Source organism: Streptomyces sp. NPDC040545 (assembly GCF_055595065.1).
The window spans coordinates 1-113642 of the sequence record NZ_JBVIWA010000005.1 but is presented as its reverse complement, the minus strand read 5'-3'; the positions used below and the strand labels follow the sequence as shown (position 1 = coordinate 113642).

Annotated in this window: 97 protein-coding genes, 1 tRNA gene and 1 pseudogene (1 of these 99 running past the window's edge); 53 read left to right on the top strand and 46 right to left on the bottom strand. The window is 72.6% G+C overall.

The features are described 5' to 3' along the window. Window positions 1–367, bottom strand: partial view of a cytochrome P450 gene (locus ACZ573_RS12940; protein ID WP_471302873.1) — the 5' portion only. The gene continues 1052 nt to the left of window position 1, outside the view; only the first 367 of its 1419 coding nucleotides appear in the window; the start codon lies at window positions 365–367; its stop codon lies beyond the left edge, outside the window. A gap of 200 nt (window positions 368–567) precedes the next feature. Here ACZ573_RS12940 and ACZ573_RS12935 point away from each other — a divergent pair, with 200 nt between their 5' ends. Both ACZ573_RS12935 and ACZ573_RS12930 read left to right on the top strand, forming a co-directional pair. Next, window positions 568–1407 carry a class II glutamine amidotransferase gene (locus tag ACZ573_RS12935; RefSeq protein ID WP_471302870.1) on the top strand — a complete coding sequence of 280 codons (840 nt, stop codon included), beginning with the start codon at window positions 568–570 and terminating at the stop codon, window positions 1405–1407. Between the two features lie 172 nt (window positions 1408–1579). After that, a complete protein-coding gene (locus tag ACZ573_RS12930; RefSeq protein WP_471302868.1) occupies window positions 1580–2014 on the top strand; it encodes a hypothetical protein in 435 nt (144 codons plus the stop codon). A gap of 115 nt (window positions 2015–2129) precedes the next feature. Here the strand turns inward: ACZ573_RS12930 and ACZ573_RS12925 are convergent, their stop codons facing one another. The 4 genes from ACZ573_RS12925 to ACZ573_RS12910 form a co-directional block, all read right to left on the bottom strand. Continuing rightward, on the bottom strand, window positions 2130–2342 hold the full coding sequence (locus tag ACZ573_RS12925; RefSeq protein WP_471302865.1) for a hypothetical protein: 213 nt from the start codon (window positions 2340–2342) through the stop codon (window positions 2130–2132). 389 nt (window positions 2343–2731) lie between these two features. Then, window positions 2732–3052, bottom strand: a complete 321-nt coding sequence (locus ACZ573_RS12920; RefSeq protein ID WP_471302864.1) for a DUF6087 family protein — start codon at window positions 3050–3052, stop codon at window positions 2732–2734. Between the two features lie 344 nt (window positions 3053–3396). Continuing rightward, window positions 3397–4926, bottom strand: coding sequence for a helix-turn-helix domain-containing protein (locus tag ACZ573_RS12915; RefSeq protein WP_030008959.1), 1530 nt, complete (start codon window positions 4924–4926; stop codon window positions 3397–3399). Between the two features lie 339 nt (window positions 4927–5265). Further along, entirely contained in the window at window positions 5266–7185 is a 1920-nt protein-coding gene (locus tag ACZ573_RS12910) for an amidohydrolase (RefSeq protein WP_471302861.1), read from the bottom strand. Window positions 7186–7277: 92 nt separating this feature from the next. Here ACZ573_RS12910 and ACZ573_RS12905 point away from each other — a divergent pair, with 92 nt between their 5' ends. The 5 genes from ACZ573_RS12905 (at window position 7278) to ACZ573_RS12885 (ending at window position 14914) form a co-directional block, all read left to right on the top strand. Further along, complete coding sequence (locus ACZ573_RS12905) at window positions 7278–8378, top strand: LacI family DNA-binding transcriptional regulator (protein ID WP_471302859.1); 1101 nt, start codon at window positions 7278–7280, stop codon at window positions 8376–8378. 140 nt (window positions 8379–8518) lie between these two features. Further along, complete coding sequence (gene acnA / locus ACZ573_RS12900) at window positions 8519–11248, top strand: aconitate hydratase AcnA (RefSeq protein WP_471302856.1); 2730 nt, start codon at window positions 8519–8521, stop codon at window positions 11246–11248. Window positions 11249–11572: 324 nt separating this feature from the next. Continuing rightward, entirely contained in the window at window positions 11573–13000 is a 1428-nt protein-coding gene (gene ngcE, locus ACZ573_RS12895) for an N-acetylglucosamine/diacetylchitobiose ABC transporter substrate-binding protein (protein WP_471302854.1), read from the top strand. 20 nt (window positions 13001–13020) lie between these two features. Continuing rightward, the gene (locus ACZ573_RS12890) at window positions 13021–13965 is read left to right on the top strand and encodes a carbohydrate ABC transporter permease (RefSeq protein WP_471302851.1); all 945 of its coding nucleotides are present in this window, start codon (window positions 13021–13023) and stop codon (window positions 13963–13965) included. 13 nt (window positions 13966–13978) lie between these two features. After that, window positions 13979–14914, top strand: coding sequence for a carbohydrate ABC transporter permease (locus ACZ573_RS12885; RefSeq protein WP_471302849.1), 936 nt, complete (start codon window positions 13979–13981; stop codon window positions 14912–14914). A gap of 10 nt (window positions 14915–14924) precedes the next feature. On the opposite strand, the gene ACZ573_RS12880 is transcribed toward ACZ573_RS12885, so the two are convergent. Continuing rightward, entirely contained in the window at window positions 14925–15800 is an 876-nt protein-coding gene (locus ACZ573_RS12880; RefSeq protein WP_471302846.1) for a hypothetical protein, read from the bottom strand. A gap of 811 nt (window positions 15801–16611) precedes the next feature. Here ACZ573_RS12880 and ACZ573_RS12875 point away from each other — a divergent pair. The 7 genes from ACZ573_RS12875 to ACZ573_RS12845 all read left to right on the top strand — a co-directional run bounded on the left by ACZ573_RS12875 (window position 16612) and on the right by ACZ573_RS12845 (window position 26036). After that, complete coding sequence (locus tag ACZ573_RS12875; protein ID WP_314248558.1) at window positions 16612–17826, top strand: ROK family transcriptional regulator; 1215 nt, start codon at window positions 16612–16614, stop codon at window positions 17824–17826. A gap of 117 nt (window positions 17827–17943) precedes the next feature. Then, window positions 17944–19056: a sugar ABC transporter substrate-binding protein gene (locus ACZ573_RS12870; RefSeq protein ID WP_373038325.1), complete on the top strand. Its 1113-nt coding sequence runs from the start codon at window positions 17944–17946 to the stop codon at window positions 19054–19056. Between the two features lie 159 nt (window positions 19057–19215). Further along, the gene (locus ACZ573_RS12865) at window positions 19216–20004 is read left to right on the top strand and encodes an ATP-binding cassette domain-containing protein (protein WP_301365550.1); all 789 of its coding nucleotides are present in this window, start codon (window positions 19216–19218) and stop codon (window positions 20002–20004) included. Window positions 20005–20030: 26 nt separating this feature from the next. Further along, complete coding sequence (locus ACZ573_RS12860; RefSeq protein ID WP_030008681.1) at window positions 20031–21320, top strand: sugar ABC transporter permease; 1290 nt, start codon at window positions 20031–20033, stop codon at window positions 21318–21320. Between the two features lie 263 nt (window positions 21321–21583). Then, window positions 21584–23500, top strand: coding sequence for a 1-deoxy-D-xylulose-5-phosphate synthase (gene dxs / locus ACZ573_RS12855; protein WP_266353690.1), 1917 nt, complete (start codon window positions 21584–21586; stop codon window positions 23498–23500). A 123-nt stretch (window positions 23501–23623) separates the two neighbouring features. Continuing rightward, complete coding sequence (locus ACZ573_RS12850) at window positions 23624–25123, top strand: amino acid permease (protein WP_471302843.1); 1500 nt, start codon at window positions 23624–23626, stop codon at window positions 25121–25123. Window positions 25124–25226: 103 nt separating this feature from the next. Beyond that, entirely contained in the window at window positions 25227–26036 is an 810-nt protein-coding gene (locus tag ACZ573_RS12845) for a class I SAM-dependent methyltransferase (protein ID WP_471302841.1), read from the top strand. 40 nt (window positions 26037–26076) lie between these two features. On the opposite strand, the gene ACZ573_RS12840 is transcribed toward ACZ573_RS12845, so the two are convergent. The 3 genes from ACZ573_RS12840 to ACZ573_RS12830 all read right to left on the bottom strand — a co-directional run bounded on the left by ACZ573_RS12840 (window position 26077) and on the right by ACZ573_RS12830 (window position 30558). After that, window positions 26077–27114: an LCP family protein gene (locus tag ACZ573_RS12840; protein WP_382539115.1), complete on the bottom strand. Its 1038-nt coding sequence runs from the start codon at window positions 27112–27114 to the stop codon at window positions 26077–26079. Between the two features lie 91 nt (window positions 27115–27205). Further along, window positions 27206–29335, bottom strand: coding sequence for a 3-hydroxyacyl-CoA dehydrogenase NAD-binding domain-containing protein (locus ACZ573_RS12835; protein ID WP_471302838.1), 2130 nt, complete (start codon window positions 29333–29335; stop codon window positions 27206–27208). Continuing rightward, window positions 29332–30558 (bottom strand): thiolase family protein, encoded by a 1227-nt coding sequence (locus tag ACZ573_RS12830; protein WP_189739315.1) that lies wholly within the window; start codon window positions 30556–30558, stop codon window positions 29332–29334. Before ACZ573_RS12830 ends, ACZ573_RS12835 begins: the two co-directional genes overlap by 4 nt. A gap of 315 nt (window positions 30559–30873) precedes the next feature. Here ACZ573_RS12830 and ACZ573_RS12825 point away from each other — a divergent pair, with 315 nt between their 5' ends. Further along, window positions 30874–32040 (top strand): alpha/beta fold hydrolase, encoded by a 1167-nt coding sequence (locus ACZ573_RS12825; protein WP_471302835.1) that lies wholly within the window; start codon window positions 30874–30876, stop codon window positions 32038–32040. Window positions 32041–32104: 64 nt separating this feature from the next. On the opposite strand, the gene ACZ573_RS12820 is transcribed toward ACZ573_RS12825, so the two are convergent. The 4 genes from ACZ573_RS12820 to ACZ573_RS12805 form a co-directional block, all read right to left on the bottom strand. Next, complete coding sequence (locus ACZ573_RS12820) at window positions 32105–32959, bottom strand: hypothetical protein (protein ID WP_471302833.1); 855 nt, start codon at window positions 32957–32959, stop codon at window positions 32105–32107. 122 nt (window positions 32960–33081) lie between these two features. Beyond that, the gene (locus ACZ573_RS12815) at window positions 33082–34365 is read right to left on the bottom strand and encodes an HRDC domain-containing protein (protein WP_471302832.1); all 1284 of its coding nucleotides are present in this window, start codon (window positions 34363–34365) and stop codon (window positions 33082–33084) included. Between the two features lie 161 nt (window positions 34366–34526). Next, the gene (locus tag ACZ573_RS12810; protein ID WP_007267191.1) at window positions 34527–35189 is read right to left on the bottom strand and encodes a helix-turn-helix transcriptional regulator; all 663 of its coding nucleotides are present in this window, start codon (window positions 35187–35189) and stop codon (window positions 34527–34529) included. Between the two features lie 273 nt (window positions 35190–35462). After that, complete coding sequence (locus ACZ573_RS12805; RefSeq protein ID WP_471302830.1) at window positions 35463–36119, bottom strand: DUF3000 domain-containing protein; 657 nt, start codon at window positions 36117–36119, stop codon at window positions 35463–35465. Between the two features lie 91 nt (window positions 36120–36210). On the opposite strand from ACZ573_RS12805, the gene hemE reads away from it, so the two are divergent. Further along, the gene (hemE, locus tag ACZ573_RS12800; RefSeq protein WP_301365504.1) at window positions 36211–37275 is read left to right on the top strand and encodes a uroporphyrinogen decarboxylase; all 1065 of its coding nucleotides are present in this window, start codon (window positions 36211–36213) and stop codon (window positions 37273–37275) included. Between the two features lie 105 nt (window positions 37276–37380). Here the strand turns inward: hemE and ACZ573_RS12795 are convergent, their stop codons facing one another. Both ACZ573_RS12795 and ACZ573_RS12790 read right to left on the bottom strand, forming a co-directional pair. Next, window positions 37381–38763, bottom strand: a complete 1383-nt coding sequence (locus tag ACZ573_RS12795) for an FAD-dependent oxidoreductase (protein WP_471302827.1) — start codon at window positions 38761–38763, stop codon at window positions 37381–37383. Between the two features lie 59 nt (window positions 38764–38822). Further along, complete coding sequence (locus ACZ573_RS12790) at window positions 38823–39818, bottom strand: DUF4349 domain-containing protein (protein WP_471302824.1); 996 nt, start codon at window positions 39816–39818, stop codon at window positions 38823–38825. A gap of 154 nt (window positions 39819–39972) precedes the next feature. Between ACZ573_RS12790 and hemG the strand changes: the two genes are divergently transcribed. After that, on the top strand, window positions 39973–41457 hold the full coding sequence (gene hemG, locus ACZ573_RS12785) for a protoporphyrinogen oxidase (RefSeq protein WP_471303301.1): 1485 nt from the start codon (window positions 39973–39975) through the stop codon (window positions 41455–41457). Between the two features lie 4 nt (window positions 41458–41461). Beyond that, on the top strand, window positions 41462–42175 hold the full coding sequence (gene hemQ, locus ACZ573_RS12780) for a hydrogen peroxide-dependent heme synthase (RefSeq protein ID WP_189739334.1): 714 nt from the start codon (window positions 41462–41464) through the stop codon (window positions 42173–42175). Window positions 42176–42305: 130 nt separating this feature from the next. Here hemQ and ACZ573_RS12775 read toward each other — a convergent pair. From ACZ573_RS12775 to ACZ573_RS12760, 4 genes and pseudogenes are all read right to left on the bottom strand, one after another. Next, window positions 42306–43214, bottom strand: a pseudogene (locus tag ACZ573_RS12775) (alpha/beta hydrolase); the annotation flags it as partial. A 97-nt stretch (window positions 43215–43311) separates the two neighbouring features. Continuing rightward, window positions 43312–44376 carry a TIGR04222 domain-containing membrane protein gene (locus tag ACZ573_RS12770; RefSeq protein WP_471302822.1) on the bottom strand — a complete coding sequence of 355 codons (1065 nt, stop codon included), beginning with the start codon at window positions 44374–44376 and terminating at the stop codon, window positions 43312–43314. Continuing rightward, entirely contained in the window at window positions 44373–45659 is a 1287-nt protein-coding gene (locus ACZ573_RS12765; protein ID WP_471302819.1) for an MbnB/TglH/ChrH family RiPP precursor modification enzyme, read from the bottom strand. The genes ACZ573_RS12770 and ACZ573_RS12765 overlap by 4 nt, the downstream gene beginning before the upstream one ends. A gap of 121 nt (window positions 45660–45780) precedes the next feature. After that, window positions 45781–46533, bottom strand: coding sequence for a peptidyl-tRNA hydrolase (locus ACZ573_RS12760; protein WP_471302817.1), 753 nt, complete (start codon window positions 46531–46533; stop codon window positions 45781–45783). 71 nt (window positions 46534–46604) lie between these two features. Here ACZ573_RS12760 and ACZ573_RS12755 point away from each other — a divergent pair, with 71 nt between their 5' ends. The 4 genes from ACZ573_RS12755 to ACZ573_RS12740 all read left to right on the top strand — a co-directional run bounded on the left by ACZ573_RS12755 (window position 46605) and on the right by ACZ573_RS12740 (window position 49415). After that, entirely contained in the window at window positions 46605–47279 is a 675-nt protein-coding gene (locus ACZ573_RS12755) for an AIM24 family protein (RefSeq protein WP_471302814.1), read from the top strand. Then, entirely contained in the window at window positions 47276–48085 is an 810-nt protein-coding gene (locus tag ACZ573_RS12750; RefSeq protein ID WP_471303298.1) for an ABC transporter ATP-binding protein, read from the top strand. Before ACZ573_RS12755 ends, ACZ573_RS12750 begins: the two co-directional genes overlap by 4 nt. Continuing rightward, on the top strand, window positions 48082–48732 hold the full coding sequence (locus tag ACZ573_RS12745) for an ABC transporter (RefSeq protein ID WP_471302812.1): 651 nt from the start codon (window positions 48082–48084) through the stop codon (window positions 48730–48732). Before ACZ573_RS12750 ends, ACZ573_RS12745 begins: the two co-directional genes overlap by 4 nt. A 182-nt stretch (window positions 48733–48914) precedes the next feature. Beyond that, a complete protein-coding gene (locus tag ACZ573_RS12740; RefSeq protein ID WP_471302809.1) occupies window positions 48915–49415 on the top strand; it encodes a hypothetical protein in 501 nt (166 codons plus the stop codon). Between the two features lie 50 nt (window positions 49416–49465). Here ACZ573_RS12740 and ACZ573_RS12735 read toward each other — a convergent pair whose 3' ends face one another. From ACZ573_RS12735 to ACZ573_RS12725, 3 genes are read right to left on the bottom strand one after another with little or no spacing between them, the layout of a single operon-like run. Beyond that, a complete protein-coding gene (locus ACZ573_RS12735) occupies window positions 49466–50452 on the bottom strand; it encodes a hypothetical protein (protein ID WP_471302807.1) in 987 nt (328 codons plus the stop codon). After that, entirely contained in the window at window positions 50449–51717 is a 1269-nt protein-coding gene (locus ACZ573_RS12730) for an MFS transporter (protein WP_471302805.1), read from the bottom strand. Before ACZ573_RS12730 ends, ACZ573_RS12735 begins: the two co-directional genes overlap by 4 nt. Then, window positions 51717–53084: a discoidin domain-containing protein gene (locus tag ACZ573_RS12725; RefSeq protein WP_471302802.1), complete on the bottom strand. Its 1368-nt coding sequence runs from the start codon at window positions 53082–53084 to the stop codon at window positions 51717–51719. Before ACZ573_RS12725 ends, ACZ573_RS12730 begins: the two co-directional genes overlap by 1 nt. Before the next feature lie 276 nt (window positions 53085–53360). Here ACZ573_RS12725 and ACZ573_RS12720 point away from each other — a divergent pair, with 276 nt between their 5' ends. Next, on the top strand, window positions 53361–53567 hold the full coding sequence (locus tag ACZ573_RS12720) for a hypothetical protein (RefSeq protein ID WP_471302800.1): 207 nt from the start codon (window positions 53361–53363) through the stop codon (window positions 53565–53567). Between the two features lie 99 nt (window positions 53568–53666). Further along, window positions 53667–54539 (top strand): AraC family transcriptional regulator, encoded by an 873-nt coding sequence (locus tag ACZ573_RS12715; RefSeq protein ID WP_471302799.1) that lies wholly within the window; start codon window positions 53667–53669, stop codon window positions 54537–54539. A gap of 28 nt (window positions 54540–54567) precedes the next feature. Here ACZ573_RS12715 and ACZ573_RS12710 read toward each other — a convergent pair whose 3' ends face one another. From ACZ573_RS12710 to ACZ573_RS12695, 4 genes are all read right to left on the bottom strand, one after another. Further along, a complete protein-coding gene (locus tag ACZ573_RS12710; RefSeq protein ID WP_471302796.1) occupies window positions 54568–55491 on the bottom strand; it encodes a polysaccharide deacetylase family protein in 924 nt (307 codons plus the stop codon). Window positions 55492–55550: 59 nt separating this feature from the next. Further along, the gene (locus ACZ573_RS12705; RefSeq protein ID WP_471302794.1) at window positions 55551–56534 is read right to left on the bottom strand and encodes a PPK2 family polyphosphate kinase; all 984 of its coding nucleotides are present in this window, start codon (window positions 56532–56534) and stop codon (window positions 55551–55553) included. Between the two features lie 119 nt (window positions 56535–56653). Then, complete coding sequence (locus ACZ573_RS12700) at window positions 56654–58042, bottom strand: alkaline phosphatase PhoX (RefSeq protein WP_471302792.1); 1389 nt, start codon at window positions 58040–58042, stop codon at window positions 56654–56656. Further along, window positions 58042–58602: a hypothetical protein gene (locus tag ACZ573_RS12695; protein WP_471302789.1), complete on the bottom strand. Its 561-nt coding sequence runs from the start codon at window positions 58600–58602 to the stop codon at window positions 58042–58044. Before ACZ573_RS12695 ends, ACZ573_RS12700 begins: the two co-directional genes overlap by 1 nt. Before the next feature lie 247 nt (window positions 58603–58849). Here ACZ573_RS12695 and ACZ573_RS12690 point away from each other — a divergent pair, with 247 nt between their 5' ends. Next, window positions 58850–60163: a cytochrome P450 family protein gene (locus tag ACZ573_RS12690; RefSeq protein WP_471302787.1), complete on the top strand. Its 1314-nt coding sequence runs from the start codon at window positions 58850–58852 to the stop codon at window positions 60161–60163. A gap of 27 nt (window positions 60164–60190) precedes the next feature. Next, window positions 60191–61354, top strand: coding sequence for an amidohydrolase family protein (locus ACZ573_RS12685; RefSeq protein WP_471302785.1), 1164 nt, complete (start codon window positions 60191–60193; stop codon window positions 61352–61354). Between the two features lie 52 nt (window positions 61355–61406). Here the strand turns inward: ACZ573_RS12685 and ACZ573_RS12680 are convergent, their stop codons facing one another. Both ACZ573_RS12680 and zapE read right to left on the bottom strand, forming a co-directional pair. Beyond that, window positions 61407–61832: an OsmC family protein gene (locus ACZ573_RS12680; RefSeq protein ID WP_030719855.1), complete on the bottom strand. Its 426-nt coding sequence runs from the start codon at window positions 61830–61832 to the stop codon at window positions 61407–61409. A 62-nt stretch (window positions 61833–61894) separates the two neighbouring features. After that, window positions 61895–62950 carry a cell division protein ZapE gene (gene zapE, locus ACZ573_RS12675; RefSeq protein ID WP_471303296.1) on the bottom strand — a complete coding sequence of 352 codons (1056 nt, stop codon included), beginning with the start codon at window positions 62948–62950 and terminating at the stop codon, window positions 61895–61897. Window positions 62951–63034: 84 nt separating this feature from the next. Between zapE and ACZ573_RS12670 the strand changes: the two genes are divergently transcribed. From ACZ573_RS12670 to msrB, 4 genes are all read left to right on the top strand, one after another. Then, window positions 63035–63817, top strand: a complete 783-nt coding sequence (locus ACZ573_RS12670) for a pyrimidine reductase family protein (RefSeq protein ID WP_471302782.1) — start codon at window positions 63035–63037, stop codon at window positions 63815–63817. 148 nt (window positions 63818–63965) lie between these two features. Continuing rightward, the gene (locus ACZ573_RS12665; RefSeq protein WP_471302780.1) at window positions 63966–64433 is read left to right on the top strand and encodes an indole-3-glycerol phosphate synthase; all 468 of its coding nucleotides are present in this window, start codon (window positions 63966–63968) and stop codon (window positions 64431–64433) included. Window positions 64434–64494: 61 nt separating this feature from the next. Continuing rightward, window positions 64495–65892 carry a UDP-N-acetylmuramate--L-alanine ligase gene (gene murC / locus ACZ573_RS12660; RefSeq protein ID WP_471302778.1) on the top strand — a complete coding sequence of 466 codons (1398 nt, stop codon included), beginning with the start codon at window positions 64495–64497 and terminating at the stop codon, window positions 65890–65892. A 23-nt stretch (window positions 65893–65915) separates the two neighbouring features. Next, entirely contained in the window at window positions 65916–66329 is a 414-nt protein-coding gene (gene msrB / locus ACZ573_RS12655) for a peptide-methionine (R)-S-oxide reductase MsrB (RefSeq protein WP_471302777.1), read from the top strand. Between the two features lie 447 nt (window positions 66330–66776). Here the strand turns inward: msrB and ACZ573_RS12650 are convergent, their stop codons facing one another. Further along, window positions 66777–67559 carry a hypothetical protein gene (locus tag ACZ573_RS12650; protein ID WP_471302776.1) on the bottom strand — a complete coding sequence of 261 codons (783 nt, stop codon included), beginning with the start codon at window positions 67557–67559 and terminating at the stop codon, window positions 66777–66779. A gap of 9 nt (window positions 67560–67568) precedes the next feature. Next, window positions 67569–67868 carry a hypothetical protein gene (locus ACZ573_RS12645; RefSeq protein WP_471302775.1) on the bottom strand — a complete coding sequence of 100 codons (300 nt, stop codon included), beginning with the start codon at window positions 67866–67868 and terminating at the stop codon, window positions 67569–67571. Window positions 67869–68156: 288 nt separating this feature from the next. Between ACZ573_RS12645 and ACZ573_RS12640 the strand changes: the two genes are divergently transcribed. The 4 genes from ACZ573_RS12640 to ACZ573_RS12625 are packed head-to-tail and all read left to right on the top strand — an operon-like array spanning window position 68157 to window position 71875. After that, window positions 68157–70496 (top strand): sensor histidine kinase, encoded by a 2340-nt coding sequence (locus ACZ573_RS12640; RefSeq protein ID WP_471302773.1) that lies wholly within the window; start codon window positions 68157–68159, stop codon window positions 70494–70496. After that, on the top strand, window positions 70493–70909 hold the full coding sequence (locus tag ACZ573_RS12635; protein WP_030012808.1) for a roadblock/LC7 domain-containing protein: 417 nt from the start codon (window positions 70493–70495) through the stop codon (window positions 70907–70909). The genes ACZ573_RS12640 and ACZ573_RS12635 overlap by 4 nt, the downstream gene beginning before the upstream one ends. Beyond that, window positions 70909–71283: a DUF742 domain-containing protein gene (locus ACZ573_RS12630; protein ID WP_471302771.1), complete on the top strand. Its 375-nt coding sequence runs from the start codon at window positions 70909–70911 to the stop codon at window positions 71281–71283. Before ACZ573_RS12635 ends, ACZ573_RS12630 begins: the two co-directional genes overlap by 1 nt. Beyond that, window positions 71270–71875 carry a GTP-binding protein gene (locus ACZ573_RS12625; RefSeq protein WP_471302769.1) on the top strand — a complete coding sequence of 202 codons (606 nt, stop codon included), beginning with the start codon at window positions 71270–71272 and terminating at the stop codon, window positions 71873–71875. The genes ACZ573_RS12630 and ACZ573_RS12625 overlap by 14 nt, the downstream gene beginning before the upstream one ends. Here the strand turns inward: ACZ573_RS12625 and ACZ573_RS12620 are convergent. From ACZ573_RS12620 to ACZ573_RS12600, 5 genes are all read right to left on the bottom strand, one after another. Then, on the bottom strand, window positions 71865–72785 hold the full coding sequence (locus ACZ573_RS12620; protein ID WP_471302766.1) for an NAD-dependent epimerase/dehydratase family protein: 921 nt from the start codon (window positions 72783–72785) through the stop codon (window positions 71865–71867). The genes ACZ573_RS12625 and ACZ573_RS12620 overlap by 11 nt on opposite strands. After that, entirely contained in the window at window positions 72782–73903 is a 1122-nt protein-coding gene (locus ACZ573_RS12615; RefSeq protein ID WP_471302764.1) for a cytochrome P450 family protein, read from the bottom strand. Before ACZ573_RS12615 ends, ACZ573_RS12620 begins: the two co-directional genes overlap by 4 nt. Window positions 73904–74036: 133 nt before the next feature. Further along, complete coding sequence (locus ACZ573_RS12610) at window positions 74037–75530, bottom strand: AMP-binding protein (RefSeq protein WP_471302761.1); 1494 nt, start codon at window positions 75528–75530, stop codon at window positions 74037–74039. Continuing rightward, complete coding sequence (locus tag ACZ573_RS12605) at window positions 75530–76285, bottom strand: glycosyltransferase family A protein (RefSeq protein WP_471302759.1); 756 nt, start codon at window positions 76283–76285, stop codon at window positions 75530–75532. The genes ACZ573_RS12610 and ACZ573_RS12605 overlap by 1 nt, the downstream gene beginning before the upstream one ends. Next, window positions 76282–77316 carry a 3-oxoacyl-ACP synthase III family protein gene (locus ACZ573_RS12600; RefSeq protein WP_471302756.1) on the bottom strand — a complete coding sequence of 345 codons (1035 nt, stop codon included), beginning with the start codon at window positions 77314–77316 and terminating at the stop codon, window positions 76282–76284. The genes ACZ573_RS12605 and ACZ573_RS12600 overlap by 4 nt, the downstream gene beginning before the upstream one ends. 176 nt (window positions 77317–77492) lie before the next feature. Between ACZ573_RS12600 and ACZ573_RS12595 the strand changes: the two genes are divergently transcribed. Both ACZ573_RS12595 and ACZ573_RS12590 read left to right on the top strand, forming a co-directional pair. Next, window positions 77493–77624, top strand: coding sequence for a hypothetical protein (locus ACZ573_RS12595; protein ID WP_471302754.1), 132 nt, complete (start codon window positions 77493–77495; stop codon window positions 77622–77624). Window positions 77625–78129: 505 nt separating this feature from the next. Further along, on the top strand, window positions 78130–80190 hold the full coding sequence (locus tag ACZ573_RS12590; RefSeq protein WP_471302751.1) for a phosphocholine-specific phospholipase C: 2061 nt from the start codon (window positions 78130–78132) through the stop codon (window positions 80188–80190). Here ACZ573_RS12590 and ACZ573_RS12585 read toward each other — a convergent pair. Then, window positions 80177–80899, bottom strand: coding sequence for a hypothetical protein (locus ACZ573_RS12585; protein WP_471302749.1), 723 nt, complete (start codon window positions 80897–80899; stop codon window positions 80177–80179). The genes ACZ573_RS12590 and ACZ573_RS12585 overlap by 14 nt on opposite strands. A 71-nt stretch (window positions 80900–80970) precedes the next feature. On the opposite strand from ACZ573_RS12585, the gene ACZ573_RS12580 reads away from it, so the two are divergent. Continuing rightward, window positions 80971–81726, top strand: a complete 756-nt coding sequence (locus ACZ573_RS12580) for an alpha/beta fold hydrolase (protein ID WP_471302746.1) — start codon at window positions 80971–80973, stop codon at window positions 81724–81726. 80 nt (window positions 81727–81806) lie between these two features. Here the strand turns inward: ACZ573_RS12580 and ACZ573_RS12575 are convergent. After that, a tRNA-His gene (locus ACZ573_RS12575) sits at window positions 81807–81879 on the bottom strand. 695 nt (window positions 81880–82574) lie between these two features. On the opposite strand from ACZ573_RS12575, the gene ACZ573_RS12570 reads away from it, so the two are divergent. Continuing rightward, window positions 82575–83699, top strand: coding sequence for a M24 family metallopeptidase (locus ACZ573_RS12570; RefSeq protein ID WP_471302745.1), 1125 nt, complete (start codon window positions 82575–82577; stop codon window positions 83697–83699). 3 nt (window positions 83700–83702) lie between these two features. On the opposite strand, the gene treZ is transcribed toward ACZ573_RS12570, so the two are convergent. Beyond that, window positions 83703–85448 carry a malto-oligosyltrehalose trehalohydrolase gene (gene treZ, locus ACZ573_RS12565; RefSeq protein WP_471302742.1) on the bottom strand — a complete coding sequence of 582 codons (1746 nt, stop codon included), beginning with the start codon at window positions 85446–85448 and terminating at the stop codon, window positions 83703–83705. A 110-nt stretch (window positions 85449–85558) separates the two neighbouring features. Between treZ and ACZ573_RS12560 the strand changes: the two genes are divergently transcribed. The 3 genes from ACZ573_RS12560 to ACZ573_RS12550 all read left to right on the top strand — a co-directional run bounded on the left by ACZ573_RS12560 (window position 85559) and on the right by ACZ573_RS12550 (window position 87693). Continuing rightward, a complete protein-coding gene (locus ACZ573_RS12560) occupies window positions 85559–86122 on the top strand; it encodes an FHA domain-containing protein (protein ID WP_373038651.1) in 564 nt (187 codons plus the stop codon). Window positions 86123–86210: 88 nt separating this feature from the next. Then, entirely contained in the window at window positions 86211–86714 is a 504-nt protein-coding gene (locus ACZ573_RS12555; RefSeq protein WP_471302740.1) for a GNAT family N-acetyltransferase, read from the top strand. A 130-nt stretch (window positions 86715–86844) separates the two neighbouring features. Continuing rightward, window positions 86845–87693, top strand: a complete 849-nt coding sequence (locus ACZ573_RS12550) for a 2OG-Fe(II) oxygenase (protein WP_471302737.1) — start codon at window positions 86845–86847, stop codon at window positions 87691–87693. A gap of 50 nt (window positions 87694–87743) precedes the next feature. Here the strand turns inward: ACZ573_RS12550 and ACZ573_RS12545 are convergent, their stop codons facing one another. After that, window positions 87744–89051: a M14 family zinc carboxypeptidase gene (locus ACZ573_RS12545; protein ID WP_471303293.1), complete on the bottom strand. Its 1308-nt coding sequence runs from the start codon at window positions 89049–89051 to the stop codon at window positions 87744–87746. Window positions 89052–89179: 128 nt separating this feature from the next. Beyond that, on the bottom strand, window positions 89180–90592 hold the full coding sequence (gene lpdA, locus ACZ573_RS12540; RefSeq protein WP_471302735.1) for a dihydrolipoyl dehydrogenase: 1413 nt from the start codon (window positions 90590–90592) through the stop codon (window positions 89180–89182). Between the two features lie 83 nt (window positions 90593–90675). Here lpdA and ACZ573_RS12535 point away from each other — a divergent pair, with 83 nt between their 5' ends. Then, entirely contained in the window at window positions 90676–91629 is a 954-nt protein-coding gene (locus tag ACZ573_RS12535; protein WP_471302733.1) for a LysR family transcriptional regulator, read from the top strand. A gap of 26 nt (window positions 91630–91655) precedes the next feature. Here the strand turns inward: ACZ573_RS12535 and treY are convergent, their stop codons facing one another. Next, window positions 91656–93926: a malto-oligosyltrehalose synthase gene (gene treY / locus ACZ573_RS12530; RefSeq protein WP_471302730.1), complete on the bottom strand. Its 2271-nt coding sequence runs from the start codon at window positions 93924–93926 to the stop codon at window positions 91656–91658. Between the two features lie 82 nt (window positions 93927–94008). Here treY and ACZ573_RS12525 point away from each other — a divergent pair, with 82 nt between their 5' ends. Beyond that, on the top strand, window positions 94009–95298 hold the full coding sequence (locus ACZ573_RS12525) for an MFS transporter (RefSeq protein ID WP_471302726.1): 1290 nt from the start codon (window positions 94009–94011) through the stop codon (window positions 95296–95298). Here ACZ573_RS12525 and glgX read toward each other — a convergent pair. Beyond that, window positions 95283–97397, bottom strand: a complete 2115-nt coding sequence (gene glgX / locus ACZ573_RS12520; protein ID WP_471302724.1) for a glycogen debranching protein GlgX — start codon at window positions 97395–97397, stop codon at window positions 95283–95285. The genes ACZ573_RS12525 and glgX overlap by 16 nt on opposite strands. Window positions 97398–97693: 296 nt before the next feature. Between glgX and ACZ573_RS12515 the strand changes: the two genes are divergently transcribed. Continuing rightward, complete coding sequence (locus ACZ573_RS12515) at window positions 97694–98971, top strand: SAV2148 family HEPN domain-containing protein (protein ID WP_471302721.1); 1278 nt, start codon at window positions 97694–97696, stop codon at window positions 98969–98971. Window positions 98972–99084: 113 nt separating this feature from the next. Beyond that, the gene (locus ACZ573_RS12510; protein WP_471303290.1) at window positions 99085–99804 is read left to right on the top strand and encodes an exonuclease domain-containing protein; all 720 of its coding nucleotides are present in this window, start codon (window positions 99085–99087) and stop codon (window positions 99802–99804) included. Window positions 99805–99839: 35 nt separating this feature from the next. Here the strand turns inward: ACZ573_RS12510 and ACZ573_RS12505 are convergent, their stop codons facing one another. Next, window positions 99840–100712: a phosphotransferase enzyme family protein gene (locus tag ACZ573_RS12505; RefSeq protein ID WP_471302719.1), complete on the bottom strand. Its 873-nt coding sequence runs from the start codon at window positions 100710–100712 to the stop codon at window positions 99840–99842. An 84-nt stretch (window positions 100713–100796) separates the two neighbouring features. Between ACZ573_RS12505 and ACZ573_RS12500 the strand changes: the two genes are divergently transcribed. From ACZ573_RS12500 to ACZ573_RS12465, 8 genes are all read left to right on the top strand, one after another. Further along, on the top strand, window positions 100797–102971 hold the full coding sequence (locus ACZ573_RS12500; protein ID WP_471302716.1) for an FUSC family protein: 2175 nt from the start codon (window positions 100797–100799) through the stop codon (window positions 102969–102971). 51 nt (window positions 102972–103022) lie between these two features. Continuing rightward, window positions 103023–104225: a macrolide-inactivating glycosyltransferase gene (gene mgt, locus ACZ573_RS12495; protein ID WP_471302714.1), complete on the top strand. Its 1203-nt coding sequence runs from the start codon at window positions 103023–103025 to the stop codon at window positions 104223–104225. Between the two features lie 20 nt (window positions 104226–104245). Beyond that, entirely contained in the window at window positions 104246–104833 is a 588-nt protein-coding gene (locus tag ACZ573_RS12490) for a DUF1697 domain-containing protein (protein ID WP_471302712.1), read from the top strand. Between the two features lie 51 nt (window positions 104834–104884). Continuing rightward, complete coding sequence (locus tag ACZ573_RS12485; protein ID WP_471302710.1) at window positions 104885–105175, top strand: DsbA family protein; 291 nt, start codon at window positions 104885–104887, stop codon at window positions 105173–105175. A gap of 77 nt (window positions 105176–105252) precedes the next feature. Further along, window positions 105253–106254 (top strand): ketopantoate reductase family protein, encoded by a 1002-nt coding sequence (locus ACZ573_RS12480; RefSeq protein WP_471302708.1) that lies wholly within the window; start codon window positions 105253–105255, stop codon window positions 106252–106254. A gap of 263 nt (window positions 106255–106517) precedes the next feature. Beyond that, window positions 106518–107345 carry an FAD binding domain-containing protein gene (locus ACZ573_RS12475; RefSeq protein ID WP_471302705.1) on the top strand — a complete coding sequence of 276 codons (828 nt, stop codon included), beginning with the start codon at window positions 106518–106520 and terminating at the stop codon, window positions 107343–107345. Further along, complete coding sequence (locus ACZ573_RS12470) at window positions 107342–110059, top strand: molybdopterin-dependent oxidoreductase (RefSeq protein WP_471302704.1); 2718 nt, start codon at window positions 107342–107344, stop codon at window positions 110057–110059. Before ACZ573_RS12475 ends, ACZ573_RS12470 begins: the two co-directional genes overlap by 4 nt. A 4-nt stretch (window positions 110060–110063) precedes the next feature. Then, window positions 110064–111035 (top strand): antibiotic biosynthesis monooxygenase, encoded by a 972-nt coding sequence (locus ACZ573_RS12465; protein ID WP_471302702.1) that lies wholly within the window; start codon window positions 110064–110066, stop codon window positions 111033–111035. 49 nt (window positions 111036–111084) lie between these two features. Here ACZ573_RS12465 and ACZ573_RS12460 read toward each other — a convergent pair whose 3' ends face one another. The 3 genes from ACZ573_RS12460 to ACZ573_RS12450 are packed head-to-tail and all read right to left on the bottom strand — an operon-like array spanning window position 111085 to window position 113526. After that, window positions 111085–111849, bottom strand: coding sequence for a sirohydrochlorin chelatase (locus tag ACZ573_RS12460; RefSeq protein WP_471303288.1), 765 nt, complete (start codon window positions 111847–111849; stop codon window positions 111085–111087). Further along, complete coding sequence (locus tag ACZ573_RS12455) at window positions 111849–112745, bottom strand: ABC transporter permease (protein ID WP_471302699.1); 897 nt, start codon at window positions 112743–112745, stop codon at window positions 111849–111851. The genes ACZ573_RS12460 and ACZ573_RS12455 overlap by 1 nt, the downstream gene beginning before the upstream one ends. Next, a complete protein-coding gene (locus ACZ573_RS12450) occupies window positions 112732–113526 on the bottom strand; it encodes an ABC transporter ATP-binding protein (protein ID WP_471302697.1) in 795 nt (264 codons plus the stop codon). Before ACZ573_RS12450 ends, ACZ573_RS12455 begins: the two co-directional genes overlap by 14 nt. Window positions 113527–113642: the final 116 nt, after the last annotated feature.

Genomic DNA, 113642 nt, shown 5'->3' with positions numbered 1-113642 from the left:
GGCGCCGGGTGAACAGCGGCTGCACGAGCCGGCGCTGGCGCAGGTAGTCCTCGTCCTGACTGGTCAGCAGCCCGTTGCCGAAGGACTCCCGGACCTCCTGGTAGAAGCGGTTGTCCTTGCGGAAGCGGGCCGCGTCGGAGGCGAGCACCTGCTGGACGCCCTCGGGGGAGAAGACGCAGTACAGCTCGGCACGCATCCCGGGTGGACCGGCCGTGATCCGTACCAGGTCGCCGTGCCGGTGCTGGGCCCGCAGATAGGTACCGAGGGAGTCGGACTTCAGGTCGAAGAGCGACCCGAGCAGCGGCACCCCCGTAAGCCCGGGCACCGCCTTCCCCGTATCCGCTCCGGAGTTCGTTCCCACTGCCATGGCCGCCCCTTCGTCCTACGGAAGGCCGATTCTGCCGCGCCCGCGCGCACCAGGCGAGGACGGCGTCCCTTCAGGCCGATGAGTGGCCGGATGACCACCATCCCCGCCGCCTGCGGGTCGGCCCGTGCCGCCTGGCGATCAGCAGGGGGCGCGGCCACAATGGAGTGGTTATCCGCGTCGCACCCCCGAGGTGATGGCTCATGTGCCGGTGGCTCGCGTATTCGGGTACGCCCCTGCTGCTCGAAACCATCCTCTACAAACCGGCCCACTCGCTGATCGACCAGAGCCTGCACTCCAGGCTGGGCGTGGAGACGACGAACGGCGACGGATTCGGCGTCGGGTGGTACACGCAGGAGGACACGGCCACCCCGGCGACCTTCAGGGACATCGGCCCCGCCTGGAACAACCGCAACCTGCGGGAGATCGCGGACCACGTCCGGTCCCCGCTGTTCTTCGCCCACATCCGGGCGTCGACCGGCACGGCGGTGCAGCAGACGAACTGTCACCCGTTCCGGTACGGCCGCTGGCTGTTCATGCACAACGGGGCCATCACCGACTTCCACCGGATGCGGCGGGAACTCACCCTGCTCATCGACCCCTCGCTGTACTCCGACGTCGAGGGTTCGACGGACTCCGAGGTGATGTTCCACCTGGCGCTCACCTTGGGTCTGGAGGCGGACCCGCCGGGCGCGGTGGCCCGGATGGCGGGCGTGGTGGAGCGCGTCGGCCGTGAGCACGGCGTGGAGTACCCGCTCCAGATGACCCTCGCCATCAGCGACGGCGAACGCCTGTGGGCCTTCCGCTACTCCAGCCGGGGTGAGTCGAGGTCGCTGTTCTACAGCAGCCGGGTGGACGCGCTGCGCAGGCTGCACCCCGACGTGGAGTTCCTCCAGGAGGTCTCCGACGAGACCCGCCTGGTCGTCTCCGAACCCCTCGGTGACCTCCCCGGCGCCTGGAACGAGGTCCCGGAGAGCACCTTCGGCATCGTCGGCGGCCCCGGCGGGGACTCCCTCCACCCCTTCACCCCGCAGGCGGCGTAGGAAACGGCGGTCCGTGGGCGGTCAGTAGCCCCAGCGCTGGCCCACGCTGTCGTCGTGACGGCAGTGGATCGTACGCCCGTTGGCGTCCCGGCCGGACGTGCCGACATCGGCCTTCCGGCATATCTGACCGGCCCTGTAGCAGTTGCCGGCGTTGGAACGGGGATAGCAGTCGGTGCTCGCCTTGGTGGGCTCCGGCGCGGGCGCCTGGGTGCGGGTACGGGTGGGAGCCGGCGGGGCCGGGGCGGCCTTGGTGGGCTCCGGCCCCTTGGTGGTGGGCTCGGCGACCGGGACCATAGGGGTCGGCGCCGCGGTGGTGGGGTCGGCGGTCGGGGCCGCGCTGGCGCTCGGAGTCGGGTCGGCCGGCACCACGGAGGGGCTAGGACTGGGGCTGGGGCTCGCGCTGACGGTGACGGCGGCGCTGGCGCTCGGGGTGGTGGCGGGCGCGGCCGGGTCGCAGGCGGCGAGCGACAGAACGGCGGCCATGACGGTGAGGGCGCCTCTCCAGCGCATCTTCACCGTCGTCGACTTGCTGCGGGGCGGCATGGTCATCGGGAACTCCTGGGTCTACGTGCTCGTTGAGCGGCGTTCAAGATACCCAGAAGGTTGAATTCGCTACCAGTGTTGACGAGGGGTGAGATGGAGGCGCGAGCGGTCCGGCGCGTCAGGGCCCGCCGCGCCGCTTCAACTCGGCTGATGGCGCGCAGGTCTCTGTACGACGCCGGTCACCGGCGTTCGCGCGCTGCACGGCCCAGCACTTCAACGAGCTCGTGTTCCCGTTCAAGCGCTGTCAGATGCAGCGTCGATGCCGAGCTGCCGCGCGTGATCCACGAGATCACGACCAGACTGGATCTGCCGGCCTGTCCGCACGGACCGTCGATTCCTGCCTCGCGCTCGCCCGGATGCGCGGCACCGGCCCGGCCGTCGTGGACGGGCATCAAGAGCCTGGGCGTGACGTCCGATCTGGTCACCGAAGGCCTCGGCGAGCAGAGCTGCGTACTGGATTCCCTCGCCGACCTGCTGGCCGGCAGCGTCGTCGCCGACCTCTCGATCGCCCACGGGCTCGACTACTGCACGTTCGTCGACCGGCCGAACTACGGGCGGGGGATGAACGTCGAGCTCTGCCACCAGGCCGACAAGGTGGCCAAGCAGGTCCGCTACGCGCCCCGGAAGGGCGTCCCGTTCGTCTGGTTCCCGCCTTTCGAGGGGGGCGCCGCACGAGGTGAAGGACCTGGCGACGGGCGAACAGACGGCGTCCGACCCGACGAGCTGGGTTCCGGCTCCGCGTTGGACGTCAGCGCGAGCTCGGCGAGTCGGTCGGCAGGGTTCAGGGCCGGGGCTTGCGGTGGCGTCCGGTGCCCGGAGCCAAGGGGTTGCGTCCGGTGGTGGGGCCGGTCGCCCCGGGCCGGTCGGCCGGGGCGGCTTCGTGTGTGGGGCTGAGGGCGCGGCAGGCCGCCGCGTAGTCCTCCACCGTCGTCAACGCCTGCCAGGCGAAGCCGTCCCACTCCAGGATCAGACGCGGGGCCTCGGGATCGAGGTGGGCGGCGCGCTGCGGGCCGGTGCCGAGGGTGATGGCCTTCTTCTCGCCGGGCTTGCGCAGGCGGCCTTGGCGGCGTGCGGCCCACTGGGCAAGGGGTTCGTCTTCCACGTCTTACCTCCCTGGAGCAGGGGCAGCACCCTACCGAATCCGGACGGCACGCCGCCCCGCTCCAGACGCGTAGGGGCGGGGCGCGGGTGTATGCGCAGAAACTCGACCGGCGGGGTCCTCGAACACCGCGCGGACGGCGGGCAGCCGGTGAAGCCCTGTCCGCGGCCTTCAGGATCAGCTCGTCGTCGGGCTGCCCGAGCCGGCCCGGTCGGCGAGGAGGAGTGCGAGCGGTCCGCCTTCTGGGGCGGTGGCCGAGCCCGGGGAACGCACAAGCCCCGCCAGTCCGGATCTCCGGGTTGGCGGGGGCTTACTTATTGCCTGCTTCGACAGGTTGCGTCCAGCGTTTAGATGTCGCGGAAGATCTCGATCTGGGCGCCCACCGAGTTGAGGCGCTCGGCCAGTTCCTCGTAGCCGCGGTTGATCACGTAGACGTTGCGCAGCACGGACGTGCCCTCGGCCGCCATCATCGCCAGGAGGACGACCACCGCCGGGCGCAGGGCCGGCGGGCACATCATTTCCGCCGCGCGCCAGCGCGTGGGGCCCTCGACCAGGACGCGGTGGGGGTCGAGGAGCTGGAGGCGGCCGCCGAGGCGGTTCAGGTCCGTCAGGTAGATGGCCCGGTTGTCGTACACCCAGTCGTGGATCAGGGTCTGACCCTGCGCCACGGCGGCGATGGCCGCGAAGAAGGGGACGTTGTCGATGTTCAGCCCGGGGAACGGCATGGGGTGGATCTTGTCGATCGGGGCTTCGAGCTTCGAGGGGCGGACCGTGAGGTCGACCAGGCGGGTGCGGCCGTTGTCGGCCGTGTACTCCGCCGAGCGGTCGTGGTCCAGGCCCATCTCCTCCAGGACCGCGAGCTCGATCTCCATGAACTCGATCGGCACCCGGCGGATGGTGAGTTCCGACTCCGTGACGACCGCGGCGGCGAGCAGGCTCATCGCCTCGACCGGGTCCTCGGAGGGGGAGTAGTCCACGTCCACGTCGATGCTCGGGACGCCGTGGACGGTGAGGGTGGTGGTGCCGACGCCGTCGACCCGTACGCCCAGGGCCTCCAGGAAGAAGCACAGGTCCTGAACCATGTAGTTGGAGGAGGCGTTGCGGATGACGGTCACGCCGTCGTGCCGGGCGGCGGCCAGCAGCGCGTTCTCGGTGACGGTGTCCCCGCGCTCGGTCAGCACGATCGGGCGGTCCGGGGAGATCCCGGGGACGACCTTCGCGTGGTAGATGCCCTCGGTCGCGGTGATGTCCAGGCCGAAGCGGCGCAGGGCGATCATATGCGGTTCGATGGTGCGGGTGCCGAGGTCGCAGCCGCCCGCGTAGGGCAGGCGGAACGTTTCCATCCGGTGCAGCAGCGGGCCCAGGAACATGATGATGCTCCGGGTCCGGCGGGCCGCGTCCGCGTCCATGGCCTCCATGTCGAGGCGGGCCGGCGGGATCAGCTCCAGGTCCACGCCGTCGTTGATCCAGCGGGTGCGCACGCCGATGGAGTTCAGGACCTCCAGGAGGCGGTAGACCTCCTCGATGCGGGCCACCCGCCGCAGCACCGTACGGCCCTTGTTGAGCAGCGAGGCGCAGAGCAGGGCGACGCACGCGTTCTTGCTCGTCTTGACGTCGATGGCGCCGGACAGACGGCGGCCGCCCACCACGCGCAGGTGCATCGGGCCGGCGTAGCCCAGGGAGACGATCTCGCTGTCGAGCGCTTCGCCGATTCGGGCGATCATCTCAAGGCTGATGTTCTGGTTGCCGCGCTCGATGCGGTTCACTGCGCTCTGGCTGGTGCCGAGGGCGTCGGCGAGCTGACTCTGTGTCCAGCCCCGGTGCTGCCGGGCGTCACGGATGAGCTTGCCGATGCGTACGAGGTAGTCGTCTGCCATGGGGGCACGCTATCTCAGATATGAGATGACCCTTGCGCTGGGTGCGGCAAATGGGTGAATTGAGTGGAAGTTACCGGCCATCAGGTCCCATGACGGGGTGCCCGTACGCGTGATGGTCGACGATGCGGCCCAGCAGGCGGGTGAGCTGCTCCCGTTCCTGGGTGCGCTCAACTCCTGGGCCGCCCGGCACGGCCTCGCGGCGGGCTGAGCCCGGCGAGCCCGGCAGCTGAGCCCGGCAGCTGAGCCCGGCAGCCGAGCCCGGCCGCCGAGCGGCAGCCGAGCCCGGCCGTGGCGCCCGGCACCGGCGGCCCGCACCGGCGCCCGGCCGCCGCGCCCCGCTCAGTGCTTGCAGGCGTGGTGCCGCCCCCCGGCGTGCACCGCCGCGTACGAAGCCGGGCGCGGGCCCGAGACGGCGCCCGCCACCCGCGCCGCGGCCGCCCGGCCCGACGCCGAATCCGCGTCGTGCACCACACGGCCGCCGACCAGGGTCATCCGTACCCCCGTCCCGCTGATGTCGGCCACCGGGCAGCGCGTCACGTCCCGGTCCAGCACCACCAGGTCCGCCGCCCTGCCCGGCTCCACCGTGCCCGTCAGGCCCTCCTGGCGCAGCTGCCAGGCCGTTCCCGACGTGTGCATCCGCAGGACCGCCTCCCGGCCGAGCCCCTCCAGTTCGCGGTACAGCGGGCCCGCCCCGAAAGCGCCCTGGCGGTCGATCGCCGTCCGCAGCTGGTTCCACACCTGGAGGGCGTCCACCGGCCAGTCGGAGCCGCCCGACAGCCGCGCCCCCGCCTTCTCCAGGCTCCGCGCCGGGTACATCCACCGGTGCCGCTCGGGGCCGATGTAGGGAAGGAGCGCCTCCATCGTCCAGGTGTCCTTCGCCGCCCACTGGAGCTGCATGCACGCCGTGACCCCCAGCTGCGCGAAGCGCCGCAGGTCCGCCGGGTCCACGAGCTGCAGGTGCGCCACCGCGTTACGGGCGTCCCGCAGGCCCGTCACCCGCTTGGCGTACGCGTACCCGTCCAGAGCGGTGCGTACCGCACGGTCGCCGAGCCCGTGGGCGTGCATCTGCCAGCCCGCCTTGTTGAAGGCGGCGCTGAGCCGGCCGTAGTCCGCCGCCGAGGTGTACAGCTCGCCCCGGTTGCCGGTCGGCCAGCCCTGCCCGTCGAGGTAGGGCCTCAGCAGTGCGGCGGTCTGCGCCGGGTACTCGATGACCCCGTCCAGGAACACCTTGACCATCCCGAACCGCAGCCCCCGTACGCCCGCGAACTCCCGTCGCAGGCCCCGCGCGTACGCCAGCGAACCCGCCGGGTCCTTGGTCTGCTCCGCCTCCAGCCGGATCGCCGGGACGATCCGCTGCGGCAGCTTCCCCGCCGCCGACAGCGCCTGGTACAGCTCCAGTTCGTGCCGCCCCACCAGCGCGTCCATCATCGTGGTGACCCCGGAGGCGGCCGCCAGCTCCAGCACCTTGGCGCAGGCCGCGACCAGGTCGGCCCGGGTGGGCTCCGGTACGTGCCGCCGTACCAGGCCCTGGGCGTCGTCCTTGAGGACGCCCGTCGGCCGCCCGTCCGCGCCCTTGACCACCTTGCCGCCGACCGGGTCGGGCGTGGCCGCCGTGATCCCGGCGATGTCCAGGGCCCGCTGGTTGGCCCACAGGTTGTGCCCGTCGCCGCCGACGAGGGCGATCGGCCGCCGGGTCGGGAGCGCGTCCAGCATCGTGTGGTGGGGGTTGGTGCCCGTGGGGAGCAGCCCGACCGGGTTCCAGTCCTCGACCACCAGCCAGCGGTCGGGCTCCGCGCCCGCGCCCCCCGTCTCGGCGAGGAAGCCGGTCAGGAGCTCCTGGAGCTCGGCCAGGGTGGTCTCAGCGCCCTCCAGCGAGGGGGACAGCGAGCGCTCGCCCGCGCCGAGCGGGTGGACGTGGCCGTCGTGGATGCCGCTCATGACCGTGTTGCCCCGGGCGTCGACGACCTCGGTGTCCCGGCCCACGTACCGGCGCAGCGCCGCGTCCGTCCCGGTGGCCAGGATCGTGCCGTCCCGGCCGACCGCGACGGCCTCGACGGGAGCCCGGCCGCCGGTCCCGGTGAACACCGCGGCGTTGCGGACCACCAGGGCCGCCGAACCGCGCCCGTGGGAGGACGAGGCCGCGGGCGCCGGGGCGGCCGAGGCCGGAGCGGCCCCCAGCAGGCCCGCGGCCCCGGCGACCCCCGTGATCCCCGCGGCGGCGAGGAGTCCCCGGCGGGAAAGGTGCGAAGAAGACGTCATGCCCACTCCAAACGTTGGTGTGGCCAGGACACTGTTTGATTAACCGCTTAACCAGAAGCCGCCTCCGGCGACGAAATCCGTACGATGGCCGCGTGCCAGAGCACCCACCCGCGCCGGGACCGACCCTCGCCGACATCGCGCGCGCCGCCGAGGTCTCCACCGCGACCGTCTCGCACGCGCTCAACGGCACCGGCCGCCTCGGCGAGTCCACCCGGCGACGGGTCCGCGAGGTGGCGGGCGCGCTCGGCTACGGAGCCCGCCGCGGCCCGCGCACCCGCAGCCTCGGCGTCGCGGTGACCACGTACGCGGGGGACGCCTGGGACTTCGTGCGGATCGCCTACTTCTCCCGCTGGCTCACTGCCGCGACCTCGGCCGCGCACGCGCACGGGTACGCCCTGACCACCCTGCCCGCCGACCGGGGCGCCGAGCCGCTGTGGCACACGCTCGCCGTGGACGGGATGCTGCTGCTCGACAGCCCGGCCGGGGACCCGGTGCTGCGGGCCCTGCGGGCGCGGGGTCTGCCGGTGGTCTTCGACGGCCGGCCGCCCGACCCCTGGCCGGGGGACGTGTGGGTGGACAACGACCACACCGCCACCACGCGGGAGGTGCTCGACCACCTCGCGGCGTCCGGGGCCCGGCGGATCGCACTGCACTCGGGCTACGGCCGGGAGTTCTACACCGGAGCCGTCACCTCGGCCTACGAACAGTGGTGCGCGGAGCGCGGCCTGGCTCCGCTCGTGGTCCCCTTCGACCCGGACGACGCGGCGGGGCACGCCTTCGACTCCGCCTTCACCCGGCCGGACCGCCCCGACGCCGTCTACTGCGTGTACGACCCCGGGGGGCGGCAGGTGCTGGCCGCCGCCGCGCGCCACGGTCTGCGTACACCCGGCGTACGGGGAGCACCCGCAGTCCCCGGCGCACCCGCAGTCCCCGGCGCACCCGCAGTCCCCGGCGCGCCCGGCAGCCCGGGGCACGGCGGTCTGCTGCTGGTCTGCGCCAGCGAGGATCCGGCGTACGCCGAGACCGACCCCGCCGTGACCACCGTCACCCTGAACCCGGAGCGGATCGCCGCTTCGGCGGTGTCTGTCCTGGTCAACCTGATCGAATCCGGGCATGCGGAATCGCCTGGTCAGCTGACGGTCCCGGCGGGACTGCGGGTGCGCGCCTCGTCCCTCCCCCCGGACATGTACTAGAGTTATCTCGACATCGAGATATCTGCCGAAGGCGTACCGCAGCCGCCCCCGCTGGTAAGGGTTACCTAACTTAGCCCTACCTTAGCGGATTGGCCAAGGGGCGTGGCGGCAGGATTGCGGTAATACGCGCGAATTCATGCATGAAGGAGACTGTCGTGTCGGCGAACAGCTTCGACGCCCGCAGCACGCTGCAGGTGGGCGACGAGTCGTACGAGATCTTCAAGCTGGACAAGGTCGAGGGCTCCGCCCGCCTTCCCTACAGCCTGAAGGTCCTGCTGGAGAACCTGCTTCGCACCGAGGACGGCGCGAACATCACCGCCGACCACATCCGGTCGCTCGGCAACTGGGACTCGCAGGCCCAGCCCAGCGAGGAGATCCAGTTCACGCCGGCCCGCGTGATCATGCAGGACTTCACCGGCGTCCCCTGCGTGGTGGACCTCGCCACCATGCGTGAGGCCGTGAAGGCGCTCGGCGGCGACCCGGCGAAGATCAACCCGCTCTCGCCCGCCGAGATGGTCATCGACCACTCGGTCATCGCCGACAAGTTCGGCACGAAGGACGCCTTCGCGCAGAACGTCGAGCTCGAGTACGGCCGCAACAAGGAGCGCTACCAGTTCCTGCGCTGGGGCCAGACCGCCTTCGACGACTTCAAGGTCGTCCCGCCGGGCACCGGCATCGTCCACCAGGTCAACATCGAGCACCTGGCGCGCACGGTCATGGTCCGGGGTGGCCAGGCGTACCCCGACACCCTCGTCGGCACCGACTCGCACACCACCATGGTCAACGGCCTCGGCGTGCTGGGCTGGGGCGTCGGCGGCATCGAGGCCGAGGCCGCGATGCTCGGCCAGCCGGTCTCCATGCTGATCCCGCGCGTCGTGGGCTTCAAGCTGACCGGCGAGCTGCCCACCGGCACCACCGCCACCGACCTCGTGCTGACCATCACCGAGATGCTCCGCAAGCACGGCGTCGTCGGCAAGTTCGTCGAGTTCTACGGTGAGGGCGTCGCCGCCACCTCGCTGGCGAACCGCGCCACCATCGGCAACATGTCGCCGGAGTTCGGCTCCACCGCCGCGATCTTCCCGATCGACGACGAGACCCTGAAGTACCTGCGCCTGACCGGCCGCGACGCCCAGCAGGTCGCGCTCGTCGAGGCGTACGCCAAGGAGCAGGGCCTGTGGCTGGACCCGGCCGCCGAGCCGGACTTCTCCGAGAAGCTGGAGCTCGACCTCTCCACGGTCGTCCCCTCCATCGCCGGCCCGAAGCGCCCGCAGGACCGCATCGTCCTCGCCAACGCCGCCGAGCAGTTCGCGCAGGACGTGCGCAACTACGTCGAGGACGACGACGAGGCGGGCAAGGAGTCCTTCCCGGCCTCCGACGCCCCGGCCGCCACCAACGGCGTACCGAGCCGCCCGACCCAGGTCACCCTGGCCGACGGCACCTCCTTCGAGATCGACCACGGCGCCGTCACCGTCGCCGCGATCACCTCCTGCACCAACACCTCGAACCCCTACGTCATGGTCGCCGCGGCGCTCGTGGCCAAGAAGGCGGTCGAGAAGGGCCTGACCCGCAAGCCGTGGGTCAAGACCACCCTGGCCCCGGGCTCGAAGGTCGTCACCGACTACTTCGACAAGGCCGGCCTGACCCCGTACCTCGACAAGATGGGCTTCAACCTCGTCGGGTACGGCTGCACCACCTGCATCGGCAACTCCGGTCCGCTGGACGAGGAGATCTCGAAGGCGATCAACGAGCACGACCTCGCGGTCACCTCGGTCCTCTCGGGCAACCGCAACTTCGAGGGCCGCATCAACCCCGACGTCAAGATGAACTACCTGGCCTCCCCGCCGCTGGTCGTCGCGTACGCCATCGCGGGCTCCATGAAGGTGGACATCACCAAGGACGCCATCGGCACCGACACCGAGGGCAAGCCGGTCTTCCTCCAGGACATCTGGCCCTCCGAGGCCGAGGTCAACGACGTCGTGGCGAACGCGATCGGCGAGGACATGTTCAGCAAGTCCTACCAGGACGTCTTCGCGGGCGACGCCCAGTGGCAGGCGCTGTCGATCCCGACCGGCAACACCTTCGAGTGGGACCCGCAGTCCACCTACGTCCGCAAGCCCCCTTACTTCGAGGGCATGACGATGGAGACCACCCCGGTCTCCGACATCGCCGGTGCGCGCGTGCTGGCGAAGCTGGGCGACTCGGTCACCACCGACCACATCTCCCCGGCCGGTGCGATCAAGGCCGACACCCCGGCCGGCAAGTACCTCACCGAGCACGGTGTCGAGCGCCGCGACTTCAACTCGTACGGTTCCCGCCGCGGCAACCACGAGGTCATGATCCGCGGCACCTTCGCCAACATCCGCCTGCGCAACCAGATCGCGCCGGGCACCGAGGGCGGCTTCACCCGCGACTTCACCGTCGACGGCGCGCCGGTCTCCTTCATCTACGACGCCTCGCAGAACTACCAGGCCGCCGGCATCCCGCTGGTCATCCTGGCGGGCAAGGAGTACGGCTCCGGCTCGTCCCGCGACTGGGCCGCCAAGGGCACCGCGCTGCTCGGCGTCAAGGCCGTCATCGCCGAGTCCTACGAGCGCATCCACCGCTCCAACCTGATCGGCATGGGCGTCCTGCCGCTGCAGTTCCCGGAGGGTGCCACCGCGGCCTCCCTGGGTCTGACCGGCGAGGAGACCTTCTCCTTCACCGGTGTGGAGGAGCTGAACAACGGCACCACCCCGCGCACGGTCAAGGTGACCACCGACACCGGTGTGGAGTTCGACGCGGTCGTCCGCATCGACACGCCGGGCGAGGCGGACTACTACCGCAACGGCGGCATCATGCAGTTCGTGCTCCGGAACCTCATCCGGGGTTAAGGGCGCGCCAAGCGGAGCCCTTCTCCGCTGAATCGGCACCATAGGGCCGTATCCCCGCCACGGGGATACGGCCCTTCCGCATTTTCGTCACGGCGGTGCCAGATGACGGACAGGTCTCAACTCGGAAAAACTGGTGGCCATAAATGTGCATGATCTTGCTCACACGAGCGGGAGTGGACTATACCTGTGCCCGTCCGGATCACCGAGAGACGGGTGGCTCCGGGCCGGGGGACGGGCGGGGACCTGTGGTGATGTCCGCATGCACGGTGACCACCGTGAATCTCCGGCCTCCTTCCCACTTCTGACGAAGGCGAGGACACGAGCATGGGATCCACTGGTGAGGGCCTCGGACGCCGCGACCTGATCAAGCGCTCCGCCGCACTCGGACTGATCACGGTGCCGACGATGAGCTTCCTGTCCGCCTGCGCCTCCGGCGGTGAGGAGAACTCCACGAAGGGCCCGGCCAAGGCCCCGGTGACCAAGGAGAACCCTTTCGGCGTCCCGAAGGGCGGCAAGCTGGACGTCGTCGTCTTCAAGGGCGGGTTCGGCGACGACTACGCGAAGGCCTGGGAGGCCGCCTTCGACAAGAAGTGGGGCACCACCAGCTCCCACCTGGGCACCCAGGAGATCACCGCCAAACTGCAGCCCCGCTTCAACGGCGGGAACCCGCCGGACGTCGTCGACGACTCCGGTGCCCAGAGGATCCCGCTGGACGTGCTCGGCAAGGGCGGCCAGCTGGCCGACCTCAACGCCGTGCTCGACGCGCCCTCGCTCGACGACCCGAGCAAGAAGGTACGCGACACCCTCGTGGACGGGGCCGTCGAACAGGGCATGCTGGGCGGCAAATACCTCGTCCTGAAGTACGTGTACGCCGTGTTCGGCTTCTGGTACTCGGGCAAGCTCTTCAAGGAGAAGGGCTGGACGGAGCCCAAGACCTGGGACGAGTTCCTCGCCGTCTGCACCAAGGCCAAGGAGGCGGGCATCGGCGGCCTCGCCCACCAGGGCAAGTTCCCGTATTACATCAACGTCGTCATCATGGACCTGATCGCCAAGAAGGGCGGTCTGGACGCGGTGAAGGCGATCGACAACCTGGAACCGAACGCCTTCGAGGGCAGCGCGGCCGCCCTCGCCGCGGTCGAGGCGGTCTACGAGGTGGTCGAGAAGGGCCTGCTGATGCCGGGCACCAACGGCCTCACCCACACGGAGTCCCAGACGGCCTGGAACCAGTACAAGGCCGCGTTCATCCCCTCCGGCTCCTGGCTGGAGAACGAGCAGCTCAAGCAGACCCCGGAGGACTTCGACATGAAGTTCCTGCCGGTACCCCTGCTCGCCGAAAGCAAGATGCCCCTGGAGGCCATCCGGGCCGGCGTCGACGAGCCGTTCATCGTCCCGGAGAAGGCCGCCAACAAGGCCGCGGGCCTGGAGTTCCTCCGTTCGATGCTGTCCCGGGAATGGTCGACGATCTTCGCCCAGCAGGCCAACTCGCTCACGGTCGTCAAGGACGGCGTCGATCCGAGCGTCAAGCTGCGGCCCGGCACCCAGTCCGCGGTCGAGGCGCTGAAGGCCGCGGGCGGCAACACCTTCAGCTACCGCTACCCCGACTGGTACAGCGAGATGGACACGGAGATCCAGAACGCGTCCAATGAGCTCATGGCGCAGCGGATCCAGCCCAAGGAGTGGATCAAGCGGGCCCAGGCGGCGGTGAACAAGGCGGCCCAGGACCCGAACGCCAAGAACAACAAGCGCAGCTGACCACTGCGGGGACGGACACCATGAGCCATGTAGCCCAGGGGAGAGGGAAGTACGGCTTCATCGCCGGCTTCCTCTTCGCGCCCCTCGCGCTGTACCTGACCTTCGTCATCTGGCCGTACGTGCAGACGTTCGGTTATTCCTTCACCAACTGGACCGGGCAGTCACCGACGTTCGACTTCGTCGGCACGGACAACTACGCGGCCCTGCTGAAGGACGAGGTCTTCCGCGGCGCGCTCTGGCACAACCTGCTGCTCCTGGTGTTCGTCCCGCTCGTCACCATCCTGCTCGCCCTCTTCTTCGCCTTCATGGTGAACGCGGGCGGGCGCGGCGGGGCCGGCGGAGTGCAGGGAGTCGGCGGATCGCGCATCTACAAGGTCGTCTACTTCTTCCCGCAGGTCCTCTCCCTCGCCATCCTCTCCGTGCTCTTCGGCGCGATCTACCGCAGCGACGAGGGCGGCCTGCTCAACGGCTTCCTGACCCAGCTCGGCCTGATCGACGCGAACCACCCGGTCGAATGGCTCAACGAGCCGGACCTCGTCCTGTGGTGCCTGCTCCTCGTCGTCGTCTGGCACGGCGTCGGCTTCTACCTCGTCCTCTTCTCCGCGGCCATGCAGTCCGTCCCCAAGGACATCTACGAGGCCGCGCTGCTCGACGGCGCCGGGCGCGCCCAGACCTTCTTCAAGGTCACGCTGCCCCTGCTGTGGGACTCTGTGCAGACCTCCGCGGTCTATCTGGGCATCGCCGCGATGGACATGTTCGTCCTGGTGTCGACCATGACCTCGGGCCAGTTCGGCGGCGGACCCGACCACCACAGCGAGGTCATGTCGACGGTGCTGATGCGCAACTTCCTCTACTTCGGCAAGAGCGGCTACGCCTGCGCCATGGGCGTGGTCATGCTCGCCCTGACCATGATCCTCTCCGTCGTCACGCTGCGCGCCACCCGCCGCGAGCGCATCGAGTTCTGAGCGGAGTTCCACGATGACTGCACAGTCCACAGTGATCAAGGCCCCGGGCGAGAAGGCCGGGGAGCGGCCGGGCGGCGCCGGACGGACGGGGAAGCGGGACGGGCGCCGCTCCGAGGGCGCGACCCTCAACGTCTTCTCGCACGGCTTCCTCGTCGTCTGGGCGATAATGATCGTGCTGCCGCTGCTCTGGCTCGCGCTCGGCGCCTTCAAGACCGACGCGCAGATCGGCGGCTCGGCCCTGAGCTGGCCCTCCAACTGGCACTTCGACGCCTTCGGGCGGGCCTGGACGAAGGGCATCGGAGGCTACTTCGCCCACACCCTCATCGTGCTGGTGTTCTCGGTCCCGCTGACCATGCTGTTCGGCTCCATGGCCGCGTACGTGCTGGCCCGCTACCCCTTCACGGGCAACCGGCTCATCTACTACTTCTTCGTCAGCGGGGCGATGTTCCCCGTGTTCCTGGCGCTCGTACCGCTCTTCTTCATGGTCAAGCGCTTCGACATGCTGAACACCTATCAGGGCCTGGTCCTGGTGTACGTCGCCTACTCGATGCCCTTCACGGTCTTCTTCATGCACTCCTTCTTCCGCACGCTGCCGACGGCGATCCACGAGGCGGCGGTCATCGACGGGGCCTCCGACACCCGGATCTTCTTCCAGGTGATGCTGCCGATGGCCAAGCCCGGCCTGATCAGCGTCGGCATCTTCAACGTCCTGGGCCAGTGGAACCAGTACATCCTGCCCGCCGTGCTGATGCAGCCGCAGACGAGCGCCGACCCCGAGCGGTACATGCTCACCCAGGGGCTCATCCAGCTCCAGTACCAGATGGGCTACGAGACGGACCTGCCGGTGCTGTTCGCCGGTGCCACCATCGCGATGGTCCCGATGCTGGTGGTCTACCTCTCCTTCCAGCGCCAGATCCAGGCGGGCCTCACCTCGGCGACGCTGAAGTAGCGTCCCGGGGTCAGGATCCGCCGGAGGCCTTCCGCAGCTTGTAGAGCTCTCCGGAACCCGGGCCGCCGATGTGCTGGTGGATCCGGGGCTCCCGGGCGGTGCCGTCGACGCCCCACGCGGGCCAGCTGCACCCCGGGATGTCTATGCGGACCTTCTGCGTCCAGACGTCCCGGCCGCCCTCGTAGACCCAGGTCCCGGAGCCCGAGCAGCTCGGCGACGGGTCGCCGGGGTAGTCGAAGGGGCTGCGCCCGCCGACGCCGGAGGCGGTGACCCGGCCGTCCGAGGTGAAGACCAGGGTGTTGCCCGTGTGGTCGATCCAGCTGCCGGGCATGGTCTGCGGACCGATCGCCGGCGGCTCGTACGCGGGCAGCAGGCCGACGGCGAGCCCGAGTGCGCCGAACAGGCCCGTCCCCGCCACCACCCCCGTGCCCCACAGCACCACCCGCCGCAGCAGTCCCTCGCCCCGGGGCAGGGCGATCAGCGCGCCCGCCGAGAGCGAGGCCGTGGCCGAGGCCCAGAAGACCAGCGTGCCCCGCGTCTGCGCGTCGTTGTACGTCGCGACGATCCAGATCGGCGACGCCACCAGGGCCGCCACGATCGGCGGAGCCGACCACCAGGCCGCGTGCCTGCCGAGCCAGCGGCCGAGGAGGTCGGCCAGCGCGAGCGCGGGCAGTACGAAGATGAGCGACAGCAGCAACGAGATGAAGCCGATGAGGGGCGTGAGCGCGACCAGGCTCCCCCCGATCTCGGTGTAGTCGGGGGCTTCGTCCGGCGGAGGCTGCGTCTGCACGTAGAGCACGGCCACCACGACGGTGAGCGCGACCTCCAGGCATCCCACCAGTGTGGAGACCACCAGCACGCGCCCGTACGACCGTTTCTGATGCACGATCAATCCCCCTCGTGGCACGGCGAACCCGGCCGCCCGCCCGGCCGGCGGCGCCCTGGATCCTGGATCCATAGTGCCAGCCGGGCTGAACGTGTTCAATTCATTCTTCGTGCCCTGTCACGCGGGCCCGGCCGACCAGGTCGGGGGTCAGCCAGACGGCGACGGCGACACCGAAGCGGAAGGCCTCGTCCCAGTTGCCCTTGGTGAAGCCGTTGATCATTCCACGGTGTCCGGGCAGCACGGAGCCGAGCGGTCACGTGGAGTGATCATGGGTCGGCGCGCAACGGCCCCGAGGGGCCGCGGGCGCGCCGGTGGGCATGGATGACGCAGGCCCGGCGGAGTTGGCAGGGCATGCGGAAGGAAGGGAATGTGGAAGGAAGGAACGCGATGGAACGCGAACGGAACGCGAGCGCGCACGGGGACAGCGGTCCACCGCTGCCGTGCGCACCCGGAGGGAGATCAGCCGGCCGGAAGGTCAGCCGACGAGGGCGCCGCAAGGGCTTCGATCGGGACTCATCCCGAACACCTCCTTGCGTAGCGCGGTCGTTGCACGACGCCAGGTCCGGCCGGAAGGGCCGCAGAGGACCGGCGTCCCGGCGACCGTAGCACGATCCAACGGCCGCTTCTCTCCCCCTTTAGGCCAGTATCAGCCGTTTCATGCCGTGTCAGCCTCTTGACGTGTGGATGCGTAAAGGCTCGACTTAAGGTTCACAAGTTGGAGAGATGCCGGGGTCTCGGAGCGTGAAGCCGTGACGTGTCCCGGCCGGGGGGCGACGGCTGGCCGTCGCTAATGGGCAGGAGTGGATGAGTCGTGCAGACTCCCGGATCGCAGTCGTCGCTGCATCGCGCGAATCTCGAACGGGTCGTGCGGGCGGTGCGGCTCGCGGGATCACTGACCCAGGCGGAGATCGCCCGAGCCACCGGACTGTCGGCGGCCACGGTCTCCAACATCGTCCGGGAGCTGAAGGACGGCGGGACCGTCGAGGTCACGGACACCTCGGCCGGCGGCCGCCGGGCGCGCAGCGTCTCGCTCAGCGGTGACGCGGGGATCGTCATCGGTGTCGACTTCGGCCACACCCACCTGCGGGTGGCGGTGGGGAACCTGGCCCACCAGGTGCTGGCCGAGGAGTCCGAGCCGCTGGACGTCGACGCGTCCTGGGCGGACGGCTTCGACCGGGCGGAAGCCCTGGTCGGACGGCTGATCGCGGACATCGGCGTCGGGCTGGAGAAGGTGATCGGCGTCGGGCTCGGCGTGCCCGGCCCCATCGACGTGGAGTCCGGGACGCTGGGCTCGACCGCGATCCTGCCGGGCTGGGCGGGCATCAACCCGCGTCAGGAGCTCTCGCAGCGCCTCGGGGTGCCCGTGTACGTGGACAACGACGCGAACCTCGGCGCCCTCGGTGAACTCGTTTGGGGGAGCGGGCGGGGAGTGAAGGACCTGGCCTACATCAAGGTGGCCAGCGGCGTCGGCGCGGGCCTGGTGATCAACGGCCAGATCTACCGCGGACCCGGCGGCACTGCGGGCGAGATCGGGCACATCACCCTGGACGAATCGGGCCCGGTCTGCCGTTGCGGCAACCGCGGCTGCCTGGAGACCTTCGCGGCCGCCCGGTACGTACTGCCGCTGCTCCAGGGCACGCACGGGCCGGAGCTGACCATGGAGCGGGTGGTCGAACTGGCCCGTGAGGGGGACCCGGGCTGCCGTCGGGTGATCACGGACGTGGGCCGGCACATCGGCAGCGGCGTGGCCAGTCTGTGCAACCTCCTCAACCCCAGCCGGGTGGTGCTGGGCGGCTCGCTGGCGGAGGCCGGTGAACTCGTGCTCGCTCCCATCCGTGAATCGGTGGGAAGGTACGCGATCCCCAGTGCGGCCCGGCAGTTGTCGGTGCTGACGGGGAACCTGGGCGGACGGGCCGAGGTGCTGGGCGCACTGGCACTCGTCCTCAGCGAGATGGGCGATTCGACACTTTTGTCGGATCATGGAAGTGGAGTGCGAGCTCCAGCCGTCTTGCCTTCAGGTAGATAACGAATGGCACCGTTGTCATCTCGTTAAGAATTCACTCCTTGACGGCAAAACGCGGCCGGGGTTGACTCACATCCACCTCGGCCGCGCCGCTGCGGCCTCGTCAGGGAGGTTCAAGTAATGAACACGCGTATGCGCAGAGCCGCCGTAGCTGTAGCCGCTGGTGCCATGGCCGTTTCGCTCGCCGCTTGTGGCAGTGCGAAGGAGGCCGGCGACACGACGAAGGCGTCCTCCGGCGCTGCCAAGGGCGACGAGATCAAGGTCGGTCTGCTCCTGCCGGAGAACCAGACCGCGCGTTACGAGAAGTTCGACAAGCCGCTGATCGAGAAGAAGGTCGCCGAGCTCACCGGCGGCAAGGGCAAGGTCGTCTACGCGAACGCCAAGCAGGACGCGACCACGCAGAACTCCCAGGTCGACACGATGATCACCAACAAGGTGGACGTCCTGATCATCGACGCGGTGGACTCCAAGGCCATCGCGGGCTCGGTCAAGAAGGCCAAGGACGCCGGCATCCCGGTCGTCGCCTACGACCGCCTGGCCGAGGGCCCGATCGACGCGTACACCTCCTTCGACAACGAAGAGGTCGGCAAGGTCCAGGGCAAGGCCCTGCTGGAGGCGCTGGGCGACAAGGCCAAGGACGGCCAGATCGTCATGATGAACGGTTCGGTCACCGACCCGAACGCCAAGCTCTTCAAGTCCGGCGCGCACTCCGAGCTCGACGGCAAGGTGAACGTCGGCAAGGAGTACGACACCGTCGAGTGGAAGCCGGAGAACGCCAACACCAACATGGCGGCCGCGCTCTCCGCGCTCGGCAAGGACAAGGTCATCGGCGTCTACTCCGCCAACGACGGCATGGCCGGCGGCATCATCACCGCCCTCAAGGCCGCCGGCGTCTCCCCCCTGCCGCCGGTCACCGGCCAGGACGCGGAACTCGCCGGTGTGCAGCGGATCGTCGCGGGCGAGCAGTTCATGAGCGTCTACAAGCCGTACGCCCCCGAGGCCGAGGCCGCGGCGAAGATGGCCGTCTCCCTCGCCAAGGGCGGAAAGGCCGAGGGCACCACGTCCACGGTCGACAGCCCGACCACCAAGGGTGTCGCGTCCGTCCTGATCCCGGTCGTCTCGCTGACCAAGGGCAACATCAAGGACACCGTCGTCAAGGACGGCGTCTACACGGTGGACGAGATCTGCACCGACAAGTACGCGGCGGCCTGCGCCGCCGCCGGCCTGAAGTAGCGGCCCCCGTCGCCTCCCCGTGAGGCGGCCCCCCGTGCCTGACCGGCGCCCCGCCCCTTACTCCCCGCCACCCGGCGGGGCGCCGGGCAGAAACGTTCCCCCATTCGCCCCGCTCCTGCTCTTCTGCACGACATCCCCGCCGGTCAGGCGGCGAAGGAGATGGTTCATGTGTCCGCTGCGCCCGTGCTGGCGTTGCGAGGGGTCTCGAAGCGGTTCGGCGCCGTTCAGGCCCTGACCGACGTAGAACTCGAGATCCACTCCGGTGAAGTGGTCGCCCTCGTCGGCGACAACGGCGCCGGAAAGTCCACGCTGGTCAAGACGATCGCCGGCGTGCACCCCATCGATGAAGGTGTCATCGAGTGGGAAGGCCGTCCGGTCTCCATCGGCAAGCCCCATGACGCCCAGAACCTGGGCATCGCGACGGTCTACCAGGACCTGGCGCTGTGCGACAACATCGATGTCGTCGGCAACCTCTTCCTCGGCCGTGAGCTCAAGAGCTACGGCATCCTCGACGAGGTGGAGATGGAGCGGCGCGCCCGCGAGCTCCTGACCACCCTGTCCATCCGGATCCCCAGTGTCCGGATTCCCATCGCGTCACTCTCCGGCGGTCAGCGCCAGACCGTGGCCATCGCCCGTTCCATGCTGGGCGAGCCCCAGCTCGTCATCCTCGACGAGCCCACCGCCGCCCTCGGTGTGGAGCAGACCGCACAGGTTCTCGACCTGGTGGAGCGGCTGCGCGAGCGCGGCCACGCCGTCATCCTCATCAGCCACAACATGGCCGATGTGAAGGCCGTCGCCGACAAGGTGGCGGTCCTGCGGCTGGGCCGCAACAACGGTGTCTTCAACGTCGCCGACACCTCGCAGGAAGAGATCATCTCCGCCATCACCGGTGCCACGGACAACGCCGTGACCCGCCGGGCGGCCCGCACCTCGGAGGCCGGCAAGTGAGCACCCAGAACCCTGCCACCGGTCCACTGGACAAGGGCTCGGTCGACCAGCAGGAGCACATCGACCCGGTCAACCCCGCGGCCGCGCACGACGCGATCCCGGCCGTGGACCCCCGCCTCCTCGTCAGGGAGGAGGGGCTCGCCGGATACGTGGGCGAGTTCAAGCGCAAGATGAAGGCGGGCGACCTGGGTTCCCTCCCGGTCGTCATCGGCCTGATCGTCATCTGGTCCATCTTCCAGGGGCTGAACTCGAACTTCCTCTCCCCGGAGAACCTGACCAACATCGCGATCACGATGACCGGCACCGGCATGATCGCCATCGGCATCATCTTCGTGCTGCTGCTCGGCGAGATCGACCTCTCGGTCGGCTCGGTCAGCGGTGTCTCGGGTGCGATCGTCGCCGTCCTCGCCGTCACCCACGGCGTGAACGAATGGCTGGCCATCCTCGCGGCCGTCGTCGGAGGCGCCCTGATCGGCTGCATCCACGGCTTCTTCTTCGCCAAGATCGGTGCCCCGGCCTTCGCCGTCACCCTGTCGGGACTGCTCTTCTGGCTCGGCGCGATGCTGCAGATCCTCGGCAGCAACGGCACGATCAACATCGACTCCGACGGCGTGGTCGGCCAGCTGACCACGTACTTCTTCTCGGACGTGGCCGTCGCCTACGGGCTGGCCGCGCTCGCGGTGGCCGGCTACTTCCTCGCGGCCTTCCTCGACGCGAGGCGCCGCGAGGCCGCCGGGATGCCCTCCCGGCCGCTCGCCGAGATCCTGCTGCGCACCGGCCTGCTCGCGCTGTGCACCTTCGGCCCCGCCGTGCTGTTCAACCAGTACAAGGGCCTGCCGCTCGCGGTGGTGCTCTTCCTGCTGGCCCTGGTGGTCACGGACTTCCTGCTGCGCCGCACGACCTTCGGGCGAAACGTTTTCGCACTGGGTGGCAGCGTCGAGGCCTCCCGCCGCGCGGGCATCAACGTCACCCGGATCCGGATCACGGTCTTCGCGATCTCCAGCACCTTCGCGGCCATCGGCGGCCTGTTCTGGGCCTCCAAGATCGCGGCGGCCAACCAGAGCGCCGGCGCCGGCGACCTGCTGATGAACGTGATCGCGGCGGCCGTCATCGGCGGCACCAGCCTCTTCGGCGGCCGGGGCCGGACCTGGAACGCCCTCCTCGGCGTCATGGTCATCGTCTCGATCCAGTACGGTCTGGCCCTGGAAGGCATCGCGACGCCGATCCAGTACATGATCACCGGCGCGGTCCTGCTGGCCACCGTGGTGATCGACTCGGTCACCCGCAAGACCCAGAAGACGGCCGGACGCGCCTGACCGCGCGTCCGACTGCCCGCCGGAGTGACATCCGGCGGTAAGACCGGTCACAGTGCCCGGCGCCACTTCTCGTGGCGCCGGGCATCTGCGCGTGCATGTACGAGGTACTCATGTGCGGGTATACGCCCGTATGTGATGTGTGGCCGTCAGGTCGTGCGTACATGTATGACAAAGGTGTGACTCCCTCGGGACGGCCCGATGACCGTGGCCGGGGGCGGAACATTAGACTCGACAGACCAGCAAGCAACTGCAAGGAGGCACGGGTGCTGCTGACCCGCATCAAGGGACCGCGCGATCTGGACCGGCTCAGCCAGGAGGAGCTCGACCAGCTCGCGGCCGAGATCAGGTCCTTCCTCGTCGACGCCGTCTCCAAGACCGGCGGGCACCTCGGCCCCAACCTCGGGGTGGTCGAACTGACGATCGCCCTGCACCGGGTCTTCGACTCGCCCAAGGACAAGGTCCTCTTCGACACCGGCCACCAGGCCTATGTCCACAAGCTGCTCACGGGCCGCCAGAACTTCGCCGGCCTGCGCACCAAGAACGGCCTGTCGGGCTACCCCTCGCGCGCCGAGTCCGACCACGACGTGATCGAGAACTCGCACGCCTCCACCGTGCTCGGCTGGGCCGACGGCCTCGCCAAGGCCAACGAGGTGCTGGGCCGCGAGGACCACCACGTCGCCGCCGTCATCGGCGACGGGGCGCTGACCGGTGGCATGGCCTGGGAGGCGCTCAACAACATCGCCGCCGCCAAGGACCGCCCGCTCGTCATCGTCGTCAACGACAACGAGCGTTCGTACGGCCCCACCATCGGCGGCCTCGCCAACCACCTGGCGACCCTGCGCACCACGGACGGCTACGAGCGCTTCCTGGCCCGCGGCAAGGAGATCCTGGAGCGCACCCCGGTCGTCGGGAAGCCGCTCTTCGAGACCCTGCACGGCGCCAAGAAGGGCCTCAAGGACTTCATCGCCCCGCAGGGCATGTTCGAGGACCTCGGGCTCAAGTACATCGGGCCCATCGACGGCCACGACATCGAGGCCCTGGAGTCCGCCCTGCAGCGCGCCAAGCGCTTCAGCGGCCCGGTCATCGTGCACTGCCTCACCCAGAAAGGCCGCGGCTACACCCCGGCCCTGGAGCACGAGGCGGACCGCTTCCACGCGGTCGGCGTGATCCACCCGGACACCGGCCTGCCGGTGAAGACCGCCGCCGCCAGCTGGACCTCCGTCTTCGCCGACGAGATGGTCAAGCTCGGCCACGAGCGCGAGGACATCGTCGGCATCACCGCCGCCATGCTCCACCCGGTCGGCCTCAACAAGTTCGCCGAGGCCTTCCCGAACCGGATCTACGACGTGGGCATCGCCGAGCAGCACGGTGCCACCTCGGCGGCGGGCCTGGCCACCGGCGGGGTCCACCCGGTCTTCGCGGTGTACGCGACCTTCCTCAACCGCGCCTTCGACCAGGTCCTGATGGACGTGGCCCTGCACAAGTGCGGTGTCACCTTCGTCCTGGACCGTGCCGGTGTCACCGGCGACGACGGCGCCTCCCACAACGGCATGTGGGACATGTCCATCCTGCAGGTCGTCCCCGGCCTGCGGCTCGCCGCGCCGCGCGACGCCGAGCAGCTGCGCGCCCAGCTCCGCGAGGCCGTCGAGGTCAAGGACGCCCCGACCGTCGTGCGCTACTCCAAGGGCGTCGTCGGCCCGGCCGTCCCGGCCGTCGGCCGGATCGGCGGCATGGACGTCCTGCGCGCCCCGGGCGCCGAGGTCACCCGTCCGGACGTACTGCTCGTCTCGGTCGGTGCGCTCGCCCCGATGTGCCTGGAGATCGCCGACCTGCTGGACAAGCAGGGCATCTCCACGACCGTGGTCGACCCCCGCTGGGTCAAGCCCGTGGACGAGGCCCTGGCCCCGCTCGCGGACCGGCACCGCGTGGTCGTCACCGTCGAGGACAACGGCCGTACCGGCGGTGTGGGCGCCGCCGTCTCGCAGGCCCTGCGGGACGCGGGTGTCGACGTACCGCTGCGCGACTTCGGTATCCCGCAGCGCTTCCTCGACCACGCCCTCCGCAAGGAGATCATGGCCGAGATCGGCCTGACCGCACCGGACATCGCCCGGCAGGTCACCGGCCTGGTCGCCAAGCTGGACGGCCGCTACGACAGCGAGCCGGCCGCCGCCGTCGACTAGCCGGAACTCGCCGCGCGCGCCGTTCGTAGATCGACGCGCGGTTGCACGTCACGGGCCGGGAGATCACTCTTGAAGGGTGGGCCTCCCGGCCCGTTCGTGCGTCGTCACCTCTCGGAGGCGTCGGTGAGCAAGGATCTGAACAGCCCATTCCGTACCAAGACGGTGGAGCAGTCCATCCGCGACACGGAGGAGCCGGAACACGCGCTCCGCAAGTCGCTCTCCGCCTGGGACCTCACGGTCTTCGGTGTGGGCGTCATCATCGGCACCGGCATCTTCGTCCTCACGGGCATCGCCGCCCGGAACAATGCCGGTCCCGCTACCGCCCTCGCCTTCGTGGCGGCGGGCATCGTCTGCGCCCTCGCGGCGCTCTGCTACGCCGAGTTCGCGTCCACCGTCCCGGTGGCCGGGTCGGCGTACACGTTCTCGTACGCCTCGATCGGTGAGCTGCCCGCCTGGATCATCGGCTGGGACCTGGTACTGGAGTTCGCACTCGGCACGGCCGTCGTCGCGGTCGGCTGGTCCGGGTACGTGCGCCACCTCATGGACACCAACCTCGGCTGGACCCTGCCGACCTCCCTGGCCGGTCCCGATGCCGGCGGCCACTTCGACCTGCTGGCGTTCCTGCTGGTCCTGGTGCTGACGGTGATCCTGGTCGTCGGGACGAAGCTCTCGGCCCGCATCACGGCGGTCGTCGTCGCCATCAAGGTGGCGGTCGTCCTGCTGGTCATCGTCGCGGGCCTGTTCTTCATCAAGGCCGACAACTACTCGCCGTTCATCCCGCCGGCCCAGCCACAGGGCGCGGGCGTCAGCGGCTGGCACGCGCCCATGGTCCAGGTGCTCTTCGGCTACGAGCCCACGAACTTCGGCGTCATGGGCATCTTCACGGCGGCCTCGCTCATCTTCTTCGCCTTCATCGGCTTCGACGTGGTGGCGACGGCGGCCGAGGAGACCAAGAACCCCCAGCGGGACATGCCGCGCGGCATCCTCGGCTCGCTGCTGATCTGCACGGTGCTCTACGTCGCCGTGACCCTGGTGGTCACCGGCATGCAGAAGTACTCGGAGATGTCCCCGACCGCGCCGCTCGCCGAAGCCTTCAAATCGGTGAACCAGCCGTTCTTCTCGGGTGCCATCAGCCTCGGCGCGGCCGTCGGTCTGATCACCGTGTGCATGATCCTGCTGCTCGGCCAGACCCGCGTGTTCTTCGCGATGAGCCGTGACGGACTGCTGCCGCGGGTCTTCTCCGTGACGCACCCCAAGTACCGCACCCCCTACCGGGCGACCATCCTGCTCGGCGGGATCATCGCGATCGTCGCGGGCTTCACCAGCCTGAAGACCCTCGCGGAACTGGTGAACATCGGCACTCTGTTCGCCTTCGTGGTGGTCGCCCTCGGCGTGATCATCCTCCGCAAGAGCCGCCCCGACCTGCACCGGTCCTTCCGCACCCCGTGGGTGCCGTTCGTCCCGATCCTGTCGATCGCGGCGTCGTTCTGGCTGATGCTCAACCTGCCGACCGAGACCTGGCTGCGCTTCGGCATCTGGATGGTCATCGGCATCATCGTCTACTTCGCCTACGGCTACCGCAACAGCCGCCTGCACAAGGTCGGCCAGAACGCGGAGTTCTGACGGGCGACCGGTCCGCCGCGGCGGACCGGCGAGGGCCGTACGGGCAACCCGTACGGCCCTCGGCGACGGGTCCGGGACCCGTGTTTCCGTGTTGGGGGCGCCCATGACGCACAGGGAAGAACACCGGTTCGACGTATGGACGGCCGGGGCCGGCTACGAGCGCTACATGGGCCGGTGGAGCCGCCCCGTCGCGGAGCGGTTCACCGAGTGGCTCGGCCTCCCGGCCCGGCTTCGGTGGCTCGACGTCGGATGCGGCACCGGCGGGCTGTCGGCGGCGGTGGCCGCCCGGTGCCGGCCCCGTGAGGTCCTGGCGGTCGACCGGTCACCGGGGTACGCCGCCTGGGCCCGGGACGCGGCCACGGCCGGGACGCACGTCGCCGTGGCGGACGCGACGGCCTTGCCGGTGCGCGACGGCGTGTGCGACGCGGTGGTCAGCGGCCTGACCCTGAACTTCCTCACGCCGCCCGCCACGGCCGTTGCCGAGATGGTCCGTTCGGTCCGCCCGGGCGGCCTGGTCGCGGCGTACGTGTGGGACTACGCGGAAGGCATGGACCTGCTGCGGCTCTTCTGGGACGCGGCGGTCCTCGCGGATCCGTCCGCGGCCGCGCTGGACGAGCGCCGGCGCTTCCCCCTGTGCCGTCCGGAAGCACTGCGCGCGCTGTGGACGCGGGCGGGACTCGGCGAGGTCGTGGCCGCCCCGATCGAGGTCCCCACGGTGTTCGCCGGCTTCGCGGACCTGTGGGAACCGTTCCTGACGGGGCAGGGCCCGGCCCCGGGATACCTCGCCGCCCTGCCCGCGGCCGGCCGGGAGCGGGTACGGGACGCGCTGCGCGAGGCCGTCCCGTACGGGCCGGGCGGATCCGTCGAGCTCACCGCCCGGGCCTGGGCGGTCCGGGGGCGGCGCGCCGGGTGAGGGGCGGGCCGCGGACGCGCCCCTGCGGCCCTTGTCCTGCTCAGCCCTTGGCGGGGGAGTTCTTCGCCGAGGCCGGGATCTGCTGGTCCTTGCGGATGGCGTCCCACAGCTGCGTCGCCTGCGGCTCGGCCACGATCACGCGGTTGGGGTCCACCTTGTCGTAGGCGACCGGCAGCATGATCGTCTCCATCGTCTCCGGGTTCACGCCCTTCATGCTCTGCGCGAAGTCGGCCAGCGCCGTGAGCGAGCCGAGGTCGGAGTCGGTGGTCAGCGACTTGGTGCCGGCGTCCGCGAGCTTGTAGAGCCGCGCCGGGTTGCCGAGGGCGTCCTGCTTCTTGATCTCGGACAGCATCGCCAGCATGAACTGCTGCTGGAGGCCTATGCGTCCGAGGTCGCTGCCGTCGCCGTAGCCGTAGCGGGTACGGACGAACTTCAGCGAGTCGGTGCCGTCCAGCCGGTGCGTGCCCGCGTCCAGCTTCAGGCCGCCCTTGGCGCCGCTCATCGGCTTGTCCAGCGTGACGGTGACCCCGCCCAGCGCGTCGACCAGGCCCTTGAAGCCGGCGAAGTCGACCTCGACGAAGTGGTCCACGCGGACGCCGGACAGCTGCTCCACGGTGTTGACCACACAGGCCGGGCCGGCGAGCGAGTAGACGGAGTTGAACATGACCCGCTTGGCGGACGGCAGCGTCTTGCCGTTCCCGTCCTTGCACTCGGGCCGGGTGATCAGGGTGTCGCGGGGGATGCTCACCGCGGTGGCCTTGGCCCGGCCCTCGGGTATGTGCACCAGCATCGCGGTGTCCGAGCGGGCACCGCTGACATCGCCGTGGTCGAGATCGGCATTGGCTCCGGCGCGCGAGTCGGAGCCGAGCACCAGGATGTTCTGGGCGTTCGCGACGACCTTCGGGGGCCGGTTGTCACCGATCGCCTGGTCCAGGTCGACGCTGTCGATGTTGGAGTTGAGGTGGCTGTACGTCCACCAGCCGGCCCCGGCCGTGCCCAGGATCAGCACGGCGACCAGCAGCAGGGTGATCCGCAGAATGCGGCGGCGGCGTCTGGGCCGCGCGTGCTTTTCCGTCATGGGGGTGAATCTTAGACAGGTATTCGAACGGCGGTGGCCCGCCCCCCGGAAGGGGCGGGCCGAGCCGTCGAACAGCCTTCGCGGACCCGGACTAGGCCGGGATGCTCGCGAGGCCGGGGGCGAGGAACTTCTTGCCGTTCACGCGCTCCGAGACGCCTTCACGGTCCAGGTACGGCGTCACGCCGCCCAGGTGGAAGGGCCAGCCGGCGCCCGTGATGAGGCAGAGGTCGATGTCCTGGGCCTCGGCCACGACACCCTCCTCCAGCATCAGGCCGATCTCCTGCGCCACCGCGTCCAGGACGCGGTCGCGGACCTGCTCCTCGGTCAGGACGACATCGCCCTGGACCAGGAGCGCGGCGACCTCGGGGTCCAGCTCCGGCTTGCCGGAATCGTAGACGTAGAAGCCGCGCTTGCCGGCCTTGACGACGGCGGCCAGGTTCGGCGAGACGGTGAAGCGCTCCGGGAAGGCGCGGTTGAGGGTCTCGGAGACGTGCAGGCCGATCGCCGGGCCCACGAGCTCCAGGAGCACCAGCGGGGACATCGGCAGGCCGAGCGGCTCGATGGCCTTCTCCGCCGTGACGACCGGGGTGCCCTCGTCGATGACGTTCTGGATCTCGCCCATGAAGCGGGTCAGGATGCGGTTCACGACGAACGCCGGGGCGTCCTTGGTGAGGACCGCGGTCTTCTTCAGCTTCTTGGCGACACCGAAGGCCGTGGCCAGCGAGGCGTCGTCGGTCTGCTCACCGCGGACGATCTCCAGCAGCGGGAGGATCGCGACCGGGTTGAAGAAGTGGAAGCCGACCACGCGCTCCGGGTGCTGGAGCTTGGACGCCATCTCCGACACCGACAGCGAGGAGGTGTTGGTGGCGAGGATCGCGTGCGCCGGGGCGACCGCCTCGACCTCCGCGAACACCTTCTGCTTGACGGACATCTCCTCGAACACGGCCTCGATGATGAAGTCCGCGTCCGCGAAGCCCTCGGCCTTGTCCAGGACACCGGTCACCAGGGCGGTCAGGCGGTTGGCCTTGTCCTGGTTGATGCGGCCCTTGCCGAGGAGCTTCTGGATCTCGGCGTGGACGTAGCCCACACCCTTGTCCACGCGCTCCTGGTCGATGTCGGTGAGGACCACCGGCACCTCCAGGCGGCGCAGGAAGAGCAGCGCCAGCTGTGAGGCCATCAGGCCCGCGCCGACGACGCCGACCTTGGTGACCGGACGGGCCAGGGACTTGTCCGGGGCACCGGCCGGGCGCTTGGCGCGCTTCTGGACCAGGTTGAAGGCGTAGATGCCCGAGCGCAGTTCGCCGCCCATGATGAGGTCGGCCAGCGCCGTGTCCTCGGCGTCGAAGCCGGCCTGGAGGTCGCCGTCCTTGGCCGCGGCGATGATGTCCAGCGCGCGGTAGGCGGCGGGAGCGGCGCCGTGCACCTTGGAGTCCGCGATGACGCGGCCCTTGGCGACGGCCGCGTCCCAGGCCTCGCCGCGGTCGATCTCGTCGCGGACGACCTCGGTGGTGCCGTTCAGGACGTTCGCGGTCCACAGGAGCGACTGCTCCAGGAAGTCCGCGCCCTCGAACAGCGCGTCGGCGATGCCCAGGTCGAAGACCTGCTTGCCGCGCAGCTGCTTGTTCTGGTTGAGCGAGTTCTCGATGATCACCGAGACCGCGCGCTCGGCGCCGATCAGGTTCGGCAGGATGGCGCAGCCGCCCCAGCCGGGAACCAGGCCGAGGAAGACCTCGGGCAGCGAGAAGGCCGGGATGGCCTTCGAGACGGTGCGGTAGGAGCAGTGCAGACCGACCTCGACGCCGCCGCCCATGGCCGCGCCGTTGTAGTACGCGAAGGTCGGGACCGCCAGCGCCGAGAGGCGCTTGAAGACGTCGTGGCCGCCCTTGCCGATGGCGAGCGCCTCGTCGTGCTTCTTCAGCAGCTCGACGCCCTTGAGGTCGGCGCCGACCGCGAAGATGAACGGCTTGCCGGTGATGCCCGCGCCGACGATGGAGCCCGCGAGGGCCTCCTGCTCGACCTGGTCGATCGCCGCGTTCAGGTTGGCGAGGGACTGCGGGCCGAAGGTGGTCGGCTTGGTGTGGTCGAAGCCGTTGTCCAGCGTGATGAGCGCGAAGCGCCCGGCGCCGAACGGCAGGTCCAGGTGGCGGACGTGCGCGGACGTGACGACCTCGTCCGGGAACAGCTCGGCCGCGCCCTTCAGGAGCTCAGCGGTGGTGCTCACTTGGAGTCTCCCTCGGCGTTGAAGTTCGGGTTCTCCCAGATGACCGTGGCGCCCATGCCGAAGCCGACGCACATGGTGGTCAGGCCGTAGCGGACGTGCGGCTGCTCCTCGAACTGACGGGCCAGCTGCGTCATCAGGCGCACGCCCGAGGAGGCGAGCGGGTGACCGAAGGCGATGGCGCCGCCGTACTGGTTGACGCGGGCGTCGTCGTCGGCGATGCCGTAGTGCTCCAGGAACGCGAGGACCTGGACCGCGAAGGCCTCGTTGATCTCGAAGAGACCGATGTCCTCGATGGTCAGGCCGGCCTGGGCCAGGGCCTTCTCGGTGGCCGGGATCGGGCCGTAGCCCATGACCTCGGGCTCGACACCCGCGAAGGAGTACGAGACCAGGCGCATCTTGACCGGGAGATTGTTCTCCCGGGCGAAGTCCTCGGACGCGATGATCGCGGCGGTGGCACCGTCGTTGAGACCGGCGGCGTTGCCCGCGGTGACCCGGCCGTGCGTACGGAAGGGGGTCTTCAGGCCGGCCAGGTTCTCCAGCGTGGTGCCCGGGCGCATCGGCTCGTCGGTGGTGACCAGGCCCCAGCCCGTCTCACCGGCCGCCTCGTTGGTGTTGCGCACCGAGATCGGGACCAGGTCCTGCTGGATCTTGCCGTCGGCGTACGCCTTGGCGGCCTTCTCCTGCGAGCGCACGGCGTACTCGTCGGCGCGGAGCTTGGTGATCGTCGGGTACCGGTCGTGCAGGTTCTCGGCGGTCATGCCCATGAACAGGGCGGACTCGTCGACCAGCTTCTCGGAGACGAAGCGCGGGTTCGGGTCCACGCCCTCGCCCATGGGGTGGCGGCCCATGTGCTCGACACCGCCGGCGAGGGCGACGTCGTAGGCACCGAAGGCCACACCGCCCGCGACGGCGGTCACGGCGGTCAGCGCGCCGGCGCACATGCGGTCGATGGAGTAGCCCGGGACGGACTGCGGAAGGCCCGCGAGAATGCCGGCGGTACGGCCCAGCGTCAGGCCCTGGTCACCGATCTGCGTGGTCGCGGCGATGGCGACCTCGTCGATCTTCTTGGGGTCCAGGTCCGGGTTGCGGCGCAGCAGCTCCCGGATCGCCTTCACGACGAGGTCGTCGGCGCGGGTCTCGTGGTAGATGCCCTTCGGGCCCGCCTTGCCGAACGGGGTGCGGACGCCGTCGACGAAGACGACGTCCCTGACGGTACGAGGCACGTTGGCTCTCCTCCAGGTGCGGGTGTGCACTGCTGCGCGCGGGGGCGTTCGGCGTACGTCGCTGAGCGCCCGCTCACCCGACCATGCTACTTGCGGGTAACCCATGTGGACACCCCCTCCCGGAGGAGCGGCGAAGGTCACACTCGGGCCGAGCCGCCGCGGCCCGTCGCCCCCACCGATCGGACCCGTCCGGCCAACCCGTTCAGGTCACGTGCACCCGGCCCCCGGCCGTGGTCGTGGCGCCGCCCCCGGGCAGTCCCGATCCTGACCGGGCCGGAGCGTCCCCTCCGGCCCGGTCGACGGAGGATGCGAGCAATGGCCACCACCCCACCCATCAAGCACCAGGTCGAGCACGTCTCTGCGGTGCCCGCCAACGCGGGACAGACCGTCCATCTGTACGTGCGGGAGTACGACGGCACCCCACCCGGCCCCAACGCGCAGCGCAAGGCCGTCCTGATGCTGCACGGCCGGAGCGTTCCCTCGGTCGTGGCCTTCGACCTCCAGCACGACAACGGCAGGTACAGCTGGGCGCAGCACCTGGCCAAGGCCGGATTCGACGTGTTCCTCATGGAGCTCACGGGCTCCGGCCTGTCGCCGCGCCCGGAGATGGACAAGCCCTGCAACGCCAACCCCCAGCACCAGGAGATCCTGAACCCGAACCCGCTGACGTACACCTGCACCCCGCCCTACCCGCACGAGCTCGGCAACTCCGCGAGCGAGTGGGGCGAGGTCGACGCGGTCGTCGAATACATCAAGGCCACGAAGGGCGTCACCAAGGTCGCCCTCGTCGGGCAGTCCGCCGCCGCCTTCGTCTTCGGGCCGTACGCGATCCAGAACCCGGGGAAGGTCGAGAGCCTGCTCCTCCTGGCGCCGGTCTACCCGCCCGCCGGCCGGGCCAGCGCACCGCCGAAGAGCTTCGGCGCACCGGTGGCGTCGTTCCCCGTGTCCACCCCGGCCTCCCTGTTCGGCTTCCCGATGAACCTGTCCAGCAGGACGGGCCTGGAAAGCGCCTGGGACAAGGAGGTGCGGTCCCCGAAGCAGCGGGCGGCGGGCATGGTCGACGCGGTGTGGAAGGAGCTCATGGCCGTCGACCCCGTCGGCAGGACCTGGGGCGGCCCGGCGGCCGGAGCGCCCGAGGGCGTGCTGCGGTTCCGCAACTCCTACTGGTGGGGCTGGAACCAGGACACCGTCCCGATCGGCGGCGTCCTCGGCGACAAGGTGCCGGTGATGATCGTCTACGGCGAGCACGACGCGACGGCGAACTCGCCGACCTTCTCGGTCCCCGCCTTCTACGACGCGGTCCCCGGGGTCCGCAAACTGATGTTCCGGGTGTCCTGCGCCGGCCACTCCATGGTCTGGGAGCGCCAGTCCAAGGTCCTGCACCGGCTGTCCGGGCAGTGGCTGAAGCACGGGAAGGTCGACGACCTGGAGAAGGGCAGCTTCTACGTGGACGAGGACGGCGCCTACACGGACACCCTCTAGGCACACCGTCCCGGGAGGCCCCCGCCCGCAGGCGGCGAGCGGGGGCCTCCCGACGCGTGCTCGCTCAGGCCTCGCGCATACGGCGGAAGACGACGTAGCCGACGGCCCCCGCCGCGGCCAGGACCCCGGCCGCGCCCAGCAGCCAGGGAGCCGCCTGCCGGACCGCGCTCGCCTGCGGCGCGGCCTCCAGGTCCTGGCAGTGGTCCCCCACGGCCGGGGTCACCCGGTAGCGGGCCCATTCCCTGGCGGGCTTGCCCTTCTCGTTCCAGTGCACGACGTAGAGGCCGGGCTCCGCGGCGCAGCGGATGCGGACCATGGCGGAGACCAGCTTGTCGCCGCGCATCACGAACGGCCGCGTGAACCCGGGGGACGTCAGCGTCACCATGCCGTCGCCGCCCATCGCAAGGCCGTCCCCGGCTTCGAGCTCCCCGCCGGGCTCCACGGAGCGCACGTCCCAGGGGCCCGACGGCCACCCCGAGCCCGCGGGGTACCGCTCCTCCATGGATTCCGGCGGCCGCGCGGCCACCTGCCGCGCGCACTCCGCACGCTCGGCGGCATCGGCCGGCGCCACACGGACGCTGCCCCACAGCCGGTTGATCTTCGGGATGTTCTCGTCTCCGGGGGGCGAGCCGAACCGCACCTCGTAGGAACCGGGTCCGGCCGTACAGGAGACCGTCGCCACCGCCTTGAGCAGGCTGTCGTCCGTCCGGAACGTGCCGTCGGCGGCGAAAGCCGGGGAGGTGATCCGGACACCGCTGAACGCATCCCCGGACCGCATCGCCTCGGTCGTCACGCCGACCCGCTCCCCAGGCCTGACGGACAGCTCCGCACCGCTCGGCACCTGCCGGGGCGGATCTGCGGCCGGCGCGGCCGACGCGCTCCCCGCTCCCGCGGCCAGGAGCAGCGTCAGCGCTGCCACGGCACCGTTACGAAAGACTTCTAAATGCACAGGCCCTGTCTCTCTTCCGTCGGTCAACAGCCGGAGCCCCCGGCACCGGGCCGGGGGCTCCTACGGGTGGGACCGGATCGCGGTCCGCCGGTTCAGGCGGTCGCGGTCAGGGCCGTGACCAGCGCCGGGGTCACCAGTTCGATCTGCCAGGGCCGGGCACCGTAGCCCGCCAGGGCCTCCGCCACCGCGTCCGCGGTCAGCCGCTGCGGCGGCTCCCAGCACAGCCGGCGCACCGTGTCCGGGGTGATCAGGTTCTCCTGGGGCAGGTTCAGCGCCTCCGCCAGCGCCGAGACGGCGGTACGGGCCGCCGAGAGCCGGGCCGCGGCCGCCGGGTCCTTGTCCACCCAGGAGCGCGGCGGCGGGGGACCGGCCGGGGTGGCCCCGGGCTGCGGCAGCTCGTTCTCGGGCAGGGCCTTCGCCCGGTCCACGGCGGCCATCCACTGGTCCAGCTGGCGCCGGCCCATCCGCTGTCCGTAGCCGGGCAGGGCGGACAGGGTGTGCACGTTGGCCGGCAGCGCGAGAGCGGCCTCGACGATCGCGGCGTCGCCCAGCACCTTGCCCGGAGACACGTCGCGCCGCTGCGCGATCCGGTCCCGGGACTCCCACAGCTCCCGTACGACCGCCATCTGCCGGCGCCGGCGCACCTTGTGCATGCCGGACGTACGGCGCCACGGGTCCTTGCGCGGCGGGGCGGGCGGGGCGGAGGCGATGGCGTCGAACTCCTGGTGGGCCCATTCGAGCTTGCCCTGCCGGTCCAGTTCCTTCTCCAGCGCGTCCCGCAGGTCGACCAGCAGCTCCACGTCCAGGGCGGCGTAGCGCAGCCACGGCTCGGGGAGCGGGCGGGTGGACCAGTCGACGGCGGAGTGGCCCTTCTCCAGCGCGTAGCCGAGCACGCTCTCGACCATCGCGCCGAGTCCGACCCGGGGGAAGCCGGCGAGGCGGCCGGCGAGCTCGGTGTCGAACAGGGAGGTGGGCACCATGCCTATTTCGCGCAGGCACGGCAGGTCCTGGGTGGCGGCGTGCAGGATCCATTCGGTGCCGGACAGGGCTTCGCCCAGTGCGGACAGGTCGGGGCAGCCCACCGGGTCGATCAGCGCGGACCCGGCACCCTCACGGCGCAGCTGCACCAGGTAGGCGCGCTGGCCGTAGCGGTATCCGGAGGCCCGTTCGGCGTCGACGGCCACGGGGCCGGTGCCCGCGGCGAAGGCTGCGACCACTTCGGCGAGGGCGTCCGCGTCGGCGGCCACCGGAGGAATCCCCTCACGGGGCTCCAGCAAGGGAGTCGGCAGCCCACCGGGCGGAACAACGACGTCGTCCGAGGGGCCGCCCCCGGTGGTGGTGCGCAGGTCTGCTGCGGGATCTTGGGCGTCGGTCACCGGTCAAGGGTATCCGTGTATACGACGCGCCCGTCGCCGGAACGTTCCGTCGACGGGCGCGAGCGGTATGCGGGGAGTTTTCCCGGGGTATTCCGGGGGTCTCCCGGCAGGTTCCCCGGCGGCGGCTCCGGAGGCGGATATCCGGGGGCTCCGGCCCGCGTTCAGTGGATGATCCCGGTACGCAGCGCCACGGCGACCATTCCGGCGCGGTCACCGGTGCCCAGCTTGCGGGCGATCCGGGCGAGGTGGGACTTGACGGTCAGGGCGGACAGGCCCATCGAGACGCCGATGGCCTTGTTGGACTGGCCTTCCGCGACGAGGCGCAGGACCTCGACCTCGCGGCCGGAGAGCTCCCGGTAGCCGCCCGGGTGGCTCGGGGCACCCGGGGGGCGGCGGTGCATACGGGCGGCGGCAGCGCCGATGGGGGCGGCGCCGGGCCGGGTGGGGAGCCCGATGTTGGTCCGCGTACCGGTGACGACGTAGCCCTTGACGCCGCCCGCGAGGGCGTTGCGCACGGCGCCGATGTCGTCGGCGGCGGACAGGGCCAGGCCGTTGGGCCAGCCGGCGGCCCGGGTCTCGGAGAGCAGGGTGAGACCGGAACCGTCGGGCAGGTGTACGTCGGCCACGCAGATGTCGCGCGGGCTGCCGACGCGGGGGCGGGCCTCCGCGATGGACGACGCCTCGATCACGTCACGTACTCCGAGGGCCCACAGATGGCGGGTCACGGTGGAGCGGACGCGCGGGTCGGCCACGACGACCATGGCCGTCGGCTTGTTCGGGCGGTAGGCGACCAGGCTTGCGGGCTGCTCGAGAAGAACGGACACCTAGGCCTCCTGGGGGAGTGGCGGGACGGCCGGCTCGGGGAAGGAAGCCGGTGCGAACCGTGCGGATGGTCACCCACTCCTTCGGCACGTCACCCGCCCGGCTTTAGGGAATGATCACGATTTGGTGAGTAACAATTCGGGCAATTCGGACGCACGATCGATCATCGGTTGATCAGAAGCCCACAAGGGACGCCGCGTTTCGACCGGCCGCCCAGTTCTCCGATCGGCCGTTCTGTCGCGCACGCCGATTCCGGCGGCCGTCCGGCCCCGTGGCTACGGGTGGTGCGGACCGCGGCGCTGTGGCAGGGAGACCACACCCGTCGCCGTGTCCGTCGGACCCACCGGCGGCAGCCCCGCGATCTGGCACAGCAGTTCGCACCACGCCGACAGGTGCGCCGAGGTGTCCGGCACCCCGCCCGCGCCCTCGCGCGGCGTCCACGAGGCTCTGATCTCGATCTGCGTGGCCGGCCGCCGCTCCGCGAGCCCGCCGAAGTAGTGCGAGCCCGCCATGGTCACGGTGCCGCTCGCCTCCCCGTACGCCAGCCCGCGCGCCTCCAGCGCCCCCGTCAGCCAGGACCAGCACACCTCGGGCAGCAGCGGGTCCGCGGCCATCTCCGGCTCCAGCTCCGCGCGCACCAGCGTCACCAGCCGGAAGGTCCCCTGCCAGGCGTCGTGCCCGGACGGATCGTGGAGCAGGATCAGCCGGCCGTCGGCCAGGTCGTCCTCGCCGTCCACCACCGCGGCCTCCAGCGCGTAGGCGTGCGGCGCCAGTCTCTGGGGCGGTTTCGTGGGGTCGATCTCGATCCCCGGACGCAGCCGGGCCTTCTTCAAGCCGTCGACCGCCCGCCGGAACGGGAGCGGGACGGAGCTCTCCTTCGCGCTGTCCGTACCCTCGGCGCCATCTGAAAATCGTCCCTGAGCCGCAGCCATGCGGGGAAGACTAGGCGGAACGAGCGCCCGTGCGGCGCAGGGACACCCTCGCCGGGTCGGACACTTCTTCATACGTGCGAAGATTTGGGTCGTGAGCGCCAACACCCGCCCCACGGGCCAGCCGAGTCAGACGTACGATTCCGCCTTCCTGAAGGCGTGCCGGCGGGAGCCGGTGCCGCACACCCCGGTCTGGTTCATGCGGCAGGCGGGGCGCTCACTGCCGGAGTACCGCAAGCTGCGCGAGGGCACGCAGATGCTGGAGTCCTGCATGCGGCCCGACCTGGTCACCGAGATCACGCTGCAGCCGGTGCGCCGCCACAAGGTGGACGCGGCGATCTTCTTCTCCGACATCGTGGTCCCGCTGAAGGCCATCGGCGTCGACCTGGACATCAAGCCGGGCATCGGCCCGGTCGTCGCCCAGCCGATCCGCCGCCGCGAGGACCTCGCACAGCTGCGCGACCTCACCCCGGAGGACGTCTCGTACGTCACCGAGGCGATCGGCATGCTCACGGGTGAACTGGGCTCCACGCCGTTGATCGGATTCGCGGGCGCGCCTTTCACCCTCGCGAGCTACCTGGTCGAGGGCGGCCCCTCCAAGAACCACGAGCACACCAAGGCCCTCATGTACGGGGACCCCCAGCTGTGGGCCGACCTCCTGGACCGCCTCGCGGAGATCACCTCCGCCTTCTTGAAGGTCCAGATCGAGGCCGGCGCCTCCGCCGTCCAGCTCTTCGACTCCTGGGTCGGCGCCCTCGCCCCGGCGGACTACCGCCGCTCGGTGATGCCCGCGTCCGCGAAGGTCCTGGAGTCCGTCGCCTCCTATGGAGTCCCGCGGATCCACTTCGGCGTGGGCACGGGCGAGCTCCTCGGCCTGATGGGCGAGGCCGGCGCGGACGTCATGGGCGTCGACTACCGGGTCCCGCTGGACGAGGCCGTGCGCCGCGTCGGCCCCGGCAAGGCGCTCCAGGGCAACCTGGACCCGGCCGTGCTCTTCTCCACCACGGAGGCGGTCGAGGCCAAGACGGACGAGGTCCTCGCGGCCGCCGCCGGTCTGGAAGGCCACGTCTTCAACCTGGGCCACGGCGTCCTCCCGACGACCGACCCGGACGCCCTGACCCGCCTGGTGGACTACGTCCACACCAAGACGCAGCGCTAGGTCCTTTCCCGGGGCTCCGCCCCGGACCCCGGTCCTCGAACGCCGGACGGGCTGGATACTCCGGCCCCGCCGGCGTTCGAGGCGCGGGGCGGAGCCCCCGCAGGGCTACACCCCCGCCGAGCGGACCGCGGCGACGGCCTTGCGGGCCGCCACCAGGATCGGGTCCCAGACCGGGGAGAAGGGCGGGGCGTAGCCCAGGTCCAGGGACACCATCCGGTCCACCGTCATGCCCGCCGTGAGGGCCACCGCCGCGATGTCCACCCGCTTCGCCGCGCCCGCGCCGCCGACGATCTGGACCCCGAGGAGGCGGCCCGTACGGCGTTCCGCCAGCATCTTCACCGTCATCTCCGCCGCGCCCGGGTAGTAGCCCGCCGTGTTGGTGGAGGTGATGGTGGCCGTCACGAACCGCAGGCCCGCCTCCAGCGCGTCCCGCTCGCGCAGCCCCGTACGGGCGATCTCCAGGTCGCAGACCTTGCTGACCGCCGTCCCGACCACCCCGGGGAAGGTCGCGTAGCCGCCGCCCACGCCCGATCCGATGACCTGGCCGTGCTTGTTGGCGTGCGTGCCCAGCGGGATGTGCCGGGTACGGCCCGCGACCAGGTCCAGGACCTCCACGCAGTCGCCGCCCGACCAGATGTTCTCGTGGCCCCGGACCCGCATCGAGAGGTCGGTGAGGATGCCGCCCGAAGGGCCGAGCGGGAGGCCGGCCGCGCGGGCGAGCGCCGTACGGGGCTCCACTCCGATGCCGAGCACGACCACGTCCGCCTCGTACTCCTCGCCCGCCGAGGTGGCCACCGCCCGGGCCCGGCCCTCCTCGTCGGTGAGGATCTTCGTCACCTCGGCGCGGGAGACCGTACGGATCCCCATCCGGTTCATCGCGCTGTGCACCAGGCCGCCCATGTCCGGGTCCAGCGTGGCCATCGGCTGCTCGCCCCGGTGCAGGACGGTGACCTCGTACCCCCGCGCCACCAGGGCCTCCGCCATCTCCACACCGATGTAGCCGGCGCCGACCACCACGGCCCGGCGGCCCTCGGTGCGCCGCAGGGTGTCCATCAGGCGCTGGCCGTCGTCCAGGGTCTGGATGCCGTGCACCCCGTGCGCGCCGATGCCGGGGAGCCGGGGGCGGACGGGGCGGGCGCCCGTCGCCAGGACCAGCTTGTCGTAGCCCGTCCAGGATTCGGATCCGCTGTCCAGATCGCGGGAGCGGACCCGGGACCCGGGAAGGTCGAGCTCCACGACCTCCGTGCGCGTGCGCAGATCGATGTCCCGGGCCCGGTGCTCCTCGGGGGTACGGGCGATCAGGTCGTCGCGTTCGGCGACCTGACCGCCGACCCAGTACGGGATCCCGCACGCCGAGTAGGAGGTGAAGTGCCCGCGCTCGAAGGCCACGATCTCCAGTTCCGCCGGGCCCTTGAGCCTGCGGGCCTGTGACGCGGCGGACATCCCCGCCGCGTCACCGCCCACCACCACCAGTCGTTCCGTCGCCATCGTCCGTACCGCCCCTTCACCACCGTCGGATGGTGAACACGCTACGGCCGAACGCGCGTTCAGTCCTGTACGCCGGCCTCGGTGTCCGGAGCCGTCCGGGCCGCCGGGACCGTCGCCCGCCACGGCACCGGGGCCGGCTTCGGCGGCGCCGGACGCCACCGCCGGTACAGCCGGAACAACAGCAGCCCCACCACGGCCGTCAGCGCGAAGGGAAGCACCGCGCCCACCGCCACCGTCAGGTAGCGCACGACCTTGGTGAAGACGTCCCAGCCCCCGCCCAGGGCCCCCAGGAAGGTGGGCTCCTTCTTCTTCTCCTTCTTCTCGGCCTCCGGCTTCGCGGCCGGCTCCGAGACCTCCAGCGTGATCGTGCCCAGCGAGGTCTGGTCCTTCAGTGCCGTCTGCTGCGCCAGCAGCGACTCCAGGTCGGACTGGCGGCGCGACAGCTCGCTCTCCAGCATCACCACCTCGCTCAGCGCCGAGGCCTTGCCCATCATCTCCCGCACCCGCGCCACGCTGGCCTGCTGCGAGGAGACGCGGCTGCCGATGTCGGCGACCTTCTCCGTGACGTCCTGCGCGTCGACCTTGCGGTGCAGGAGCTTCCCGCTGCCCTCCATGGCGCCGAGCACGGCGTCGTAGCGCTCGCCCGGCACCCGCAGGGTCAGCGTCGAGGTCATGCGCCCGTCCTCGCCGCGCTTGGTGGACTCGTTGCCGACGTAGCCGCCCGCCTCGTCGGCGGCCGTGCGGGCCGCGGCCAGCGTCTTCTGGACGTCCGCCGTCTCGATGCCGAGCGTCGCCGTCCGGATGACGTTCGGGCGGACCGCGGCCGGCGGCGCGGCGTTCTTGCCGGCGGCGGAGCCCGCGGCGCCCGCGGACCCGGCCGGCGCCGGGGCCGCCGCGGCGCCCTCCGGAGCCTTGCCGTCGGCGGCGGGCGCCACCGCCGCCTTGTCGCTCGCGGAGCCCTGGCCGCTCGCGCCGCAGCCGGTGAGCGCGAGCGCCCCGGTGAGCGCGAGGGCGGCCAGGGCCGCCGCGGAACGGTGTCTGTCGAAACTGCGCATCGCTGTAAACCCCCGAGGATCGGCTGGTGTTGCCGGTTCGACGTCCAGAGTCCCGTCACGGGTTTCGAATCCACGGTCCCGGGGTGATCCCGATGCGGTCACGGTCCGGCCTCGGAGATCGGTCTGAGACGATGTGTCCATGCACGAAGCGGACATGCGTACGGATCGGCCGGGCGGCTCCCCCCGGCCCGCCGGCTCCCCGGGCCACGCCGTCGTCATCGGCGGCGGTATCGCGGGCCTCGCGGCAGCCCACCGGCTGCTCGCCGAAGGCGTCCGCGTCACCCTGCTGGAGGCCGGACCGCGGCTCGGCGGCAAGCTGTACGCCGGTGAGCTCGCCGGGGCCCGCGTCGACCTCGGGGCCGAATCCATGCTCGCCCGCCGCCCCGAGGCCGTGGCCCTGGCCGAGGCCGTGGGCCTCGGCGGGTCCGTGCAGGCACCCGCCACCGCCACCGCCCACCTGTGGACCCGCGGCGCGCTGCGGCCGATGCCGCGCGGCCACGTCATGGGCGTCCCCGGCGACCTGGGACCGCTCGCCGCCTCCGGGGTGCTCTCCGCCGAGGGACTGGCCCGCATCGAGGCCGAGCGGACGCTGCCGCCCACCGAGATCGGCGACGACGTCGCCGTCGGCGCGTACGTCGCGGCCCGCCTCGGCCGCGAGGTCGTCGACCGGCTGGTGGAACCGCTGCTCGGCGGGGTCTACGCGGGCGACGCCTACCGCATCTCCATGCGGGCCGCCGTCCCCCAGCTCTTCGAGGCCGCCCGCACGCACGCCCTCCTCGGCGACGGCGTACGCGCACTGCAGCGCCGGGCGCAGTCCGCGCCCCAGCCTGCCGGCCCGGTCTTCGCCGGCATCGACGGCGGCATCGGACGGCTCCCCGTCGCCGTGGCCGAGGCCTGCCGCGCCGCGGGGGCCCGGCTCGTCACCGACGCCCCCGTCCGCGAGGTCGTCCGTACGGCCGGGGGCTGGCGGGTGGTGGCCGGCGCCGAGGCCGTCGAGGCCGACGCCGTGATCCTGGCCACCCCGGCCGGAGCCGCCGCACGGCTGCTGGACGGCCTCGCCCCGGCCGCCGCGGCCGAGCTGCGCGGGGTCGAGTACGCCTCGATGGCCCTGATCACGATGGCCTTCCGCCGCTCCGAGCTGCCCGCGGCCGTCTCCGGCGGCGGCGCCAGCGGGTTCCTCGTACCGCCCGTCGACGGCCGGACCATCAAGGCCTCCACCTTCTCCAGCAACAAGTGGGCCTGGGCAGGGACGGACCCCGACCTCTTCCTGCTGCGCACCTCGGTCGGCCGCCACGCCGACGAAAGCGACCTGCAGCGCGAGGACGGCGAGCTCGTCGACGTCTCCCTCGCCGACCTCCGCGAGGCCGTGGGCCTCGCCGCCCGGCCGGTCGCCTCCACCGTCACCCGGTGGGACGGCGGACTGCCCCAGTACCCCGTCGGCCACCTCGGCCGGGTCGCCCGGATCCGCACCGCCGTCGCGGCCCTGCCGGGCCTCGCGGTGTGCGGCGCGGTCTACGACGGAGTGGGCATCCCGGCCTGCATCGCGAGCGCCGGCAAGGCCGCGGACGCGGTGATCGCCGCGCTCGGTGCGCGTACGGCACCCCTGGCACAGACCACTGATCAGCGCACGGGACAATAGGCACATGACTGCACCAGAGAAGATTCCCAACGCGGGGAAGAAGGCGAAGGACCTCAACGAGGTCATCCGCTACACCCTGTGGTCCGTCTTCAAGCTGAAGGACGTTCTTCCCGAGGACCGCACCGGCTACGCCGACGAGGTCCAGGAGCTCTTCGACCAGCTGGGCGCCAAGGACATCACCGTCCGCGGCACCTACGACGTCTCCGGCCTGCGCGCCGACGCCGACGTCATGATCTGGTGGCATGCCGAGACGGCGGACGAGCTGCAGACCGCCTACAACCTGTTCCGCCGCACCAAGCTGGGCCGCGCCCTGGAGCCGGTGTGGTCGAACATGGCCCTGCACCGCCCGGCCGAGTTCAACAAGTCGCACATCCCGGCCTTCCTGGCCGACGAGGTCGCGCGCGAGTACGTCAGCGTGTATCCCTTCGTGCGCAGTTACGACTGGTACCTGCTGCCCGACGAGGACCGCCGCCGCATGCTCGCCGACCACGGCAAGATGGCCCGCGGCTACCCGGACGTGCGCGCCAACACCGTCGCCTCCTTCTCGCTGGGCGACTACGAGTGGCTGCTGGCCTTCGAGGCGGACGAGCTGTACCGCATCGTCGACCTCATGCGTCATCTGCGCGCCTCCGAGGCCCGTATGCACGTCCGTGAAGAGGTGCCCTTCTACACCGGGCGCCGCAAGTCCGTCGCCGATCTGGTGGCCGGGCTCGCCTGATACCTCCCCTGGGGGGAAGGACCGGAGGACGACCACACCGTCAGGTGAGTTCCTCCGGTGGATCGGGAGGCTGGTCCGAAAGACGGCCCCTGCCCCCGAAACGACGCAGCCGGAGATCCCGCCCGGAAGTTCAGACGACTGGCGGCAGCAGTGCCCTGTGGGTGCTCGCTGCCCGGTCGTCCAGCGACACCGGTGCGGGCTCCGGATGCGGCGCACATGTGACACGCCACCCCGGGGTGGCGCCCGTCAGCAGATACCGCTCCACGTGACGGTCCACGCAGCTATTGCGTCCGCCGACCACTCCGTGGGAGCCGGCCCCCTTCTCCGTCACCAGCGAAGCCCCGGCGCCGAGCCGCCGCTGGAGTTCCAGCGCGCCCGGGTACGGGGTCGCCCCGTCCCGCTCCGCCGCGACCACCAGGGTCCGGGGCAGCCGCTCCGGCTGGGCCCCGACCGCCACCGGCCGCTGCCGCTCGCGCACCGGCCAGGAGGCGCACGGAAGGTTCAGGAAGGCATTGGCCCAGGCCTCGAAGGGGGCCCTGCGCGCCAGCTCGGTGGTGTCGCGGTCCCAGGTCTCCCAGTCCGCGGGCCAGGAGGCGTCGTTGCACAGCACCGCCGTGTACACCGCCGTCGCGTTCTCCGCCTCGGCCGCCGCTTCCGGGTCGGGGGCGGCCTGGGCGGTCAGCCGCGCCGGATCGCCGCGCAGGAAGGCCGCGAGGGCCGCCGCCCGGTCCGGCCACACGTCGTCGTAGTACACGGCCTGGAGGTAGGCGGCGCGGAGTTCGCCGGTGCCGACGACCCCGCCCGCCGGAGTACGGGCCACCGCGTCCCGGACGCGCGCGTAGCTCGCCTGCACGGCCGCCGGGGTGGCGCCGAGTCCGTACGTGCCGTGGTGCCGGGCCGCCCAGGCGCGGAAGTCGTACCAGCGGCGCTCGAAGCCGGGTGACTGGTCGAGGTTGTTGCGGTACCAGACGCGGCGCGGGTCGGGGTCGACCGCCGAGTCCAGGACCATCCGGCGGACGCGGCCCGGGTGCAGGGTGGCGGGCCGGGCGGCGACGTTGTAAAGGATCAACGGCCGGTGTCGGCGCCGATGGCCCCGTTGCCGCGGGTTCCGCCCCCGGTTGCCGTACGGCCGACGGTCAGGAGCTGCTGCCGCAGCTGGAGCTGGACGAACTGCCGCAGCTCGACGAACTGCCGCAGCTGGAGCTGCTCGTGGAACAGCTCGAGCTGCTGGTCGAACAGCCGGATCCGCCGCCGGAGCAGCTGGAGCCACCGCCCGAGGAGCCGCAGCCCGAACCGCCGCCGCAGCTCGAACCGCCGCCACCGCCCCCGTCGCTCCCGGCGCACCAGACGATCGGCAGCACCTCGGCCCCCGACCAGTGCGAGGAGCTGTCCGTGCCGTGGGAGTGCGCGCCGTGGGAGTGCGTGCGCGACTGGGCCGCGGCCAGCCGGGTCCCCCGCACGGCGGCCACCAGCTGCTGGCGCAGATACGGGTCCCGCAGACCCCGGAGCCCGAACAGCGCGGTCTGCACGTGCGGGGTCCTGTCGTTCAGGTGGGCGGAGCGGATCGCGCGCAGCGCCCGCGCCCCGGCGCCCGTGACCCGGCTCCTGGCCCGGGCCGCGCACATCAGGCCCACGACGATGCCGCCCACCAGGACGACCACCACCTTCGCGATGAACGGCACCCCTGAGCCGGAATCGAGGGCGAGCGACACGACGGTCAGCACCAGCGACACCGGGAACAGCAGCAGCGCGCACACGACGGCCTGGATCAGCCCCCAGCGACGCAGGCGGCGCAGCCCGGATCCGGGCGGGGTGATCAGCCCGCGGTCGGCCAGCCCGTCCCCGATCTCCTGGACGGCCGGGTCGCACATGGCGGCGTAGCGCACCTGGTAGAGCCAGCCCGAGGGCGCCCCCCGGTGGGCCTGGAGGACGGCCCGCTCGGCGGGGTCGGCGGCCCGCGCCCCGGGGCGTACCTGGACGATGCCCGGACCGCCGGCCACCAGCCGGCCGTCGCCGAGCATCGAGACGAGCGCGGCGTCCACGACGGTGCCGGGGCCGCCCACCAGGAACGCGGCCTCGGACAGGTCGTGCAGGGCGGGCGCGGGTCCCGCGGACGCGGACCGGGCCCTGCGGAGCCTGGCGACCAGCAGGACGGAGGAGAGGAGGACGGCGATCCAGATCGCCACGGCGAGGAGGTTCATGCCGCTCTCCCCGCCAGCGTCCGGGCCCAGCGCACGATCCGGCGGGGCGGCCTGGCCCCGGCCCGGTCCCGCCACCAGGTGGTGAGCCGGCGCCGGGCGGCCGGATCGGCCGGCAGGTCCCGGATCAGCAGGTCCTCGGCGAAGTCCAGCGCGTCCCGGCGGTACCCGGAGGTCATCGGGCGGCCCTTGGCGTAGGAGAGGAAGGCCTCGCGGTACGGGTCCGGGCCGCCCAGGATCACGGGCAGCTCGGGGGCCAGCTTCGCCACCACGTCGGCCCGCTTGGCGGCCAGCGCCCGGGCCTGCACCCGGATGCGCCGGCGGTCGAAGCCCTCGGGTACGGGGGTCCCGGCCACCAGCGCCGACAGCAGCGCGGCCTGTCCGAGCGCCACCCGGGTCCGGGCCGACTCCCCGACCGGGCGCGGTTCGGTACCGGACCGGGCGGTGACAGGCTCCCCGGGCGCGGCCGGTCCGGCCGTCACCACGGCGCGGATCGCGGCCAGCTCGCCCGCGAGCTCGGCCTCCGGAGGGAAGTCGTCGTCCCGCTCCAGCAGGACGCCCGCCGGTTCCACCCGGGAGCGCAGCTCGGCCAGCAGGTCGAGCACCACCGGCGGGACCGGGTGCGCGTGGGTGTCGTGCCAGACACCGTTCCGCTCGATACCGCCCGCCACGTGCACGTACGCCAGCGCCTCCAGCGGGATCGCGTCGAGCACGGCGGACGGGTCCTCGCCCCGGTTGACCCGGTTGGTGTGCAGGTTGGCCACGTCGATGAGCAGCCGGACACCGGTCCGCTCGACCAGCTCCGTGAGGAACTGCCCTTCCGTCAGCTCCTCGCCCGGCCACGAGAACAGCGCCGCGATGTTCTCCAGAGCCAGCGGGACCGGCAGTGCGTCCTGCGCGATCCGCACGTTCTCGCACAGCACGTCCAGCGCGTCGCGGGTGCGCGGCACCGGCAGCAGGTGCCCCGCCTCCAGCACCGGCGAGGAGGTCCGTACGAAGGCGATGTGCTCGGTGACGAGCGGCGCCCCCAGCGCCACCGCCCGCTCGCCGAGCGCCGCCAGCTTCGCCGGATCGGGGCGGTCCGCGCCGCCGAGGCCGAGCGAGACCCCGTGCGGCACGACGCGCGTGCCCCGCTCGCGCAGCCGCAGCAAGGACTCGGGCAGGTGGCCCGGGCATACGTTCTCGGCCACCACCTCGACCCAGTCCAGGCCGGAAAGCCGCTCGACGGCGTCCGCGATCTCCGGCCGCCAGCCGATGCCCACCCCCAGGTGTGCCATGGGCTTCATGTCCCCTCGCCCCCTCTCGTCGCACCGTGTGCCGATGTCATGGCCCCGACGGAGTCGCGCCAATCGCAGGAGGGGACGTTCAGAGGAACATTTGAGGTTCCCGACTGCCGGGGAACCCGCGTCAGAGCCGGGCCCGCAGCGCCGGATGGTCGGCGACCACCGTCGCGCTGCCGGGCGCGATCTCGGTGAATCCGGCGTCCCGGACCACCGGCAGACCGCTGCCGCCCAGCTCGGCCCACCGCTCGCGCGGGGCCGTCCGTACCGCCAGCCGGAAACCGGAATCCTGCCAGGCGGTCCGCTCCGCCGCCGTCAGCTCCCACCACGCCAGCTGCGCCGCGTGCCCGGCCTGGGCCATGGCCTTGCCGGCCGACATGCCGAGGCCGGGATTGAGCCACAGCACCGGCAGACCCGGCTCCACGGTCGCGGCGACCGGCTCCGGGTCGTCCAGATCGGTGCCCGACACCTGGAGCTTGGCCAGTTCCTTGGGCCAGCCGTCGAGGGGCACCGGCGGGAAGACCCGTACCTGCGCGCCGTCCCCGTGCACCGTGACGCCGGGCAGGGTCTCCGCCTTGCGCCACTCCGCCCCGCGCGCCCGACGGACCACCTTGCGGATCCGGGCGTCCTGCCAGTCGCGGACGGCCTGGGCCCACTCGCCCCCGCCCTGCGCCCGTTCGTCGGTGAGCAGGACCAGCACGGCCCGGGCCGCCGTCTCCAGGGCGTCCGTCCGGGCGGGCGGCTCGGCCTTCTCGATCCGTACCACCAGCGGCAGCACGAACTGCGGGGCTTCGTCACGCAGTACGTGCTCCTGCCGGAAGGCGCTGTCCGCCCCGACCGCGGGGACGTCGGAGATGTCGTTCGTGTGCTGGCTGCTCATCCTGCCAAGGATGCCAGCCTCCGCCTTCAGGATGATGCCCCGGGTGGTCGGCCCGGGTGAGGATCGAAGCCATGAAGAGTGATCTTTTCGCGTCCGAGAACCTGGCCCAGGCGGCCGTCGCCCCCGGCATGACCCTGCAGAACGCCAAGTCCGTGAAGTACAACGTCAACGGTGAAATGCTGGCCCGGCAGGGCTCGATGGTCGCCTTCCGCGGCAACCTCCAGTTCGAGCGCAAGGGACAGGGCATAGGCGGCATGCTCAAGCGCGCCGTGACGGGCGAGGGCCTCGCGCTCATGTCCGTACGCGGCCAGGGCGAGGCCTGGTTCGCCCACCGGGCGGGCAACTGCTTCATCATCGACTTCGAGCCCGGTGACGCCCTCACCGTCAACGGCCGCAACGTACTCTGCTTCGACCCGACCCTGTCCTACGAGATCAAGATGGTGAAGGGCGCCGGCATGGCCGGCGGCGGCCTCTTCAACAGCCTCTTCACCGGCACCGGCAAGCTCGCCGTCGTCTGCGACGGCCACCCGGTCATCATCCCGGTCACCCCCCAGGCCCCGGTCCACGTGGACACGGACGCGGTGGTCGGCTGGAGCGCCCAGCTGGAGACCGGCCTGCACCGCTCCCAGTCGGTCGGCTCGATGATCCGCGGCGGCTCCGGCGAGGCCGTCCAGCTGAAGCTGAGCGGCGAGGGCTTCGTCATCGTCCGCCCGAGCGAGGCCGTCGAGACGGCGGCCGCGCACTGAACCTGACCGATGTGGGCCGCCGCTACGGACGGCGCCGTCCCTGGGTGCTGCGCGGCATCACGCTGGAACTCCCGCGCGGCGCCCTCGTCCGCGTCGAAGGCGGCAACGGCGGCGGCAAGTCCACCCTGCTACGGCTCGTCGCCGGCATCGAAGCCCCGACCGAGGGGCGCGTCAGCGGCCGCCCGCCCCGCACCGGCTACGTGCCCGAACGCTTCCCGGCGGCGCTGCCGCTCACGGCCGCCGACTACCTGACCCGTATGGGCCGCGTGCACGGGCTGTCGCGCGCCGAGGCCGCCCGCCGGGCGGCCGGCCGGCTGGAGCGGTTCGGCGCCGCCGCGTACGCCCGCACCCCGATGGCCGAACTCTCCAAGGGCAGCAGCCAGAAGGTGGCCGTCGCGCAGGCCCTGCTCGCCGAACCGGGGCTGCTCGTCCTCGACGAGGCGTGGACCGGCCTGGACGGCTCCGCCCGGGAGGAGCTGGACCGGGCCGTCGCCGAACGCACCGCCGCCGGAGGCACGGTGGTGTTCGTCGACCACGACCCGCGGCGGCTCGCGGGCGCGGCCGACGCCCACTACCGGCTCGAGGGCGGGGCACTCGTACCGGTGTCGGCGGCGGCCGGGCCCCGCGTACGGATCCACGCGGTCGGCCCGCCCGGCCGGGCCCTGCCCCCGGACCTCGCCACTTCGCCGGCACCCGGCGGAGGAGTGCTGCTCACCGTGGAAGCCGCACGCTCCGACGAGGTCCTGCGCGACCTGCTCACCGCCCGGCCGCCCTGGCACGTCCGCGCCGTGGAGGAACTCCCTTGACCGCCCTGCTCCGTTACCAGGGCGCCCTGCTGCTGCGCTCCCAGCGCTGGCTCGCGCCCCTCATCACCTACGCCGCCTTCGTGGCCGTCGGAATCCGGCCGGGCGACCCGGTGCCGGACTCCCTCGGCCTCGCGGCCGCCGGACTGGTCCCGGCCACCGCCTGGCTGGTCCGGATCTGCGTGAGCGTCGAACCCGACGCGGCCCGCGACTGCACCGCCGCCGCGGCCGGTCCCGTACGGGTGCACGCGGCGGCCCTGCTCACCGCGTCGGCCGGGGCGCTGCTCGCCGGAGCCGCGGCGGCGGCCGTGGCCCTGCTGACCGGCGACCGCGCCGGCACCGCCCCCGGCGCGGCCGCCCTCGCCGGGGCCCTCGCGATGACGGCCTGCGCGCTGACCGGCGCGGCCGTGGGCGCCCTGTGCAGCCGCCCACTGGTCCGCCGCCGGGGTTATGCGGTCCTGGCCGGCACCCTCGGCTCCCTGCTCGCCCTGGTCCTCGCACCCTCCCCGGCCCGCGGCGCGGTGTCCGCCCTGGTCACGGCGGGACGCTCGGGCACGGTGGCGCTGCCGCTCACGGCCCTGGCGGGCGCACTGCTGCTGGCAGCCGGGGCCGGCACGACGGCCTGCCTGACCGCCGCGCGGCGGCGCTGACCCATGGGCGCTGCCGGGCAGATGGATGTCTGGTCGCCGCCATTCGAGGCCTCCCATGACTCCAAAGAGTGATGATATGTAACCTTCGGTGAGCGTCCCGTGGTGGGCGGGGATACCCCTTCCCGTAGAAGTGGCCACGCCGTGCAGGTCGCGGAAGGCCTCCCCTCCAGGAAAGGAATCGCATGAGGAAGCTGGCTTGGGCCGCGCGGGGCATGTCGGCCGTATCGGGAGCGGTGCTGCTCGGGGCACTGATGGTCCCGTCCGCGGTCGCCGACGACACTCCTGGGAGCACTCAGACCCCCAACAGTTCCGTGACGGACCAGGGCAAGAGGTGCGGTTCCCGCGACGTCAGCTCTGCGGCTCCGGACTTCATCAACTTCCCGACCCCCGTGATCTTCCGTGTCGCGACCGACGCGCAAGGCCACTCGTTCGTCAACGACAGCCGGAACCCGGGCGTGTGGATCAACCTCGGCCTACTCGCCAACGCGCCGAGGTGCGTCACCGACAGCGCGCTGTCGGTCACCGAGGCCAACCCCGGCATCCTCTACATCACCCTGCTCGCGCAGGACGGGGTGCTGCACGAGGCACAGTGCACCACCAGCAACACGCCTTTCACGCCGGCGAACATCGTGGCGGCCTGCGGCACCGGGTTCTCGCCCCTCCCGGACACCCCCGTCCTCTGAGGCGGCACCTGACCTAGGGGGTGTCCTGCCGGCAGCCGGCAGGACACCCCCTAGTCCACGTTCGCGGGGGAGGAGCCGCCCGGGACGAGGAGGGTGGGGGCGCCCGTGCCGTCGGCGCGGGCCGACCAGATGTCGCTCGTGCGGCCGTCCTGGCCCGGCAGGGCGTAGGCGAGGGTCGCGTCGTCCAGCCAGGCGGCCTGGTCGTCGACGCTGTGCGGCTCGGACAGCGGGTGTTCGCGCATCGTCGCCAGGTCGAGGACGTACAGCCGCCAGGGTGCCCGGGGGTCGTCGGAGACCTTCTTCTTGAAGGCGATGCGGGCGCCGTCCGGTGACAGCGAGGGGCATTCGGCGTTCTCCCGCAGGGCCTGCGCCGCCCAGGCGCGCAGATCGCCCTCGACGAGGTGGGTGGCGCCCCGGGTGGAGACGGTGGCGTAGAAGCGGTTGTCGTCGGCGGCGAAGGTCACGCCCCAGTAGTTGACGTCCGGGTCGTGGTGGCGGGCCCCGCCGAGGGTCAGCGGGATCTGCTCGATCGACTTGATCAGATAGCCCGTGCGCAGGTCCAGGATCGCCGTCCGGGTGGAGAACGCGGCGGTGTTGTAGGAGTCCCCGGTCGTGAAGGTGGTCCAGGACAGGACCTGGCCCGACGGCGAGACACGGGCCCGGTTCGGGATGCCGGGCACCGTCACCTTGCGGAGCTCCCGCATGCGCCGGTCGAGTACGAGGGCCTCCGTGCGGGCCGGGACCCCGGGCAGCCTGCGCAGGCACAGGGCATGGTCCCCGGCGGTGTGGAAGCGGTCGCAGGACGGTCCGCCGGTCACCCGCGGCAGGCCCGGGCCGCCTTGGCGCGCGATCCGCCCGCCGGCCGTGTCCCGGAAGTAGAGGCCCGGTTCCAGGGCGCCGAAGGAGGCGTCGGCCTGCTGCCCGGGCGGCCGTTCGCGGTGCCGCGCGTGCAGGACGTAGCCCAGCGAGCCGCCGGCCAGCAGCAGGACCGCGGTGACGACGAGGGCGAGGCGCATCCGGCGGGACGGGGGATTCACGGAGCCTCCGGGGCGGTCGGGGCGGTCGGGGGAGCGGCGGGCAGGATGCGCGAGGCGGCCGCGAGCGCACCGGCCAGCGCGAGGGACGCGGCCCAGAGGGCGGGCCGCGGCCCCCAGAGGGTCCAGGCCGCCCCGAAGCCGGCGGCGCCCAGCAGCCGGGCCAGCGCCTGGCCGCTCTGCAGCAGCGCGAGCCCGCCCGCCCGGCCGGCCGCGGGGAGCGCGGGAGCGGCGAGCGCCATCAGGACCCCGTCGGTGGCCGCGTAGAAGAGACCCAGCAGGGCGAGCACCCCCACGACGGTCGGCGGGGAGACGGGGGCGAGCAGCAGGGCGTACGCGCCGAGCAGGGCGCCGTGCCCGAGCAGGAAGGCCGTCCGGCGCCCGGCCCGGTGGGCGGTCCGGTCGGCGATCCGGCCCGCGGGGACGGCGAGCAGCAGGTAGACGGCGGCGGCCCCGAGCGGCAGCAGCGTGAACAGGGCGGGCGGCAGGTCGAGTCCGCGTAGGAGCAGCAGGTAGAGGAAGGCGTCGCCGATGGTGGTGGCGCCGAGGAGGGCCGAGGCACCGAGCACGCGGCGGAACGCGGGGTCGCGCAGGACCGGCCGGCGCGCCGGCCGGGGCCCGGCCGGGGGAGCGGCGGCCGCCTGCGGCGCCGCGGGCACGTACACGACGAGCAGCAGCACACCGAGCAGCCCGGTGCAGAAACTGACGGCGAACACCGCGTCGTAGGCATCGGCGGTCGCCCACAGCACGGCGAACGCGGCGAGCGGCCCGAGCAGCGCGCCGGTGGTGTCCATGGCGCGGTGCACGCCGAAGGACCGGCCGAGGCTCTCCGGGGGCCCGCTAAGCGAGATGAGGGCGTCGCGCGGGGCGGTACGGATGCCCTTGCCCAGCCGGTCGGCGGCGAGCGCGGCGGCGATCCCGCCCGTGGCGCCCCCGGCGAGGAGCAGTCCGAGCCGGGAGAGCGCGGACAGCAGGTAGCCGGCGCCGGCGACGCGCTTGTGGTGGCCGCGGCGGTCGGCGAGCCGCCCGCCGAGCAGCCGGACGAGGGCGGTGGCTCCGTTGAACATGCCGTCCAGGAAGCCGAACTGGAGGGGGGTCAGGCCCAGCCCCAGGACGAGGTAGAGCGGCAGTACCGCCGTGACCATCTCGGAGGAGATGTCGGTGACGAGGCTGACCGCGCCGAGCGCGAGGACGGCGGCGGGGACGCGCCGCCGGGCCCCTGGGGGGCGGGGCGGCGCGTCCGGGCGGCCGTTGGCGGCCAGGTACATCAGTGGCAGCTGTACTTCGGGCTGGTGTCCTTGACCTGGCCGTCGGTGGCCACGTACGTCCAGCCGTAGCCGGAGTCGGTGAAGTCCAGCTTCACCACGCCGTACGGTCCGCTGATCCGCTTCTGGCTGTTGGGCTGGACCTCCTCGATCGGGTAGGGCTCGGCGCCGCCCATCCCGCCGACGATCTCCACGATCCCGTCGGCGGTCGCCCGGCCCTCGGGGTCCTGCGGGGCGAACCGCTCGTAGTGGTGGTCGTGCCCGTTCAGGACCAGGTCGGCCCGGGCGGCGTAGAGGATCTTCCACACCGGCTTGGAGACGGGGTCGTTGCCGTGCCCGCCGGAGGAGTACAGCGGGTGGTGCCAGTAGGCGGCGACGCACGGCCTGCTGTTGGCGGCGAGGTCGGCCTTCAGCCAGTTGAGCTGGGCGGCCTGGTCGAAGGAGTTGGAGTCGAGGGCGACGAAGTGCCAGTTGCCCTCGTCGAAGCTGTAGTAGCTCTTGCCCTGCGGGTAGGCGATGCTGCCGAAGTACGACTTGTACCCGGCGAGCGGGCCGGCCGGGTCGTACGTCTCGTGATTGCCCGGGACCGGGCGGGTCTTGGCCTTGAAGGCGCCCCAGCTCTTGTCGTAGTAGGCGCGGTAGTCGGAGAGCCGGGCGTCGTCGTACTGGTTGTCGCCCATCGTCAGGTAGAACTTCGGGTCGATCCGCTGGGCGAGTGCGGCCGTCTTGGGGTGGGCGCAGCCGCTGTCTGACGCCGTGCACTGCGCGGCGATGTCACCGGCGGCGACGACCGTGAAGGAGCCGCCCGGCGGCGGCCCGTCCCCGGCGGTGCCGTACACCTCGGCCTCGAAGAGCGAGTAGCCGTACGAGGTGCCGCGCGCGGTGCCCTGGACGCGCAGGTAGCGGCCCTTGCCGGACAGGCCGGTCCAGTCGTCGGTGCCGCCGTTGCCGGCGGTCTCGGTGGCGAGCGTGGTCCAGGCGGCGCCGTCGGCGGACACCTCGACCCGGTAGGCCTTGGCGTGGGCGGCCTCCCAGGTGAGCCGTACCCGCGAGACGGTGGACCCGGCGCCGAGGTCGACCCGGATCCACTGCGGGTCCTTGCCCTCGGCGCTGGCCCAGCGGGTGGCCGGGTCGCCGTCGAAGGCGTTCTTCGCGCCCAGCGAGGAGGACTCGGAGGAGGAGGCGGTCGCGGGCTTCCCGCGGGATATGAGGGGGTCGGCGGCAGCCCCGGCCCGTCCGGGCCAGGCCAGGAGGAGCCCGCCGACGAGGGTGAGGGCGGCGAGGCCGGTGAGGGCGGTGAGGAGGAGGGGGCGAAGTCTGCCGCGTAACAGAGGGGGGTGAGCGGAGGCGTTCAGGCGGTTCAGGCGCATACCTGGAACTCCCTGCCTTGAGGGGCGGCGAGAGCTGGACACTGGCGCGGGGCGCCGCACCCACCCGCGGGGCGGGCAGGGGGCGGCGCCACGGCGGCCGGGTCAGAGCTCTCACTGAGCGCGTCATGCCCGTGGGGAGGGGCACCGCGCCAAGCCGCCGCCCGGGACACTAACAGGAAGGAAAGTTTCCTACCAGTACTCCGGCGGCAGTGGTCCGGCCGTCGTCGGCCGTTGTCGGCCGTTGTCCGCAAGCCGTCCGCCGGTAGGCTCGTACGCATGGACCGGCCGGAAGAGACCCCGTCACAGCAGCCCCCGTCGTACTGCCCGGCACCCGCCGCCCCGGCGGGACGGGTGGCGGGACCGCCGTACGCGGACTGCCTGGAGTGCGGGAAGCCCACCGAGTACGGGGTCGCCACCCCGGGCGTAGTGCTCTGCCCGGTGTGCGAGTGGCAGGAAGCCCAGCGCACCGCCTGTTCCGGCTAGAAACGGCCCGGGCCACCCGACCGGAGCGGGCACAGGATGTCGGGTGCGGCGGCCCCGGTCCCTCCTAACGTCAGTGGCGGAAAAGGAAGGAGACCGGGGTTGCTGGATCGGCTGAATCAGGCCATGGAGCACATCGAGGGTCACCTCGGCCGGCACATCGAGGTGTCCGTGCTGGCCAGGATCACCGTCACGTCGGAGTACCACTTCCGCCGGCTGTTCTCGTCGCTGGCGGGGATGCCGCTGTCGGAGTACGTCCGGCGCCGGCGGCTGACCGTCGCGGGGGCGGAAGTCCTGGCCGGGGAACCGACCCTGCTGGAGATCGCCATCCGCTACGGCTACACCTCGGGGGAGGCGTTCGCCCGGGCGTTCCGCGCCGTGCACGGAGTCGGTCCCGGTGAGGCCAGGCGTACCGGCGCGGCTCTGATCTCGCAGCCCCGGCTGTCCTTCCGCCTCACCGTCGAAGGGAACAGCACCATGCGGTACCGCCTCGTGGAGAAGGAAGCATTCCGGGTCGTCGGCAGGAAGGCCCGCGTCCCGCTCATCCACCTGGGCGTCAACCAGCACATCGCCGAGCACATCCGGAGTATCCCCGCGGAGACGATGCTGCGGATCTCCGGCCTCTGGGACCAGGAGCCGGACGGGGTGGTGTCGGCGACCGTGCGCCTGTCGGACGGCTTCGAGGAGGGCAGCGAACTCGACTACTACCACGCCGTGATCACCGGTGCAGCCGAGCTGCCCGAGGACCTGGACGTGCTCGACTGCCCGGCCGGCACCTGGGCCGTGTTCGAGAACGACGGGCCGTTCCCGCAGGCACTGCAGCAGATGTGGGGCGACGTGGCCGCCCGGTGGATCCCGTCCAACCCGTACGAGTACCGTCCGGGCCCGGAGATCCTGCGCACCCCCCCGTCGCAGGACGACCCGGCGCGGTCCCAGGCGCAGCTGTGGATCCCCGTGACCCGAACCGCCCTCTGACCCCGACGCCGCGTGGCCCGGGCCCGTGCTACTTGCCGATCAGCTCGGAGACCTTCACGAAGCGGTAGCCGCGCTTGCGCAGCTCCGGGACGATCCGCTGGACGGCCTCCTCGGTGACCGGGGCGGCGCTGCGCGTGCAGTGCATGACCACCACCGAGCCGGGCTTCACGCCGCCGAGCACCTGCTCGGCCACGGCGCCCGGGTCCTTGGCGAAGGCGTCCCCGCTGACCACGTCCCACTGGACGGCCGTGACCTTGGCCGTGGACAGGGCCCGCAGCGCCTGGTCGTCGTAGCAGCCGCCGGGGAAGCGGAAGTACGGGACGGTGTTGACCGCGCCCGCCTGCCGGAAGGCCGCGAACGCCCGGTCCACGTCGGCGCGGGCGGCCGCGGCGTCGAGCGCGGGCAGCCCGTAGCAGGGGGACTTGAAGGCGTGGTGGCTGTACGAGTGGTTCGCGATCTCGAAGTTCGGGTCGGTGCCGATGGACCTGGCCTGGTCCGGGTACTCCTCGGCCCAGCGGCCCGTCATGAAGATCGTCGAGGGCACGTTGAGGGTGCGCAGGGTCGAGATCAGCGCGGGGTTGTCGAAGTGTTCCCCGTCCGCGGCGCGCGGTCCCTGGTCGGAGGTCATGTCGGCGTCGAAGGTCAGCGCCACGGTCTTGTCGGTCTGCTGCTTCGCCCGTTCGAAGACGGGGGTCAGGCCGTTCGGACCCGGCGCCATGGTCGGGGGCTTGGCGGGCGCACCGGCCCGCGGGGACGCGGCGGGCGATCCGGAGGCGGAAGCGGAAGCCGAGGCGGAAGCCGAGGCGGAGGCGGAGGCCGAGGCGGCGGGGGTGCCCATACGGGCCTCACGGCCGGCGTCCGGCGCGCCGGCGCCGCCCCCGCATCCCGCGAGGGCGGCGCCGAGCACCGCCGTGGCAGCTGCGGCAGCTACTTTTCGTACGGAATTGGTCACGTACGCAAACTATATGACTAACTGATCAGATGAATGAACGACAGGCGGTCGGGCGGAACTCACCCCGCCAGCAGCCTCCTGCGGCACTCCTCCACGTCGAAGTCCCCCTTCGGATACTGCGGATCGATGTCCTCCAGGTGCTCCCGCAACAGCGTGCTGATGGCCCAGTTGCGGTACCACTTGCGGTCCGCGGGCACCACGTACCAGGGCGCCGCATCGGTGGAGCAGCGCTCCATCGCCACCTCGTACGCCTCCTGGTACGCGGGCCACGCACTGCGCTCCTCGATGTCGCCCACGTTGAACTTCCAGTGCTTGTCCGGGTTGTCCAGCCGCTCCAGGAGCCGGGCCCGCTGCTCCTCGTAGCTGATGTGGAGGAAGACCTTCACCACGGTCACGCCGTCGTCCGCGAGGGCCTTCTCGAACCGGTTGATCTGGGAGTACCGGGCGCGCACCCGGTTGCGCGGCACCAGCTCGCGGACCCGGGCGATGAGCACGTCCTCGTAGTGGGAACGGTCGAAGATGCCGATCTCGCCCGGCCGGGGGAGCTCCTGCTTGATCCGCCAGAGGAAGGGGTGGCCCAGCTCCTCCGCCGTGGGCGTCTTGAAGGCCTTGATCCGGCAGCCGGAGGGGTTGAACAGGCCGATCACGTGCTTGAGGGTGCCGCCCTTGCCGCTGGTGTCCATGCCCTGGAGGACGAGGAGCACGCGGCGGCGGTCACCGGCGGTGCTCGCCGCGTAGAGCCGCTCCTGGAGGGAGCCGAGCGGCTGCGCCAGCAGAGCGGTGGCCGCCGCCCCGGCCGCCTTTCCCGCAGGGCCGCCGGGGGTCGAGGAGGGGTCGAGCCGGCCGAGGTCCGGCCGCTCGCCCGGGGTCACGCGCAGCAACTCCCGCAGCGGCCGGGCCCCGGAGCCGTCATCCTTGCGGGGCTTCCCGGGCTCGGCCGCCTTCTCCTGCTTCGGAGACTTCTCCCGCGTGCCGGACTTCCCGGACTTCCCGGCCTTCCCGGCCTTCTCCGCTTTCCGCTTCTCGTTCTGCTTCCCGGCCATCGCTGACCACCCCAATCCCGTCGGTTCCGTACGATCTTCCAGCAGACCGAACGGGAGCGCGAGGTCAGTACGAGGTCGGTACGAGGTCGGTACGAGGTCAGCGCGAGGTCAGTGCGAGGTCAGTGCCAGGGCCCCGTCACCGCGAACGTGGTCCCCGGCGCGTAGGCGTTCACGTACATCGTCCGCCCGTCCGGGGCGAAGGTGACCCCGGCGAACTCCCCCCACTCCGGGGCCCCCGGCCGGCCGATGTCCTCGGCGTTGCGGGCCATCGGGTAGACCTCACCGTCCGCCGTCACCCCGAAGACGTACTGCGCACCGCCGCCGTCCTCGCACACCATCAGCCCGCCGTCCGGGGCCAGGCAGATGTTGTCGGGGGAGTCCCCGGGCAGCGCGATGTCGGCGGCCGGCCCGAAGCGCACGTCCAGGCGCAGCCGGGCGCGCCGCGGATCGTAGGACCACACCTGCCCATGGTGGTCGGCGGCCGCGCCCTCGCCGCTGCGCGCGAAGCTGGACACGAAGTGCACCCCGCCGTCGCCCCAGTAGCAGCCCTCCAGCTTCTGCGCGTGGGTGATCCCGCCCGGCCCGAAGTCCTGGAGCCGGATCGGCGTCCCGGCCGCCGACGGGTCCGGTACGGGCACCCACTCCACCGGGAACTCCGCCCCGGGCTCGTCCACCACCGCCAGGTCCGCGAGCCCCGGCACCCGCAGGGCCTCCAGCCGGCCCCCGGCCCGCAGCGAGCCGAGCCCGCCGAGCGGCCGCTCCGGCAGGAACCGGTAGAACAGCCCGAATGGCCGGACGAAGGCGTCCTCGGTCTCGTAGACGACCCCGCGGTACGGGTCCACGGCGACGGCCTCGTGCGCGAAGCGGCCCATCGCGGTGAGCGGGACCGCGCCCGAGCGGTGCGGGTCGGCCGGGTCCACCTCGAAGACGTAACCGTGGTCGCGGGTGTAGCCGGAGGTGCCCGCGCGGTCCTCGGTCTCCTCACAGCTCAGCCAGGTGTTCCAGGGGGTACGGCCGCCCGCGCAGTTGACGGCGGTGCCCGCGAGGGCGACGCGCTCGCCGGTGACCCGCCCGGCCGCGTCCAGTTCCAGGGCGGTGCAGCCGCCGAGGGCCTGGGGGTCGTAGGTCAGTCCCGGGACGGCGGGGACGCGCAGGGCGGCGGTGGTGCGGTTCTCGTGGTTGCGGACGAGGCGCACGCGGCCGCCGCCGGCCTCGAAGGCGGCCATTCCGTCGCAGTTGGCGGGCACGGACCCCTCGCCGGAGCGCAGCGGCTCGCCGGCCCGGGAGAGCACCCGGTAGGTGAATCCGGCGGGCAGGTCGAGCAGCCCGCGCGGGTCGGCCACCAGCGGCCCGTACCCGCGGTCGGTGCGGGGGGTCCGCGGGGCCCGGGCGGCGGCCGGGGAGCCGCCGCCGGCGAACAGCGCGCCGAGCGCCCCGCTGAAGGCGATCCCGCCCGCGGCGAGCAGGCTGCGCCGGGTGACGGACCTGGGCGGCTCCCCGGGCGGCATCAGACGGACGGCTTGGGGCGGGTGGTGCCCGGAAGGCAGGTCACCGCCCGGTTGAAGGTCTCGAACAGGCCGTCGGGGTTCTTCTTCCAGAGCCACAGGTGCAGGGCGTAGTGCACCGGCTGACCGGGGAAGTTGCCGGGCTTGGGGCCCTTGAAGGGGATGCCGAACATGGTGGGGCGGTCGTCGTCCGTCGTCAGCTTCTGGTCGCGGTCGTAGAGCAGCCACTGGACGGCGACGAGCCGTTTGCCGCCGCGCCCGTCGTCCTCGTAGAACAGCGCGGCGGGCTTCGCCGGGTCGAGGGAGTTGTCGTACTTGTGATTGAAGTGCGGGTAACCGAGCGCGCCCGGGCCCGCCTTGTCGACGACGCAGTACTGGTCGGGCTTGTAGCCGTCCGCCACGGCGTTGGCGTGCACCTGGTACCGGGCGGTCGCTGCGTACGTACGGGCGAGGTCGCCCTTGGCCCGGCCGGGGCCCGTGTCCGCGGCGGCGAGGGGAGCGGTGACGGCCGCCAGGGTGAGCGAGGCGGCTGCGGTGAGGGCCAGGGCGAGACTGCGGGCCATGCGCGGGCTCCTTGTGACGGGCTGACTGGGGCACCTGCAGCCCTTCCCCGGGCCGCCGGGCCCGCCACACACTCGGCCCGGACGGGCGGCCGCCGATCGGCTGACGGTCGGCCGGACCCGCACCCGGACCCGCCCCGGCCCCCGGCACCGGCGGCTCACTCGAACGGGAAAGGCGCCGTTTCGCGACGCATCCGCACGGGGAACCGGTGTTGTCCCCAGCAGGCGAGTGCGACGGAGGGTACGGACCATGGCGCAGCAGGATGCGGCACCGGACGGCGGCGGAGAGCTGCACGAGATCGTGTCGGCCGTGTCCCGGGGCGCGCCGGAGTACCGGCAGTGTCCCCATCCGATGTACGCCGCCCTGCGCGAGCAGGACCCGGTGTGCCGGCTGACCCCTCCCCACGGGATCGAGACGTACCTCATCACCCGTTACGACGACGCCCGCGACGCCCTGTCGGACCCCAGGTTCAGCAAGAACATGCACGGCGCCATCGACACCTACCACGCCGTGTACGGCAGCTTCTTCGACGCGCTCGACGACAACGTGCTCTTCTCGGACCCGCCCCGGCACACGCGGCTGCGCCGCGTCCTGCGGAGCGCCTTCACCCCCCGGCGGGTGGAGCAGATGCGCCCGAGGATCACCGAGATCACCGAGGGCATCCTGCGCGAATGCCGCAAGGCGGGCACGGTCGACCTCATGGCCGCGTTCGCGTTCCCGCTGCCCGTCGCGGTCCTGTGCGAGCTGATGGGCATCCCGCAGGAGGACCGCCCGGAGATCCTGGAGCAGTTCGCGGTGGTGACCCGCTCCCGGTTCGACCCCAGCAGGAGGGCGGAGCTGAAGGCGGCCGAGGAGCGGCTGCAGCACCGGCTGGAGCGGCTCATCGCGGACACGCGCGAGCACCCGTCGGACTCCTTCCTCAGCGACCTCCTCCAGGCGGAGGAACGGCTGGAGGATCCCGAACTGGTCGCGTCGCTGTGGGTCCTGTTCTTCGCCGGCCACAAGACCACCGCCTACCAGATCGGCAATTGCGTCCTCAACCTGCTGCTCCGCCCCGATCAGGCGGCGTTGCTGCGCAAGGACCCCGCGCTCGTCCCGCGGGCGGTCGAGGAGATGCTGCGCTTCGAGGGCTCGGTGGAGACGTCGACCTTCCGGTACGCGGCGCAGGACGCCGAGATCCGGGGCACGGCGATTCCCGAAGGCTCCCTCGTGCAGATCGCGATCTCCTCGGCCAACCGGGACCCCGAGAAGTTCGACCTCCCCGACGAGCTGAACGTGACGCGGGAGGGTCTCCAGGGGACGCACCTGGGCTTCGGGCACGGAACCCACTACTGCCTGGGGGCACCCCTGGCGCGGCTCGAACTCGAGATCGCGCTCACCACCCTCCTGCGGGAGTTCCCGGACATGGAGCTCGCGGACGCGCAGGAGACCGGCAGGGCCTGGCTCAAGGGTCCGGTGCCGGCGTTCCGGGGCCTCGAACACCTCCGGCTCGTCCTGGAGCCGCACCGCCCCGGCGCGGACCCGGACGAGTCGTCCCTGGCCTCCGTGGCCTCCAGCAGGTAACCCAGACCCGATGGGCGGTGGATTGGCATGACGGATTCCGGGAGTACCTCCGCACTGCGCCTCCTGGGGACGCCGGCGGACGAACTGCGGATCGCCGCCGTGGGCACCAGCGAGGTCATCCGGGTCGCGCGGGGCCACTCCGCACCGGATACGGACGCGGCGCGCGCGGGCCATTCGAAGATCGACATGCATCATCACTTCTGCGCGCCCCAGTGGCGCGACTGGGCCGCGCACCACGAACTGATCGATCCGCAGCGGCTGCCCCCGTGGAGCCGGCTCGGCACCGATGCGGCGATCCGCTTCATGGACGGCGCGGGCATCACGACCGCCGTCCTCAAACCGATGCTGCCGGCGCGCTACCGGTCGTCGGCGCAGCTGCGCGAGGCCATCAACATCACGCTGCAGTCGATGACCGAGGTGGCCCTGGCGTATCCGGGACGGTTCTCGTACTACGTGCCGTTGTTCCTGGACGACCCGGAGGCCTCGTCATGGGCCGTGCGCCGCGGGCTCGGGCAGCTCGGGGCCGTCGGGGTGAACGTGACGGCCAACTACGGGGGCGTGTACCTCGGTGATCCCGCCTACGACCGGCTGTTCCACGAGCTGAACGAGTTCTCCGCCGTGGTGGACACCCACCCGCACAACCTTCCGGACGGCCCGTGCGGCCCGCCCGGTGGGTCCGGCCCGCCCGGTGGGTCCGGTCCGTCCGGCCCCGGTGCGTCGGGTCCGCCCGGTGGGTCGACGGTTCCGGGCATCCCGAACTTCATGTGCGACTTCCTGCTGGACACCACGCGGGCCGCCGTGAACATGATCAGCCACAGGACGCTCGACCGGTTCCCGGACATCTCCGTCGTCCTGCCGCACGCCGGAGGTTTCCTGCCGTACATCGCGACGCGTCTGCAGGCCCTCGGGCGGTTCTGCGAACCGCCCGTCGAACCCGCCGCCGTCCGTGACCACCTGAGCCGCTTCTACTACGACACGGCAGGCCCCATGGCGCCCGCCGCGACCCTGCTGGAGCACGTACCGGCCGACCACGTCCTCTTCGGCACGGACTGGCCCGCCGCCCCCGCCGACACGGTCATGGACCTGGCGCTGCCCGCCCTCGAAGCCGACCCGGCCTTCACCCCGGAGCAGCTGCGGGGGATCTACCACGACAACGCGATGCGCCTGATCCCGCAGTTGGCGACCGCCTGACGGGGGTGTGGGCCGCGATCTGCGGCCCGCACCCCCGCCGGAGCGGGAGCGATCAGACGAGCTCCGCGCTCAGGGTGATCGTCGTACCGGTCAGGGCCTGGCTGACCGGGCAGTTCTTCTTGGCGTCCTCGGCCGCGGCGGCGAAGCCCTCCGCGTCCAGGCCGGGGACCTCCGCACGGACCGTCAGGTGGATGCCCGTGATGCCCTCGCCCGGCTGGAAGGTCACATCGGCCTTGGTCTCCAGGCGGGTGGGCGGGGTGCCGGCGCCGTCCAGGCCGTGCGAGAGGGCCATCGAGTAGCAGCTGGAGTGCGCGGCGGCGATCAGCTCTTCCGGGCTGGTCTTGCCGTTCGCGGCCTCGGCGCGCGAGGGCCAGGAGACCTCGAACGAGCCCCGGCCCGAGGAGTCGAGGCTGACCGTGCCGGCGCCCTTGAGCAGGTTGCCTTCCCAGACGGTGTGCGCGGTACGCGTGGTGGCCATGGTGATCCCTTCGAAGATGGGGGAAACGGCCGGGCTCCCGGAAGGGCCCGGCGTCCCCAAACCTACTGGGAGACCAGGGGCTTCGCGTCGCGCGCCAGGGCGGTGAGCCGCGATATGGCGCGGAAGTACTTCTTCCGATAGCCGCCGTTCAGCATGTCCTCACTGAACAGCTTGTCGAAGGGGACACCCGAGGCCAGCACCGGGATCTCGCGGTCGTACAGCCGGTCGGCCAGTACCACCAGCCGCAGCGCCGTCGACTGGTCCGGCACCGGGCCGACGTCGGTCAGGCAGACCGCCGTGAGGCCGTCGGTCAGCGCGCCGTAGCGGCTGGGGTGCACCCGGGCCAGGTGTTCGAGCAGGCCGGGGAAGTCGTCCAGGCTCGCGCCCTCGGTCGCGTACGCGGCCTTGGTGACCTGCTCGTCCGAGAACGGCGCCGGGGCCTCCGGGAGACCGCGGTGGCGGTAGTCCTGGCCGTCGATCCGCAGCGGCCGGAAGTGCGCCGACAGCCCCTGGATCTCGCGCAGGAAGTCGGCGGCGGCGAAGCGGCCCTCGCCGAGCTTGCCGGGGAGCGTGTTGGAGGTGGCGGCCAGCGCCACACCCTGCTCGACGAGGCGACTGAGCAGCGAGGACACCAGAACGGTGTCGCCCGGGTCGTCCAGCTCGAACTCGTCGATGCACAGCAGCCGGTGTCCGCCGAGGGTCTGCACGGTCTGCTGGAAGCCGAGCGCGCCGACCAGGTTGGTCAGCTCCACGAAGGTGCCGAAGGCCTTGAGCGCGGGTTCGGCCGGGGTGGCGTGCCACAGGGAGGCCAGCAGGTGGGTCTTGCCGACGCCGTAGCCGCCGTCGAGGTAGACCCCGCGCGGGGCGACGGGGGCGGCCGGCTTCTTCGAGAACCAGCGCTTCTTGCCGGCGCCGCTGGCGTGCGCGCCGCCCAGACCGGCGGCGAAACCGCTCAGCACGGTGACGGCCTCGGACTGGCTGGGCTGGGTCGGGTCGGGGTTGTACGTGTCGAAGCGCACCGAGTCGAACCGCGGCGGCGGCACCATCTCGGCCACCAGCCGTTCGGCGGGCACCCGCGGCTCGCGCGCGCAGAGGGCCTGGGGCCCCGCGTCGGCTATGGGGGGCCGGCCGGAGGTGTAACCGGAGGTGGAGAGAGAAGTCGACACAGCTCTCAACTCTACGGGGCGTGGCACACTGCACCGATGCGACGCCTGTTCCCTGTGACCGATCAGACATCAGCCTCGCCCCAGGACCGGGCCGACCGGGAGTGGTCGCTCGACGAACTCGCGGAGGCCTACGCGTACCCCGCGCTCAAGGCGGACGGCCACTGGCTGCGGGCCAACATGGTCTCCACGCTGGACGGGGGCGCCCAGCACGAAGGCCGCTCGCAGCCCATCTCCGGCGAGAGCGACATGCGGATCTTCGGCACGCTGCGGGCGCTGGCCGATGTGGTGGTCGTCGGCGCGGAAACGGTTCGCCAGGAGGGCTACCGCCCGGCCCGCGCCCGGGAGGCCTTCGCCGCCCGCCGGGCCGCCTCCGGGCAGGGCCCGGCGCCCGCCATCGCCGTGGTCACCGCCAGCATGGACCTGGACTTCTCGCTGCCCCTGTTCACCTCCCCGCTGGTGCCGACCCTGGTGCTCACCGGAGCCGCCGCGCCCGCCGCCCGGGTGGCCGAGGCCGTGGCGGCCGGGGCCGAGGTGGTGGTGGCCGGCGAGGGCGCGGGGGTGGACGCCGCCCGGGCGGTACGGGAGCTCGCCGCGCGCGGGCTGCGCCGCCAGCTCACCGAGGGCGGGCCCCGGCTCCTGGGCCAGTTCGTCGCCGCCGACGCCCTGGACGAGCTGTGCCTGACGATCTCCCCGATGCTCGTGGCGGGAGGCGCCCAGCGGATCGCCGGCGGCCCCTCCGTCACGGTTCCGCACCGGCTCGCGCCCGCCTGCGTACTGGAAGAGGCCGGGTTCCTCTTCACGAGCTACCGTCGGATCTGACAAGACGCGGAATTTGTCGTTCCGCTTTGCTTCCGCTGGGCACATAACTGGGCAGGTATGTCTGCGCAGGGCCCCGTGCGACAGCGGGGCAGGATGGTTTCCGCAGGGGCCGGCCGGCCGGCCTCGGCCCATGAAGGAGAGGGCGTCCGTGTTCACGAGCGTATTGATGATCGAGCAGCCGCTGACCGCGGTGGACGTGGACTTCGTCACCAACCTGCACGGGGACGACGCGGTCTCCTTCATCGTGCTCATGCAACCCCGGGGCGACCAGGACCGACTGCTGCGCGCCATCGACGACGTAGCGCTCGGTGAGCTCCCCGATGCCATCCGTGAGGGCGACGAACCCGAGGGCGAGGACGCCCTCGGCCCCGCCGCGCACGCCCTCGCGCACTCCCTGAACGCGCTGCGCGCCAAGGGCGCCAAGGCCGTCGGGCAGATCATCGAGGACCACCCGCTCGACAAGCTGAAGTCCGTCGTGGAGGAGCACGAGGCCGACGAGGTGATCGTCCTGACCGCCCCGCACTTCGTGGAGGAGTTCTTCCACCGGGACTGGGCCTCGCGCGCCCGCCACAAGGTCGGCGTTCCCGTGCTCAAGCTCTTCGCCCACAACGAATAGGCTTGGGGCCAGTCAGAGCCTCACGCGCACCCGCAAGAAACACGATCCTGGAGCGACCTGAATGAAGCCCGGCCTGCCGACCGCCATGGAACGGCCCCACTTCATCGGCATCGGCGGCGCCGGCATGTCCGGCATCGCGAAGATCCTGGCCCAGCGCGGCGCGCAGGTGGCCGGCAGCGACAGCCGCGGTGACTCCGAGACCGCCGAGGCGCTGCGCGCCCACGGCGCCACGGTCCACGGCGGACACGCGGCCGGGAACCTCGCCGCCGACTCCACCTGCGTGGTCGTCTCCAGCGCGATCCGCGCCGACAACCCCGAGCTGGCCCGTGCCGCCGAGCTCGGCATCCCCGTCGTGCACCGCTCCGACGCGCTGGCCGCCCTGATGGACGGGCTGCGGCCGATCGCCGTCGCCGGCACGCACGGCAAGACCACCACCACCTCGATGCTGGCGGTGTCCCTCTCGGCCCTGGGCCTGGACCCCTCGTACGCCATCGGCGGCGACCTGGACGCCCCCGGCTCCAACGCCCAGCACGGCGAGGGCGACATCTTCGTGGCCGAGGCGGACGAGAGCGACCGCACCTTCCACAAGTACACCCCGCAGGTCGCGATCATCCTCAACGCGGAGCTCGACCACCACGCGAACTACGCCTCCATCGACGAGATCTACGAGTCCTTCGAGACCTTCGTCGGCAAGGTCGTGCCCGGCGGCACCCTCGTCGTCGCCCACGGCCAGGAGGGCGCCGCCGAGATCGCCCGCCGGGTCGCCGGCCGGGAGGGCCTCACCGTCGTCACGTACGGCGAGGAGGAGGGCGCCGACGTCCGGATCACCAAGATCACCCCGCGCGGCCTGACCAGCGAGGTCACCGTGATCCTGGACGGCCGGATGCTCACCTTCACCGTCTCGGTCCCCGGCCGCCACTACGCGCACAACGCCGTCGCGGCCCTCGCCGCGGGCGTGGCGCTCGGCATCCCGGCGCACAACCTGGCGAGCGCGCTCGGCAAGTACACCGGCGTCAAGCGCCGCCTCCAGCTCAAGGGCGAGGCCGCGGGCGTCCAGGTGATCGACTCCTACGCGCACCACCCCACCGAGATGACCGCCGACCTGGAGGCCATCCGCGGAGCCGCCGGTGACTCCCGGATCCTGGTCGTCTTCCAGCCGCACCTCTTCTCCCGCACGCAGGAGCTCGGCAAGGAGATGGGCCGGTCGCTGGCCCTCGCCGACGCCTCCCTGGTCCTGGACATCTACCCGGCCCGCGAGGACCCGATCCCCGGCGTCACCAGCGAGCTGATCATCGCGGCCGCACGGGCCGCGGGCGCCGACGTCACCGCCGAGCACGACAAGGCGGCCGTCGCCGACGCCATCGCGGGAATGGCCAAGCCCGGTGATCTCGTTCTCACCATGGGCGCGGGCGACGTCACGGACCTCGGTCCGGCCATCCTCGCCCGGCTGTCGAGCTGAAGGTACGAGGGAGCGGGAGAGTCATGTCCTACGAGGTCGAGAAGACGGACGAGCAGTGGCAGGCGGAGCTGACCCCGTCCGAGTACCAGGTGCTGCGCCTGGCGGGCACCGAGCCGGCCTTCCGCGGTGAATACACGGACACCAAGACGGAGGGCGTCTACTCCTGCCGCGGCTGCGGGGCCGAGCTGTTCCGCTCGTCGGAGAAGTTCGAGTCGCACTGCGGCTGGCCGTCCTTCTACGACCCGAAGGACACCGACGCGGTCGAACTGATCGCGGACACCTCGCACGGGATGGTCCGCACCGAGGTCCGCTGTGCGAAGTGCGGCTCCCACCTGGGCCACGTCTTCGAGGGCGAGGGCTACCCGACCCCGACGGACCAGCGGTACTGCATCAACAGCATCTCCCTGCGCCTGACCCCGGGCGGCCAGGAGAGCTGACCCCGTCCGGTTCCCTTCGGGCCCACCTCCCGCAGGGAACCGGTCGCCGGCGCTCGCTGCGCGGATTCGAACCCGCCTCCACCCGGAGATCGTGAGCAGTCCCGCAGTCCCATCTCCCTTTGTCCCCGCGGTCGTCAGCATGTGAGATCAGGGGCCGGCCTTGTGATCGCAGGGGGATGATGCCCGGCCGCCGGACGCCGCGGCCGTCGGCGGACGGCTCCGGCAGCTGGAGGCGCCCCGCGGCTACACGCCCACGCTGGCCGAGCCCGCCGGTTTCCGCACCGACGGCCTCTGGGTCTGGTCCGACCAGATCGCCTACTACCTCGAACGCTACCGGTGCGCCCCGGACCCGGCCCTGCGCCACCACCTCGCGCAGCGCGGCCGACAGCGGCCGGACGTGCCGGCGCGGCTGCTGAGCGCTGCCGGAAAGCTCGTACGGAGCGAGCCTCAGGGATCGCTGACCCGCCGACCGGCCACCGATGCCAGGTAGCCCGGTACCTCGTGCACCCGGCTGCCGAGGGCGGCGGCCAGAGCCTGGGACCGGGCCGGCGTGATACCGAGCGCGAGCGGTACCTGGCGGGGGCTGTACGGGGAGGGGCAGACGGCGATCGGGTTGTCGCCGGCCGAGGCCCAACGGGGCCTGCCGGCCAGGTCCTGCTCCCCGAGCAGCATCGCCGCCAGCCCGCCGGCCGCCTCCGCGCGGATCCCGCAGCGGGACAGCGCGCGGGCCACGGTGTCGTACGCCTCGCCGGGCATGTCGGCGTCGCCCAGCATGGGCAGCAGGAGGAGGAGACGCTCGGACGGATCGGTCAAACCCTCACCGCCTTCCTGTGTGCTCGCGGCGAGCGTGAGGAGCTCCGTCCAGGACAGGCCGGGGCCGGCTTCGTCCGCGCCGCACTGGCCGAGATGGCCGAGGCGGCCCCACGCGGGATGGCGGACGAAGAACTCGACGTCGTTCTGGTCCTCCCAGTTCGCATAGACGGCATGGGCCGTGTGCCCGCCGCCGAAGCGGACCCTCAGGACGGGCCAGGGCTGTCCGGGGTCACCGAGACGGTCCACCATCTCGTCGTAGGCCGACGCGTCCACCCCGTACGGTTCGGGCGGTTCACCAGGATCGCCCATCGTCAACAGGACATGGGCCAGCCAGAACGCGGGGTCGCTCGCGAGGCTCTCGCCCGCGACCAGCTCGCAGTCTTCCATGTACTCCGGGATGTGTACGCCGATGCTCATGGGAGGAGATTAGGTGGGGTGGTCCGGCAGTTCGGGAACGGACGCGAACAGCGCCGTGGCGCGGACGAGCTGGCGGCGCGCGCCGACGGGCGCGGCGAACTCCTCCAGCATGGAGGTGTATCCGTGCCAGAGGCGGCGCAGGGAGTTCCGGGAGGCCTTCTCCAGGGCCTCGGCGGTGGCGGGATCGGGATCGGCCCGGCGGGCGGCGAACAGGTCCTGGACGAGCTGGGCGATGTCCTCGGGGCGTCTGCGCAGCGCCAGCGAGGCGTGCAGCTCGCGGACCAGCTGCTCGGCGTGGTGCGACGGCATGGGCCTCACCCTGCCACCGGACACCCTTGACCTCCACCGGTTGACCGGCGGCCGGAACAGGCCGGGGCGGCCTTGGTGTCGAGTACGTCGCGGTTCGATTCCGATCCGATCTCTGGCCTGCGATGATTTACCGCAAGTAGCACGCTTCGGGCTCGGAAGACACCTATCCGAATCTCCGCCCTGTCTGGTTATGATCGGCCTCCCGCCGTCCCCCGCTCGCGAGGACCGATGTCTCCCATAGAACCCGAAGGCGTACGACGGCAGTCGACGACCCGTCGGTGGCGTTCCGTGCGTCTGCGCACCCTGCTGATCTGGCTGGCCGTGGTCCCCACCGTCGCGATGGGCACCCAAGTGGCGGTGACCGCGGAACGGTTGCTGGCCCAGTCGGAGAAGCTCCGGTCCGACGTGGCGGCCGCCGAACAGGTCGGCGCCCCCCTCTACACGCTCATGGTCGACATGCAGGCCGAGCGGACGGCGACCGCGGCCCGGTGGACGGGCACCGACGGGTCCGAGGGCGAACTGCGCGTCCGCCGCGAGGCCACGGACCTGGCCGCGGCCGAGTTCCGCCGGCTGGCCGTCGACCCCTCGCGGTCCTTCGCGGAGGTGACCCGGCAACTGGAGAAGCTGGCCGGGTACCGGCAGCGCGCGGACACCCGCAGCGGCGCCGCCGACAGCACGCTGGCCTACTACTCCGAGGTGATCGGCAAGGTCATCCAGGTCTACCAGCAGGAGTTCAGCCACGCCGAGGACGCCGAACTCGCCCAGGCGAGCCGTCCCGTGGTGTCGATGCTCCAGGCCACCGAGATGGTGGCGCGCGAGGACACCGTTCTGGCCCTGGCCGGGCCGTCCGGGGAACTGACCTTCGTCGGCTACGACCAGTTCGTCAGCGCCCTGGGCGCCCAGCGGTACCTGCACGAGGCGCTGATCGTGCCGCATCTGACGGACCGGGACCAGCAGTCCTACGAGCGGGTCGTCGGCTCCTCGGACTGGCAGACCAAGACGCGCATCGAGAGCGCGGTCCTCTCCGGGCACAAGGACATCGTCTCGGGCATCAGGCTGCCCGCCGACGTCGGCGGCTGGTCCTCCGCGCACGCCAACTTCTCCGTGCAGATGACCACGCTCAACATCGACCTGGCGCGCTCGGTGCTCGCCCGCGGCGAGGCCAAGGCCGCGGAGCTGCAGACCGAGGTCGCCTGGCTGATCGGGGGCAGCGCCAGCGGCCTGCTGGCCGTCGTGGTCGTGGTGGTCTTCACCACCCGGTCGGTGCTCCGCCGCCTGCACGACCTGCACGTACGCACGGTGGCCGTCGCCGAGGAGACCCTGCCCGACGTCGTCGCCCGGCTCCGGCGCGGGCAGACCGTGGACCCCGAGGCCCTGCCGGCCGTGAGCGGGGACCGGGATGAGGTCGGACGCATCAGCGACGCCTTCGCCCGGGCCGTCGCGGTGTCCGTCGACGGACACCGCGAGCTCGCCGCCGAGCGCCACGGCTTCGGCCTGTTCGCCTCGGGCATCGCCTCGCGCACCGGAAACCTGGTCAGCCGCCAGCTGAGCCTCACCGAGGACCTCCAGGACACCTTCGGCCACGACGAGGCGCTGCTCGCCGAGCTGATGCGCGCCGACCAGCTGACGGTCGGCATGCGGCGGCAGATCGAGAACCTCCTCATCCTGGCGGGCGGCGAGGTCCCCGACCCGCACACCGAGCCCATGCGCGTCGCCGACCTGCTGCGCGAAGCGGCCGCGGAGGTCGAGGACTTCCGGCGCATCGAGCGGCAGGCCCTGGACGAGACCAGCGTGGAACCTAGGGCGATCAGCCAGATCAGCCACCTGCTCGCGGAACTGCTGGACAACGCCACCCGGTTCTCCCCGCCGAAGTCCAAGGTGGTCATCCGCGCCGAACTCGTGACCGACGGGCTGTCCGTCGAGATCGAGGACCGCGGGCCGCGGGTGAGCCCGGAGCGCTACGAGGAGATGAACGGGCGCCTGCACGAGGCCCCGCCGTACTCCGTGCTGGCGCAGAACGCGCACCGGCTCGGCCTCTTCGTGGTCGGGCACCTCGCCGACCAGCTCCGCGCGACGGTCACCCTGCGCCGCTCGGTGTACGGGGGCACCTCGGCGGTGGTGATCCTGCCCAGGCAGCTGCTGGTGGCGACCGACGGGCAGGCCCCGCGCGAGATCGAGCCGCAGGCCCGGGTCCTGGAACTGCTCCCGGCCCCGCCCCGGGTCACCGCCCCGGCCGCCCCGGTGCCGAGCCTGCCCGCGGCACGCGAGCCCGAGCCCGCCGCCGAGGCCGCCCCCGAGGCCGCCCCGGAGCCCGAGCCGGTCGTGCACACGAGCGCCGGGCTGCCGAGCCGCCGTAGGAAGGCACCCGCGGCCGTGCCCGCAGCCGTTCCCGCGCCCGCGGCCGTGCCCGCACTCGTACCCGTACCCGTACCCGCACTTGCGGTCCGCCCGGCCCTCCCGGAGCGCGTCCCGCAGACCCATATCGCCGAACAGCTGCGCGAGCCCCGCGCGCAGGAAACCGTCGTCCGGCCCGACACCGCGACACCCGAAGAGGTGGCCGATGCCTGGGCGGACTACGAACAGGGGACCCAGACAGTGGAAGAAGAGCTCCGACGGGATCAGCCATGACCACCTCACCGAACACCGCGGCATCCAACGACGCGATCTACAGCGTCCTCGACAACAACCTGAGCAGGATCGCCGGCGTCCAGGGGGCCGTGCTGCTCTCCAACGACGGCATCAAGCTCAGCGCCTACCTGCTGGACGAGCCCCAGGCCGAGCGCATGGCGGCCGCGGCCTCCGGCATCGCGTCCACGATGAAGGCGATATCCCGGGAGATCGACGGCGGCCGCGTCATCCGCCAGCTCGTCGAGATGGACGACCGGTATCTCTGCATCGTCGGATGCGGCGAGGGCAGCACGCTCATCGTGGTGACCTCCCGCAAGGCGCGGCTCGGGGAGCTGGGCGGCGAGGCCGTACGGACCGCCCAGGCGCTCGGCGAGTGGCTGGGCACCCCCGAGCGCGGCCAGCCGTCCGCGTAATGCCGCAGGACGAGCCACAGCCGCAGCCGGGGGGCCGCCGCCGGACGCGGCTGTACGCCCTGACCGATGGGCGTACGGCCGCCGCGCACTCCGTCCTCACCATGGACACCACGATCACCGCGGCGGCCGACGGCGAGGTGGACGGGACCCTGCCCACCGAGTGGCAGGAGATCCTCGCGATGTGCGCGCCGCCGGCCGGGCGGGCGGTCGCCGAGATAGCGGCGCGGATGCACATCCGCCTCACCCCCATGACGCTGCTCCTCGGCGAACTCGCCGACCGCGGGCTGATCCACCACCGGCCGCCCCTGGCGGTCGCCGAGACCACCGACGTCCACCTGCTCATGAGAATCAGGGACAGCCTTGCCCGGATATGACACGACCGCGACCGCCCACCGGGAACCGGCCCCGGTCAAGATCCTCGTCGCCGGCGGGTTCGGGGTCGGGAAGACGACCCTGGTGGAGACGATCTCCGAGATCGAGCCGCTGCGCACGGAGGAACGGCTGACGTCCGCCGGTATCGGCGTCGACGACCTCGACGGCATCGAGTCCAAGACGGTGACCACCGTGGCCATGGACTTCGGCCGGCTCACCCTCACCGACGCCGGTGTGGTCCTCTACCTGTTCGGCACGCCCGGACAGGAACGCTTCTGGTTCATGTGGGACGACCTGCTGAACGGGGCGCTCGGAGCGATCGTGCTGGTCGACACCCGGCGCCTGGACCGCAGCTTCCCGGCCGTGGACTTCTTCGAGAGCCGCGGACTGCCGTTCGTGGTCGGCGCGAACTGCTTCCACGGCGAACAGCCCTACACCGCCGAGGAGATCGGAGCGGCGCTGCACCTGCGCGATCCGAACACCCCCGTCCTCATGCTCGACGCCCGCTCCCGTACGGACGTCCGCGGCTCCCTGCTCGCGCTGCTCGACCTGCTCATCGCCAAGGCGCAGGCCCCGGCGGCCGTCAGCAGCTGAACCCCGGCCGGGCCCCGGTCACCGAGGCCAGGTGGTCCGCCAGGCCGCGGTGCGGGGCCCAGCCCTGGGCCCGCGCCCGGGTGAGGTCCAGGACCACCGGGTGCGCCAGCTGGTCCACCGCGTACCGGCTGAGGGCCGGCTCGGCCCCGGCCAGCGTCGCCACGGCCTCCGCGACCCGGGCCGCCGCGGCGGCCACCGGCAGCGGGAGGTGCCGGATCCGGGCCCGGACGCCATGGGCGCGCAGGACCGCGCGGACCGCCGCGTCGCGGCCGTACGGCTCCCCGTCGGCGATGTTGTACGCGCCCGGCGCCCAGGCCGCCGCCGTCAGACAGGCCCGCGCCAGGTTCTCCACCGCGGTGAGGCTGAGCGTCACATCCGGGCCGGGCAGCAGCAGGGTGCCCGCCCGCACCCGGGAGAGCAGCCGGGGCAGCAGCGTGGTGTCGCCCGGCCCGTAGACGGCCCGGGGCCGCAGCACCACCGCCCCGGCGGCCAGGGCCAGGGCCTCGCCCTCCGCCTTCGTCCGGCCGTAGGCGTTCAACTGCCCGGCGCGCGGGTGCTCCTCGCCGACCAGGCCACGGTCGTGCCGCGGATCGTAGACGCTGGCGCTGCTCACCCACACCACGGGCCGCCCGCCCGCCGCCGCGAGCAGCCGCCGCGTGCCGTCCACGTTGACCGCGCGCATCAGCGCCGCGGCCCGCGAGCCGGGGGCCGGATCGCCGACGGCCGCCGCACAGTGCACCACCAGGTCCACGCCCGCCAGGTCCGGCGGCTCCGAGGCGGCGTCCCAGAAGCGGTGCGTGCCCACCGGGCCCGGCCTGCGCCCCAGGCACACCACCTCGGCGCCGGCCGCCGCGGCGGCGCGGGCCACGTGCCCGCCGCAGAAGCCGCTCGCGCCCGTGACCGCGATCACGACCCGGCCCCGGAGACCCCTGCCCGTACGGTCAGTACGCGCCAGCCGGGCAGCGCCGCCCCCCGGTCCACCCGGGCCCGCGTCACCACCGGCCGGTACGGGGCCAGCGCGCCCAGGACGTCGGCCAGTTGGGCCCGGGCCAGCCGGGCCCCGGGACACGCGTGCGGTCCGGCGCCGAACACCAGCCGGTCCACGGCCGGGCCGGCGGGCCGCTCGGCGTCCGGGTCGCGCCGGTGCGCCCCAGCCGCGTGCCGGGCGACCAGCAGCAGCCGGTCGCCGCCGCGCACCGGGCAGCCGCCCACGACCCCGTCCGCCGCGGCCACCCGGGGCAGCAGCGGCGAGGCCGAGGTGACCCGCAGCAGCTCGTCGGCGAGCACCGGCCGCAGGGCCTCGTCCGCCGCCTGCTCCCACAGCCCCGCGTCGGCGCACCAGGCCACCGCCCGGGGCAGCGCGGCGACGGTGGTGTTGACGGCGGCCACCGCGACCATCGCCGGCAGGGCCTCGCCGGCGGGCCCCAGGAGCCGGCGGAGCCGGTCGGCGGCGCGGGCCGCGGCGGCCTCGGCGCGCGGGCGGCGCGGCCCCGGCAGATGGCTGCGTACGGCGGCGGCCGCCGCCTCGGCCGCCGCCCCGGCGACCGCCCGCGGGTCGGCCCCGGACCCGAGCAGGGCGCACACCACCGACCCGGAGAGCTCCCGCGCGAGGTCGGCGAGGTCCACCTCGCCGCCCCGGTCCAGCGGCGCGAGCCGGCGTACGAGCAACGGCCGCCAGAGCGACCGGAGATCCTCGACCCCGGCGCTGCCCAGGGAGCTCGCGAGGCCCCGCCGGTCCGCGCGGTGCCCGCCGCCCTCCTGGTCGAAGAGCACACCCCCGGCGCCGCCCCCGCCGGCGAGCAGGGCCGTCCGCGCGGCGGCGCCCGTCGTACCGGCCGCCGTCCGGTCGAGCGGCAGCCGGGTCAGGGCCTCCCGGTAGGCCTCGGGGCCGTGCACCAGCAGGGTCCGGCCGAGCCGGCGCACCGGACGGCCCCGGGTGGCGGCCAGCAGCCCGAACAGCAGGGGATGGCTGCGCAGATAGACCCGGCGGTCGCGGCGACGCGCCCTGGTGTGGGACGTGGTGCTCATCGGGGGTGTACCTCCGTGGAATCGGCGGGCCGGGCGAAGGCCCGGGGAAGGCTCCGGGCGCGCGACCCCGGACCCGGCCCGGCCCGGCTCGGGCTGGTACCGGTACCGCGGCCCGGACCGGCGGCACGGGCCGTCATCGCGCCGGGCCCAGGCGGCGCGCCGCCAGGGCGGCCGTCGCCGCCCGGTCCGGTTTGCGCGAGCGCCCCGACAGCGGGATCCGCGCGAGCAGCAGGGCGTCGGGCCGGGCCGTGCCCATCCGCCGCACCGGCTCCGACAGGGCGGCGCGCACGGCCCGTTCGTCCGTACCGCGCCGCGGCTGCACGACGGCGACGAGCCGTTCGTCGCCGTCACCGGCCGGGACCCCGACGAGCACGGCCAACTCCACCCCCGGCACGTGCAGGGCGGGCTCGTACAGCCCCGGATAGATGTTCTCGGCCCGGCGCAGCACCATGTCCTTGGTCCTGCCTTCGAGCACGATGCGGCCCGCGCCGTCCAGCCGTGCCCGGTCACCCGTACGCACCCACGCGTCGGGCTCCTCCCCGAGGTAGCGGTGGCGGGCCGCCGGGCCGGACAGCAGCAGCTGCCCGTTCTCGTCCGGCTTGGCGAGCACGCCCGGCAGCGGTGGCCCGACCAGGTCCCCGCTCTCCCCGGCCGCCTCGAACGCGGACTTCTCCCGCGACTCGACCGCGGCGGCCGGGAACAGCTCGGTCAGCGCGTACACCCCCCAGGCCTCGGCCGCGCCCGCCGCGCGCACGCGTTCCAGCAGCCCGGCGCCCGCCGGGGCCGAGCCCGTCCACACCCGGCCGTGGAAGCGGGCGCCCGCGCCCAGCGCGTCCCGCAGCCGGGGCGGGGTCAGATAGGTGTCCTCGGGCCGCAGCCGGCGCAACTGCCGGGCCAGCACCCGGGAGTTGCCCGCCGGGAGGGCGACGGCGGCGCCGCGCGCCAGCGAGGGGACGAGGACGAAGAAGGTGCCGCCGAGCACCGGCCGGTCCCCGCGCGCGTCGAAGAGGGCCGAGACCGTGGTCATGCCGGCCGCCAGGCTCGCCCGGGTGTGGACGACGGCCCGCGGCAGGGAGGTGGTCCCCGAGGTGAACACGATCACCGCGTCGGCGTCCCCGTCCAGCCCGTCCCCGGGCACGGGCACACCCTGGCGGGGCGCACCCAGGTCCAGCGCGGGCGCGCAGCCCGGCAGCCGGGGCCCGACCGTGGCCACCGGCCCGAGCGCGGCCAGGTCCGGCAGCGCGAGCCGGGCCCGGCGGGCCAGCGGCCGCGCCCAGCCCGCCACCGCCTGCGCGGCCGCGTCGGCCAGCACCAGCGAGGGCCGGGCCAGCGCGAGGCGGGCGCGCAGCACGTCGGGCCCGGCGCCCGGGTCCAGGACGGCCCCGCGCAGCCCGAGCCGCCACAGCGCGAGCAGGACGGCGAGGGCGCGCGGCCCGGGGCGTACGGCCACGCCGACGGTGTCCCCGGCGCGCAGCCCGCGCGCGTGCAGGGCCGCGGCGAAGGCGTCGGCCAGCTCCGCGAGTTCGCCGCGGGTGGCCCGTACCCGGGACGCGCCGGTGCGGGTGGCGGTGAGCACGGCGGGCCGCTCCGGGCGGCTGCGCAGTGCGTGGTCGAGGTGGTCCAGCATCAGCGGGGGTCGTCCGTTCCGTGGGTGCCGCTGCCCTGGTCGAGGTACCAGCGGGCGGTGCCGGCGAGCCCGTAGGCCCGCAGGCGCCGCGTCGAGTTCTCCACGACCATCTCCCGGCAGTGCGTGATCCGGTCGGTGTGGCGGCGTACGGCGTTGAGGAAGAGCCGGTCGGTCGGCGAGGGGCGCCGGGGCATCCCGCCGACGCCCAGGTACAGCTCGGCCGTGATGGCCATGTTGTTCCCGGCGTGCATGCGGTACGGCGCCCGGTAGCCGCGCCGCCGGGCGTGCTCGGGCCGCAGCCGCCCGAAGAGCGCGGCGAGGGCCACCAGCGCGCCGAACCCGGCCCGGCCCAGCGGGCCGTGCTCGTCCCGGCGGGCCACGATCCGCCCGCACACCAGCCCGGGGCTGCGGATCAGCGCGGCACGGGCGGCGCCGGTCCAGCCCGGCCGGGGCAGGCAGTCGGCGTCCGTACGGGCGAGCAGGGCCGCCCCGCGGCCGATCGCGTACCGGAAGCCGGTGTCCACCGCGGAGCCGACCCCCTTCTCCGGCTCCTCGATCACCTCCACCGGGAAGGGCGCGCCGGCCGCGAAGGCGCGGGCGACGGCTCCCGTACCGTCCGTCGAGGCGTTGTCGACGACCAGCAGGGTGAAGTCCCGGTCCCGCTGCGCGGCGAGCGCCCGCAGGGTGGCGGCCAGCCGGGCCTCCTCCTCGTGCGCGGGCACGACCACCCACATCGGCGCGGCCCCGGCCGTCAAGACTTCTCCCAGACCATCGTCATGATGCTGATCCCGCCGCCGAGGCCCACGAACAACACCCTGTCCCCCGGAGTGAGTTCATCGAACACCCGGTCCAGCTGGAGCCCGATGCTCGCGCTCGCGACATTGCCGAGCTCGGGCACCGTCACCACCAGCTTCCCGGCGGGCACCCCGGTCAGTTCCGCGAACCGCTCCAGGTACGGCACCGTCACCTGGTGCACCAGTACCTTGGCGAAGCCGTCCCAGTCCATCCCCGTGCGGTGCAGCGTCCGGTCGATGACGGCGGTGCCCACCTTCTCGAAGACGCCCCGCAGTTCGTGCCCGTCGCCGCGGAAGTAGGTGTACGCGTCCCCGCGCGGGTGCCGTGACCCGCCGCCCGGGATGCCCCCCACCTCCCAGTGCTCCGAATGGGTCTCGGTGTCCACGTCGATGATCCCGCCGCGCTCCACGGCCTCCACGACCACCGCAGCACCCGCGTCGCCGAAGGTGTACCCGGCGAAGCCGTCACGCAGTTCCGCGAGATCAGCCGGGTCCCTGCGCACCGCCCGGCTCGGCGTCTCACCGGTGACCACCAGGGCCCGCCGCGCCCGCCCGGCGAGGATCATGGAGCGGGCGAGGTCGATGCCGTTGACGAAGCTGTTGCAGGCGTTGGTGACGTCCAGGGCGTGGGCCCGCGAGCCCAGTTCCGCCTGCACGATGTGCGCGGTGGCCGGCTCGACGAGGTCGCGGGAGGCGGACGCGAACAGCAGCAGGTCGACGTCGAGCGGACCGAGTCCGGCGGCGGCCAGGGCCCGGCGGGCGGCGCCCACCGCGAGGGTGGAGGCGTACACGCCCTCGCCCGCGACCCGGCGCGAGACGATCCCGGTGGCCTGCGTCAGCAGCCTCGGCGGCAAGGTCAGCCCACTGCGGAGCGCCACCTCCCGCTGCAGGGCGTCGGAGGACAGCACCTCGTCGGGCAGCAGGCCGCCGACGGCGGTTATCCCGGCGCGCATCCCGGCGCGCGGCAGCGGATCACATGGCTGAATGAACATGCACACACGATGACGAGCGGGCCGCGCCGGAGCCTGAGTACGGATGCTCAGTTCGGCGCCACGAGCCGCACAGACCGCCTGAGTATGCGCACCCTCGAGGCGCGTGACGCCCAACCACGGGACAGCCAGGGGCCGTTTGCCTAGGGTGGAACGACACGGCCACGGTGGATGACGCGATGGCGGCAGGCCGATTACCGGCGCTGGCGCACTGCCGGGACGACGCGCTGCCCCGGCTGCTGTGCGCGGGAGCACACCTTGACGAGGGCTTCGCCCGCGAGGTGGACGTGGAACTCACCGAGGACCGCTGACCGCCACCGGGCTCTCGCTCGGCATCGACCTGGTGGCCCTGGCCCGCCACGCGCGGGCCTCCGTACGGCGGATCGACCGGCGCGACCGGCGCCTCGCCGGGCTCTGCGCGGCCGGCGTGTGGGTCCGGTGACGGAGAAGATCCCGTCGAGTACCCGTAAGCGGCCGCCGGACGGCACCGGTAACTCGCCCAAGTGGCTTAATCCGGTGGTCTGTTGCGCGGAGAGGAGTTCCCCGTACCCTCCCACGAGCGGCGACAGCGGCAGGCCGGAGAGCGCGCGGGGCAGCCCGATGGCATGCCCGAACTCGGTCCCGGCCATCCGCTCTGCGCCCCCCGCGCAGTGTGTGGGAGGTCATTTCAGCAGATACGCGGGTCCTTCGGGAGCTCTTTCCGTTCTCCAGGTGTACGGCGCAGTGTCACGAAGCGATCTCCGCCCGGTCCCCCGGGACCGCTGTCCTTGGGGCGCCCCTCGACTCCCCCTCCTCACCCCCAGAGGTCGTCACCCCATGGCAGAACTCAACCGCCGCAGGTTCCTGCAGATAGCCGGTGGCACCGCCGCCCTCACGATGCTGAACGACAGCATCGCGCGGGCCGCCGCCATCCCGGCGCAGGGCACCACCGGAACGATCCAGGACATCGAGCACGTCGTCGTCCTGATGCAGGAGAACCGGTCCTTCGACCACTACTTCGGCGCGATGAAGGGGGTACGGGGCTTCGGCGACCCGCGGCCGGTCCTCCAGGACAACGGCAAGTCGGTCTTCCACCAGTCGAACGGGACGAAGGACATCCTGCCCTTCAACCCGCAGGTCCAGGACCTCGGCATGCAGTTCCTGGAGGGCCTCAACCACGACTGGGCCGGCGGCCACCAGGCGTACAACAACGGCAAGTACGACAAGTGGGTCCCGGCCAAGACGGCCACGACCATGTCGTACATGACCCGGAACGACATCCCGTTCCACTACGCCCTCGCCGACGCCTTCACGGTGTGCGACGCCTACCACTGCTCCTTCATCGGCGCCACGGACCCGAACCGCTACTACCTCTGGTCGGGTCACACCGGCAACGACGGGACCGGCGGCGGCCCGGTCCTCGGCAACCAGGAGGCCGGCTACGGCTGGAAGACCTACCCCGAGCGGCTGGAGTCCGCCGGGGTCTCGTGGAAGGTCTACCAGGACATCGGCGACGGCCTGAACGCCGCCGGTTCCTGGGGCTGGATCAACGACGCCTTCCGCGGCAACTACGGCGACAACTCGCTGCTGTACTTCAACACCTACCGCAACGCCCAGCCCGGCAGCGCCCTGTACGAGAAGGCCCGTACGGGCACGAACGTCAAGGCGGGCGACGGCTACTTCGACCGGCTGCGCGCGGACGTGGTGGGCGGCACGCTGCCCCAGGTGTCCTGGATCGCCGCCCCCGAGGCGTTCAGCGAGCACGCGAACTGGCCGACGAACTTCGGCGCCTGGTACATCTCGCAGGTCCTGGACGCGCTGACCGCGAACCCTGCGGTCTGGGCCAAGACCGCCCTGTTCATCACCTACGACGAGAACGACGGCTTCTTCGACCACGTGGTCCCGCCGTACCCGCCGGCCTCCTCCGCCTGGGGCCTGTCCACGGCCGACGTGTCGAAGGACCTCTACGCCGGTGGCGGCGGCTACGCGGCCGGACCGTACGGGCTCGGCCCGCGCGTCCCGATGATCGTGGTCTCCCCCTGGAGCAAGGGCGGCTACGTCTGCTCCGAGACCTTCGACCACACCTCGGTGATCCGCTTCATGGAGAAGCGCTTCGGGGTGCAGGAGCCCAACATCTCCCCGTGGCGCCGTGCCGTCTGCGGCGACCTGACCTCGGCCTTCGACTTCACCCGGGCCGATGCCGCGCCCGCCGCGCTGCCGTCCACGGCCGGGTACGTCCCGCCGGACAAGGACCGCCACCCCTCCTACCACCCGACCCCGCCGGCGACCGGCACCCTGCCCCGGCAGGAGGCCGGCTCCAAGCCGACCCGCGCGCTCGGCTACAGCCCCTACGTGGACGGCGCCCGCACCACCTCCACCGGCAAGTTCACCCTCACCTTCGCCTCCGGACCGACCCTGGGCGCCCACTTCCACAGCACCTCGGGCAACCGCACGGACGGCCCCTGGCCCTACACGGTCGAGGCGGGCAAAACGCTCTCGGACACCTGGTCCACCAGCAGCTCCACCGGCAACCAGATCAACCTCACGGTGTGGGGCCCGAACGGCTTCCTGCGCACCTGGAAGGGCCCGGCGAAGAAGGCCGGCCCCGAGGTCACGGCCCGCCACCTGGCGGCCACCGGCAACCTGGTCCTGGCCCTGACCAACTCCGGGACGGCGGCCGTCAACCTCACGGTGACCAACACCTACGGCGGCGCCGCCCAGACCCTCCGGGTGGCGCCCGGCGCCACGGTCTCCCACACGGTGGACCTCGCCGCCTCGGGCCGCTGGTACGACGTGCAGGTCGTCTCCGACGCCGACGCCACCTTCCTGCGCCGCTTCGCCGGACACGTGGAGACCGGCGCCCCGGGCCTCTCGGACCCGGCGATCAAGACCCTCTGATCCGGTCCTCCGGTGCGCGCAGCAGCCGCCGTTCCAGGACCGGGAGGTCCCCGGGACGGTGGCTGCGGGCGTGCCGCAGCAAGAGGTCCCGCGCGGTGTCGGACACCCGGCGCCGCTTCGGGTGGCGTGTGGTGAACTCCTCGCTCGCGAAGAACCGCACGGCGCCCTCCAGCCCGGTGCGGTCCGTCTCCCGTACGGCCCAGGCGAGTTCGTCGGCGGGCACCGGAGCCAGCAGCCGCTGCGGGGCCAGGGTGGCGAGCAGCCGCGCGGCGTCGCCGGGGTGCTCCCGTACGGTGCCCAGCCAGCTGAACACCGTGCTCAGCGGTACTCCGCGCGGCGGCCGGGGCTCCTCGCCGCGGGCGCAGGCGCCGGCGTACTCGCGCAGGCCCTCGGGCGCGGCGGCCACCCAGCGGGCGCGGTGCCGGGAGGGCAGCCCCGCGGGATCCCGGGAATCGAACAGCGGCCCGAGCGGCCCGGTCGGGTCCACGGACCTGAGGCGCTCGCCGCCGGCCTCGTACAGCGAGACCCTGCCGTCCCCGTGGCACATGCACTCGAAGTCGTCGTGCGGCTCCGCGGGGGGCCAGGCCGCGAGCACCTCCGCGATCTCGTTCCGGTCGACGACCTCGTACTCGGTGGGGTGGACCGGGTGGTCCCTGTCGGTGAAGGTGTGCGTGACGGCGATGCGGACCGTGCGGGATATCGGCTTCACGGTGTGATCGTAGGCCGGGTGGGCAGAACGTACGGCGTCGGTTTTCTCCGCCCGTCATCCAGGGAGAACGCATGGCCATCGCCCACCGCAGGATCGGTACCGGACCCGTCCGCGTCATCGTGCTGCACGACTGGTTCGGCACCTCCGCGAACTGGGGTTCCGTACTGGACCACCTGGACCCCGAGGGCTTCAGCTACGTCTTCCTCGACTACCGCGGCTACGGCGACCGCCGCGACGTCCCCGGCCGCCACACCCTGGCCGAGATCGCCGACGACGTCCTCGAACTCGCCGACCAGCTCGGCTGGGACACCTTCTCCCTCCTCGGCCACTCCATGGGCGGCAAGGCGGTCCAGCAGGTCCTCGTCCGCGCCCCCGAACGGGTGGAGAAGCTGATCGGGCTCGCCCCGGTCCCGGCCGCACCCTACGCGATGGACGACGCGACCCACGCCCTCTTCCACGGCGCCGCCACCGACCCCGAGAAGCGCTGCGTCATCCTCGACCTGGTCACGGGCAACCGCGTGAGCCGCCACTGGCTCGACAAAATGGTCGCCCACTCGCTGGCCGCCTCCCGCCCCGAGGCCTTCGCCGGCTACCTCGCGAGCTGGCAGCCGCTCGACCTGTCCGCCGCCGTGAAGGGCAACACCGTCCCGGTGCTCGTCCTCGTCGGCGAGTACGACCTCGCGATCACCCCGGATGTGATGAGGGACACCTGGCAGGCCTCCTACCCGGACTGCCGGGTCGTGACGGTCCCGGGCTCCGGCCACTACCCGCCGCACGAGACCCCGGTGGCCTTCGTCACCGAGGTGGAGGCCTTCCTGCGGATCTAGACGACCGGCAGGCCGGGCCGGCCGGTCGCACGAAAAATCCCGTGGGGTACGAGGAAACCTCGTACCCCACGGGATCGAAGGGTGAGTGACGGGACTTGAACCCGCGGCCACCTGGACCACAACCAGGTGCTCTACCAACTGAGCTACACCCACCACGAAGGGCGGCGGACCGCCCGTTCGATGTGCAAGCACAGCATAGCCGATCAGAGGGGTGGTCCCGCGACGCCTTATCGGGCGGCGGATGCGCTTGCGTCCGGGCTTCCGGCCCGGTCCGAGGCGTGGGCGACGGCCGCCGCGGCGAGCGCCCGGACGACCGGGTGCGGCCTCGATCCGTCCCCCTGCAGCTCCGGCCGCCGCCCCGCCCGGGCGCGTCATCCTCGCCGGCCCCCGGCTGCTCGCGGCGCTGCCCGCCACCGGGGTCACCCTGGGTGCTGCCCCCGGCCGAGGTGCCCGCCGCCGTCGCCACGGGATGCTGCGACCCAGGGGGTGTCTTGCCGGTCAGGCCGGTCTCGCGGCGCCGAGCGACCTGCTGCGGCTGCCCGACGTGGCCCCGCTCACCGTGACGGGCGCGGGGGAGGAGGAACCGGCCGTGCTGCTGCCCGCCGGGCGGGCCGCCGTCCGGCTCGACGACCTCGCCGACGTGCGCTGGCGAGTGCTGTGGCCGGAAAGGTTCACCGGGTCACGACGCCCGGCACGGCACCGCCCCGCGTGGCGGAGGCCGCCGGCGCGGGGGTCGCCGTACCTCCGTCGGCCCCGCGCCCCGTCCACCGTACGGAGCTCCTCTCCCCGGGCCGCCCGACCGGCGTGGCCGCTGCCCTCGCCGCGCGGCTGGCGGCAGGATCACCCGTATGACACGTGAACCCGCACCCTTCACGGCCGACGACTACGCCGCCCGGATGGCCGCCGCCGCCCAGACCGCCGCCGACGCGGGACTCGCCGGACTGCTGATCTCCCCCGGGCCCGATCTCACCCACCTCACGGGCTACCGGCCCACCGCCGAGACCGAGCGGCTGACCCTGCTCGTCCTGGCCGCCGGGCAGGATCCGGTGCTCATCGTGCCCGCGCTGGAGGCTCCGGACGCGGAACAGGCCCCGGGCGCCACCGCGCTGACCCTGCGGGCCTGGGCCGACGGGAAGAACCCGTACGCCGTCACCGCCCCGCTGCTGGACTTCCGCGGGCGCTTCGGGGTCAGCGACAACACCTGGGCGCTGCATCTGCTCGGCCTGCAGCGGGAACTGCCGAACAGCTCCTACGCGCCGCTCACCGACTGCCTGCCCATGCTCCGCGCGGTCAAGGACGAGCGGGAGCTGGAGCGCCTCGGCGCGGCGGGAGCCGCCGCCGACGCCGCCTACGCGCAGATCCTCCACCTCCCCTTCGCCGACCGGCGGGAGACCGACGTGGCCGAGGACCTGGCGGCCCTGCTGCGCGCCCACGGCCACTCCCAGGTCGACTTCACGGTCGTCGGCTCCGGCCCCAACGGGGCCAATCCGCACCACGAGGCCGGGGACCGCGTCATCCGCCACGGCGACATGGTGGTCCTCGACTTCGGCGGCCTGCGCTTCGGCTACGGCTCCGACATCTCCCGCACCGTGCACGTCGGCGAGCCCACCCCCGAGGAGCAGCGGGTCCACGACATCGTCCGCGAGGCCCAGCAGGCCGGCGTGGCCGCGGTCCGGCCGGGGGCCTCCTGCCAGGAGATCGACCGGGCCGCCCGTGCCGTGATCACCGAGTTCGGCTACGGGGACCGCTTCATCCACCGCACCGGCCACGGCATCGGGGTCACCACCCACGAGCCCCCGTACATGGTCGAGGGCGAGGAGCAGCCGCTGGTCCCCGGCATGTGCTTCTCCGTGGAGCCGGGCATCTACCTGCCGGGCCGGTTCGGCGTCCGCATCGAGGACATCGTGACCGTCACCGGGGACGGCGGGCTCCGCCTCAACAACGCCCCGCGCGAGCTCGCCGTCGTGGAGTGAGCCTCACGGGGCCAGGACGACCGCCGTTTCGCCGGGCACGTGGAGCCGGCCGTCGGGACCCGGGTGGCCGACCGGCTCCCAGGAGGCCAGCACCCGTACCCCGTTGCGGCCCAGCGCGATCGTCACCGGGTCCGGGGAGAGGTTCACGGCCACCCGGACGTCGCCCCGCCGGAAGGTGAGCCAGCGACGCTCCTCGTCGTGCGCGACCCGGACCGCCGCCAGGTCCGGGTCGCGCAGGTCGTGATGGGTGCGGCGGAGTGCGATCAGGGTGCGGTACCAGTCCAGCAGGCGGGCGTGGACGGCCTGTTCGGGCTCCGCCCAGTCCAGGCAGGAGCGGTCGCGGGTGGCCGGGTCCTGCGGGTCCGGGATCTCCTCGGCCTTCCAGCCGTGCGCCGCGAACTCCCGGCGCCGGCCGGACCGTACCGCCTCGGCCAGTCCAGGGTCCGGATGGTCGGTGAAGTACTGCCAGGGGGTCTTCGCCCCCCACTCCTCTCCCATGAACAGCATCGGCACGAACGGCCCGGTGAGGGCCGCGGTCGCGGCGCACGCCAGCAGCCCGGGGGAGAGCGAGGCGGAGAGCCGGTCGCCGAGCGCCCGGTTGCCGATCTGGTCGTGGGTCTGGGTGTAGCCGAGGAAACGGTGGGCCGGGGTCCGGCGGTGGTCCACCGGGCGGCCGTGCGTACGGCCCCGGAAGGAGGACCAGGTCCCGTCGTGGAAGAAGACCCGGGTCATGGTCTTGGCGAGGGCGGCGAGCGGGGCCGTGGCGAAGTCGGCGTAGTACGCCTGGGACTCGCCCGTCAGCGCGCAGTGCAGGGCGTGGTGGAAGTCGTCGTTCCACTGGGCGTGCAGGCCCAGGCCCCCGGCGGCGCGCGGGGTGGTGGTGCGGGGGTCGCAGCGGTCGGACTCGGCGATCAGGAACAGCGGCCGGCCGGTGTCCGCGGCCAGTTCGTCGACGGCCGCGGACAGTTCCTCCAGGAAGGTCAGCGCCCGGTCGTCGGCCAGCGCGTGCACGGCGTCCAGCCGCAGCCCGTCGATCCCGTAGTCGCGCAGCCAGGCCAGCGCGCTGCCGAGCAGGTAGGCGCGTACCTCGTCGGAGCCGGCCGCGTCCAGGTTCACCGCGGAGCCCCACGGGGTGTGGTGGGTGTCGGTGAAGTACGGGCCGAAGGCGGGCAGGTGGTTGCCGGACGGGCCGAGGTGGTTGTGGACCACGTCCAGCACGACGCCCAGCCTCGCCTCGTGCGCGGCGGCCGTGAAGCGGGCCAGGCCGGCCGGGCCGCCGTACGGCTCGTGCACCGCCCAGGGCGCGACCCCGTCGTACCCCCAGCCGTGCCGGCCGGAGAAGGAGCAGACCGGCATCAGCTCCACGTGCGTGACGCCGAGGGCGGTGAGGTGCCCGAGCCGGGCGGCGGCCGCGTCGAAGGTGCCCTCGGAGGTGAAGGTGCCGATGTGCAGCTCGTACAGGACCGCGTCCTGGAGCCGGGTGTACGGCGGTTGCGCGGGCCGTGGGGCGAGGGCCTCCGGATCGACCACCGCCGACAGGCCGTCGGGCCCGTCGGGCAGCCGGCGCCCGCGCGGGTCCGGCCGCGGGCCGTCGCCGTCGAGCAGGAATCCGTAGCGGCTCCCGTCGGCGGCCGGGGCCTCGGCGGTCCACCAGCCGTCCCGGTCCGGATCGCGTGCCATGTCGTACGTCGTCCCGTCGAGCAGCATGGCGACGTGACCTGTCAGTGGTGCCCACACCTCGAACTGCACGGACGGTCCCCTCGTCGGCGGCGGTGTCCAGCATGCGTATCGTGCCCATCATTCCGGGCGTGGCGGGGGAGTTCTGGACACTCCGGCCCCGACGGGCCGACAATCACCCTGTGACGTCCAGTTTCGAGATTCCCGCCTTCCCCGCGCCGCGGCTGTCCGACGCCGAGCGCGACCGGGCGCTGGGCCAGCTCAGGGAGGGCGCGGCCCTCGGCAAGCTGTCCCACGACACCTTCCTGCGCCGGATGGAACTCGCCCTGGTCGCCCGCCGCTCCGAGGAACTCGCCGTGCTCACGGCCGACCTCCAGTCCCGGGAGGCGGCCGAAAGTCCCTGGACCCGTCGGCTGTTCGGCTGGGTCGGCCGGGCCTCGGCCGTGTCCCTCGGGGTCCGGCGCGCCTGGAACGCCGAGCGGCTGCCCAAGCTGCTGCTGCCGCATCCGAGCGCGGCGGCCCTGCGGATCGGCCGCGACCCCGGCAACGGGCTGCGGCTCAGCCACGAGACGGTCTCCCGGGCGCACGCGGAGCTCAGGCTGCAGGGCGGAGTGTGGGTGCTCAGGGACCTCGGCTCCACCAACGGGACCACGGTCAACGGACGCCGGGTGACCGGCTCCGCGGTGGTCCGCGACGGAGACCAGGTCAGCTTCGGGAACATGACCTTCCGGCTCTCGTCGAGCTGAGGGCACCCCCTGCGGGTGTCCCTTGGGGGTATCCCTCCGGGGCGCCCCGCCGGTACGGCGCCGGGAGCCGGCGCGCAGGATGGTGGTCATGGAACACACCTCCGTCATCCGCCGCGCACGCGTCGGGGACCTGCCCCGCCTGGCCGAACTCGTCCACGAGCACGTGGCGTACGAGAAGTCGGCGCCGCGCCCGCCGGACCTCGCCGAGCGGCTCGGCCCGCAGCTGTTCGCCGAGGACGCCCGGCTGTGGGTGCTGCTCGCCGAGACCCCGGACGGCACGGTCGCCGGATACGCCGCCTGCTCCGCCGAGTTCGCCTTCTGGGACGCCCGGCACTACCTGCACATGGACTGCCTCTACCTGGCGGAGGAGGCCCGCGGCCACGGGCTCGGCGCCGCTCTGATGGACGGCGTGACGGGGCTGGCCCGCGAGCTCGGCCTCGACCAGGTCCAGTGGCAGACCCCGGACTGGAACGAGGGCGCGATCCGCTTCTACGACCGGCTCGGCGCCACCGGACGGCCGAAGCAGCGCTACTCCCTCGCGGTGGAGCCCTCCAGGGACCAGGATCAGGCACCCCCCGGGGCCCGGGCCTGAGCCCGGGTCCGGTTCCGTTTCCCGCTGACCGCGCCGCTCCGGATGCCCGGCGCGGGCGTGGGCGGTGCACTTCCGTGCGCCCCCTTGTGCTCCTTCGGCACGGACGGCCGCCGTCGTACGGTTCCGGGCTATGAGCGGATACACGATGGAACCGGCCACGCCGATGGAAATCAGCCCGCGAGTCCTGCCTCCCTCCGACCGGTGGTCCCCCGCACTCGCGGTACCGGCACCGGTCTGCCGCTTCGAGAACTTCCTGGGCGCGGAGCGCGCCGCCGCCCTGCTGGAGTACGCGATATCCCGGGAGGAGGACTTCACGGCGGGGACCGTCCTGGACCCCCTGACCGGACAGGTGTCCCGCAAGGGGCGGGACTCGCTGGTCCTTCCCGTGACCAGCGAGGTGTTCAGCGCACACCTGGCCGACTGCCTGCCGCTCGTCCAGGAGCTCCTCGGTCACCGGGCCGCACTCGCACAGTCGTTGACCGTCCTGACGGCGCACGGCGAAGGCGGCCACTTCGGCATCCACACGGACGCCTCACGGGTCCGGGACGTGAGCACCGCCCTGTCCGCCGTGTACTACCTGCACCGCACGCCGCGCGGCTTCGGCGGCGGCCAACTCCGCCTGTACGACACCGTGGTGGACGAGGGCCGGGCGCGGCCGGGGGAGTCCTACCGCACGATCGAGCCCGAGCACGACACCGTTGCCTTCTTCCCCTCCGGCGTCTTCCACGAGGTCGTGCCGTCCACCTGCCCGAGCGGGCGGTTCGCGGACCACCGGTTCACTCTCACGACCTGGATCTCCGGCGGGGAGCCCGCCGGGGCCCCGGACGCCCGCCGGCCGTACGTCTGGCAGTGGCTGGCGGACGCGGCCGAAGGGACCCGCCCCCTCCACGACGCCGGGGAGGACCATGACGGGGCCAGGCCGGTGGCGCTGCCGCCGCCCGGCCCGGACACCCGCGTGGGGCCGCCGCCCAGGACCTGACCGCCGCTCGGCCCGCCGCTGCCCCCGCCCGCTCACCCGGCCCGCCCCGCTCAGCCGGTCCGCTCGTCCCGGCCGGCCGCGACGAGGCGGTCGTAGGCGGCCAGGACGGTCCGGGACTGGTGTTCCACCTGGGTGGCCACCGGGACCCAGCGGGCCCCGAAACGGGCCGCGAAGTCCTCGCACCACCCGGTGACCAGGCGGTCCAGCCCGGGGGCCGCCGGATGCCCCTGGGAGCGCAGCACCCGCAGCAGCATCGCGGCGGCGCGCAGCGACAGCCGGCGCCCGAAGGCGTCGATGCTGGCGATGTACGCCGCCGTGGCCTCCTCGGGAGCCCCGGCCGTCCACTCGGCGGCGATCCGGGGGATCAGCGCGAGCGTCCAGTCCACCGCACGCAGCAGGGGCGCCGCGGCGGGGTCCTCGTCCTCGCACGGCGGACCCGGCCGTACGCCGGCGCCGGCCCGGACCGAGGCGACGAGCGCGGCGTCCGCGGTGAGCCGCTCGGCCAGCATCCGCAGGGCGCCGCGCGGGTCGGGGTGCGGGGCCGGATCGTCCACCAGGTCGGAGGCCCACATGGGGACTTCGACGATGGCGGTCGTGCCGGCGTAGCGGTGGGCGTGGTACCAGGTGCTCAGCCGGGTGTCCTCCGGGTGGAAGGCCCCGGCGGCCTCGCTGCCCGGCTGCGGGATCACGAAGATCCCGGGCCCGGGGGAGGGCCAGCCGGCCGCGTCCGAGGCGCCGTTCTCCACCGGGATGCGCAGCTCGGCGGCCGATTTGGCGAACGGCTCGGCGAGGCCGGGCACGTCCCGGGTGAGCTGCACCCAGGAGCCGCCGAGGTCGGTGGCGTGCAGGGAGACCTGCAGGACGGGCCGCAGTTCGTCGATGAGCGCCATCAGGGCCAGGGTCTCGGGCGGCAGCCGGTCCGGGGGCAGTAAGGACGGCGCCCACTCGGGCTGTTCGGGGCCGGGAGGCCGGAAGAAGTTCCGGTGGTAGTCCAGCAGCGAGTACGGGTGGGGGGTGCGGTGCAGGTCCGCGCCGTCCGGGTCGGCACAGAGCAGGAAGTGCCAGCCGCAGCCGGCCCGCGGCGCCGGGTCGTCGAGGACGCGCCGGGCGAGCGAGAGGGCGGTCGCGCCGCCGACGGGCTCGTTGGCGTGCGCCCCGGCGACGACGAGGACGTTGCGGTCGGCGCCGCGCGGGGCGCCGCCGGTCGCGGCGACGGACAGCACCCAGAGCGGCTGTCCGGCCCGGGAGGTGCCGGCCTGGCGGAGCCGGGCCTCGCCGGGGTGTTCGTCCGCCAGAGCGCGGGCGGCGAGCCCGAGTTCCCGCGGTGTGGGGTAGCGCATGTCACGGAGGAGAGTCACAAGGGATGCCATGCCCGCAGGGCCCGCCGCCTACTGCTCCGCGGGCCCCGCAGTCCCCGAATAGGGGGTTAAACCCCTGGCCAAGGCCCGGGGACCCGGCGCCGGCGGGCCGGGCCGGGGCCGCCGGGCTACTGCTGGTGCAGTCCGCGGCCCGCCAGGCTGAGGAAGGCCTCACCGACCGCCTCCGACAGCGTCGGGTGGGCGTGGACGTGCCGTGCCACATCGCCCGGTTCCGCGTCCCAGCCCACGATCAGCTGGCTCTCCGCGATCATCTCCGACACGTGCGGCCCCACCAGGTGCACGCCGAGCACCCGACCGTCCCGCTCCGCGACCACCTTCACCGTGCCGCCCTGCCCGTGCACCATGCCCTTGGCCACGGCCGTCAGCGGCATCGTGTTCACCACCACGTCGTGCGCCGCCTCGCGCGCCTGTGCCTCCGTCAGCCCGACGGCGGCGGTCTGCGGGGCCGAGTAGGTCACCCGCGGCACCGCCGCGTAGTCCACCGGCGCGCTCGCCACCCCGGCCAGGGTCTCCGCGACCAGCAGGCCCTCCGCGAAGGAGGCGTGCGCCAGCCCGAGCGAGGGCGGCGGCAGCAGGTCGCCCACCACATGGATCCCCGGGACGGCGGTCTCCAGCCGGGACCAGTCGGCCGGGGCCACGAACCCCCGCCCGTCGGTAGCCAGTCCGGCCGCCGAGAGGTGCAGGCCGTCGGTCACCGGGACCCGCCCGACCGCCACCAGCAGGCGCTCCGCCCCGATCTCCCGCAGCTCCCCCCGCGCGGTGCGCACGGTGGCCCGGACGCCGCCGGAGGCGAGCCGCTCGGCCCCCTCCAGCCGGGCCCCGGTCTGCACGTCGATCCCGCGCTTCTTCAAGCCCCGTGCCAGATGCCGGGACACCTCCGCGTCCTCCAGCGGGACCAGCCGGTCCGCGGCCTCGACCAGGGTCACCTCGGCGCCCATGGAACGGTGGAAGGAGGCGTACTCCACCCCGATCGCCCCGCCGCCCAGCACCAGCACCGAAGCCGGCAGGCCGGGCGCGAACAGCGCGTCGTCACTGGTCACCACCGTGTGGCCGTCGGGCTCCAGGCCGGGCAGGGTACGCGGCCGGGACCCGGTGGCCAGCACGATCCCCCGGGTGGCGGTGAACTCCCGGCCGTCCTCGGTCCGTACCGAACGCGGTCCCGTCAACCGGGCTCCGCTGCGCACCACCCGCACCCCCGCATGCTCCAAGTGCCCCTCCACGCCCTTGTGGTTGCGGGAGACGATGTCGTCGCGGGTGGCGGTCAGGGCCGGCCAGTCGACCGACTCCACGCTCGCCCGCACCCCCCAGCGCTCGCGTGCCTCGGCTATGCCGTCGACGAGTTCCGCCGCGTGCAGCATGGCCTTGCTGGGGATGCAGCCCCGGTGCAGGCAGGTCCCGCCGACCTTGTCGCGTTCCGCGAGCAGGACGCTCAGGCCCAGGGCCGAGGCGCGCAGGGCGGTGCTGTAGCCGCCCGTACCGCCGCCGATCACGATCACATCCACTGCGCTGTCGTTGGTCATGTCGCCAGCCTCCACCGCCCCTTGGGCCAAGTCCAAGGAAATGATCTTCTGAAGGTCATGCAGGATCTTTATGCTTCGAGGTCATGAGCCTGCGCCAGATGGAGTACTTCCTGGCCGTCGTGGAGGAGTCCTCCTTCACCCGCGCCGCGGACGGTCTGCACGTCACGCAGCCCGCCCTGTCCCACCAGGTCAAGGCCCTGGAGCGGTCCGTGGGCGGCGCGCTGCTGGAGCGGATGCCCCGGGGGGTCCGGCTCACCCCGATGGGCCGCGCCTTCCTGCCGCACGCGCAGCTCGCCGTCCGCAGCGCCCGGCAGGCCGAGCGGGCCGCCCGCGCCGCCGCCGGGGTGGCCGGCGGCGAACTGCACCTCGCCACCGTGCACGCGCTGGCCGTCGGCCTGCTCCCGGGCGTCGCCGCCCGCTGGCGGTCCCTGCATCCGGGCGTGTCCCTGGTGCTGCGGGAGTACGGCAGTACCGAGGCCCTGGAGGAGCAGCTCGAACGGGGCGTCGCCGATCTCGCGGTGGGCCCGGAGCCTGCGGGCTGGCCGGGGCCGCTGCTGCGGATCGGCCGGGAGGAGCTGGTCATCGTCGTCCCCTTCGACGATCCGCTGGCCGGCCGCACGGCCGTCGCCCTCGCCGAACTCGCCCACCGTGACTGGATCCGCTGTGCGATGGAACCGCTGGTCGACGGTGTCCTCGTGCTCGACCGGGCGTGCGGGGCGCTCGGTTTCACCCCGCACACGGTGCTGCGTACGGAGCACACCTCGACGGCGGTGCGGATGGCGGCCGCCGGGGTGGGCGTCGTCATGGCCCCGGCCCACATGGTCCGCGGCGCCGTCGGCGAGGACTGCGTCCTGCTCTCCCTCGACCCGCCGTGGCACCGGCCCCTGGCGGTCTTCTCCCGGGTCCCGCTGACCGGTGCCGCGGCTGCCTTCGCGGAGCTGATCGGTGCCGGTGCCGGTGCCGGCGCCGGTTCCGTTGCCGTTGCCGGTGCGGGTGCCGCGCCGGATCCGGGCTGCCCGGGCGGTCCGCCGCACTGAGCGGCGGACGGCCCCGTCGCGCCGGATCACCGGCGCAGCCAGACACCCACCGGGTGGCCGTCCAGCAGGGCGGCCACCTCGGCCGGACCGCTGTGCGACACGGGGGAGTCCCCGCGCGGGGAGACGGGGGCGAGGCGGGTCCAGGTGCCGGGAGGCAGGTGCAGGCGGGTGTCCCGCCAGCCGCCGGACGCTGCCAGCCGGTGGGAGAGCCGGGTGGCCGCCACCAGCAGTCCGGGGGCCCGGGTGAAGGCCAGCAGATGGTCGGCGGCCGGGCCCCGTGCGAGGACCGGCGCATAGCCCCGGAAGAGCTCCGGCCGGTCCCGGCGCAGCCGCAGCAGGGTGGCCGTGAGCCCCAGCTTCTCCTCGGCCGGGTCCGCGGGGGCGGCCCCGGTGTCGAGCCGGGCCAGTGCCCGGCGGGGGAAGTGGGCCGGACGCCGGTTGTCGGGGTCCACCAGGGCCCGGTACTCCGTCTCCGCGCCCTGGTAGACCTCCGGGACCCCCGGCATCGCCAGGTGCAGCAGGGTCATGCCGAGGAGGTTCGCGCGGGCCGCCCCGGCCAGTTCCGCCGGGAGGTCGAGCGGGGCCCGGACGTATCCGGCCACGCCCGCCTCGTACTCCTCGTCCCGTTCGGTCCAGCTGGTGTGCAGGGCCGCCTCGCGGACCGCCTTGAGCAGTGCGTCGGCCAGCCGCGGCCCGGCCTCGGGGACCCGGCCGAGCCCCAGCGCGGTCTGCCGGGCCACCCAGGCCAGCTGGGGGTCGGGTCCCTCGGGGCGCCCCATCAGCTCCGGCGCCTGGGACAGCGCCGCGATCCGGGCCCGGACGTCCGCGCTGCGCTTGGTGTCGTGCGTGGACAGGACCGTCCCGGCCGCCGGCCACTCCTGGGCCAGGGCGGTGCAGTACGCGTGGAACTCCGCCGCCGGCACCGCCGGCCGCCCCGGCTCCCCGCCGACCTCGGTGGCCGACAGCAGGGGCGCGTACCGGTAGAAGGCCCGGTCCTCCAGGGACTTGGCGCGCAGGGCCGCCGAGGTCTGGGCGAAGCGGGCGGCGAAGGCGGGATCCCGCAGCAGCAGCTCCCGTACGGCGGCCACCGGGCCCGGACCGGCCGCCGCGGCCGCCTGTTCCAGGGCCCGCGGCGGCAGCTCCGGCTCCCCGGGGTAGGGCCGGTAGACGGGGAAGGCGATCAGCAACTCCCGTACCGCTGCGGCAAGACCGGGACCGGCCTGCCGTTCCAGCGCCCCCAGTTCGGCGGCCAGGTCGCCGGTCAGCACCTCCCGGGCGGAGGTCCGGGCCGCCTCCGGCCAGCGGGGCAGCCCGGTGGTCTCCCCGTACCGGGCCGCCAGCTCGGCGGCGCCCTCGGGGTCGGTGAACACCCCGTCGACCCGGTGCAGGGCGTCGTAGCCGGTGGTCCCCGCCACCGGCCAGGCGGACGGCAGCCGCTCCTCGCGGGCCAGGATCTTCTCGACCACCACCCAGCAGCCGTCGCCCGCCGCCGCCCGCAGCCGGCGCAGGTACTGCTCCGGGTCCGCCAGGCCGTCCACGTGGTCGATCCGCAGCCCGTCCGCCACCCCGTCCCGGACCAGCTCCAGCACCTTCGCATGGGTGGCGGTGAACACCTCCGGGTCCTCCACGCGGACCCCGATGAGCTCCGAAATGGTGAAGAAGCGCCGGTAGTTGAGCGAGGTACGGGCTTCACGCCACCAGGCGGGCCGGTACCACTGCGCGGCGAGCAGCTCGGGCAGCGCCAGCCCCGAGGTCCCTTCCCGCAGCGGGAACTGCTGCTCCCCGTAGCGCAGCACCTCCCCGTCGGCCCACAGCTCGCAGGACTCCACCGGCCCGGCCAGCACCGGCAGCAGCACCTGCCCGCCGCCCGCCTCCCAGTCGATGTCGAACCAGCGGGCGTAGGGCGAGCCGGGTCCGTCCCGCAGCACCTCCCACAGGGGCCGGTTCAGCCGCAGCGGGGTCGGTACCGCCATGTGGTTGGGCACGATGTCGAGGACCAGCCCGAGCCCGTGCGCCCGGGCGGCCCCGGCCAGGGCCCGCAGGCCCGGCTCGCCGCCGAGTTCGGCCCGCACGCGGGAGTGGTCGGTGACGTCGTAGCCGTGCGTCGAGCCGGGCACCGCCTCCAGGACCGGGGAGAGGTGCAGGTGCGACACGCCGAGCGAGGCGATGTACGGTACGGCTTCCTCGGCCGCCGCGAAGGGGAACTCCCGGCGCAGCTGGAGGCGGTAGGTCGACGTCGGAGTGACTGGTGTCGGAACGTCAGATTCCGATTCGGGGGTCGCATGCGGCTGGCTCATGAGAACGTACGTACCCAGCCTGCCGGATTCCGTGCCATGACCCAATGCATCCGAGTGACTGCGCCGGGTTAATGTCGATCAAGTGGTTGGAACCGTCACTACCTATCGAAAAGTCATCGCCCTGACCGGGCCCCTACTCCCGCTCGTCTCTTTCCTCGCCCGACTGCCCGTCGCGATGTCCCAGTTCGGCAGCTTCCTGCTGGTCGCCCAGACCAGCGGATCCCTCGCCACCGCCGGCACGGTCGGCGGCGCCCTCTCCGTCGGACAGGTCCTCTTCGGACCCGTCCTCGGCTGGCTCGCCGACCGCCACGGGCAGCGCCCGGTGGTCCTGGCCGCGGCCGCCGTCAACGCCGTGGCCACCGCCGCCCTGGTCGCCGGGGCGCTCACGCATCTGGCCACCGTCCCGCTCGCCGCGATCGGAGCCCTCACCGGCGCCTCCGTACCGCTGATCGGACCGCTCGCCCGTACCCGCTCGGTGGCCCTGGCGCACCGGGCCAAGTCCGACGAGAGCGTCGTCGGCGCCGTCCACGCCCTCGAAGGCACCCTGGACGAGGTCTCCTTCGTCTTCGGACCCGCCCTCGTCGGAGTCGCCGCTCTCCTCGCCCACCCGGCCGTCGCCCTCGCGGGCGCGGCCGGCCTCGTCGCCGTCTTCGGCACGATCTACGCGCTGCACCCGACCGCCGCCGTCACGGCCGGGTCGCCCGCGCGGGACCGGGGCCCGGGAAGCCGGGTCCGGCCCCCCGGCGTGGTCCACGCCGTACGCGGCTCGCTCGCCCTCCAGGGCGCGATGTTCGGCGCCTGCCAGGCGGGCATCACCGCGCTCACCATCCGGCTCGGCGTCCCCGGCCAGGCCGCTGTCGTCTACTCCGCCATGGGCGTCGTCAGCGCGGTCGTCGGCATCTCGCTCGGCGCGCTGCCCGCCCGCTTCGGGCTGCGGCTGCGCTGGCGGGTGGCGACCGGCGCGGCCCTGGTGCTCTCGGTGCCCCTGCTGTTCACCGACGGCCTGTGGCCGCTGTACGCCGTCGTCACCGTGCTGGGAGCCGCCTACGCACCCCACCTGATCACCGCGTTCGCGCTCACCGAGCGGGCCGTGGAACCGGCCCGGCTCTCCGCCTCGATGGCCTTCGCCGCCAGCTGCCTGGTGGCCGGGCAGGCCACGGCCCTCGTCGTCTGCGGGCGCCTGGCCGAGGCGTACGGCCCCGCCGGGGCCTTCGCCGTGGCCGTCGGGGCGGCCGCGCTCTGTCTGCTCCTCGCCCTCGTCACCAAGGTGCCCGCCGCCCGGACGCAGACCGCAGGGGCGAGCATCCCGGGCCCGCGGACCGGCACCTCCCCGGCGACGGAAGGGAGCGGCGCCGCCTACGCCGGGCGCTGAAGCACCACCAGGCACCGCCCCGTCAGCGCCACCCGGTCACCGGCCGCGTACTGCGGCCCGGTGCCGGGTGGCAGTACGTCCGCCCGCGCCGTGTCCACCACGAGCCGCCACTGCGCGCCGTGTCCCGCCGGAACGGTGAAGTCCTGCGGCTCCGCGCCCGCGTTGAACATCAGCAGGAACGAGTCGTCGGTGATCCGCTCCCCGCGGGTGCCCGGCTCGGAGATCGCCTCCCCGTTGAGGAAGACGGTCAGCGCCTTCGCGTGCTGCGCCTGCCAGTCCCGCGCCCGCATCTCCTCCCCGTGCGGGGTGAACCAGGCGATGTCCGACAGCTCGTCGTGCGTGCCCTCCACCGGCCGCCCGTGGAAGAACCGGCGCCGCCGGAAGACCGGATGGTCCCGGCGCAGCCACACCATCCGCCGGGTGAACTCCAGCAGGGACGGCGCCGGTTTGCCCGGCTCCGGCCAGCGCACCCAGCTCAGCTCGTTGTCCTGGCAGTAGGCGTTGTTGTTCCCCTGCTGGGTGCGGCCGAACTCGTCGCCGTGGCTGAGCATCGGCACCCCCTGCGACAGCATCAGGGTGGCCGTGAAATTGCGCATCTGGCGTTCGCGCAGCTCCAGGATCTCCGGATCCTCGGTGGGCCCCTCCACACCGCAGTTCCAGGAGCGGTTGTGGGTCTCGCCGTCCCGATTGCCCTCCCGGTTGGCCTCGTTGTGCTTCTCGTCGTACGAGACCAGGTCGTTCAGGGTGAAACCGTCGTGGCAGGTGGTGAAGTTGATCGACGCCAGCGGGCGCCGCCCGTCGTCCTGGTAGAGGTCCGAGGAGCCCGTCAGCCGCCCCGCGAACTCCGCGAGCGTGCGCGGCTGCCCGCGCCACAGGTCCCGTACGGTGTCCCGGTACTTGCCGTTCCACTCGGTCCACAGCGGCGGGAAATTGCCCACCTGGTAGCCGCCCTCGCCCAGGTCCCAGGGCTCCGCGATCAGCTTCACCTGGCTGACCACCGGATCCTGCTGGACCAGGTCGAAGAACGAGGACAGCCGGTCCACCTCGTGGAACTGGCGGGCCAGCGTCGCCGCCAGGTCGAAGCGGAAGCCGTCCACATGCATCTCGGTGACCCAGTAGCGCAGCGAGTCCATGATCAGCTGGAGCACGTGCGGCGAACGCATCAGCAGCGAGTTCCCGGTGCCGGTGGTGTCCATGTAGTGGCGCGGATCGTCCGCCAGCCGGTAGTACGAGGCGTTGTCCAGCCCCCGGAAGGACAGCGTCGGGCCCAGGTGGTTCCCCTCGGCGGTGTGGTTGTAGACCACGTCGAGGATCACCTCGATGCCGGCCTCGTGCAGGGCCCGGACCGCCGACTTGAACTCCAGCACCTGCTGGCCGCGGTCGCCCGAGGCGTAGCCGTTGTGCGGGGCGAAGAAGCCGATGGTGTTGTAGCCCCAGTAGTTGCTCAGCCCGTCGTTGACCAGCCGGTGGTCGTTGACGAACTGGTGCACCGGCATCAGCTCCAGCGCCGTCACCCCGAGCTTGGCGAGGTGGCCGATGACCGCCGGGTGCGCCAGCGCCCCGTAGGTGCCGCGCAGCTCTTCGGGGAGGTCCGGATGGTTCATGGTCAGACCCTTGACATGGGCCTCGTACAGCACGGTGTGGTGGTACTCGTGGCGCGGCGGCCGGTCGTTGGCCCAGTCGAAGTACGGGTTCACCACCACCGAGCTCATCGTGTGCGGGGCGGAGTCCAGGTCGTTGCGCGAGTCCGGCCGGCCGAAGTGGTAGCCGTACACCGCCTCGTTCCAGCTGACCCGGCCGCTGATGGCCCGCGCGTACGGGTCCAGCAGCAGCTTCGCCGCGTTGCAGCGCCGGCCGCGCTCGGGCTCGTACGGGCCGTGCACCCGGAATCCGTAGCGCTGGCCCGGCATGACGCCGGGCAGGTACGCGTGGCGGACGAAGGCGTCCGTCTCGCGCAGCTCCACGGCCGATTCCGACCCGTCGTCGTGCAGGAGGCACAGCTCGATGCGTCGGGCGGCCTCCGAGTAGACCGCGAAATTGGTGCCGGCGCCGTCGTACGTGGCACCCAGCGGATACGCCTGTCCCGGCCAGACCTGCATAGATAACGACTCTTCCCTCGTTGCCCGAAGATGTTCCGGCTGTCCCGGCTGACCCGGCGTGGACCCAAGTCCCTGCCAGATCTTCCCCGAAAGAGGGGCCGCAAGCGCGGACTTGGGAGGGGTCCTACCGGGTGACCCGCAGAGCTGATATGCGGGTCAGCGGACTGTCTGCGCATCGGATAATGGGTCAACGGACAGCCTCCGTAAGGGCCGTCGGGCTGCACCGGGCCGTGCGCGCGGAGTACCCTTCCGTGATCACTGGAGACGGGCGTCCAGACGCAGAAGGCGGTGCACGGGTGAGCTCGGGAGGTCTGGAGCTGCCCCCTGGTGACAGCAGTCACGAGGGTGGCCCGGCGGACGCCCCAGGGGGTGTCCCGGGCGGGACACCCGCGGGGCTCCCGGCCGGGGCGGTCTCCCTGGCGGGCGGACCGGCGGCGGCCGGGGACGCGGGGACCGGCGTGGAGCTGGACTGGGGCACGGAGGCCTGGAGCGAGGTCCGGACCCGGGCACAGCGGGCCGGCCGGGCGTACATCTGGCTGAATCTCATCGAACAGCGGCTGCGCGCGGTGGTCGGGGCGGTGCTCCGGCCGATCTACGAACCGGTGCACGGCACGGACGACTGGGTCGTCGCGGCCGCCGGGCCCGCCGGGCAGGAATGGGTGCAGCGGGCCGTGGCCGTGCGCGAGGTCAGCCGGCGCAAGGGCTACCTGCTCGACTCCGCCGACGACAACGTGCTGAGCTTCCTGACCCTGCCCCAGCTGCGGGAGCTGATGGTCCAGCACTGGCCGTGCTTCGAGCCGTACTTCGACGACCGGCGCGAGATCGAGCTGGCCCTGGACGAGCTGGAGGTCACCCGCAACGTCGTCTCCCGCAACCGGGCGCTGTCCCGGCCCGTGCTGGAGCAGGCGGAGCGGGCCTCGGCACGCCTGCTGGAGGTGCTGGGCGGGGTCTCCGGCAGCCCCTCCGCGGAGCGGCTGCCGATCGACGCCGTCGAGGACCTGGTGGGCGACCGGTACGCGGACGTCATCTCGGTCCACCCCGACCGGGTACGGCTGCAGCGCCAGCTCCCGGCCGAGGACCTCTTCGGGGGCGCGCGGCGGCTCGACGCCATCGGCATAGGGCTCAACCTGCTGGTCCAGAACTTCTCGGGCCGAAGACTCGTCCGGCTCACGGAGGCCGGGTGCCGGGTGCGGCTGCTGTTCCTGAACCCGGCGAGCAGCGCCGTGAAGCGCCGCGAGCGGGAACTGGGGCTGCGCAAGGGCGAGCTGAGCCGCTCGGTCGAGATGAACATCCTGCACGTCCGCCGGGTCCGGGCGGGTCTGCGGGACCCCTCCCGCTTCGAGATCCACGTCTTCGACGAGACCCCGCGGTTCACCGCCTACCTGGTGGAGGGGCAGTCCTCGGGCATCGCGGTGGTCCAGTCCTACCTGCGGCGGGCGCGCGGCATGGAGTCGCCCGTCCTGGTGCTGCGGGGCGGCGGTCGCGGGGTGCCGAAGGACGCGGAGCACGGGCTGTTCACGACGTACCGGGAAGAGTTCGAGTCGATGTGGGAGGACTCCCGGCCGGTGTCCTGACACGGGGCCCCGCGGCCCCGGCGGCCTGGCTGTCAGTGGCCCGTGGCAGGCTGAAACCCGTTGACCGAAGGCGTTGTACGGGGGAGGGGCACGGGGTGGAGGACTGGCACGGCATGGGGGACTGGCACGGCGGTGTGCTGATCGGATTCGACCTGGAGACGACCGGCACGGAGCCGGGGGAATCGCGGATCGTGACGGCGGCCCTGGTCGAGGTGCGGGCCGGAGCGGTGCGCGAGCGGCGCGGCTGGCTCGCGGACCCGGGGATACCGATCCCCGAAGCAGCCTCCGCGATCCACGGGATCAGCACGGAGCGCGCGGTCGCCGAGGGGCGCCCGGTGCGGGAGGTCGCGGACGAGGTCGCCGATGCCCTGGTGGGCCACTGGCGCGCCGGCGCGGTGGTGGTCGCGTACAACGCGGCCTTCGACCTGACCCTGCTGACGGCCGAGCTGGCCCGGCACGGGCTGCCCTCGCTGGCCAACCGGCTGGGCGGGGCACAGACCGGGCCGGTGGTGGACCCGCTGACCATCGACCGGGCCGTGGACCGCTACCGGCGGGGCAAGCGGACCCTGGAGGCGGTCTGCGGGGTGTACGGGGTCACCCTCGACGACGCGCACGACGCCGGGGCGGACGCACTGGCCGCGGTCCAGGTGGCCCGGGCGATAGCCGAGCGGCATCCGGAGGTGGCCGCGCTCACCCCGGCCGACCTGCACGCGCGGCAGAGCACCTGGCACGCCCGCTGGGCCCGGGACTTCCAGTCGTACCTGCGCCGCCAGGGCACCCCGGACGCGGTGATCGACGAGGCCTGGCCGCTGCGGGGCCTGGTCCCGGCCTGATCGGCAGGAGTTTCCTGGAAGTCGGCACGAGTTTTCTAGAAGGAACGCCACTGCGTTTCCCGGTCGCCCTCCCTGAGGGAGGCCACGCGGCGGCGGAATTCGGCCAGGGCCTTCGGGTTGGCCGGGGCGTGCTGAGCGACCCAGGCGCAGCTGGCCGTCTCCCGGGCGCCGCGCAGGACCGCGCAGCCCTCCCAGTCGCGGACGTCCCACCCGTAGGCCGTCACGAAGGCCTCGTACTCCCCGGCGGGCATGCCGTACCGGTCGCGGGAGAGCGCCATCACCACCAGGTCGTGCTCGCGCAGATCGGCCGACACGGTCTCCAGGTCGACCAGGGCCGGGCCGTCGGGGCCCACGTGGACGTTGCGGGGCAGGGCGTCGCCGTGCACCGGACCCGGGGGCAGCCGCGGCGTCAGGGCCGCGAGCTCACCGGCGTAGGCGTCCCGGCGGGCCCGCAGATAGGCCGCGTCGCCCGGGTCGACGGCGTCCCCCGCCAGCCGCAGCCAGCGCTCGACCCCGTCCAGCAGGTCCCGCGCGGGCAGGGCGAACGGCGGCTCGGGCAGGGCGTGCACGAGGCGCAGCAGCGCCGCCAGGTCCCCGGGCCCCGCCGGCCGCACCGCGTCCGGGAGCCGGTGCCACAAGGTCAGCGGGTGTCCGTCCACCAGCCGCGGCTTCGGCTCGGCCGCGCGGACCGCCGGGATCCCGGACGCGGCGAACCAGCCGGCCACCGCGAGTTCCCGCTCGGCCCGCTCCAGCAGGGCCGCCTCCCGGCCCACCTTCACCACCAGGTCGCCGACGGCGAAGACCGCGTTCTCGCCGAGCGCGAGGAGGACCGCATCCCCGGGACCCCCGGGCGCGCCCCCGGTCAGGCCCGCTGCCGCCAGTACGCCCCTCGCCCGTGACTCGTCCATACCGCCGCTCCCGCCCCTCACCGTGGAACCACTGCCGCACGTCAGTATGTGGTGGCTTCCGGCAGGTGGCCCGATCATGGAGTCATGTGCGCCGAACATGACGGACGCGCCGGCCGGGGTCCCTCGGTCGTGACGCGGCGCGCCCTGCGCACCACCCTCTCCGCGTGCGTCTCGTTCTTCGTGTGCCTGTACGCGCTGGACCGGCCGGTGGCGGCGACGTACGCGCTGTTCGCCGCGGTGTCGATGGCGGCCCTCTCCCACATTCCCGGCACCGGGCGCCAGCGGGCGGCCGTCATGGTCAAGGCGACGCCCGTGGCCTGGGTGCTGCTGACGATCGGCACCTACCTGGCGATCCGGACCTGGAGCGCCGTGGCCGGCATGCTCCTCATCGGCTTCGCCCTGGCCTTCGTGGCGGTGGCCGGTCCCCGCGCGGCGGGCGCGGCCCCAGGACTGCAACTGCTCTACATCCTGCCGTGCTTCCCGCCCTACGCACCGGACACCCTCGCCGAACGGCTCGCGGGGGCTACCTTCGGCCTCCTGCTGCTGGTCCTCGCCGAGGCGTTCGTGCTGCCCGAGGAGCCCGGGCCCACCTACCGGCGGCTGGCCGCCGGGGCGGCCGGGACCGCCGCCCGCTGCGCCGCCGAGCTGGGCCGTGCCCCGTACACGCTGTCCGCCGTCTCGGCGGAGACGGCCCGGGCGGCCGGGGAGTCGCTGCGGCCGTTCCGGACCGACGAGGCGGACCGGCCCGCCGGGCCGGGGTTGCACGACCGCGCCCTGGCCCACGTGGGCCTCGCCGCCCGCACGCTCCTGAGCCGCATGGTGAACCTGCCCCCGGCGCCCCCGGAGCCGCCGCCCCCGGACCGGCCGCCCGAGGTGCCGGAGGCCGAGGTGCTGGCCGCGGTCACCCGGGCCGTCACCGAGACCGCGGCCCTGCTGGACGGCACGGCCGACACGACCGAAGCGGCGGACGCGCTGCGGCACGTACGGGAGGCGGCGGCGTCGGCGGCCGCACGGGAGCCGCCGACGACCGTCGCGCGGGGCCGCCGCCGGGCGGCCGTGCTGGAGGTGGCCGACGCCGCCGTGGCCCTGACGACGGCGGCCGAGCTGGCGGTACGGGGCCGGCGCGCGCGCAGGCCCGCCGATACCGACGCCGGGCGCTTCTGGTACGCCGGCCAGCTCGCGCCGCGCCTGTGGTGGCACCGGATGGCGGGACACGCGGGGCCGCGGTCCGTGTACTTCCAGAACGCCGTACGGATCAGCCTCGCGCTCGCCGCGGCCCGTACGGTCGCGGGCGTGGACTCGCTGCCCCACGGCTTCTGGGCGATGCTGGCCGTCCTCAGCCTGACCCGGACCACCGCCGCCCAGACGCGGGCGACCGTCCGCGTGGCGATCACCGGCACCTTGCTCGGTGCCCTGGCCACCGGGCTGCTGCTGGCCCTGATCGGCGGCCACACCACCGTCTACGCCATCGCCCTGCCGTTCGTGATGTTCACGGCGTTCCGGGTGGGCCCGGTCCGGGGCGTGGGCTGGGCCCAGGGCATGTTCACCCTCGTGGTGGCCTTCGTCTTCGCGCAGCTGGCCCCGGTGACCTGGCAGCTGGCCGAGGTCAGGATCCTGGACGTGATCATCGGCAGCCTGATCGGCGTCGTGTTCGGGGTACTTGCCTGGCCGCGCGGGGCGCAGCGGGAGCTGCACCGGGCGGTCGCCCTGCTGCTGACGAGGGAGGCCGAGACCGTCGAGCGGACCACGGCCGCCGTGGTGGAGGGTGGGCCGGGGCAGACTCCCGACGACGAGCCGCTCCAGCACGCGCTGATCATGGCGGAGTCCGCCTTCGCGCAGCACCAGAGCGAGCCCCGCAACACCGAGGACCCCACGACGGACTGGCAGGCGGCCATGATCACGGGCCATCACGTGCTGTGGGGTTCGCGGCGGCTCATCGTCCGCGGCGGCCCGGCCGTGGGCCCGGACAACGGAGCCCGGCTGGACGGCCGGGCAGCGGGGGTGGCCACCCGGATGCGGGAGGCGGCCGAGTGGGCGGGGGAGGTCCCGGAGGCCCCGGACGTCCCGGATCGGCAGAGTGCGCCGCCGGCCGGCGGGCCCGCCGTGGACGACCCGCCGGGTGCCTCCTCGCCGCGGTTCTTCGCCGCGCTCGCGTGGCTCGACTCGCTCACCGTCGATGTCGCGCGCATCACGGCGTCGGACCACCCGTCCGGCCCGTCCGGCCCGTCCGGCTCCTCCCGCCGGGCCGCGCCGGCGTGATCGGCGGGAAAGATATTGCACGAGACGTATCGTCTCGCTTATCGTTCGATCATGACCGCAGCCAAGCCCGCCCACATCGCCATGTTCTCCATCGCCGCCCACGGGCACGTGAACCCGAGCATCGAGGTGATCCGTGAACTCGTGGCCCGGGGCCACCGCGTCAGCTACGCCATCCCCGCCTCCTTCGCCGAAAAGGTCGCGGAGACCGGCGCCACGCCCGTGATCTACACCTCCACCCTCCCGACCGACGACGAGCCGGAGGCCTGGGGCACCGAGCTCATCGACAACCTGGAGCCGTTCCTGAAGGACGCCGTCCAGGCCCTCCCGCAGCTCGCCGCCGCCTTCGAGGGCGACGAGCCCGACCTCGTGCTCCACGACATCACCTCCTACCCGGCGCCCGTGCTCGCCCATCGCTGGGGCGTCCCCGCCGTCTCCCTCTCCCCGAACCTGGTCGCCTGGGACGGATACGAGCAGGAGGTGGCCGAGCCGATGTTCGCCGGGCTGAAGGCCTCCGAGCGCGGCCGGGCCTACTACGCGGCCTTCGCGGCCTGGCTCACCGCGAACGGCCTCGGCGACGACGTCGACCGCTTCCAGGGCCGCCCGCGCCGCAGCATCGTCCTCATCCCGCGGGCGCTCCAGCCGCACGCCGACCGGGTCGACGGGTCCGTGTACACCTTCGTCGGAGCCTGCCAGGGCGACCGCAGCGCCACCCAGGGCACCTGGCACAGGCCGTCGGCCGCCGAGGGCAAGAAGATCGTGCTCGTCTCGCTCGGCTCCGCCTTCACCAAGCAGCCGGCCTTCTACCGCGCCTGCATCGAGGCCTTCGCGGACCTGCCCGACTGGCATCTCGTCCTCCAGATCGGCAAGTTCACCGACGAGGCGGACCTGGGCCCGGTCTCCGCCGACGCAGAGGTCCACCGCTGGGTTCCCCAGCTGGACATCCTGCGCCAGGCCGACGCCTTCATCACCCACGCGGGCGCCGGCGGCAGCCAGGAGGGGCTCGCCACCGCCACCCCGATGGTCGCCGTCCCCCAGGCCGTCGACCAGTTCGGCAACGCCGACATGCTCGTCTCCCTCGGCGTGGCCCGGCACGTCCCGATGGCGGACGCCGACGCGGCGACCCTGCGCGAGGCGGTCCTCCAGCTCGTCGCCGACCCCGAGGTCGCCGCCCGCGCGGAGGCCGTCCGCGCGCAGATGGCGACCGAGGGCGGCACACGGGAGGCGGCCGACCTCATCGAGGCCGAATTGTCGTAGGCGGGTTCTAGGGTGCGGCCATGACGAAGAAGGCGATGGCCGAGAAGGCGACGAAGAAGTACGCGGCCCTGCTGCGCGGGATCAATGTCGGCGGGAACAAGAAGGTCCCGATGGCGGAGCTGCGTGCGCTGCTGGAGGGGCTCGGCCACGGCGACGTGGCGACGTACCTGCAGAGCGGCAACGCCGTCTTCAGCAGCGCGCGGCAGGACCCGACGGCCCTCGCCCGCGAGCTGGAGGCGGCCATCGAGGCCCACTTCGGCTTCCGCGTGGCATGCCTGGTGCTGGACGGCGCGTACCTGAGCGCCGTCGCCGAGGCCTGTCCGTTCCCGGCCGCGGAGCTGGAGGGCAAGCAGCTGCACGTGACCTTCTGCTCCGAACAGCCCGGCCCCGAGCGGTTCGCCGCGCTCGACGGGGCGGCGTACCTCCCCGAGGAGTACCGGATCGGCGAGCGCGTCCTCTACCTCTACGCCCCCGAGGGCCTGGGCCGCTCCAAGCTCGCCGAGGCCCTCGCCAGGCCCGCCGTCGTCAAGGGCATCGACGTGACCACCCGCAACTGGAACACCGTCGCCAAGCTCGTGGAGCTGACCGCGGTCCGACCCCGGCCCTGACTTCGGTCCGACCCCGCGCCCGAGGCCCCGCTCCGGGCCGTACGAACAGGGATGCGCCCCGAGCGTCTGCTCGCGCTCGCCGAGCAGGTGCCCGGTCTGCGCGGCGAGGCCTTCGACGCCGCGGTGTCCACCATGAAGTACCAGGACTTCGTCACCGCCTCGCAGTCGGCGTACCGGCAGACGGGCGACGATCCGATCGGACCGGGCACCCCCGCCGTCGTGATCAACTCCAAGCTGGTCCCCGAGCAATTCCGGGGATCCCTCTTCGAGGAGCAACTCGCCGGGGATCTGCTCAACATCGTCCGGATCGATCCCGCCGGCCGGCAGAACTACCGCGCGTAAGGCGCGTCCCGCGCCGGCACGGAAGCTCGCCGTGCCCCGACGGCGACCCGGCGGGCCGGATGTGCCAGGCTCGTGGCATGCGTTACATCATCATCGGCGCGGGCGCGGTCGGCGCCACCATCGGCGGACGGCTCGCGGAGGCGGGCGGCGAGGTCGTACTCGTCGCCCGCGGCGCGCACGCGCAGGCCCTGCGGACCGACGGGCTGCGGCTCACGACGGCCGACGGGACCCGGGTGCACCGGCTGCCCGTCGTCACCGGACCGGACGAACTGGGTGAACTGCGCCCCGACGACGTCCTGTTGCTGTCCGTGAAGACCCAGGACGCCATCGCCGCACTCGATGCGTGGGGCGACGCGGAGGTCGCGGGCGGCGGTACGGCCGCGCAGCGGCTGCCGGTGCTGTGCGCGCAGAACGGCGTGGAGAGCGAGCGGCTGGCCCTACGGCGCTTCGCGCGCGTGTACGGGGTGTGCGTATGGCTGCCCGCCACCTTCCTGGAGCCGGGCGTGGTCTCGGCGCTGTGCGCGCCGCTGACCGGGGTCCTGCACGTGGGCCGGGCGGCGGGCGGCACGGACGCCGTGTCGCGGGCCGTCGCGGCGGACCTCGGCAAGGCCGGCTTCGAGGCGCCGCCGGTCGAGGACGTGATGCGGTGGAAGTACGCGAAGCTGCTCGGCAACCTGGGCAACGCGATCCAGGCGACGACCGGACCGGAGCCGGACCCGGTGAAGGCCGCGCTGCTCCTGCGGGCCGTCCGTGAGGGCAAGGCCGTCTTCGGCGCGGCAGGCATCGCCTACGCCTCGGACGCCGAGCAGTCCTCGGCGCGCGACGGCAAGGTGAACCAGCCGGCAGGGGTACGGGGCGGCTCGTCCTGGCAAAGCCTGGCGCGGGGCACGGGCTCGGTGGAGGCGGACTACCTCAACGGGGAGATCTCCCTGCTGGGCCGGCTGCACGGGGTGCCGACCCCGGTCAACGACGTCCTGCGGCACGCGGCGAACATCTTCGCCCGGGAGGGCCTGCCACCGGGCGCGATGTCCGCCGTGGACCTGACGGCCCTCGCGGACGAGGCGGCGGCCCGCGTCTAGGCCTTCGCTCGGCGGAGCTGGGCCGGTCGGGGATACGCTGAAAGGGAGTCTCTACGTCCGCCGGTCCTCGTCGAAGTGACCGACCGCAGCGGCCGGAGTCGCCCGGATTCGACCTGCGGCCGAAGCCGGCGGTGCCCCGTGGCCGACCCGGGCTTCGACGCGAAATGCGATGCGGTCGTCGCCCGAGGCCGTGACGGCGCCCGCGAGCACCGGAGGCCGGTGGAGGGTCGTCACACGGCTGCCGTCGTGAGGGAGCGATTCCCGTGGACCTCAACACGATCACCGAAATCGTCCGGCGTCCCGCCGACCGGCCGGGCGCGGACTGGCGCGAGGGCGATGCCTGGCTCGCCGGCGGGACCTGGCTGTTCTCGGCGGAACAGCCGGATCTGCGCCGCTTGGTCGACCTGACCACCCTGCCGTGGGCCCCCCTCGTCCCCACCGACAAGGGCCTCGAAATCGGTGCCACCTGCACCATCCGGGAGTTCTACGCCTTCCGGCCCCCGGCCGACTGGACCACCGGCTCCCTCTTCGCGACGGCCTGTGAGGCGTTCCTGTCCTCGTTCAAGGTCTGGAACGCGGCGACCGTGGGCGGAAACATCTGCATGTCACTGCCGGCCGGCCCCATGATCACGCTGACGGTCGCACTGGAGGCGCGCTACGAACTGTGGGCCCCCGACGGGACGACGCGCACCGTCGACGCCCTCGACTTCGTGACCGGCAACCACCAGAACGCCCTCGCCCCCGGGGAGATCCTGCGACGCATCGAGATCCCGGTGCACACCCTGCGCAAACGCGCCGCGCACCGCCGGTTCACCCTGACCCGCCTCGGCCGCTCGACGGTGTTCCTCATCGGCACGCGCACGCCCGGGAACAACGACCTGCTGCTCACCGTCACGGCCGGCACCACCCGACCCGTGCGCATGCTCTTCGAGACCATGCCCGATGCCGCGACCCTGCAGCAGAGCATCGACGTCATCCCCGCCGACCTCTGGTTCGACGATCCCAACGGCACTCCCGGCCACCGCCGCCATCTGACGAAGCACTTCGCCGAGGAGATCCGCCGTGAACTCGCGTCCGGGAGCCCGACATGACGTACCGCGTGAACGGCAGGAGCTTCACCGAGGAGCCGGCGCCCGGACAGTGCCTGCGCACCTTCCTCCGCTCGCTCGGCCACTTCGGTGTCAAGAAGGGCTGTGACGCGGGAGACTGCGGTGCCTGCACGGTATGGCTGGACGGCAGCCCCGTGCACAGCTGCATCACCCCCGCCTTCCGTGCCGACGGCCGTGAGGTGACCACCATCGAGGGGCTGGGATCGCCCGGCAACCTGCATCCGATGCAGCGCCAGTTCCGCGACGCCCCGGGATTCCAGTGCGGCTTCTGCACCGCCGGGATGATCATGACCTCGGCGACCTTCACCGAGTCCCAGAAGGCCGATCTGCCACGGGCGTTGAAGGGCAACCTCTGCAGGTGCACCGGCTACCGGGGGATCGAGGACGCCGTGCGGGGCGTCGTCGGCGTGGAGAGTGCCAGGCCGGGAAAGGCCGCCGGAACGAGCGTCGGAGCTCCTGCCGCCAACGACGTGGTGACGGGCCGCGCCGAGTTCACGATGGACACCCACATGGACGGCATGCTGCACCTCAAGGTGCTGCACTCGCCGCACGCCCACGCCCGGATCCTGTCGATCGACAAGAGCGCCGCCCTCGCGGTTCCCGGCGTACAGCGGGTCTACACCTGGGAGGACGTGCCGCGCAGGCGCTTCACCACGGCGATCCACACCGACCACCTGGTCGACCCGGACGACACCCTCATCCTCGACCGGACGGTCCGCTTCGCCGGCCAGCGCGTCGTCGCCGTCGTCGCCGACACGCCCGGCGCCGCGGAGGAGGGCTGCCGGAACGTCGTCGTCGAGTACGAGCCGCTGCCCGCGGTGTTCGATCCCGAGGAGGCCATGGCCGAGGGAGCCCCGCAGATCCACGGGGCGGACGACCCCTTCGTCCGCGACCCCGTCCACAACATCCTGCTCGAGATCCATTCGCACATCGGAGACGTGGACGCGGGCTTCGCCGAGGCCGACGTGATCCACGAAGGCACCTACTCGTCCCCCCGCGTGCAGCACGCGCACCTGGAGACCCACGGCTCGATCGCCTGGATGGAGGACGGACGTCTCAACGTCCGCACCAGCTCGCAGTCGCCCTCCATCGCCAAGGTCAAACTCGCCCACCTGTTCGCGCTGCGCCCGGACCAGCTCCGCGTGTTCTGCAAGCGCGTGGGCGGCGGTTTCGGCGGCAAGCAGGAGGTCATCTCGGAGGACCTGGCCGCGCTCGCCGCGCTCGACACCGGGCGGCCCGTGTGCTTCGAGTACACCCGCGAGGAGGAGTTCACCACGGCCTCACCGCGCCATCCGATGACGCTGACCGTCAAGCTGGGCGCGAAGGCGGACGGCACGCTCACGGCGTTCCAGGTCCGCAACGTGTCGAACACGGGTGCCTACGGCAACCACGGCGGCGAAACCCTGTTCGCGGGCGGCGCGGCTGTCATGATCTACCGCTGCGCCAACAAGAAGTACGACGCGTACTCCGTCTACACCAACACCGTTCCGAGCGGAGCGCTGCGCGGGTACGGGATGACCCAGCCGGCCTTCGCCGTGGAATCGGCGATGCACGAGCTCGCCCTCGCCCTGCACATGGATCCGCTCGAACTGCGCCGCCGCAACATCGTGCGTCCGGGCGACCCGCTCGTCGCCCTGCACGACGGCCCCGACGACGTGACGTTCACCGAGGACGGCCTCGCGCAGTGCATCGACCTGGTGGGCAGGGCCCTGGCCCGGACGGCCGAAGACCCGCACCTCGGCCCGGACTGGCTCATCGGGGCGGGCGTCGCCGCCTCCCTGCACGAGACCGCGCCGCCGACCGAGCACATCTCGGAGGCCTGGGTGACGCTCGGCGACGACCTCGTCTACGAGGTCGCGGTCGGCACGGTCGAATTCGGCGAGGGCACCTCGACCGCCCACGTCCAGATCGCCGCCGACCAGCTGGGCACCACGCCGTCGCGGATCCGCCTGGTGCAGTCCGACACCGACCGCACGGGGTTCGACACCGGAGCCTTCGCGAGCGCGGGCCTCTTCGTGGCGGGCAACGCGGTGCTGCGTGCGGCCAACGCCGTGCGCGACCGCATCCTGGAGTTCGCCGCCGCCCACACGGGCATCCACCCGGTGATGTGCTCGATGGACGACGACGGGGTCGTCTGCGGGGACCAGCGGGTGTCGCTGGCCGAAATCGTCGCGCTGGCACGGGCGCGCGGCATCCGGTTCACCGCCGCCCGCAAGGCCTACGGATCGCCTCGGAGCGCCGTCTCCAACGCGCACGGGTTGCGGATCGCGGTCCACCGGGTGACCGGTGAGATCCAGGTCCTCCACAGCGTCCAGGCGACCGACGCCGGCTTCGTCATCAACCCCGCGCAGGTACGGGGACAGGTGGAAGGCGCCGTCGCCCAGGGAATCGGCTTCGCGCTGACCGAGAACCTCCGTCTCGACGCCCACGGCGTCGTGGTCAACCCGAATCTCCGCAACTACCGCATTCCCGCCTACGCCGATGTCCCGCGCACCGAGGTGCTCCTGGTGGGCTCGGCGGACTCTGTCGGGCCGATGCGGGCGAAGGGCATGGCGGAATGCAGCATCAACCCGGTGGCCCCTGCACTGGCCAACGCCCTTCAGGACGCCACGGGCATCCGCTACCGGTCGCTGCCGCTGACACCGGAGCGGATCTACGACCGGATCGGCGGGAAGCGGTCGCACTCGAAGGCCTGAGCACATGGACAGCGAGAAGCACCAGGAAGACGCCGAGGCCACGGCGATCATCGCCCAGAAGGTCCTGCCCGGACGGGAGCGGGAGTACGAGACGTGGCAGCAGGACGTCAACGCCGCCGCCGCCGGGTACGACGGTTACCTCGGCGTCGAGGTCGCCCCGCCGACCCCCCTGCAACCCGAATGGGTCGTGGTCTACCGGTACGACTCGATCCCCCACCTGCAGGCGTGGATCAACAGCTCGACCCGACAGGGACTCCTCGAAGTAGGCGACAAGTACCTCGACGGCCCTGGAACCCAGCAGGTCGTCAGCGGCCACGCACCCGCACAGGATCCGCTGGTGACCGTCGTGATCACCCATCGCGTCCACCCGGAGCACGTGGAGGACTTCCTCGCGTGGCAGCGCCGGATGAACGAGGAGGAGAGCAAGTTCGAAGGCTTCCGCGGAAGCGAGTTCTTCCCGCCCATCGAGGGGGTCCAGGAGGAATGGACCACGCTGTACCGGTTCGACAACGCCGAGCACCTCGACGCCTGGCTGACCTCGGACAGGAGGCGGAAGGTCCTCGCCGAGGGAAAGGATTTCGACTTCAAACTGCGCACGATCGACAACTCCTTCGGCAGCTGGTTCGCCTTCGAGGAGAACGGCCGGGAAGCGCCCCCGCCCTCGGTCACCAAGACCGCCATCGCCGTCTGGGTCGGCCTGTACCCGACCGTCGTCCTCCTGGCGCTCGCCCTGTCACCGCTGAAAATGCCGCTCTGGCTGGGCCTGCTGGTGGGGAACCTGCTGTCGAGCCTCGTCATGAGCTTCTTCACGATGCCCTACTACGTGAACCCGCTGCTGAGGCGGTGGCTGCGCCCGTCGCCGGACGAACCGGCGGCCAGGACCAACCTCATCGGCATCGGGATCGTCGCCGTCCTGCTCGCCTTCTGGGTCGTGGTGTTCTACCTGGTGACCACCCGGATCTGGACCCTGCCCTGACCCCCCCACGCGCGCCGCCGGCCGCGGCCTGAAGCCGGGGGTGTCCTGCCTACGCGGTCAGCGCGGGCAGCCGCCGGGCCGGCGCCGTCGCGGCCGCGTCGAAGCGGCGCAGCAGCAGCCGGGCCAGTTCCGGGGCCGCGCCCAGGACGTCCGCGACGACGTCGGCGCCCGCGGCGCCGGCGCCGGCCGCGATACGGTCCGGGAGGCGGCCGGGGGCGATGACGTACGGGGCCACCGCCACCCGCGCGAAGCCCTCGGCGCGCAGGGCCCGTACGGCGTCCTCCGTACGGGGCAGAGCGGCGGAGGCGAACGCAGGCCGCACGGCGCACCAACCGGTACGCCGCCACTCCCGCGCGGTTTCAGCGATCACTGCGATCGCCTCCGGGTCCGTGGAGCCGGCGGACGCGAGCACCACGGCGGTGGTGGCGCGGTCCGCCGGGGTGAGGCCGGCTTCGGCGAGCCGGCGTTCCAGGGCGGTCAGCAGGAGCGGGGACGGTCCGAGGACGTCCGCCACCCGCACCGACAGCCCCGGCAGGCGCGAGGTCGACTCGGCGAGCGCCGCCGGGATGTCGGACTTCGCGTGGAAGGCGCGGGTCAGCAGCAGCGGGAGCGCCACGACCTCCCGTACGCCGGACAGGTAGAGCGAGGACAGGGCCTGCCCCACCGACGGGGTGTCGAAGTCCAGGAAGGCCGTCTCCACGCGCAGCCCCGGCCGCAGCGCCCGCACCCGCCCCGTGAGGGCGTGCACGGTCGCCGCGTGCCGCGCATCGCGGCTGCCGTGGGCGATGACCAGGAGGGCGGGGGACACGGCGATCAGCTCTTCGCCAGCAGACCGCGGCTGCGCAGCACCCACCGCTCGACCGGGCTGAAGATCAGCAGGTCGATGGCGATGCCGACCACGAGGATCAGGATGATCGCGAGGAACACGCCCGGCAGGTCGATGTTGTTGCGGCCGTTCTCCAGCAGCTGGCCCAGGCCCAGGCCCAGGTCGGGCGAGGAGGCGATGATCTCGGCGGCCATCAGCGAGCGCCAGGAGAAGGCCCAGCCCTGCTTCAGGCCGGCCAGGTAGCCGGGCAGTGCGGCCGGCATGACGATGTGCCGGGCCCCGCGCAGACCGGTGGCGCCCAGGGTGCGGCCGGCCCGCAGGTACAGCGGCGGGATCTGGTCGATGCCGGAGACGAGGCCGTTGGCGATGGACGGGACGGCGCCCAGCAGGATCACCGTGTACATCATGGCGTCGTTGAGGCCGAACCACAGGACGGCCGGCGGCACCCAGGCCACCGACGGCAGCGACTGCAGGCCCTGGAGGATCGGGCCGATCGCGGCGCGGACGAACTTGACCCGGGCGACGAGCAGTCCGAGCGGGGTGCCGATGGCCAGGGCCAGCAGGAAGCCGAGCAGACCGCGGGAGACGCTGGTCCACACGACGTCCAGCAGGGTGCCCTTGACCCACATGTCGGACAGGCTGTCCCACACCGCGGACAGCGGGGGCAGCTTGGTCTCCTCGGTCACGTGCGTCGCGACGAGGACCTGCCAGACCAGGAGCACCAGGCTCACGGCCAGGAGGGGCGGGAGGACCTTCTTGACGAGGATCTCGCGGACCGGGGTGCGGTGGGTCTGGACCGCGTCGAGGGCGTCGAGGCCCGCCTCGAGGCCGGCCAGGTCGTCGGTCTTGCCCGTGGCCTTCGAAGTGGTGTCAGTGCTGGCCATGGCGGCGGATCTCCCCACGCAGGTGTTCAGTGATCTCCAGGGACAGTTCCGCGACGTCCGCGTCCTCGATGCGGCGCGGCTGCGGGATGTCCACGGTCCATTCCTTCGCGACCCGGCCGGGGCGGGAGGAGAGCAGGACCACGCGCTGGGCGAGGCGGACGGCCTCGCGCACGTTGTGGGTGACGAAGAGGACGGACAGCCCGGTCTCGGCCCAGATGCGGGTGAGCTCGCCGTGCAGCACGTCGCGGGTGATGGCGTCGAGCGCGGCGAACGGCTCGTCCATCAGCAGCAGCCGGCTGTCCTGGGCGAGCGCCCGGGCCAGGGCCACGCGCTGGCGCATGCCGCCGGACAGTTCGTGCACGCGCTTGCCGTACGAGCCGCCGAGGCGGACCAGCTCCAGCAGCCGCTCGGCCTCCGGCTTGCGGTCGGCCTTGGCCACCCCGCGCAGGCGCAGGGCGAGTTCGATGTTCTTGCCCGCGGTCAGCCACGGGAAGAGCGCGTGCTCCTGGAACATGAGGGCCGGACGGCCGCCGGGGGTCTCGATGGACCCCGCGGACGGCTTGTCGAGTCCCGCGACCAGGTTCAGCAGGGTGGACTTTCCACACCCCGAAGCGCCCAGGATGGTGACGAACTCGCCGGGAGCGACATCGAGACTGATGTCGTCCAGGACGAGCTGCGATCCGGCCGGGCCGGAGAAGGACTTCGAGACGTGCTCGATGCGGGCGGCGTGGGTCTGCTCCGCTACGGAGCCCTCGGCAGCCTTGGCAAGTGTGGTGGCCATGGTCGTCACCTCCTGGGATTGCTGGATCGCGGGGTTACTTGGCGCCGAGGCCGGCGTCGGAGACCTCGGGCTTGCCGGCGGCCTTGAGGACCTTGTTGAGGAGCGTGAGGTCGTAG

Excerpts from the sequence above, each read along its gene's own strand:
- ACZ573_RS12935 (WP_471302870.1), top strand. The coding sequence starts at position 568 with ATGTGCCGGTGGCTCGCGTATTCGGGTACGCCCCTGCTGCTCGAAACC.
- ACZ573_RS12925 (WP_471302865.1), bottom strand. The coding sequence starts at position 2,342 with ATGCCCGTCCACGACGGCCGGGCCGGTGCCGCGCATCCGGGCGAGCGC.
- ACZ573_RS12915 (WP_030008959.1), bottom strand. The coding sequence starts at position 4,926 with ATGGCAGACGACTACCTCGTACGCATCGGCAAGCTCATCCGTGACGCC.
- ACZ573_RS12910 (WP_471302861.1), bottom strand. The coding sequence starts at position 7,185 with ATGACGTCTTCTTCGCACCTTTCCCGCCGGGGACTCCTCGCCGCCGCG.
- acnA (WP_471302856.1), top strand. The coding sequence starts at position 8,519 with ATGAAGGAGACTGTCGTGTCGGCGAACAGCTTCGACGCCCGCAGCACG.
- ngcE (WP_471302854.1), top strand. The coding sequence starts at position 11,573 with ATGGGATCCACTGGTGAGGGCCTCGGACGCCGCGACCTGATCAAGCGC.
- ACZ573_RS12890 (WP_471302851.1), top strand. The coding sequence starts at position 13,021 with ATGAGCCATGTAGCCCAGGGGAGAGGGAAGTACGGCTTCATCGCCGGC.
- ACZ573_RS12885 (WP_471302849.1), top strand. The coding sequence starts at position 13,979 with ATGACTGCACAGTCCACAGTGATCAAGGCCCCGGGCGAGAAGGCCGGG.
- ACZ573_RS12870 (WP_373038325.1), top strand. The coding sequence starts at position 17,944 with ATGAACACGCGTATGCGCAGAGCCGCCGTAGCTGTAGCCGCTGGTGCC.
- ACZ573_RS12865 (WP_301365550.1), top strand. The coding sequence starts at position 19,216 with ATGGTTCATGTGTCCGCTGCGCCCGTGCTGGCGTTGCGAGGGGTCTCG.
- ACZ573_RS12845 (WP_471302841.1), top strand. The coding sequence starts at position 25,227 with ATGACGCACAGGGAAGAACACCGGTTCGACGTATGGACGGCCGGGGCC.
- ACZ573_RS12840 (WP_382539115.1), bottom strand. The coding sequence starts at position 27,114 with ATGACGGAAAAGCACGCGCGGCCCAGACGCCGCCGCCGCATTCTGCGG.
- ACZ573_RS12825 (WP_471302835.1), top strand. The coding sequence starts at position 30,874 with ATGGCCACCACCCCACCCATCAAGCACCAGGTCGAGCACGTCTCTGCG.
- ACZ573_RS12805 (WP_471302830.1), bottom strand. The coding sequence starts at position 36,119 with ATGGCTGCGGCTCAGGGACGATTTTCAGATGGCGCCGAGGGTACGGAC.
- ACZ573_RS12795 (WP_471302827.1), bottom strand. The coding sequence starts at position 38,763 with ATGGCGACGGAACGACTGGTGGTGGTGGGCGGTGACGCGGCGGGGATG.
- ACZ573_RS12790 (WP_471302824.1), bottom strand. The coding sequence starts at position 39,818 with ATGCGCAGTTTCGACAGACACCGTTCCGCGGCGGCCCTGGCCGCCCTC.
- hemG (WP_471303301.1), top strand. The coding sequence starts at position 39,973 with ATGCGTACGGATCGGCCGGGCGGCTCCCCCCGGCCCGCCGGCTCCCCG.
- hemQ (WP_189739334.1), top strand. The coding sequence starts at position 41,462 with ATGACTGCACCAGAGAAGATTCCCAACGCGGGGAAGAAGGCGAAGGAC.
- ACZ573_RS12770 (WP_471302822.1), bottom strand. The coding sequence starts at position 44,376 with ATGAACCTCCTCGCCGTGGCGATCTGGATCGCCGTCCTCCTCTCCTCC.
- ACZ573_RS12765 (WP_471302819.1), bottom strand. The coding sequence starts at position 45,659 with ATGAAGCCCATGGCACACCTGGGGGTGGGCATCGGCTGGCGGCCGGAG.
- ACZ573_RS12760 (WP_471302817.1), bottom strand. The coding sequence starts at position 46,533 with ATGAGCAGCCAGCACACGAACGACATCTCCGACGTCCCCGCGGTCGGG.
- ACZ573_RS12755 (WP_471302814.1), top strand. The coding sequence starts at position 46,605 with ATGAAGAGTGATCTTTTCGCGTCCGAGAACCTGGCCCAGGCGGCCGTC.
- ACZ573_RS12740 (WP_471302809.1), top strand. The coding sequence starts at position 48,915 with ATGAGGAAGCTGGCTTGGGCCGCGCGGGGCATGTCGGCCGTATCGGGA.
- ACZ573_RS12730 (WP_471302805.1), bottom strand. The coding sequence starts at position 51,717 with ATGTACCTGGCCGCCAACGGCCGCCCGGACGCGCCGCCCCGCCCCCCA.
- ACZ573_RS12725 (WP_471302802.1), bottom strand. The coding sequence starts at position 53,084 with ATGCGCCTGAACCGCCTGAACGCCTCCGCTCACCCCCCTCTGTTACGC.
- ACZ573_RS12720 (WP_471302800.1), top strand. The coding sequence starts at position 53,361 with ATGGACCGGCCGGAAGAGACCCCGTCACAGCAGCCCCCGTCGTACTGC.
- ACZ573_RS12705 (WP_471302794.1), bottom strand. The coding sequence starts at position 56,534 with ATGGCCGGGAAGCAGAACGAGAAGCGGAAAGCGGAGAAGGCCGGGAAG.
- ACZ573_RS12700 (WP_471302792.1), bottom strand. The coding sequence starts at position 58,042 with ATGCCGCCCGGGGAGCCGCCCAGGTCCGTCACCCGGCGCAGCCTGCTC.
- ACZ573_RS12695 (WP_471302789.1), bottom strand. The coding sequence starts at position 58,602 with ATGGCCCGCAGTCTCGCCCTGGCCCTCACCGCAGCCGCCTCGCTCACC.
- ACZ573_RS12690 (WP_471302787.1), top strand. The coding sequence starts at position 58,850 with ATGGCGCAGCAGGATGCGGCACCGGACGGCGGCGGAGAGCTGCACGAG.
- ACZ573_RS12685 (WP_471302785.1), top strand. The coding sequence starts at position 60,191 with ATGACGGATTCCGGGAGTACCTCCGCACTGCGCCTCCTGGGGACGCCG.
- ACZ573_RS12680 (WP_030719855.1), bottom strand. The coding sequence starts at position 61,832 with ATGGCCACCACGCGTACCGCGCACACCGTCTGGGAAGGCAACCTGCTC.
- ACZ573_RS12670 (WP_471302782.1), top strand. The coding sequence starts at position 63,035 with ATGCGACGCCTGTTCCCTGTGACCGATCAGACATCAGCCTCGCCCCAG.
- murC (WP_471302778.1), top strand. The coding sequence starts at position 64,495 with ATGAAGCCCGGCCTGCCGACCGCCATGGAACGGCCCCACTTCATCGGC.
- msrB (WP_471302777.1), top strand. The coding sequence starts at position 65,916 with ATGTCCTACGAGGTCGAGAAGACGGACGAGCAGTGGCAGGCGGAGCTG.
- ACZ573_RS12650 (WP_471302776.1), bottom strand. The coding sequence starts at position 67,559 with ATGAGCATCGGCGTACACATCCCGGAGTACATGGAAGACTGCGAGCTG.
- ACZ573_RS12645 (WP_471302775.1), bottom strand. The coding sequence starts at position 67,868 with ATGCCGTCGCACCACGCCGAGCAGCTGGTCCGCGAGCTGCACGCCTCG.
- ACZ573_RS12635 (WP_030012808.1), top strand. The coding sequence starts at position 70,493 with ATGACCACCTCACCGAACACCGCGGCATCCAACGACGCGATCTACAGC.
- ACZ573_RS12630 (WP_471302771.1), top strand. The coding sequence starts at position 70,909 with ATGCCGCAGGACGAGCCACAGCCGCAGCCGGGGGGCCGCCGCCGGACG.
- ACZ573_RS12615 (WP_471302764.1), bottom strand. The coding sequence starts at position 73,903 with ATGAGCACCACGTCCCACACCAGGGCGCGTCGCCGCGACCGCCGGGTC.
- ACZ573_RS12610 (WP_471302761.1), bottom strand. The coding sequence starts at position 75,530 with ATGCTGGACCACCTCGACCACGCACTGCGCAGCCGCCCGGAGCGGCCC.
- ACZ573_RS12600 (WP_471302756.1), bottom strand. The coding sequence starts at position 77,316 with ATGTTCATTCAGCCATGTGATCCGCTGCCGCGCGCCGGGATGCGCGCC.
- ACZ573_RS12595 (WP_471302754.1), top strand. The coding sequence starts at position 77,493 with ATGGCGGCAGGCCGATTACCGGCGCTGGCGCACTGCCGGGACGACGCG.
- ACZ573_RS12590 (WP_471302751.1), top strand. The coding sequence starts at position 78,130 with ATGGCAGAACTCAACCGCCGCAGGTTCCTGCAGATAGCCGGTGGCACC.
- ACZ573_RS12580 (WP_471302746.1), top strand. The coding sequence starts at position 80,971 with ATGGCCATCGCCCACCGCAGGATCGGTACCGGACCCGTCCGCGTCATC.
- ACZ573_RS12570 (WP_471302745.1), top strand. The coding sequence starts at position 82,575 with ATGACACGTGAACCCGCACCCTTCACGGCCGACGACTACGCCGCCCGG.
- ACZ573_RS12555 (WP_471302740.1), top strand. The coding sequence starts at position 86,211 with ATGGAACACACCTCCGTCATCCGCCGCGCACGCGTCGGGGACCTGCCC.
- ACZ573_RS12550 (WP_471302737.1), top strand. The coding sequence starts at position 86,845 with ATGAGCGGATACACGATGGAACCGGCCACGCCGATGGAAATCAGCCCG.
- lpdA (WP_471302735.1), bottom strand. The coding sequence starts at position 90,592 with ATGACCAACGACAGCGCAGTGGATGTGATCGTGATCGGCGGCGGTACG.
- ACZ573_RS12535 (WP_471302733.1), top strand. The coding sequence starts at position 90,676 with ATGAGCCTGCGCCAGATGGAGTACTTCCTGGCCGTCGTGGAGGAGTCC.
- treY (WP_471302730.1), bottom strand. The coding sequence starts at position 93,926 with ATGAGCCAGCCGCATGCGACCCCCGAATCGGAATCTGACGTTCCGACA.
- glgX (WP_471302724.1), bottom strand. The coding sequence starts at position 97,397 with ATGCAGGTCTGGCCGGGACAGGCGTATCCGCTGGGTGCCACGTACGAC.
- ACZ573_RS12510 (WP_471303290.1), top strand. The coding sequence starts at position 99,085 with ATGGGGGACTGGCACGGCGGTGTGCTGATCGGATTCGACCTGGAGACG.
- ACZ573_RS12505 (WP_471302719.1), bottom strand. The coding sequence starts at position 100,712 with ATGGACGAGTCACGGGCGAGGGGCGTACTGGCGGCAGCGGGCCTGACC.
- ACZ573_RS12500 (WP_471302716.1), top strand. The coding sequence starts at position 100,797 with ATGTGCGCCGAACATGACGGACGCGCCGGCCGGGGTCCCTCGGTCGTG.
- mgt (WP_471302714.1), top strand. The coding sequence starts at position 103,023 with ATGACCGCAGCCAAGCCCGCCCACATCGCCATGTTCTCCATCGCCGCC.
- ACZ573_RS12490 (WP_471302712.1), top strand. The coding sequence starts at position 104,246 with ATGACGAAGAAGGCGATGGCCGAGAAGGCGACGAAGAAGTACGCGGCC.
- ACZ573_RS12485 (WP_471302710.1), top strand. The coding sequence starts at position 104,885 with ATGCGCCCCGAGCGTCTGCTCGCGCTCGCCGAGCAGGTGCCCGGTCTG.
- ACZ573_RS12480 (WP_471302708.1), top strand. The coding sequence starts at position 105,253 with ATGCGTTACATCATCATCGGCGCGGGCGCGGTCGGCGCCACCATCGGC.
- ACZ573_RS12470 (WP_471302704.1), top strand. The coding sequence starts at position 107,342 with ATGACGTACCGCGTGAACGGCAGGAGCTTCACCGAGGAGCCGGCGCCC.
- ACZ573_RS12465 (WP_471302702.1), top strand. The coding sequence starts at position 110,064 with ATGGACAGCGAGAAGCACCAGGAAGACGCCGAGGCCACGGCGATCATC.
- ACZ573_RS12455 (WP_471302699.1), bottom strand. The coding sequence starts at position 112,745 with ATGGCCAGCACTGACACCACTTCGAAGGCCACGGGCAAGACCGACGAC.
- ACZ573_RS12450 (WP_471302697.1), bottom strand. The coding sequence starts at position 113,526 with ATGGCCACCACACTTGCCAAGGCTGCCGAGGGCTCCGTAGCGGAGCAG.